Raw genomic sequence first — 115,343 nt, 5'->3', positions numbered from 1 at the left:
TCGTAGGAAGTCATATCGATATGATCCATCGCTTCCAGACCATCCCCACAGGCATCTACACTGTAATGTTCCTTGACCAGCCTTTTTTTGACAATGTTTCTTAAATCATTCTCGTCTTCTACAATCAGTAATCTCATAATGTAATTATTATAATACCAATCGTTTTCGGTTGCTAGAATCCTTTTTTTGAAATTATTGTTTGTTTTAATCTTTTTTTAATCTTCCCCCTATATGATACATATAACAGCAAAAACAAAACACTCAAGAGCCGAAAGGAGAACATGTTATGAAAAAATTATTAGTAGTTTTATTATCCCTCACATTAATATTTGCTTTTACAGGATGCACCTCATCCAATAATGAAGCTGCAGAAGATATAGAAATTAAGACACAGGAAGTTGTAACATCAAATACAGATGACGATGATGATAACATCAGTAACACAGAAAACGCAGTAGAGAATGTGAACGAAAAGGATTATGATTTCTCTTCTTATGAAAACAATATCCGTAATATAACAAAAAGTGTAAACAATGCAAAAACATCTACAAATGCATCTGAGAATCACGAACAATTCTACGCTTTGAAAAAACAGATAGACGCAGTTGATGACGAACTGGATAAACTTGATGATGAATTTGAGTATGCTTACCAGATGAAAGAGATTAGCTTCGAGATATACAAAGCGAGGGAACGCGCGATTGAAAAACTGGAAGATGAACTGGAATTAGCAGAAGAAGCGCTGGAAAACAAATACGGCATTGATGATTAATTCCATCTGGGCTACAAGAATTCTATCTATTCTCCGCTTCCGGGTATTGTGGAAAACAGTTTTCGTTAAAGCAACAAAAAATCAATAGTTTTTGGATTATAGGCCTAAAACTATTGATTTTTTTGCTTTTATGGGAACAAAAGTTAACTTACTAACTGTTTCTGCGTGAATCAATATTGGTAGTGTAAATTATTCTGTGTAAACCTCTCAGATTGATGATAAAATCATAGGTTTATAGAATACAAAAATATAATGTAATGGGCTGAATGGCATACTTTGCTGTTCAGCCTGTTGTTTATTTAGTAGCATGGATTCTATGGCATGTCAAGGGCGCCCGAGAAAATCGGGCGTTTATTTACCCTTGATATGCGATTGAATCTGTGCTTAATCGATATCCTCTGGCTGGATCCGATCCCCAAAATAGATGCATAACTGATCCAGTGTCAGACCCCAGTCCCAAGCCTTTCCGGTCCATTTTTTTGTGGCATCCATCATTGCCAGATAGAGCATCTTGAAAAGTGCATCATCGGTCGGAAAAATAGTCTTGGATTTCGTAACCTTGCGTAGCTGGCGGTTAAAATTTTCGATGGAATTTGTAGTGTATATTAATTTACGTATCTCAGATGGATATTTAAAATATGTGGATAATTGTGTCCAGTTATTTCTCCAGGATCCAATGGAAGCAGGGTATTTTTTGCCCCATTTTTCTTCCAGATCTTCCAAGGCTGTGAGTGCAAGATCTTCTGTATCAGCTTTGTAAACCAGCTTTAAATCCGCCATAAATGGTTTTAAATCTTTGTAAGAGATAAATTTTGTAGAATAACGAATCTGATGCACAATACACCTTTGGATCTCCGCCTGTGGGAATACTGCATGAATCGCATCCCCGAATCCGGTCAATCCATCCACAGATACGATCATGATATCCTCTACACCTCGGTTTTTTATCTCGTTGAGGACGGACAACCAGTATTTTGCACTTTCATTTCCTCCTACCCACATGCCGAGGACCTCACGTTTTCCGTTCAGTTTAACACCTATAGCAACGTAAACTGCCTTTTTTACCGTTCGATTGTCCTCCCGAACATGGAAATGTACCGCATCCATAAAAACAATGGCATATTTTCTTTCCAGCGGCCGGTTTTGCCATTCTTTTGCGATAGGAAGGATTCGATCTGTCATATGTGATATCATTTCTGCGGATGCATCCACACCATAAACATCTTTGAGATGAGCGGAGATATCTCTTGTCGTCATTCCTTTTGCATACATAGAAAGTACCTGATCTTCAATGTTTGAGATATCTGTCTGATTCTTTTTCACAATCTGCGGTTCAAAATCTCCCTTTCGATCTCGTGGTATATCCAGATCGATCGTTCCCATTGAAGAGGTGACAGTTTTAGGACTATAACCATTGCGGCTATCGTCTGTCTCTTTGTTCTTGTAGTCATACTTGGAATATCCAAGGTGATCATCCATTTCAGCTTCTAACATACCTTGCAGCGTTTCGCCTAACAGGTCTTTCAGCATGTCCTGGATATCCTGAGCATCCTTTGGTTGATAGTGTTCCAACAAGCTGTTGATGAACGCTTTGCGTTCTGGATCCATTTTTCTTCTTCGTGCCATAAAAAAATCCTCCTGAATTGATATTTATTTTAACATCAATCCAAGAGGATATATAGCTCTTTTAGAGTTTACACAGAATTAATTACAGTCTCTCAATATTTTTTCTGAATCCGTTGCTATTTGTAGAGAATCACTCTTGTCTCGTATGGCTGCAAAGCTCCTGCTACATGGTTTTTGTAGTTTGTGATCAACTCTTCGCCTTCGTTTTCTTCGAACAGTTCGCATGAGACTTCCTTATTTGTAAAGTTGCATGCTACCACCAGTTTTTCGTTTCCAAGCGTTCTCTCATATGCATAGATATCATCATTATCTTCCAGCAGTCCGTGGAATACTCCTTCCACGATCACTTCATACTGGTGACGCAGCCGGATCAGTTTCTGATAGTAGTAGAATACACTATCCTTGTCTTCCAGTGCTGCTTTTGCATTAATCTGTGTATAATTTTTGTTTACACTGATCCAGGGGGTTCCCGTAGTAAATCCTGCATTTGCGCTGTCATCCCACTGCATTGGTGTTCTGGCATTGTCACGGCTGATCATCTTCAGGCAGTTCAACATTTCTTCTTCTGTCATCAGCCCGCTTTCTGTATACTCTTTGTACGCATTGATCGCTTCGATGTCTCTGTAATCACTGATCGATTTGAAATATGCATTTGTCATACCTATTTCTTCTCCCTGATAAATATATGGAGATCCTTTTAACATATGCAGACAAGTTGCGATCATCTTTGCAGATATTTCCCGGTACATCGGACTGTCATCACCAAATCGGGATACCGCACGGGGCTGATCGTGATTATCCCAATACAAACTGTTCCATGCTTTTCCTTCCAGTTCAGTCTGCCATTTGTTCATGACAGCACGCACTTTTTTCATCTCCGGTTTTCTGGTTGTCCATTTACCATATTTGCCGTCTGTGGTTCCCATATGTTCAAACTGAAACACCATGTTCAGTTCGCTTCCATCCAGATTCGCATATTTCTTTGCTTCTTCCGTTGTAACACCCGGCGTTTCACCAACAGTGATCAGATCAAATCTGGAAAGTACACGTTTGTTCATTTCCTGCAGATATTCATGTACATGGGGACCGTTACATACATATGGAGACATATCACCATGCAGACCATCCTTGATTTCTCCGTCCGGATATGCAGGGTCTTTGGAAATCATACTGATAACATCCATGCGGAATCCGTCTACTCCTTTTTCACACCACCAGGTCATCATGCGAAATACTTCGTCACGTACTGCCGGGTTCTCCCAGTTAAGATCCGGCTGCTTTTTGGAGAAACAATGCAGATAGTACATGCCGGTTGTCTCATCAAACTGCCATGCGGAACCACCAAAACATGCTCCCCAGTTTGTCGGCTCTTTGCCGTCTTTCGGATCTTTCCAGATATAATAATCGCGGTATGGATTATCTTTCGATTTTTTACTTTCCAGAAACCATCTGTGCTCATCGGAGCTGTGATTTACTACCAGATCCATCACCAGTTTGATACCGCGTTTATGCATCTCTGTGATCATCCGGTCAAAATCTTCCATTGTTCCGAAATCAGTCATGATATCCTGATAATCAGAAATATCATATCCATTATCATCGTTCGGTGATTTATAAATCGGGGACAGCCAGATTACATCCACACCCAGTTTCTTCAGATAATCCAGATGTTCCGTAATACCGTTCAGATCACCGATGCCGTCTCCGTTACTATCCGCAAAACTTCTTGGATAGATCTGATAAATCACACTGCTTTTCCACCATGCTTTACTCATCTTAGTTCCTTCCTCTCTTATGCTCAATTTTCTTGTTGCCTTATCATTTCTGCTAATATCGACAGCAGCTTATCAACCTGGATCGGCTTTGCGATATGCCCATTCATTCCGGCTGCAATAGCAGCCCGCTTATCTTCTTCGAATGCATTTGCTGTCATTGCAATGATCGGTATGCATGCTTTCTCCTGATCTGACAGGTTCCTGATCGTCTGTGTAGCTTTGTAACCGTCCATTTTTGGCATCTGGATATCCATGAGGATGATATCATAGGTTCCCGCCGGCATTTCCGTTATCCTGCTTATACACTGAAGACCATCCTCCACACGTTCGACCTTAAGACCGGCACGCTCAAGTATTACCGCTGCAATCTCTGCATTCAGATCATTGTCCTCTGCCAAAAGAATACTCCTGTCTTTAAGGATTTCTCTGCTTATCCCAGACTCTTCAAGATGCTTTTTCACATAATAGCTTTCATCCGCTATTTTGTGTTTCAGTGTTACCGTAAAGGTACTGCCTTTTCCAAGCTCACTCTCTACCTCTATTGTTCCACCGAGCAGATCTACATATTTCTTTACAATCGACATTCCCAGTCCGGTTCCCGCGATTTTGCTCTTTGTGGTATTCTGCTCACGCGTGAACGCTTCGAAAATCTCTGTCAGGAAATCTTCACTCATGCCTATTCCGGTATCGCTTACTCTGTTTCTCACTATTATATACCCAGGCTCGTTGCATGGCAATTCCTCTACACTCATTATAACAGAACCACCGGGTGGCGTATATTTTATGGCATTGCCCAGAATATTGACAAATATTTCTTTTACTTTGGTCGTATCTGTCAATATATGCTCATGTTCTACATTTATCGTGTAATGAAGTGCAAGATTCTTTTTCTTTGCTTCATCTTCAAATATTTCAAACAAAGACTGCCGGATAGCTCCAAGCCTGCCATAATTCTCATTGATCTCCATCTTTCCGCTCTCAATCTTGGCCATATCAAGTACATTATTTATAATTGACAGAAGAAGATTGCCGGACTGCTTCAGTTTTTCCAAGTGTTCTGAAGTTTCAGGCATATCCTTTCCTTTTAGTTCATCCTCCATAAGCTGTGCATAACCCAGAATCACATTCATAGGAGTACGGATGTCATGTGACATATTGTTAAGAAAACGGGTCTTTGCAAGACTGGCATCCTCCGCTTTTTTCAGAGCGATTTCCAGTTTGTCATTCAGTTTTTGTGTATCATTTGCCGCAAGCTTTGCGGCAGCTTCTGCCTTCCTTGCCTTCCGTAAAAATACGAGGATTATAGCAATGATGCTTAGTCCAAAAAATCCTGCCGTGGCAAAAAAAGCAAGCATGTTGTCTTTTACAAAATCATAAAAAGTCACCTTATCTGCCGTACTGTCATAGATAGCAAGTGTACTTGTAAGCATATCAGAAGGCATCGTCTTCAAAGTTTTATTCAGTATCGACAAAAGGGTTCCCTCTCCACCTCTTACTGCAAAGCATGCTTCCATTGTTTTTGTAAGTGGAATACTCTTGAAATCTCGATTGTTATCATATTTCAGCGCCTGACTGGTTCCCATAAGAAAACAGTCTGCTTTTTGATGAAGAACCATATCTGTCGCATCAGCAAGCGAATCGCAATCTATCAGTTTCCAGTTGGGATAACTGAACGCAATATGCTGTTTTAAAGCTTCGTGTTCCTTTACCACAGCTACCGAATACGCCTCGTTCTCATTGAAATATTTTTCATCCGTTACCGCCATCAGGCTGTAGGTCCAGGCTGTGTTTGTAAGTGTATAACCTTTTTTTTCTGCAAGATCAGGATTTCTGCCAACATAAAAAATCATGTCAATTTCATGATCCTGCAGTGCCCGAAGCATTTCGTTGTAATCATCATATTCCTGTATACCAAATTTCAGTCTCTGATTACCCAGACAGTCTTTTGCATACGAGATATATTCTGCCAGCATACCGTTAAGTTTTCCAGTCTCTTCATCCATGGAAAAGATTGCCGGATCATTGTTCAAAAAACCGATCCGAATACTGCCATGTTCTTCCAGCCATAATTTTTCTTCACCGGTAAGACTCTGATTATAAGCAAGCGTAAAATACTTCTTATACAGGTCTGCCTTAAAAAAAGGACTATCCTGTTCCAGCTGGCGCATCGCATAATCCAGTTCCGTCTTGATATCGCTGCGCTCTTTATTTATTGCAAAATAGATGCCTGACTTGCCAATCGTAGTAACAGATGATATTCCCTGTTCAGACCAAAGGGATTCCTCCAGAGATACAAAACAATCGATCTCATGATTCGCTAATTTTTTTTCAACATCATCATCATTATTCACATTTACATGTTCTGTATGTATGCCATTCTTATTTTCCCATTCTGTCAGCATGATTTCAGGTTCTGTATCCATAAGTACACCGACACGTTTCCCATCCATAAACTTGAAATCATACGTTCCAATATCCAGATTCGATAAATCAGCATAAAGGATATACTTTTCCTCACCCATCGGTTCCTCCGGAAAAAGCATCTTTTGTGCACGTTCATCGGTATAAGAGATATCCCCCATGATATCAATCTCACCGTTTTCAAGCTTATCAAAACAGTTGGACCAGTCACATTTCACATACTCAAATTTCCATCCGGTATAGCCTGCCAGAGCCTGCATGAGCTCGTACCCATATCCTTGTCTGACACCGTTTTTACCGACATAATTAAAAGTATCCTCAAATGAACCGACACGAATGGTCTGTGGCTGTTTTTCATCCTTATTCGTTTCAGCAGCCTGGCAGTATACTGATAACATCATCCACATTCCCAGGATCACAAATATACATGCAAATAGTACAGCTGATGTTTTTCTACTTTTATTCATTCTTCTTTCCTGATTTTTTTGTATTTTTCCTGACAGACTGACCCTATTCCACCAATTTGCAAATTACTTTTACCAGTAATCTCACATCAACAGGCTTGGAGATATGTTCATTCATTCCTGCTTCTTTTGCTCTCAGTCTGTCCTCCGTGAACGCATTTGCTGTCATTGCAATAATTGGTATTGCCTTAGCATCCTCTCTGTCCAGAGACCGGATCATCTTCGTTGCTTCATAACCATTCATGACCGGCATCATAATATCCATAAGAATGACGTCAAATTCACCAGGTTCACTATTTCTGAACAGCTCAACAGCCTCCTGACCATTCCAGGCTTTTGTCACATCGGCACCTTCATTCTGAAGCATAAATTCTGCGATTTCCATATTCAGCTCATTGTCTTCTGCCAGAAGAATATGCAGTCCCTTTATAGATTTTTCGGATACATCCTTCTGTTCTTCCCGTTTATCCGCATACAGATTTATTTTGAATGGAAGCCGGATCACAAATGTCGTCCCGACGCCTTCTTTACTTTCAAAAGTAATCGTTCCCCCCATTTTCTCGACCAGATTCTTTGCAATCGGCATTCCCAGACCTGTTCCTGCAAATTTTGTGCGGCTTCCTGTGTGTTCCTGTGCAAATGGTTCAAACACACATTTCTGGAACTCCGCAGTCATTCCGATTCCTGTATCCCTGCAGACAAATTCCATTGTCGTCATTTCCGGCTGTTCGGATGGGATTTCCATGCAGCTGATATAAATCTGTCCGTTTTCTCTGTTATATTTCACTGCATTCGACAGAATATTCATCATCACACGTTTCACATACCCCGGGCTTCCAATAAAATCCCGATGTGTGATTTCTTTTTTCTCCCACATGATCCGGATATTCTGTTCTGCAGCCATCTGCTCGATCACAATAAATACTTCCCTGGAAATACTGCTCAGATTAAATGGAATCTCTTCCAGAACGATTTCACCTGATTCAAGCTTACTCATATCCAGAACATCATTTACCAGTTCCAGCAACAGAGTGGATGCCTCTTTTACCTTTGTCCTGTATTCCGTCTGTTTCTCCACATTATCGGCATAATGGTCTGCCACATTGACCAGGCCGCAGATTCCATTGATCGGCGTCCGGATATCATGGCTCATCCGCTGGAGAAACTCTGTTTTTGCCTCATTGGCAGCCTCTGCCTTTTTTGCGGCAATCAGAAGTTCTGCTTTATATTTTTCGTCTTTTTCCTGTTCCATTTTCTGATGCGTCAGATTCGTTCTGTATGCCCAGAACCAAAATATACTGAATATCAGGAAATAAAGAAATATAACACTTGCTACACTTAATGGAAGGTTATGGAACACTTCCGTATCCGGAAGATATGCATAGATATAATAATCCCGCTGCTTCAGCATGATTCCGTAACATCCGGTTCCTTCATTTTTCAAATGAAAAATGTGCTGACTGTCTGTATGCTTTTTCATTGCCTGAACAACTTCGTTGTCGGTTGTACTCTGCCCCAGCAGTTTTTCATCATTACTGGCTACAACTACTCCATTATCTGCAACAATAATCGTTCCATCTTTCTGCGTACTATAGCCATTTAAAAGACTTTGTATCGTCAAAGTATAATTTCTCGTAAATTCAGGAGATGTATAATAGTAGATTGCAACGATACCCGGCGCATCTTTTCTAGCACAGGCTGCAATGTCAATATGTGATCCGTCTTTCCTGGTAAACCGTTCCGAATAGCTTCTTTCTTCATATCCGGCAAAATCCATGATAATATCTTTTTGCAGATACTCCGTAAGCTCATTAGTCAGAGATTCATCCGTGCTGTATTCACAGTCCGTCTTTCCATCTGCATCCAGTACAATGATACCATCCACCCAGAGAGTCTGCAGATTTCCTCGCAGGAACTCCCGGCTCAGCTGACCGCCGTTTTCTGTTTCCATGCTAATATTTGTACTCATCTGTCTGGCACTTTCAATGGCACGGAGGAGACTTTTGGATTCCGAAGATTCATTATAATGGGTGTAGGTGGAGCACTGCACTTTGACATAGTTTACAATCTCTACCATTCTTTTCTCGGCTTCCACTTTTTCTGCGTGGAAGAAATAAAACAGAGAGCCTACCGCCACACAGATTCCAACCAGGCCACCGAGCAGCTGGATCTGTTTTTCTTTTTTCTTTCTCTTAATATCCAAGAGCATCCACCTCCAGATACTTCTCCGGATCATCCAGGTATTTTTCAATGATTTTCAGGGATGTGCCATCCTGACGCATTTCTTCCAGCGTCTGGTCCATCTGCTCACAGATTCCCCGATCGTCATCTTTTGCAAAAGCAACACCTATCCCGGTGATCATCAGAGGCTCTTCCAGGATACGGAAGCTTGCGTCATAATCCTTCCTATACTGAACAATAGATTCCTCATGTGCGGCGACTGCATCTACATAACCTTTTCCCAGAAATGTATAGATCAGTTCCCTGTGTCCAAGACTGATCAGATTGCCCAGCTTTGGGATTCTCGCATCCGTCCGGTTCAGAAAAATGCCTTCCGGTTTGGTTGTGGACTGAACAGCCAGGTTTTTACCCTCCAGGTCACTCAGTTTATAGATATCACTGTTCTCATTTACAGCGACCACCTGACGACTTGCTATATACGGTCCTGCCCAACGGTAATCATCAAGACGCCCTTCCATAGAAAAACAGCCCATGATACAGTCAATCTCTCCGCTCTCCACCAGTTCTTTTTTCTTCTCCCAGTTGATCTGCACAACCTCCACCTGATATCCCATTCTTTTGAACGCTTCCGTAGCCAGTTCTACATCGATACCCGTCGGTATACCATCCTCATTCAGATAATTGTATGGTGGATAGTTGTCGCTTCCGAGGGTAATAACAGGCTTTTCTGTTTCTTCTTTCGTGTTATCTGTGTTTTTACACCCTACCATGGTGACTGCTAAAATTCCCGCAAGCAGAATGCCTGCAATCACTCTTTTTCCTTTCATTTATCTTCCATCCCCGCTAATAAAATCATTATAATTACGTCTATGAAATAACGCCGTAAAAACACTGTCAAACAGACAGTACACCTTATTTTATACAACTGGCTGCCATTTACCGGATTATGGCACTGCCAGGACTTCTAATCCTGCAAATTGTTTTGCAAGGTAGTAATCAATTCCTCTATCACGATAGGCTTGGATAAAAATCCATCCATACCGCATTCCAGTGCCTTCTTTCGGTCTTCGTCAAAAGCATTTGCAGTCATTGCAAGGATGGTAATTCCTGCCAGTGCCGGATTATCCAGGGCACGAATCTGCTTCGTGGCCTCATATCCGTTCATTACCGGCATCTGCACATCCATAAGCACCAGATCATAGTCTCCCGGCGATGATTTTTTCATTTTCTCCACTGCTACGGCTCCATTTTCTGCGGTATCCACCAGAAAGCCATATTCATTCAGTATTTCCATTGCAATTTCCCTGTTCAGTTCATTATCTTCCACAAGCAATATACACCGATCTTTGAAATTTGAACCTGCTGCCGGAAGAATCGAATCCTCTGTCTCGGCCTGCTTCTGACCAATCGCAGCCAGCAGCGTCTCTCTGATATCTGACATAAACAAAGGTTTTGCACAGAATGCAGTTACCCCTGCTGCCCTGGCTTCCACTTCAATATCTGACCAGTCATAAGCAGTCAGGATAATGATCGGCGTATCATCACCAAGACTGCGGATCTGCCGGGTGACTTCAATACCATTCATATCCGGCAAACGCCAGTCGATGATATACGCATGGAATGCATCACCTAATTCCATAGACTGCCGTGCACGGAGAACCGCTTCCTTGCCGGAAAGGGTCCATTCCGAACGCATGCCAACCTTTACGAGCATTTTTGTTACACTGTCACAGGTATTAAAATCGTCGTCTACAACCAATGCCTTAAGACCTTCCAGCTCTGCGATCTTCTCGGTACGATGATGCTCAGGCTGGATCCGGAATGGCAGGCGGACAATAAATTCCGTTCCTTTTCCCTGTTCTGTCTGAACCTCAATGGTTCCGCCCATCATATCCACAATGTTCTTGGTGATGGCCATGCCAAGCCCTGTACCCTGGGTTCTGCTGACTGTGGAAGTCCGCTCCCGTTCAAAAGGAGAAAAAATCTTCTGTACAAATTCCGGACTCATACCGATTCCATTATCCTTTACCCGGATTTCGTATAGTTCACTTCCTTTTGCTATCCCCGGGAACTGTTTCAGCCGGACAGAAACGGTTCCACCTGCAGGCGTAAACTTAACCGCATTAGACAAAAGATTCAGCAGCACCTGGTTCAGCCGCGTTTTATCACAATAGACATCTTCATTTGTCACATCCATGGCATCCATATAAAGCTCCAGCTGCTTTGCATGGATCTGTCCACTGATGATCGTCTTCAGATCATGAAGCACATCCGACAGACTGACCTCTGTTTCTTCCAGCTGGATCTTTCCACTCTCAATCCGGCTCATATCCAGTATATCATTGATCAGCGAGAGCAGATGGTTACTGGATGAAAGGATCTTGCCCAGATAATCCCTGACCTTTTTTCTGTCCTCAATGCTGCTTGCAGCCAGCGTCGCAAAACCGATAATCGCATTCATTGGTGTCCGGATATCATGAGACATGTTGGAAAGGAATGTACTCTTTGCCCGGTTTGCATTTTCCGCAGCACGGACAGCCTCGGAAAGTGCCTGGTTCATTTTTTTATCAGAAGTACGATCCGACATAACAAGGATATATTTCTTTTTTCCATTTACCACACTGCCTATGGCGACAATATGAAACCAGCGGTGTTCCCCTGTTTTCTGATGCAGAGATTCAAAATCCCATTCTTTCTGTTCCTGATTCCGGATTTCCTCCAGATAATTCTTCTTTGTATCTTCTGTCTCTTTCGGATAAAGTTTTCCCAGAACACAAATATCTTCACGGATCTGTTCTACGGTAATTCCCAGTAGTTTTTCCGCATTAGGGCTGACGTAATCTACCTGATATGTCTGTGCATCCAACATCAGAAAAACATCATCTACATTCATTGACAGCTTTTGAAACAACTCATCCCTGTACAGGATCTCCGTATCCTTTTTTTTAAGCCTGCTCCTGTTTTTTTGAATCATAAGGCCGATAAAAAAGGAGGCAATACAGAGCACGACCACAACCACAAGAATCAGCGTACTAAGCTGCAAACTGTTCATGCCGGCATTGACGATATCCTCATTTACAAGTCCCAGAAATATCCAGTCCTGAACATCCGATTTTTCATAAACCAGATAATAGTTCTTTCCATCCAGATTCACCAGCATCGCATCTGCCTGTCCCGCTTTAAAGTTCTCCGAAAGAGCAAGCGTCTCTTTTTCAGTCATATCCGAATGCTCGCTCAGAACACCAAAGAAATTGTACACATTTCCCCACGACCCGGAAGAATGATCGACCACAACACGGCCATCCGGATGAACAACAAAACTCTGGGCATTTCCGTTGAACGCAGAAATGTCCAGTACCTTTACGATATCAGCGTTTTCATAAGCAATGGCAATCGCATCATATTCAAATCCCTGATAACTTCCATGAACATTTGGAGTGGCAAAAACAAGCAGCTGGGATTTTCCGGGAACTGCTGCATTCGCTATGACATCATTTCCCTTCCGGATCTCCTCTTCCATATTTTCCTGTAATCCAAGGTACCCTGTTTCACCGGTTACTGTCTTATAGTCCCCGTCAGCTGACAAAAAATAGAACTCCAAAAAGCCGGCATCTTCCTGCGCTTTCTCTATATAATCACGGATTTCATTTTCACCGGAAGTATGTTGAAGATTCTCGCCCCACATATGAAGATACGTCAGATTCTTATTTGTCAGTTCCCGCAACATATTATCCGACTGGTGAAAAACCTCTGTCAGATGAGAAACACTTTCCTCATAGACCGTTTCTGATACAAACTTAAAATATTGGGAAACCGTCACGGCGATTCCGATAAAGAGAACCGCAAAAACAGCTATCCTTAACGGCTTTTTCCTGACACGTTTTTTTCTTTTTATATTATAATTTTTACTGTTCATTTTTCTCATCTCACATTAATGTAATCTTCCGGCTCTGCCAGAATGGCATTGCCATCTGAAACATATGCTGTCCAGGTGTCTTTCACAGAGGTTTCCCCTCCAGCAAATACCATATTTTGATCCGCCGGATACGCTTCCATGTGTTGCGGAGTTGCAAGGCAAGTTACCGTGAATGTATCATTGTCCTGCACTTTTTTCCCATCCTTTGTTACTTTGCGCACTGTATAACCATCCTCCGTTTCCATGAGTTCCACAGAAATCCCACTGAACACAGGCAGAGACCCCCGGTTAAACGGAAGGAAGCCGCCCGGATAGCCTTCTACAAAATTTCTGACTGTTTCTTTCAGTTCAGCCCCACTCATCTTGCAGCTGTAAGCAGAAAGACCATTTGGCATGATCATGTCGCCTGCCATTTTTTCTGTATAGCCGGCTTTCAGCACATTTCCCGTAAAACTGTTTCCGGTTGCGATCAGTACATCCGTCCCGTAAATGCCACGCAACGTGTTTGCCATAACCGAATATGCCTCATTTCCTCCGCTGCTATGAAAGCGGTTTGAATAAGACTTTTCTGAATTCAATACTACTTTCTCAGAAGTTGTTTTTTCGTCAAGGAGCTGCGTCTGAAATGACTGATAGGCCTGTCCTGCATCGTATTCTCCGGAAATCATCTTAGATACCACATCCTTGGAAACAGAGAAAAAATCATTTGATGCAATCCGGATATACATATGGTTTTCTTCAATCACAGATTTCACATCTTTCAGATATTCCGTAAGATGGATATCGACATCCTGACTGTAGCTTAACAGATCCTGTCCATCACTGATGATCCGGTTCTGTGCATCCTCGGAAAGCATGGTACTCAGTACCTTCATTGCTTTCGTCCGGCGTGTTTCATCCTGTGTCAGGTCACGGTTTAAAGCCACCTGGAAATACGGTGTCGTCATCAGCCATTTTTCGCCGTTCTCCTGAAAGAACGGAAGAAATGTAGTGTTAATGCCCTGATCCTGAAACATTTTTACACCGGCAGAGGTTCCAAAGTACATGGCAAGCTTACCACTTTGATACAATTCAACAATATCATCGTAATTCATCTCCAGATCATCCCGGCTCAATCCTGTATCCCGGATAAACCGCTCCATACGTTCAAAAGCCTCCGGCCAGACAGTACTGTCCAGACCTTCACGCGTTGTATTACCCGGATCACTGTAGGAAGTACGCCACTTGCGTCCGTCTACGGAAGACAGCTCAGATGCGGATAAGCCCTGCAAAGTTTCCATACAGGTATAATCATAAAAATAGTCTGCCGTAAATCCACGGATTCCTGCTTTTTCAAATGCCTGGCAGGCAGAAACAAAGCTTTCATAATCGGTCGGAAGCGGAATATCATACGTTTCAAAAAGATCCTTGTTCACGACAAATCCATGGGCATCCGCACACACCGGAAGCCAGTTTACGCTTCCGTCTTCATTCATAAAATTGTTCAGGTATGTATTATAGACTGCACCGGCCACATTGGTTGTGGAAAGATCCATCAGACTGTCTTTGAGCGGACTTGCATCATGCAGCGAAAAACGACAGCAGGTTATAATATCCGGCAATCCACCATTTTTCTCAAGAAACCTGTAAAAATCCAGATCATTATTGCCTACTACAAATTCAATATTGATATCCGGAAGCTGTTCCTGGATGTATGGTGCATATGCTTCATACAGGCTTGTGCTCCATAAATACACGGTAATTGTTTCCGCGTCTTCTTTTTCTGCACGCTTTCCGCCACAGCCTGCCAGAAGTGACAGAACTGTCGCCATCACTAGAAATACCGCAAGTAACTTATTCCATTTTTCCTTTTTCATTACAACTCTCCCCACTTGTTTTCCACTCTTTGTTATCACGGTCTTTATATCGTATCAAAATATCCGATAATCCCTATATATTCGTCTTTCTTTAACGAAGACCACAATGTGTGCAGTTTCAACTTATACATCTGCCTCTTATTTTCCACCTTCGCTTTTATCTGCACCGAAAATTCTTTATTTTGTACAGATGTCTGATGTAACAGAACCTGAATCTGCTGACTATCTTCTTCACTTACTCCGAATTCTCTGAACAAATCAAACTTTGAAGCATTTCTCTGACATAAGATCTGCTGTTTTTCATTCAGTATCATTAATTGACCTGACATTGCATTGTAATCAATCGAATTCATTCCACTGTTTGTTTTAAAGAAATCAATCTTTTCCTGCAGGATTTTAATAACACTCTGTGAATAGTTTCGATTCGGTAAGGATTTATCACTGAGTATTTCATTCGAAAGACTCTGTACTTCATGATAATATTTATTATCATTCATCTCGGTACTAAGCATTTTTGAAAATGGAAGGCTCAGTTCTCAGTTCTCTCAAGCATTTCAGCAGAATCGGATTAAACTGTCCGCATTGTCCATCCAGGATCATGTTCATTGCCGTATCATGATCAAATGCTTTCTTATAACATCTTTCACTGGTAAGTGCATCATATACATCGACAATCGATACCACCTGTGCGGAGATTGGTATTTCTTCGCCTTTCAGTCCATCCGGATAACCGCCTCCATCCCATCTTTCATGATGCCATCTGCAGATTTCCCACGCAGTATGTACCAGCGGATGATTTTGAGGGAAGCGCATATCCCGAATGATAGATGCTCCCAGTTCACTATGCGTTTTCATGATCTTAAATTCTTCATCAGACAGTTTTCCCGGTTTGTTCAATATTTCTTCCGGAATATGGATCTTACCGATGTCATGAAGAGAAGATGCCGTTGTGATCAAAGCAATGTCTGCCTCTGTCAAATGATAGGTATCCGATATTTTTATCAGTTTTCTCAGCATCAATTCTGTTGCTGTCCGGATATGCAGGATATGTTCGCTGCTCTCACTGTTACGGGATCCCAGTACATTACTCAGAATCCGGATCATAATATTATTATTTTCTGCTTTTTCGTAAACCTGATCAACAACTACATTGATCAGGCGTTTTTGGTTTACATAAAGATCCAATGTATTTTGCACTCTTTTTTTTACAATAACAGTGTCAAACGGCCGTGTAATATAATCTGTAATTCCCATTTCATATGCTTTGCGCATCATAGTAACAGATTCTTCCGAAGAGATCATAATTACAGGTGTTTCATTGATACATTGACTTTTGTTCATCATTTCCAGAACTTCAAAACCATCCATCTGTGGCATATGGATATCCAAAAGTATCAGATCGATTCCCAGATTATCTCCTACCAGCTGAATGGCCTGATTTCCGTTTTCCGCTTCCAGATAATGATACGTTTCTCCGAGAATCTCCTTTAATATATCCCTGTTAAATTTCGAATCATCTACAATAAGTATTGTTTGCTTTTCATTCATATTCATCTTATCTCATATTTCTTTTCTTCTTTTTCAGTAAAACGTGTGCCATAAAGCAGAAGAAGTTCCATGTAAATAAAAATTTACAGGAACTTTATCCAAATACCCACTTAACACTTACCTTTTATTTTCATTGAGGTATGATGCAACCGGCTAGCATGATCAGATTTCTATCTGACTTTAGCTCCTTCTGGCTTTGCGTCCCGGCTTTTCAACCGGTTTGCTCTTCAAGTCGAACGCTTGTGAGACTTGGTGCGTGATTCCGGTCAGCGTAAACTGACATATTCTTCTCAGAATCACGGCACATCGTACACTCTCGCATATAAATCATCTACATTATATATTTCCTATTGAACAATGCTTTTTTTAAGTATATCACGCAGGTTTCCTCATGTCCACAAGAAAGTGCTTTTGTTGACAGGAACTTCTCGTAATTCATCGTACTTTCCTGTCAAACGAAAAAGCAGTCAATCAACTGAAAGACTGCTTTAAATCGTTTTTTTTGCTATTCTGTTTTTCTCATCCTATGCACCGGTTGTATGGAACACACCAGAAGCATTACTGTCTACGTCTGTTTGCGCATACGATCGTTGTCCATGCACCTCCTGCAAGTGCGATCATTACAAACCAGAGAATCATTCCATTGCTGTCTGCTGTCTTCGGTACCGCAGATGCAGCAGCTGTGTTAGTGGCTGCATCGGATGTCTGGGTTCCATTTACGGTCTGATCTGCATTTGTTGTACCAGAAGTAATCATTCCAGCATTGCTTCCGTTGTTCGAAACGTTATTACCGGAACCGGCGTTTGCTCCATTGCTGTTTGCATTATTGCCGAAGCTGTTATTTAATCCACTATCTGTTCCGTTATTGTCCAAAGTATTGTCATTGGAACCATTGTTGTTTCCATTGTCACTGCCGTTATTCTTATCAGATCCGTTGTTATTGGAATCATCCTGTTTCGGCTCAATGGTAAATGTCTTTGCCACGATTCCATAGTAGTCCCCGATTCCAGTTACTGTTACGTCATAAGTACCAGCCGCTGAAAAACCATTTCCTGCTGCTCTCTCTGCCGGAGCTTCATAACGGATAAAGTAATCTTTACCTTCTTCCAGTACTTTTGTCTCATCGTCTTTATCAGTTACTTTGACTACCGGTGTCAGTTTTTTTCCGGTATAAGTCTGATTCTCAATATCAGCCACTGAAATTCCTTTTGTCACTTTCTCCGTCACAAACTGATCCAGTGGTGCTTCTGCATCAATCCCCGTCTTCCAGTAAAGACTCGCCAGCGGGTCATCCCCATTGTCAATAACAGTACCGTTTGCCATGTGGCGGTTTGGGCCTGTCACATATACCGTTCCGTCAATGGCCTGTCCCGGTGCTGCATGCCTGGATGAACTTGCAGTTGCCCCCTGTAAAAATGCAGCGTTTGCAGTGATCACACCGTTTCCGGATACTGCATTTCCACCATTTCCCCAGAGAACATCTCCTCCGATAGCGGTAACCTGACCGTTTCCTTCGATTACTGCGTCATCCAGTTCAATTGCTGTACCACCATCCGTATACAGTAAGGTCTTGCCGCTTCCGCCGTAAGCAACCAGCTGTGCATCATCTTCCAGATGCAATGTTCCATTTGACACACGCAAAGCCGTCTGTCCGATCTCACTTCCGGCATCGTCACCCGCAATATATACGTTGCCTTTGATGGTTACATTTCCTGTTGCAGTTACTACCGGCTCAGAAGTTGTACGATCTGTCAGATTTCCGTTTGCCAGATAGTTTGCATGGGAATAAATGGCCGCGTTTTCCAATACAGCACCATCCTCCAGCCGAAGCTGTCCGCAGATGGAAGCACCTGTTGTAAACTCCTCATTAAATGCGTCATAATTCATGGAAAATGTTCCACCGGCTTTTACATCAATCATTCCCTGTACCACAGAGTCATTCAGCGTCAGTTTGCCACCTTTTTCTACTACAATGCGGACACTGCTGAGCACTTTCATGTTTGTAAGTGTCAGATCACAGCCGTCGGGGATGTACAAGGTCTGTGGAATAGTTCCTTTTTCTACCTCTTTCCATGCCAGATCATAACCGAGGTATCCATAAAGTCCGCTGCTCTTGGAGCCAAACCATGCCGCCAGCTCCTTCGGTACACGAACGCTCTCTTTTTCCCCTTCGACATTGCTGCCAAAGTTTTTGATTGCCCATGGCTCCATAATATTCCATGCATATTTTCCGCCGGCATAGTGTTTCAGATTTTCTGTAACCAGTTCTTCTGCCAGTGTCTCTTCCCCGGTGTATACATGAAATGGAAGCGTGTTGCTGACTGCCGTACGACCCTGCATATCTTCGATTGATACGGAAACAAGATAATTTCCTGCATCCTTCGGTATTCCACTCAGAGTCACTCCACTGCTGATGGTCATATAGACCCCTTGCATACCGCTGTCACAATCTGCTGATGTACCATTTGCGGTATCCGGAATGATGCTGACACTGCATTTTTTGCCGTTCAGGTTGATTTTTGACAGGTTATCCAGTTCTTCCCAGTCACTGGCTTTCGGTTCTTCTCCTTTTTTCACCAATGCACCGTATACGGTAACATCACTGTTTTTGTTGGAGTTTGCCCCGCCGGTACTTGCACCGGATACCGTATCATAATTTTTCTGTCCTGTGATCGCACTGTCAAAAGTTCCTTTGATTTTTACAAACAGCTGGTAGGGATCACCCTGACCGTCATCTTCTGTCAGAGATGCTTTTCCGTCGGTATCAATGACAAGTTTCATGGTCAGATCTTCATATCCCTTAGCACTTACCGTGATCACGTCACCGCTTTTCAATACCGGAATAACCGGTGTAGTGCTGTAATCTTTTGCTGCAAATACCAGTTTGTTGTCAGATGTATTCACATAATATTTTCCACCTGCAGACGGGCTGTAAGCAGTTTTCTCCCAGTCTGTTCCGTTGACTTTCACACCTGTGACAGCTGCTGCATAACTGTCGGCATTTTTAAATGAGACCTCCCAGGCATTTCCAAAATAATCAGTGGCAATCTTTACATCACTGAGTTCGATTTTCTTCGGTGCAGCCTCTTTAAATGCAGCTTTTACACTCACATTTTCTGCCGGCATAGTAAACGTATATACCGTTTCAGACTCTTTTTCCAGCGCAACGGCTGTGCCATTCTCACCTGTCACCCGGATTGTATCCAGTTCATAACCATCATCCGGTGTCAATGTTACCGTCACAGTTGTGCCTTCTTTCAGATCTTTGACAGCACTTAACGCTACGACTCCATGTGCACTTGCTTCTGCCTCTGCTGTATAAGTTTTCTCAGCAGGCTGTTTATTTGCTACGACCGAAGCAGTGTAATCATATCCGTTTTTTTCTACTTTTACGGTCAGATCTTTGTATCCGTCTGCTGTAATCGCCATTGTCAGCGGATATGTGATACCTGATGGACTGGCGATCTGAAGTGCTTTGAAAGAATCATAAGCTCCGGCTGCCGTTCCGATACCCCATACGTTGGTATCACTGCTAAAGGAATTAATCGTTCCTTTTGTATATGCAGTACCATTGACAGTCACGCTGTTTACTGCATTCAGCCAGGCTGTATCTTCGAATCGGAGATTGATATTGTCTGTCCAGAAACCATTATGTACACATTCTTTTACCTCCGATGGTGCGTCTTTCGCTGCATCCTTTGCCTCTGCTGCCATAACCGGTGTCACCACCATAGACAGCATGAGCAACAATGACAAGAACAGCGATGTTATTTTTTTCCAGGTCTTTTTCATATGCTCCTCCTTTTTATTGTTGCTAACACTTGTTCTTTTTACATAACGTGTGTTTCTTGTGCATAATTTTTGTTTGTGCTAACTAACATTTTGCAATTTTAGCAGACCGAAGAATCGCTGTCAATTTGAAATCCTGATTTTTCCGCCAGTTGAATATTTTTCTCATAAAGATGCGTTTCCGCACAAAAAAAGAAAGAAAGAAGCATTTCCTCAGAAAACACTTCTTTCTTTTTTCAACATTTTTTATTAGCAGGCTTTCGCAAACTCTCTCAGTTTTTCCTTCGCTGTCTCATTCAGATTCTTCGGTACCTGAATCTGGACAACTGCATATTCATCCCCATGGATATTCTTATCTTTCATCGATACAATGCCTTTGCCCCTCAGACGGATCTTACTTCCGGACTGTGTACCCGGACGGATACTGCAGACCACGTTTCCGGTTAATGTCGGCACAACGGCCTCACCACCAAGAACTGCTGTGGTAAACGGAATTGTGATATTTGTATACACATCCATGCCTTTCCGTTCAAATCCGGCTCTGTCGCCAACCGTCACCTTCAGCAGCAGATCACCGGCTTCGCCACCGTTAAATCCCGGATTTCCCTTGCCTTTCAGACGCACGGTTTTACCGGTATCGATACCTGCCGGGATATTGACTTTCAGGGACTGTATCTGACCGTTTCCATCCTGCAGATGAATCATTTTCTCACATCCAAACGCAGCATCATCAAAACTTACGGTGACATCTGCATGAATGTCGCTTCCTTTCTGCCGGAACTGACCTCTGCCAAAACCGCCGCTGCTGCCAAAGTCTCCAAAATGGCCATCCTGTCCGAATCCGCCGGCACCCGATCCGTTGCTGTAATACTGATGAAATCCACCATTTCCATCACTGTGGAAACTGTAACTTCTTCCACCACCGTTGGATCTTCCATGGAACATATCCCCGAAGATATCACCGAACATGTCACCCATATCTGCACCGTTAAAATGAAATTCCTGATAACCGCCATTCTGACCGGCACCGGCTCCACTGTATTGATAAGCACCGCCCTCCGGCATACTGCCGTCAAAGGCTGCATGGCCAAACTGATCGTACAGTTTCCGTTTCTCCGGATCACTCAGGATCGTATAAGCCTCTGTCACATCCTTGAACTTCTGCTCCGCAGCCGGATCTCCGGCGTTGGTATCCGGATGATACTTCTTTGCAAGTTTTCGATATGCTTTTTTTATCGCCGTGGCGTCTGCATTTTTTGCAACGCCGAGTAATTCATAATAATCCTGTTTTGCTGCCATACAAATCACCATCCATTTCTTACTGTATATACGATATGTAGCATGCAATGTTTTGCCTCTTTCCTCATAAAGCAGACATGCGCCATTGCCTTCACTGTTAAAACACTGCATTTTTCGATAGTATAAATCCCCGGGAAATTCCCGGGGATTCCTTTTATTTGTTACACTAGTAATATAACACATGGTTTTTCATATGTCAACAGACAGATTTTAATTATTAGATTGTTGCAGTTCACATGATGAGTGAACTGTACTCATAAAATCCGCTCCGGATGAGAATAGATATTAAAGGTTTCATCTCTTGCAAAACCGATCAATGTGATCCCAAGCTGCTGTGCCAGCCGGCAGGAATAATTTGTCGGTGCCGACTTTGCAATCAACACAGAACAGCCCATGGCTCCCACTTTTTGCAGGATTTCCACCGGAACACGTCCGGAAAAGACCAGAATTCCATCCTTCATCGGAATTTTTCGAAGCAGGCAGTCACCAACCACCTTGTCTACAGCCACATGCCGGCTGATATCTTCTTTGTAAGATAAAAAGGTTCCATGATGGACTAATGCTGCACAATGCACACCACCGGTACGATGAAACAGTACCGAACGCTCCTCCAATTCTCTGGAATAAGTAAGCACTTCACTGACGGAAAGCCTTACATCATCCCGTTTTGGGATGACTCCCTGTTCGTTCAGCAGCACTTCATCTTCCGACAGAAGGTTTTCCATATCAGTGACGTTGGTCAGATATTCACGGATCGTGATATTTGCCATTCCATGTTCCTCATCCACATCGATGGTGCGGACATCTCCTGCACCGGAAATATAACCACGCAGGTAAAGATACCCCAGAAATGCTTCCTTTTTGTCCCATGGGGAACAGGTTATCTCACCTGCCCCCTTGCCATTTACAACTAACTGATAACATTCTTCCACTACCAGATCTTTTTCCCCTGAAACCAGTGCACTTCCATTGTAAGTGACCACCTCGCGGGTTACGAAATATTCATCACTGATATGTTCTGTCATAAGCTTCTTCCTTATCTATTACTTCGTATTTTCTATCTTAACCGCACAAACTTTGTACTCCGGTGTACTGGAGATAGAATCCAGCGCGTCGGATGTCAGCCAGTTTGCACCGCCATCCAGGAAGTGGAACGGCATCCAGCACTCACCCGGATTCGTCTTTCCGGATACATTTGCTGTCGTCTCGATACTTCCTCGACGGGAAGATACTTTTACTCTGTCGCCGTCTTTGATACCGATACGCTCTGCATCCTCGGTATTTATCTCAATGAAGGAATGTCCGGAAATCTCGTTCAGTCCCTCGGTCTTGTCAGTCATGGCGCATGCATTGTAATGATACAGGACACGGCCTGTCATCATCTTCATCGGATACGCTTCATCCGGAAGTTCCATGGACGGAATGTACTCGATTGGGTTGCAGAGACCAAGTCCCCGGGAGAACTTTCCAACATGCATGATCGGTGTGCCCGGATGATCCTTAGCGGTACAAGGCCACTGCAGACCTCTTCCTGCTACTTCCTCGCTGTCCAGACGTGCATGGCTGATGCCTGCGAAGGAAGGTGTCACTGAAGCGACCTCGTCCATAACCTGTGCAGAGGTCAGATGCGGCTGCGGATAACCCATACGGTTCATGATCTCGGTAAAGATCCAGATATCTTCTCTGGTCTCGCCTTCGATTTCAACTGCTTTGCGGATACGCTGTACACGACGCTCTGTATTGGAGAACGTTCCTTCTTTCTCCGCATAGGAACGACCCGGAAGGACAACATCTGCCATTTTTGCAGTCTCTGTCAGGAATAATTCATCCATAACAAGGAAATCCAGATTCTTTAATGCTTTGATCACATGTGCGGTATCCGGATCCGTGCGGACCGGATCCTCACCGAAGATAAACAGACCGCGGATCTCTTTGGTCAGCATCTTTCCGAAGCACTCCGTTGCCTTTGTTCCTTCTTTCGGGTTCAGTTTTGTGCCCCATGCTTTTTCAAATTTCTCCAGGACACCCGGTGCACTCAGGTTCTGATAACCCGGGAACTGATCCGGAGAAGCACCCATATCGCAGGCACCCTGTACGTTGTTCTGACCACGGATCGGGTTGACCCCACATCCCGGGCGTCCGAAGTTTCCGGTGATCATTGCCAGATTGGAGAGAGACATAACGCCCTCTGTACCGGTATGATGCTCTGTAACACCCAGACAGTAGATAATGGCTGCATTTTTTGCGCTTGCATACATCTTGGCAGCCTCGATCAGTTTGTCCACATCAACGTGACAGATCTCTGCTACTTTCTCTGCCGGATATTTGTCGATGACTTTCTTCATCTCCTCAAAGTTCTCCGTACGCTCATCGATAAACTTACGATCCTCGAGTCCTTCTGAAAGAATGATATTCATCATACCGTTTGCAAATGCTACATTTGTACCCGGTGTCAGTTTCAGATGTACATCGGCTCGGTGTGCCAGATCGATATCACGCGGATCTACAACGATCAGTTTCGTACCTTTATGTACGGCACGACGAATCTGCATACCAAGTACCGGATGTGCATGCTCCGGGTTGGAACCAACAAGCATGATCAGATCTGAATCCTGTGTAATATCCGCAATCGTATTTGTCATAGCTCCGGAACCAAGTGTGGTTGCCAGTCCGGCTACGGTCGGTGCATGGCAGACACGGGCACAGTTATCTGTATTGTTGGTATGGAACGCGGTTCTTACCATCTTCTGAAGCATGTAGATATCTTCGTTTGCGGAACGTGCACAGGCAAATCCTGCCAGAGAATCTCCACCGTAAGTATCTCTTAACTCAGTAAATTTCTTTGCCACATAATCCAGTGCTTCCTCCCAGGTCGCCTGCTCGAATTCACCGGTCTCTTTATTTTTAATCAGCGGATGACGTACTCTGTCCGGATGATCTACGAAATCAAAGGAACCACTGCGGCCTTTGACACAGACCATGTTGTGGTTGGACGGGCCGTCTGCACCCTCTACATCTACAATCTTGTTGTCTTTGACGATCAGGTCATACTGACATCCGGTTGCACAGTGCGGGCAGGTAGTACGCACACGTTTTACTTCCCACGCACGGTAATTTTTTCTTCTCTTGATGGTCAGGGCACCGGTCGGGCAGGCCTGTGCACAGTTACCGCAGGACTCACAGCGTGTCTCTTCCCAGTCCTCACCAAACGGTGCGTCAATGATTGTATATTTACCGGTTCTGCGCAGTTTGATCGCTCTTCTTCCGGTTGCAACCCGGCAAGTCTGTACGCAGCGCTGGCAGTAAATACATTTGGACGGATCATAGGACAGGAACGGATGTGCATCTTTTTTCGGAACATCACATTCCAGCAGGCTTCTGGATCCAATGTAAGGAGTTGTATCGATATCATATTCATTACAATATTTCTGAAGCTGGCAGTCACCGTTTTTCTCGCAGTTAAAGCAGTCAATATTATGATTGGAAAGAAGCAGTTTTAAAACCGTCTTTCTCGCATCGATTACTTTCCGGCTGGCGGTCTGCACAACCATACCTTCTTTTACTTTTGTGTTGCAGGCTGTGGCAAGTTCGTTTTTCCCCTCTACTTCTACTACACACAGGCGACAGGCTCCGATGTCACTGATGCCCTCTAAGTAGCAGAGTGTAGGGATTTCAATACCGGCAGTTTTTGCTGCTGCAAGAATTGTCATGCCCTCTGCTGCTTCCACGTTTCTTCCATCTATGGTTAAACGCATCTGTTATTACCTCCATATATAAACTTGAACATTTTCCGTATTATTTGTCGATGGCATCCTGAAGCTTACCGCATCCGAACACATCACATCTTAAGCATCTGCCGGACTCCTGCATCGCCTCTTCGTGCGTCATCGGGCATTCTACATGCTCAAAATCGTGTTTTCTCTCATAAGCCGGACGCTCGCCAATGTTGACACGGCCGGTAGGAACACGGTTGTTTTCTCTTGCTTCCGGTGCTTCCACACCACAGTTTAACGTATGGTGGTAACCAAGATATTCATCGATATTGTGTGCTGCTACTTTTCCGGCTGCGATCGCTTTGATTGCAGTTGCCGGTCCGGTCGCGCAGTCACCGCCGACAAATACACCCGGCATACCCTCTACCGCAGTATCAAGTCCTGCCTGGAATACATGCCATTCTGCCGGCATACCAAACGCTTCGAACGGTTCACTGATAATATCCTGTCCAACGGCGATCAGTACGACATCACACGGAACACGCAGTGGTTCTTTGGATGCGGAATCGACCGGTGACGGTCTTCCTCCGCGGTATGCACCGATCATCTGCGGCTGTACCCAGAGTGCACAGCAGTCGCCGTTTTCGTCCTTCTCAATGCTCTTTGGAGCCTGAAGGAGCATCAGCTCAATTCCTTCCATAACCGCGGATTCAATCTCTGTATCCAGAGCGGTCATATCTTCCTGACGTCTTCTGTATATGATACGGACATCTTTTGCTCCACAGCGCAGGGCACTTCTTGCCGCATCCATGGCTACGTTTCCGCCGCCGATTACGGCTACGGTCTTGCCGGTATAATCCGGACGGTGGCCATGTCCGATCTCATCCAGCATCTCTACGGCTGAGAACACGTTGTTTGCATCAATATTTTCCAGACGGAGTTTTTTACCCTTCTGTGCACCGATTGCAACAAACATGGCATCATGACTGTTTCTTACTTCCTCAACGGAAATATCCACACCTACATTTGTATTATATTTTACTTCAATATTTCCTGTGGAAAGGATGGCGTTCATATCCTCATCCATGCGGTCTTTCGGGAACCGGTAATTTGGGATTCCGTACATCAGCATACCACCGAGATGCTCTTTTGCTTCATAAACGGTTACTTTATGTCCCATCAGAGACAGAAAATATGCCGCAGTCATTCCGGCAGGGCCGCCACCGATGACGGCAACTTTTTTGCCGGTGGATACATTTGCTTTCGGAACTGCTACCTGATCCGCTGCGATCTGATCTACCGCATATTTTTTGATACCGCGGATGTTGATGGAATCATCAATCAGATTTCTGCGGCAGCGCTCCTCACACGGATGCTCACAGATCATGGCACAGGCAGTCGGTAATGGATTGTCCCGGCGGATCAGATTGATTGCATCTGCGTAGTTTCCTTCGTGTACATGTGCAATGTAGCCCGGAATATCGACATGGGCCGGACAGAGCGTTACACACGGCACTTTCTGTCCCACATTCTGCGGACATTCATGTGCCCTGATATGGCTTTCATACTCTGAGGCAAACGTTTCGAGTCCTTCTAGAACTTCAATGGCAGACTGGTAACCAATGGCACAGTCCGCACTGTCACGGATCATGATGGCGATTTCTTTCATTTTATCCAGCATTTCCATGCTTCCAACGCCATTTAATATTTTTTCCAGTAATTTTGCAAGCTGTGGAAGACCATCACGACATGGTACACATTTTCCACAGGTCTGATTCATGGAAGCGTGCAGCAGTGATAACTGTACGGTCAACGGACATGTTCCAGGCGGGTAGACTTCTACTTTTCTGGAGAATTTCTCTAACAGATCCCCGATGATCACATCACGGCTGTGCTTTCCGGCAAGATAAATCTTACTCATTTTTCTAATATCCCTCCTATCCAGTATCACAACAGGATACTGTAATGCATCTATTATAACGAAAAAATTGTGCTCTCAGCATATGACAAAAGCACAATTTTGTATCTGAATTTGTGCAATCCATACATTTTTGAGAAGCATTCTCACTGCTGCATGGATGTGCAGTGATTCGTTCTGTTCTTAAGCATCTGCCTTATTTTTTCTGAGTTCAAGTCGAACGCACGTGAGACTTGGTGCGTGATTCTGGTCAGCGTAAGCTGACATATTCTTCTCAGAATCACTGCACATCCTCGCGGAGCGTTTATCTCAGTCGGAGATTGTACTCCCACTGAGAAAGACTTGTTATTACTCACCACTTGCAGAAGTGGGAGTCTTCTCGACTGAGATAAATAAACCAGTACACACATCCGATACAGACTGCACCGCCTATGATATTTCCCAGGGAAACCGGCAGCAGATTTTTACCAAAGAAATTGCCCCAGGTCAGATTTGTCAGATCCACTCCTGCATCTGTGGCAGCCTGTACATAAGCTGCATTTGTTTTTGCAAAAAGGCCTGCACTGATGTAATACATATTTGCGATACTATGCTCAAATCCACAGAGCACAAACATCATAATCGGGAAAAACAGCCCCACGATCTTGCTGACTACTTCTTTTGCCGCAAAGGAAATCCATACAGCGGTACATACCAGAAAATTACAGAGAATGCCTTTGATAAATGCATCACTAAATGGCATCGAACATTTACTTACTGCCGTAGATAATACCGATACGGCCATTCCATTTCCAAACAGAGACGGCTGATGACTAAACGCAACGCCTGCACCTACCAGGATTCCGCCGATCAGGTTACCGATGTACACGATCACCCAGTTTTTCAGCATCTGGCTTACAGTGATCTCCTTCTCCAGAAGCGGGATCGTCAACAGACAGTTTCCGGTGAATAGTTCACTTCCAGCAATCAGAACCATCGTCAGTCCACCCGGGAATACACAGGCTCCGATGAATTTACCCAGAGACGGTTCTGTGATGGACACTGCCACGGTAGTTGCTCCGACACCTCCGAATCCGATAAATGCACCTGCCAGGATTGCAAGAATGATCATTTTCGGAATCGGTGTATTGACCTTACTTTTTCCGGTTGCAATGTAATTTTTGGCCACTTCGGCCGGTGTAAAAAAGTTCATGATTATACCTCCCATTTATATTCCTTATACTTTTGTATCCATATTAATACAATGCATCCTCTCTTTGTATGTCAAAAAAAACAAAAATGCACTTTGAAATTATGCTGTTCACACATTTACATATCGTGATATAATGAGTGCAAGTGTGTCAATATGCTTGCATAATTGACGAACGACGAATGTGGATCATGAACTGCTTTTGTTCATGATCTAATGAGCGCATATGCTTTTTACAAAGGAGAACCACGATGCGGATACCATTAAACGTACTTTTATATCAGCTTTCTGCCAACAGCATATATGAAAACCAGAATATTGATCTGACCTGCAGCTTTGACGGTGTACAGCTTTTTGACCAGACGCAGCTTGCCGGAACTTATGAAAATGAACTCTATCTGGTTGCGGATCAGGTGCTTTTAACTGCTTTAAGCAGAACTTCAGACCAGGATTTCCAGTCAAACTGTACGTTCCTGTGTATCTGTCAGGATGAAAAACTCCATGTATCAGATTTTCCATCCGGCCTTTCCATGGTTCTTTTATATACCGATGAGTCTTTTCCGCTTGTGTTCAATCGGATTTTGAAGATCTTTCATGATTTTGATGTCTGGGACAAAAACTTTCATCTGATGCTGATCCAGCAGAAATCCCTGCAGGATCTTTTGAATCTGTCCAGAGATTTTCTTGTTCACCCGATGGTGGTACTGGATCGCAATTACTCCATTCTTGGTTACCTCAAAAATCCGGAAGTCAGTGATCCGATCATGGAATCCATTCTGTCTGCCGGTTATGTGACACCACAGATCATGGAGTGCCTGCGTCAGAACGGACTCATCTCCACCTCAGAGCAGACGGAAAATCCGCTGATCAGCTGGTACAGCCTGACCACCCATGACTGCTACTACAGCATGATGTACCGCTTCAAAGCAAACAATCATACCGTTGGCTATGCACTGATTTTTCATTGTGCCGTTCATCCGAGAACAAATTACCTCTATCTGATGAATATCGTGACCGAAAACCTGCAGCTGTTTTTCCAGCAGAAACGTTTTACCAACCGGTCTTCTTCTGAGATTTATGAGCCGGTCTTCCACGATATTTTAGAGCACCCGGAGATTCCGCAACAGCAGATTGAAGATCAGCTTGGTTATATTCCCGATCTGACCATGAGTGGGCGCTTTATGCTCGCGGTCATCCGCTACAACGGAGAACAGGAGCTTCCATTTTCCTTTGTCAGCTGGAATCTGCGTACTTCGATCCCGCAGTTAAAACCGTTTGTCTATCAGAATACTTTATACATACTGAAAAATAACAGTGAGAATGAATCCTATGCCACTTTTCTTGCTCCGGAAGAACAGACGATTTTCCGCAAAAACTTCCGCAACCGGCAGTTTGAATGTGGCATCAGCAACACCTTTTTCTCTCTGATGGATCTGCCTACGGCTGCTGCACAGGCCCGGGAAGCCCTTGCGCTTGGCACCTCCGGAGAGGAAGCTCCTGCCCCGTCCTTCTATTCGTTCTCAGATTATTATGCCAAGTATCTGCTGCAGGAACTGAAAAAGACCGGTGTGGTAAAAATGGCTGCTTCCCCCTGTTACGAAGTACTCCGCCAGTATGATGAGACCCACAACGGCGATCTGTGTTATATTTTTATGCAATTTCTGAAAAACGGGCGAAATATCAACCAGACAGCCACCGCTATTTTCCAGCACCGCAATACGGTACTGAATAAAGTAAAAAAAGCGGTTTCCATTATGCAGAACGAATGTGAAGATTACCAGGCGCACATTGCTTTTATTCTTTCTTATATAAATGATCATGAAAATGGCTTTTAAAAATGCACCTGTGGTTTTTAACGATTGGGACAAAGAAATCCCCGCTGTTGCTTATATCTTTAAGTAACAACGGGGATTTTTTAATATTCAAGAATTTATTTTTCCGTAAATTTACATCCACTTGGAGCATTACATAAGTTTTGTCTCTTCCAGTTTTTCTGTAAAAGCATCATTTGCCTTGATGATCGGTTTGCGAAGCACCAGACCGACGATCAGGGAAATACCTAAGAATATTGCAAGTTTTCCAAGATCGATCCAGTAATTCATGCCATACATGCCTCCCACCGTCTCCCGCAGCGCAGCCATACTGTGTGTAAACGGAAGCAGCGGATAAACCGCACGGAAAAAGGACGGTGCTACCTCTATCGGGAAGGTTCCACCGGTTCCGGCTACCTGCACAACCAGCAGAATGACGCTGACCGCTTTTCCAATGTCTCCCAGAGACACCGTCAGCGTATAAATAATATTTACAAATACCAGGCTTGAGAACCAGCAGCCCAGCAGGAACAAAAACGGATGCTCACACTGAATCCCAAGATAGAGCAGATCACCTAATGCGATCAATGTACTCTGGAATAAACCAACGATCATAAATGTAATAAAACGCCCAAAATAAATCTGATGCAGCTCGACATTTTTTAATCCTTTCGTGCAATTCTCAGATACATTGACTTTCAGCATTGCCACCAGAACGATACCACCGATCCAGATCGACAATACGGAATAAAACGGAGCCATAGAAGAACCGTAATTAGCAATTTCATATATTTTGTGCGTATCCAGTGAGACAGGAGCTGCCAAAAATGTACTGATCGCAGATTTATCTCCGGAAATCAAAGCTTCCAGCTCGGAAAAATCTCCGCTCGTTTCCATCTTATCCAGCTTAGCTGTCGTATCTGCAATCCGGTCAGAAGCTTCCGCCAGCAGTTCACCGGAATCTCCCAGCACTTTCTGGATTTCTGACAGATCAGAATCTGCCGTATCCGTCAGTTTATAAATGCCGTTGGCACTCTGATCCAGCTGCGACAACAGACTGGAAATCTCCTGTTTGGAAGAAGTCAGGGACGCTGACAGTTGATTTAATGATTTCTGTACCGAAGATTTATAACTTGCAGACACACCGGACATATTTTCCCGGTTCTTTGCTGCCAGATTCTTTAACTCACTCCGGGCGGTGCCAAGATCGGTGGTGGCATCCCGCAGGCCTTTTGCACTGTCCTGTAATTTGCTTTGCAGATTTTTCTGCTGCTGAATGGAAGTATCCATCCGAACCACAATTGCATCAACAAGTGGGGATGTCTCCGGATATTTATCTGCGACTGCTGCTACAGAGTCCCGGACGGAAGTATAGGCAGTCACCACATTTCCAACCTGACCAGCAAGAGTATCCAGCGTGGATGCAATCTGCTGTGCATCCGCACTTTCATCAGAAAAGGCACCTGAAATGACCTGATCCATCTGATCATACACATTTTCTGCTGATTTCAGTGCTGTTCCGACACTGTCTGCGGCCGCATCCATGGAATCATCCAGACCGGAAAATGTTTTTGATGTCTCCTGAAATGTCTGCCTGCTCTCCTTCGTCTGCTGTTGTACGGTTTGTAGAAATTCCGTAGTAGAATTCAGCAGTTTCTGCGCGGAACCTGTCATATCCGAGAAAGATTCCAGCAAACCGGCAGAAGCTGTCAGATCTCCGGCAATCTGATTCAGATTTGTATTCAGATTACCCACGATCGTCTCCGCACCACTGGCCTGTGTCATATTGGAAACTGCCTGCAGTACCGTCAGTGTTGTATCTGAAACCGTCTCGATAAATACCTCATTTACCTGACGCTGCACTGCACCGGCTCCTTTATCTGTTACCTTCGGTGCAATCGCATTTTCCTTGGCATTGGAATAATAGGTAATCTCCGGTTTTTCTACCTTTTCAGAAAAAACACTCATCATCTTGTTACTGAAATCCTTCGGAATCACGATCGCTGCATAATATTTTCCGGATTTCACTCCGCTGGTAGCTTTTTCCTCTGTGGTAAACACCCACTCCATCTGAGTATTTTCCCGCAAAGCAGACAACACTTTATCACCGATATTGATTTCAATCGGGATCAGACTTCCCTCATATCCTTCATCCACGCTGGCCACAGCCACCTTAAGATTTCCGGTGTTGGAATACGGATCCCAGCTGGCTGCAATATTGAACCACGCATACAGGCAGGGAACGACACTGATACCAATAATGACAACCAGCGCAATGACATTATTGCGGACACGCATCATATCCCGCTGAAAGATTTTCCATACATTTTTCATCAGATGTCTCCCTCCTTAATCTTTTTTACCAGTTCTTCCGGTTCCAGTCCGCTCATCTCCAGCTGACGTACAATACGGTCATGCACATACTCCACACAGATCAGATAAACCACCAGTGCGATCAGGGAAATGATCCAGAGCACCAGAAATACAAATTTTGCCGGTAATACAAAGGATAAAATCAGAAATACAAGTGGAATCACGAGGATTCCTGCGAATCCAATGCGCACCATTTTCGGATATTTCAATTCAAACTTTCCGGATTTTTCCAAAAACCGGCGTTTTGTCAAATCATCCCGCATCAAGATTTCAAGCATCAGCTGCATCTGCGGAAGCTGTCTTTCACTGCCGGCAGTCTCACCGACCATCATTTCTGTCTCTTCCAGACGCCGGTCAAACAGATGATTCAGATTCATCAACAGCGGCCGAAGCACCAGACCAATAAAAAGTGCCAGTGCTAAAAATACAAACATCACTGCCATATTTTTCACATAAGTATTCTCGTAAAATCCTGCGATGCACTCACGCATGCCACGGATGGAATACGTGAACGGCAGGAACGGATTCAGTTTTTTGAAAAAGCCCGGCATCATCTCAATCGGATACGTACCAGAGGAACCCGGGATCTGCAAGATGATCAGGAATACACCCAATGCTTTTCCAATATGCTTGAAGGTAAGTGCCATTGCAAAAATAATATTTACATAGATAAAAGAACAGAACATGCCACTTGCCACAAACAGTACCGGGTGTACACACTGCACTTTCAACAATACAATATCACCGATGCAGACGATAAATCCCTGAATCACTGCAAGTAGAACAAACAACATCCATCTGCCGAAATATGCACTGGTATTGGAAAAATCAGATACTTCTGCATCCTTATCCACTTCCTGTTTCAGAATTGATACCAGAATAAGACCGCCTACCCAAAGTGCAAGGTTTGTATAAAACGGCGTCATACCGGTTCCATAATTTTTCACATCATACAACACTTCAGAATTAATAGACACCGGAGATGCCATAAACTCGGAAATAGCCTCGGCATCAATGCCTTCCAGTTCTAAAATTTCCTGATAAGCCTCAGAACTTTGCATTGCCTTAATATCCGTCTGTACCGTTTCCAGCTGCGCATCGACCTTCTCCAGTGCAGAACCGGTTTTGGTCAGCGCATTCACGCTGTCATCCAGACTGGTCTGCAGTTGCTGCAGCATCGTGCTCAGCTGATCCACCATCGGTGTGATTCCTGATAATGTTGCAGACATTTCTCCACTGACCGCTGCCAGTCCGTCCAGAGACTGACTAATCTTCGGAGCGGTAGACTGCGTCAGAGTACTACGGTAATTTTTCAGATCATCCCGGCTGTTTCCCATAATCTGTTCCAGATTCTGTCTGGTATTTTGCGAAGTAGTTACCATATCTGCGATGGCTGAATTGCTTTTATCCATGGAATCAAGCACCTGGCCAATCTCCTGATTCTGCTTTTGCAGATTTGCGATCTGCTCTGTGATCGCTGCAGAAATCTGTGAATCGTTTGCGATACTTTCCTGCAATTTTGCAAGTTCATCCAGAATCTGCTGATTTTTCTGATTTAAATCTGTCACTGAATCGAGGCCACCACCCACAGACGTATTCACCTGTGTCACTTTCGATTCCAGATTTCCCAGTTTGATCGATGCAGTAATATATGCATCATTCAAAAACAGATCCCCACTCGTCAGACTGTCAGAAAATACCGACGAAAAATCAGAAACTGCCTTACGACTCTCACTCAGCAGATCTGTGCTCTGATCCAGAGTATCAGATACAGATGCTGCTGATTTCTTCAGCTTTTCCAACGAAGACAGGGTATCCCGGATCAATACATCTGAACTTCCTACTGTTTCCCGGAAATGATCCAACACATTCTGATAACCGGCCAGATTCTCCCGCACAGCAGAAATAGAACTGAGCAATTCCGAATTGGTATTGTCCACATCCACTGTCAGGTTTCCGGCAGATGTACTGACCATCTCTGAAATCGCTTCAGAAGCCACGGACGAAAAAGTATCGTTGATCTGCTGCTGCAATGTCGTGGCACCCGTATCTGTGATTTTCGGTGCAATGGCATTTTTCTTTTCATTAATATAGTAATCCAGCTGCGGCTTCTTAACGTCTCCGGATAAAATACTCAGCAGTGAATCACTGAAATTCTCCGGAATGACAATGGCTGCATAGTAAACACCTGATTTTACTCCCTCAATGGCTTCCTCCTCATCCACAAAAGTCCAGCCAAGTTTCTTGTTTTCTTTCAGGTTATCCATGATGCTGGCTCCCGCATTCAACGACATCTGCGCGGTGTCGGCACCTTCATCACAATTTGCCACAGCAACCTTAATGCCTTGTGTATTTCCATAGGGATCCATATTTGCTGCAATATTAAACCATGCATACAACGACGGTAACAGACATACGCCGCCCAGTACCAGCACTGCCGCACGATTTCGGAGCAGCCGCTTCAAATCTCTTCGAAATATCTTCAGTACGTTTTTCATATTTGTTCTGCACACTCCTGTTTTATGCTCCATACGTTTTCAGTTAATTAATTTGTTTCGAATAATTATTATACGAAAGGAAAAAAACTGAGTCAACCACTCAAATTACGACTTTCGTCTAAAAAGCAACGATTCCGAAGAATCGTTGCTTTTTTATACTGTGCCGGTTACGATCAGCGTGCTGATGCCAGGATTTGTGATCCAGATGCCGGTGACCGGATTCTGGGCATATTCTGCCGCAGGCACGGTTACGTTTCCGGCGATGGTCGCAAAACTTCCGGTTGTCTCATCGTAGGTGTAATCCACGCCTTCTGTCCATGCGGTTCCATTGAAGGATACCGTCAGATTTTTCAGAATCGGATCGAAGTCATCCGTGATGACTGCTGCGGTTCCTGCTGCTGCCGCAGTATTTCCATTATTCTGGACTAAAAACGTATACGTCAATGTGCCATTTTCTGTTACCGGAACCGGGCTCACAGATTTTGTGATCGTCAGCACCGGTTCACTCAAAGCCTGAATGCTTTCTTTCACGTTCACAGGTGTAATGCCTCCACCTGAAATCGTCGCTGTATTTGTAATCTCTGACTCTTCTGCCATTGGTGCATATTCCGTCGGTTTTGTCTCATACACAAGTAATGCATTTCCGCCTGCCGGGATATTTAAACCGCTAACAGTCAGCGGTGCTCCTGCTGCCACCGTCGGTTTCGGCTGCAATACGCCATTGACATAGTAATTGATTGTATCTGCCACATAAGAAAGAGGCGTCAGCGTTGTCGTCGCAAAGGCATACATTCCAAGATCGTCCTCCAGTGTCAGACCATTCAGCGGTACGCTGCCGGAATTTACTACGCTGATCAGATATGTCACTGTATCGTCCTGTGCATACACTTTTCTGACAGCTGTCTTTGTCGCAGACAGCACTTCCAGAATTTCCCCTACTGCAATATTTGAATTTGCCACAGAATCTCCATAGCGCAATTGCGCCTGATTCGTAAATCTTGCCATATTATTACCTTCCTTTCTTCGGCACATCCACCGAAGGTTCTATCAGTTCAAGTCGAATGCATGTGAAACTTCATACAAGACTTGCAGATGATCTATTATGATTACATGGATTATTCCGTGCTTTTCACACTGTAATCATAGTATAAAATATGCAAAATTTACGGTTCTGGATAACGTAAATCAAAAAATCAGCTTTATTTTTTCTCAAGGAGCGATTGCTAGCGACTGAGACAAAATAAAGCTGATTTTTCTTCATTACCAATATTCACCACAAAAGAAACCAAGATGCCTAAAACGCACAGTCCCAGCCACGCTCAAGATCTGGCGCATCTACATTTTGTTCACGCATCATTTCACCGATGGTTCTCCAGTAATGGCCTTTGATGGCTTTACAGATTGCCTCACAATCTCCTGCCACACATGCATCATAAATAATCTTATGCGATGCATACTGCCGTTTTGCGATAGCTTCTTTGTCCTGCACCAGATCATATCCGGCGAAAAGATTACCGTAGTACTGCTCTTTCCACGCTTTCTGCACCCGTGGCATACCACACATTTTTACCAGTTCTTCATGAAATTCATTATCACATTCAAATACCTGGTCAAATTCCTCTGCCGTCAGATTTTTCATACGTTTCAGAATCTCTTCCAGATGCTGCATGGACTTCTCCGGGATCTTTCCCTGTAAAAATCTGACACTGACTACCTCATAATTGGTTCTCAGCAGATATACTTCGTAGGAGTCCTGAAAAGAAAGTTCTTTCACAGAACATCCTACATTTCTCGCATACACAATGATGCCTTCATTTTCCAGCTGTCGGAGTGCCTCGCGGATCGGCCCCCGGCTTGTATGAAATTCTTTCGCCAGTTCCAGCTCCACAATACGCTGTCCGGGCTTGATCTCATGGTTAAAGATCTTACTGCGGATGGCATCCACAATACTTTCTCTTAACGTCTGATACAATAATGCACCCATAAAATGTTCCTACTCTTTCCCACTGCTACATCTGGTGTGCGAACTGTGATATAATATTTTTTATAATTGCTGCAGACTTATCCATGCCTTCTGCAGTAATGTGCTCATACGCACCATGGAAGCCATAACCACCTGTTCCAAGGTTCGGACACGGAAGTCCGACAAAACTGAGACGTGCACCGTCTGTACCGCCGCGGATCGGTGCGATATCCGGCTCCACATCAGCATCTTTGCATGCCTGAACTGCAAAATCGATCAGCTGCATACAAGGCTCGATCATCTCACGCATGTTGCGGTAAGAATCTTCCAGTTTCAGTTCTACGGTTCCCTCTCCATATTTTGCATTTATTTTTGCAGTAATCTCCTGCATCAAAGCTTTACGTGCTTCGTATTTTTCTGCATCAAACTCACGGATCAGATAGCTCATGGTCGTCTCTTCCACACTTCCGTTCATTTCCATCAGGTGGAAAAATCCTTCATAACCTTCCGTGTGCTCCGGTGCTTCCTGCTCCGGCAGCATACCCTGTAACTCCATGGCAATTTTCATGGAATTAACCATAATATCCTTTGCCTCGCCCGGATGTACATTGACACCATGAATGACAAACTCCGCAGAAGCTGCATTAAAGTTTTCAAACTGGATTTCTCCTTCCGGACCACCGTCTACCGTATAGGCATACGGTGCCCCAAATCGTTCCAGATCCATGTGGCAGGCGCCACTTCCTACTTCCTCATCGGTTGTAAAAGCAAGGCACACGTTTCCATGCGGAATATCACCTTTTAATAACTCCTCGGCAACCGTCATGATCTCAGCAATACCTGCTTTGTCGTCTGCGCCAAGTAATGTGGTTCCGTCTGTGGTGATCAATGTTTTCCCTGTCATATTTTTTAATGAAGGAAAATCTTTTACCGTCAATGTTCTGCCGGAAGTGCCCAGAACCACATCTTTTCCGTCATAATTTTCAATAATCTGCGGATTCACATTCTCTCCACTGTAATCCGGTGCGGTATCCATATGTGCAAGGAAGCCGATGGCAGTACAATTCTCATAACCCGGAGTCGCCGGAATATGACCGTATACATATCCGTACTCGTCCATCATGGCATCTTCAATACCCATGCCTTTCATTTCTTCCACCAACTGCTTTGCCAGATCAAACTGACGTGCCGTAGTCGGAGAAGTGGTACTCTCCTCATCGCTCGTCGTCCAGACTTTTACATAATTTAATAATCTTTCATAAGCTCGCATACTGAATCCTCCTAAAGCAAATGCTCCTATGTATTTATATGTTTTTATAAAATTCCATTGAAAAAAACATGATCCCGTTGCTCATATGCTTTTCACTAAAATTTTACCATTCCATTTATTTCAAAAAAAGGAATCCTGCAAGCAGGATTCCTTTTCATGTCATTTACTACTTAGACTGTGTACAATATCCAAAGAAGAAGTATCCCAGTGGTGTGTAGTACATGCCTTCGATTCCATCACGCAGCATATATTTCTGTGTATAGAAGTACAGCGGATCAACTACGTAATCCTGACCTACTAAGATGTCCTCTGCCTGATGTAACAGTTTCATACGTGCAGCAGGATCAGATTCAGCTTTTGCCTGGTTGATCAGGTTATCGTAATCCGGGTTAGAGTACTGAGCGTCGTTATTTCCGCCGCCTGTTACCCACATATCAAGGAAGGAAACCGGATCATTGTAATCAGAAATCCATCCGTTACGTGCGATAGAGTAATCACCGTTTTTACGTGTCTGAAGGAAAGATGCCCATTCCTGGTTGTTCAGTGTAACAGTTACGCCAAGTTCCTGCTCCCACATATTCTGAAGTGCTTCAGCAACTGCTTTATGAGCATCACTTGTGTTGTACAGATATTCTACAACCGGGAATCCCTCACCGTTCGGGTAACCAGCCTCTGCAAGGAGCTGTCTTGCTTTCTCGCAGTTTGCTTCGTAAGCATCCTTAGTCGGATCATAGTAATCGCCACCAACTTTACGGAAGTCAGATCCTTCCTCAGCATCAGAGATACCGCTTGGTACATATGCACTAGCCTCAACCTGTCCGGACTGAGTTACTTTATCAACAATGTAGTTACGGTCAACAGCCAGTGTGAATGCCTCACGTACTTTCGGATTGTCGAACGGAGCTTTCTGTGTCTGGAAACATACATAATATGTTCCAAGGTAGTCTACGATCTTCATATCGCCGGAAGCGATCAGGTTCGGAAGTTCTGCCTGCGGAGCTTCCTGGATGTAATCAAGCTCGCCGGATTTGAAACCGGAAAGCATAGCGTTTGTATCATCCATCAGTTTGAAAGTCAGAGTATCCGGTCCAAGGTTCTCATAATCGTAGTAGTTCTCATCTTTTGCCATTACGATCTGTGAGTTATGTGTCCACTCTGTCAGTTTGTATGGACCATTGGAGATGTATGTAGAAGGATCAAATGTCCACTGATCTCCATTTGCCTCGATGATGTCCTGACGTACAGGCATCATAGCCGGGAATGCACACAGCTCGTCAAAATATGGAAGATCTGTTGTTAAAGTTACTTCAAATGTCTTGTCATCAACTGCTTTTACAGCTAACTCAGAAGGATCTTTCTCACCAGCCATAATCTCATTTGCATTTACAACACAATCAAGCATGTAGTTGTAATCTGCTGCTGTAGCCGGGTTAACCAGACGTTTCCAAGCATACTCAAAGTCGCCTGCTGTAACGTCTTTTCCGTCAGACCATTTGATGCCATCACGAAGGTGGAAGGTGTATGTTACAGTTCCATCATCATTTGCTGTTTTGTCATAGCTCTCAGCCTGACCGTAAGTAAGTTTTGCACTATCGCATGTTCCGTCAGAACCTTCAACTTCCTCACCTGTGCTCTCCCATTTCATCAGACCTTCGAATAAATGGTTTGCCATGATAGCTCCATCTACGGAGGAGTTCAGTGCCGGATCCATTGTCATCGGCTCGGATGCGAAGTTTACAGTAATGTTGAATCCATCACCACTGTTGGTTGCTGTCTGCTCTGCTTCTGCAGATGTTTTGTTGTTGTCTTTAGATGCGCTGTTGTCGCTTCCACAGCCCGCAAGCATGGAAAAAGCGAAAGCTGCAACTAATACAACTGATACCAATCTCTTTTTCATAGTACTCTCCTTTATAAATTTATTGATAAAACAGGACTACCCTGCATTACCCAATTTCAATTGCTCCCACAAAAAAGTGAGAACAGTCTCAAACAAGACAACGGCAGTATTCTACTGCTCTAACAGATGGCAGGCCACCCAGTGTCCCTTCTCATATTCCTTGAATTTCGGAACGCATTCTTTACATTTATCCATTGCATATGGACAACGTGTATGGAAACGGCATCCGCTTGGCGGATTCATCGGAGACGGAATATCTCCCTCCAGAACGATACGCTGTCTGCTTCTGCTCACTTCCGGATCCGGAACAGGTACTGCAGAAAGCAGTGTCTGTGTGTACGGATGCAGTGGATGGCGGTTCAGCTCATAGCTCTCAGCCAGCTCTACCATAGTTCCAAGATACATTACGCCGATACGGTGTGAAATATGACGAACAACGGAAAGATCATGTGCGATGAACAGATAGGTCAGTCCCATCTCTTCCTGCATATCTTCCAGCATATTTACTACCTGTGACTGAATGGAAACATCCAGTGCGGAAATCGGCTCATCACATACGATAAACTCAGGATTTACAGCCAGTGCACGGGCAATACCGACACGCTGCTGCTGTCCACCGGAAAACTCGTGCGGATAACGGTTTGCATGCTCTGTATTCAATCCTACTCTGCCAAGCAGCTCTTTGATACGATCCGTACGGTCCTGCTTATTCGGAAAAAGCTTATGAATATCAAGTGCCTCTCCGATAATCTCTCCGACTGTCATACGCGGATCCAGACTTGCGGAAGGATCCTGGAAAATAATCTGCATTTTCCGTCTGTATGGAAGCATATTCGCCTGTTTTGCTTTCGGGACTTTTGCATGATGTAACTGTCCTTCTGCATCTCTCTGCCACGGATCCTGTCCCTCGAAAATTGTCTCACCATCGTAAACAATTTTTCCGGAAGTCGGCTCGTGCAGCTGAAGGATCGTACGGCCCAGAGTGGTTTTACCACATCCGGACTCTCCTACGAGGCCAAGTGTCTCACCGCGGTTGATAAAGATAGAAATATCTTCTACCGCCTGTACACCAGGTCCTTTTAATCCCTTAACCGGGAAATATTTTTTCAGGTGATCAACCTGAACGAGTACATCATTCTTCTCACTCATGGCTATCTACCTCCGTTTTTTCAATATTCGCTGTCTCAGTATTACCTTTTTTTGCTTCTGCCAGACAATCATGTACACGCAGCCAACATGCTGCATGATGGTTTTCTCCCATCTCTACATATGGCGGCATCTTCTGCAGGCAGATCTTCATCGCATGTTCACAACGCGGCGCAAACGGACATCCTTCCGGCGGATTCAGCATATCGACCGGTGAACCCTCGATCGGGATCAGACGCTCATAGCTTTCTGCATCTACACGCGGCATAGAACGAAGCAGACCTTTTGTATAAGGATGACCCGGATTATAGAAAATATCATCCACCGGTCCCTGCTCTACCATTTTACCTGCATACATAACGGATACTTTGTCACAGACCTCAGCAACAACACCAAGGTTATGTGTGATAAAGATAATACCCATGTGATTCTGCTTCTGAAGTTTTTTCATCAGTTCGAGAATCTGTGCCTGGATGGTTACATCCAGAGCGGTTGTCGGCTCATCGGCGATCAGAAGCTTCGGATGGCAGATCAGACCCATTGCGATCATAACCCTCTGACGCATACCACCGGAAAGTTCATGCGGGTACTGTTTCATACGTTTTTCAACATTGTTGATACCTACTTCTTCCAGCATTTTCATTGCGTGCTTCTCAGCATCCTCTTTGCTGACACTTTTATCATGTGCTTTCAGAGCCTCAACCAGCTGATTTCCGATCGTATATACCGGATTCAGACAAGTCATCGGGTTCTGGAAGATCATTGCTACTTCTTTTCCACGAAATGCGATCATTTCGTCTTTTGTCTTGGAGAGCATATCCTGTCCTTCAAATGTAATAGATCCGCCTACTACTTTACCGGGATTCTGAAGTAATCCGATGATAGAATATGCTTCCACACTTTTACCGGAACCGGACTCACCTACGATACCCATAACCTCGTCGTAGTTTACGTCGTACGAAATTCCGTTTACTGCTTTGACTTCTCCTGCCGGAGTAAAGAAAGAGACCTGGAGATCTCTGACCTCTAACAGTTTATCTGTTTTATTTTCCTGTTCCATATCGTCTCCTCCTCTCCTTATTTCTTTAACTTCGGATCTAATGCATCGCGAAGTCCATCACCGAACAGGTTCAGAGCCAGAATCATAAGACTCAGGATGAATGCCGGGATAAATAATCTGTATGGATATGTGCTCAGACCACTCAGAGCCTCAGAACACATAGATCCCAAACTTGTCAGCGGAGCAGATACACCTACACCGATGAAAGAAAGGAAGGATTCCAGGAAGATTGCGGATGGAATCTGCAGGAATGTGGTTGTGATGATCTGTCCAATACAGTTCGGAAGCAGATGCTTGCTAATGATACGTCCGCCTTTTGCGCCAAGGGCACGGGCCGCTGTCACATACTCCTGCTGTTTTAACTGAAGGATCTGTCCACGGATGATTCGGCTCATGGTTACCCAGTATAATAAACCGAATGCGATAAACATGGAGATCAGGTTTGGTCCGAGAATCGTTACCAGATTCTGCATCGGGCCGTCACCGGAGTTCTGGAACTGCTCCAACGCCGGTTTTAATGTTGCGGAAAGCAACAGGATGATCAGCATCTCCGGAATGGAGTAGATGATCTCAACAATACGCTGCATTACCGTGTCGACTGCACCACCGCAGTAACCGGAAACGGATCCGTATAACGCACCGATGATCAATACGATAATTGCCGCACATACACCAACGATGATAGAAATTCTTGTTCCGACCATGACACGGACCATGATATCACGTCCCTGGTCATCGGTACCAAATACATGTGGGAATACTTTCTCCCCGTCTGCTTTTTTCTGAAGTTCCTGTGTGGAATAACCAAATACTTTATGCTTGATGCCCAGGGCTTTTGCAGCCTCGGCTTCCGTCACGTGCTCCTCACTCTCTTTTGACTGAGAAACATTTGCTTTCGCACGAATCTTGGATTCCTCAATACGGGATAACTCTTTGCCTTCTGCGGCCGCTTCTGCTCTGGCTTTCTCGACAGCCTCATCCGGTGTCAGGTTTGCAGTCTGATTTTTCTCTTCCATGTAATCATTGATCTTCTGCTGGTCTTCCAGTGTGTAATGCCATGGATGCAATGCCTCGGAACCACGCACCTGCTGTTTGTAAGTATATGGAACCAGGCTCGGTCCCACAAATCCGAAAATAACCAGGGCAATGATGATTGCCAGTGCAACCATTGCCACTTTATTTTTACGAAGACGACGCCATGCATCTGCCCAGTAGGAAACACTCTTACGATCTTTGATAAAATCTGCTTTTTCCTGTGAGCTTGCCGCATCAAATGCATCCTCCGGTAATTTGCTCCACTCTAAAATATCATCAATATTCGGTTGAAGAGAGCCTGGCTTTTGAAATCTTTTCTTTCCAGACATGCTTAGTTTCCTCCCTTCGACAGATTGATACGCGGGTCTACCAGTTTGTAACACAGGTCTACGATCAGGTTCATGATGATGATGAAGGAAGCCAGGAAAATAGTGGTTCCCATAATCAACGGATAATCACGGGTCTGGATAGCCTGGATAAAGTAACGGCCCAGTCCCGGAATAGAGAATACCTGCTCAACAACCATACCGCCGCACAGTGTAAATGCAATCTGCGGTCCCAGATAAGTAATAACCGGGATCAGTGCATTTCTCAGTGCATGTTTGAAAATAATCTTGCTGTTTTTCAGACCTTTTGCACGCGCAGTCTTGATATACTCCTGATTGATAGAATCAAGCATCGCTGTTCTGGTCTGTCTTGACAGATAACACATTGGGTAAAATCCCAGTGCCAGACATGGCAGGACATAACTCTTTGGTGTTCCGTCAAATAATGCCGGGAAAACTTTTACTCCCGGAATACCCCCACATAATGTATGCAACAGCATTGTTGCCACTACGAATCCAGGCATGGAGATACCGATTGTACAAACAACTCTAAGGAAGCTGTCTACCCATGTACCTCTTTTGTAAGCTGCCAGACATCCAAGCGGAAGTCCGACTGCAATTGCCCATAAAAGCGCAAATACGCCGATTTTTGCAGAAACCGGGAACATATCTTTGATGATGTCTAAAACCGCACGGTTTTTCTGCATTTTGATTGATGTACCGAAATCTCCGTGAAGAAGATTTCCGAGATATTTGCCCAACTGAACAATCAGGGGCTGGTCAAGTCCATATTTAGCATTTAAAGCGTCGATAGTGGCCTGTGTCGGAGTTTTCTCAGATAACCACGGATTTCCCGGGATTGCGTTCATCAAGAAAAACGTAACACATGCAACTACCAGCACCGTGACAATCGCCATTAAGACTCTTCGTGCTGTGTACTTTGCCATTTTTTACACCTTTCCTCTCTCATTCTCATACGTCACTTTGTCGCCAATTTTGTACAATTCTATAACACTTTACCATTGTAAATTGTCGACAATATTGTTTATTATAACTGTTTTTTACATAATGGTCAACCAAAACAGTTATTTTTTGTATTTATTTTTCGGACAGCTGTTTTCGATGCGCGTACACTCCTCCTCTTTTTGTCCTTATCTTACAGAATTATATTCAGAATAAGGTAAAAACACGCAAAAGTCCGTAGTGAAAAATACGGTTTTTTGTATAATTTTACTTTTCTGAAATGGAGGGCTGGCGGAGGACATGCACACGGACACGGACATTTGTGCATGTCCTCCTGCCAGCCTCCGCATTTCATTCACTACAAACGGTGCCACAGCTGACGCTGCCCTATTTTTGTACTGGAATATTTTTCTGTTTCGTTATAGAATAACAGAGTAAAATGATGTTGGGGGCAAAAGATGCCGTACGAATTGTTCCGTACTTCGTACTCCCACAATTCTACCCAATATTCGCATATCGTGAAGCTGACGCTCCACTTTTATGCTCATATCGGGGCGGGTCATTAAGCCATAAAACCACTCCTGTGCAAGCACATCGTGGTTTCAGGCTTTTGACCCTGGCATCATAAAATTAAAAGTATATAATTAAGGAGTTCGATTATGAAAAATTCAACGATTACTTTTATTACGGATCAGCTGAAAGCTCTGACCTCTATTCCAAGTCCGTCCGGCTTCACAAAAGAAGTGGCACAGTATCTGGTTTCCACCTTAGAAGAAATGGGATTTACACCGGAACGTTCCCGCAAGGGCAATGTCTGTGTAACAATCGGTGGTGAAGGAAGTCCGCTGATTCTGGCCGCTCATGTGGATACGTTAGGTGCCATGGTGCGTTCCATCAAGAGCAACGGCCGCCTGCGTCCGACGACACTGGGCGGACATCAGTGGTGCACGGCTGACGGTGAAAACTGCACCGTACATACAAGAGATGGAAAAGTATACACAGGTGTCGTATTAAACAAGGAACCGTCTGCACACGTAGCGGATCAGAAAGTAGAAGCGACAGAGGAAAATATGGAAATCCTGCTGGATGAGAATGTGAGTACAGAGAAAGATGTAAAAGTACTGGGCATACAGGTGGGTGATATCATTGCTATGGATTCCCGCACGGTTGTAACTCCAAGCGGTTACATAAAAAGTCGTTTTCTGGATGATAAACTTTCTGCTGCTATCCTGCTCGGTATTGCAAAAGAAGTGGCTGAGAAAACAATTACTTTGAATCGCAAAGTTTCCTTATTATTTACTGTTTATGAGGAAGTCGGACACGGCGGAAGTTCCATCCCGGCAGATACCGAAGAAATGATCTGCGTGGATATGGGCTGTGTCGGTGATGATCTGGGTTGTACCGAGCGCATGGTATCCATCTGTGCAAAGGATTCCGGTGGACCTTACAACTATGATCTGGTAACAGAGCTGTCCGAACTTGCAAAAGCAAACGGTCTTGACTATGCGATCGACGTATATCCGCATTATGGCTCTGACGTAGAAGCCAGCCTGCGCGGCGGCTTTGATATCCGCCACGGACTCATCGGACCGGGTGTCTATGCATCCCACAACTATGAGCGCTCTCATATAGACGGAGTCAGAAATACGATTGCACTGTTAAAGGCATATTTAGGTAAATAACCAGCTGACAGAAAAATAAAAAAGTCGCAGGGTGTTCAAGTCGAACGCACGTGAGACTTGGTGCGTGATTCTGGTCAGCGAAAGCTGACATATTCTTCTCAGAATCACTGCACATCCTCGCGGAGCGTTTATCTCAGCATCCTGCGGTTTTCTTTAATCCTGAAGTACACTTAAATCAAGTGTGTAGATATAATCCTCCGGAACCGTTCTCTTTTCCAAAAATCCTGCCATATAAATCGGACAGTAAAAAATCTGATCTTTCACTTCTATATTTTCATTACAAAATACAATGGCATTCTGAATATGATAATTTGGACTTTCCAACACATGATTTAATGCACGGTGTTTTGTATAATCCTTTCCGGATTTTACTTCAAGTGGCAATGCCTCCCCCTCAAACTCAATAACAAAATCCAGTTCCCCCTGTTTTTTGTTATTAAAGTAATATACCTCAAATCCATGTGCACACAGTTCCTGTGCAACTGCATTTTCATAAACCGATCCAAAATTAATATTGTTTTCTTTATTTAATATCCTGATCTGCAAACCATCTGCGTACATTGCTGCAAGCAGTCCCACATCAGAAAGGAATAATTTGAACAAATTTGTTGCTTTTGACAGAAGCAACGGAACCTGTGGCTCCTGAACACAATAAACCGGCAGTGCCACCCCGGCTTCTTTCAGCCAGATGAAGCTATGCTCATATCTTGAAAATTTGAAGTTCTCATTTAAGTTTTTTAAAATAAAGCGTTTGTTTTTACTGTTCAGTTCACTTGGAATCAGCTGGAAAATCTCCTCCAGATAGAGTTTATGCTCCGGATCATACCTGGCAATATCTTTTTTGTACAGCTGGATGATCCCTTTCTGAACCTGCATCACTTCATTCAGATTATTTGTATCCAGATATCGCTGTACAGCCGCCGGCATACCGCCAACGATCAGATACAATCGAAACAGATCCATCATTCTGTCATGAATCAGATCATCCACAGGGATCTTTTCTTCAAAACAGTTTTTTAATTTGTCCAGAACCTTTTCCGATACACGGTTTGCCTTGCAAAATTCAAAAAAATCCATGGGGAACATCTCATAAATCGACATGTAACCAACCGGAACCGATCGTATATCCTTTAATTCCACTCCAAGCAGCGACCCACTGAGAATATACCGATAACTGCCTTCTTCGACTAAAAATTTAATAGCAGTCACGATTTCCCTGCATTCCTGGACTTCATCAAAAAATATCATTGTCCGGTCTTTTTCCATGGGAATGTCTGTCAATGCGGAGATTCTCATTAATATATCATCACTTCCGGTAGCATTTTCAAACAAAGCAACCGCCTGTGGCATCTCAAGAAAATTAATCTCAATCACATATTTGAAATGCTGCTTTGCGTACTCCCGGATACAGTACGTTTTTCCTACCTGCCGGGCCCCTGTAACCATCAGAGCCGCTTTCTTTTCTTTTTCAAAAAATTGTTCGATTCGCTCTGTTATGCTTCGATACAGCATGTTACACCTCCTGCTTTTTACAGTTTTCCCTGTTATATCCTTAGTATGCCATGTTTTTTCTTATCCCGCAAGTACGTTTGTCCGTTTTTCCAACACTTTTTTGACTGTTTTTGTCCGTTTTTCCAATGCTTTTTCACCTACTTTTGTCCGTTTTTCCAATACTTTTTTACCTGCTTTTGTCCGTTTTTCCCGAAAAGTGAAAAAAATGTACCGAAACAGCGTATTGTATTGCTCTTTCGGTACACAGGTGTCTGATCCTTGATTATAATCCGCTATTCTTCATCTGCCATACTGACCCGCTCGATGTGCATAGCCAGATAGCCGATCTCCAATTCCTCGAGCGGCTTATGTAATGCATGGCTGAGATGATCACATACGGTGGTTGCCAGTTCAAAAGCATCCGGAAAATTGTGCTGTACATAGTCATTCATATTGACTTTCAGAGATTCCCCTTTCAATACACGGGCAACCATATATTTCACATGGTTCATCAGCCGGTTATAACTCAATGACATGACATTGATGCGGATGCCCCGCTGCTCTTCGATCACGGAAACGCAGTCCCGCACAGCCCGCGCCATCTGCATCGAGACAGATACGGATTCTTTTTCCAGTGCGGAATGAATATGCAGCGCCACATATCCGATCTCATCCTCGTCAATGTCGATCTGCTTTTCCTCTTTCAGAATCGTCTGTATCATAGAGGCCACCTTAAATTCTGAATGGAACAGCGTCTTGATATCTTCAGTCAGCGGATTGGAGATCTTTTCTCCCTTCTGCAGACGCTGGACGGCAAATGCGATATGATCTGCCATCGGAAACAAGATACTCCGGTCGATTTTTCCAAAATGCCGCTCCGCTTCATTCAAAATCCGATTCGCCATCTGAAAATATTCCGGCTGGATGGATTTGATCAATTCCGCCGCGTCTCCTCTTGAAGAGGTCTCCTGTAAAGAATACACCGTACAGTCTGCAGGCTGTTCAAAACGCTCCCCAGGCTTTTTTCCAAATCCGACGCCTTTTCCCAGCAGGACATATTCTTTGCTGTCATTCATATCAAGGGCAATCACCCCGTTATGGTTTAGTACTTTACATATACGATACACGATTCGCTTCCTTCTCCCACAATAAATAGTTTGTAATACAACTGTAATACTATTATTTTAACACAGAAATTTTCATTTTCATACCCATAAAAATCAATTCTGTGAAAACCAAAACTCAACTCTGCCAGGGAGCACACAACGGTGTATGTACACAACTATGTATGTATAGAACTATGTATGTATAGAAAAACAGACAGCCGCACATTCTTTTCGAATATACGGCTGCCCGTTTTCTATATTTCAGTCCAAAATCACTGTTCCATTCACTAATTTGCAGTATATTCCCGGATGTTTTTGCGAACTTTCAGCACCATGGATGGAGCTACAGAAAGTTCATCTACTCCCATCTCCATAAATGCATCTGTCAGTTCCAGATCTGCGCCAAGTTCTCCGCAGATACCGGCCCATTTTCCACATTTGTGTGCATTTTCCACAACCATACGGATCATGCGCAAAATCGCTTTGTGATGCGCGTTGTAAAAATCATCCAGTTTAGCATTCTGACGGTCAATCGCCAGTGTATACTGTGTCAGGTCGTTGGTTCCGATACTGAAGAAATCCACCATCTCTGCCAGTTCATCGCTGATCATCACAGCTGCCGGTGTCTCGATCATGACACCCTGCTCCGGCATTTTATACGGGATTTCCGCTGCTTCCAGCTCAGCCCGCACTTCTTCTACAATGGCAAAAATCTGCTCCACTTCCTCTGTGGAAGTGATCATCGGATACATCACAGACAGATTTCCATATACCGCTGCACGAAGTAACGCACGCAGCTGTGTCTTGAAAATCTCCGGCTGCTTCAGACAGATACGGATGGCACGATAGCCCATGGCCGGATTATCCTCCTGACCGAGGTTAAAAAAATCCACCTGTTTGTCTGCACCGATGTCCAGTGTCCGGATGATCACTTTTTTGCCTGCCATCAGCTGCAGCGCCTGTTTGTATGCATTGAACTGCTCTTCCTCTGTCGGAAAATCCGTTTTTCCAAGATACAGGAATTCGCTTCGGAACAGGCCAATACCTTCCGCATCATTATCCAGTACACTTGCGATGTCAGACACGCTGCCGATATTTGCATACAGATGCACCTGTCTGCCGTCCTTCGTCACCGTTTCCTGCCCTTTCATCTGCTGCAGCAGCTGCTGTTTCTCAGCCTCTTCTGCCATGCGGGCTTTTGTCTGTTCACACACTTCTTTGGAAGGCTCTACGACAAAAGTACCTGCAAACCCATCTACAACTGCCTGCATCCCATTCTGCAGGGCATCCAGTTCCACCGGCACGCCGATCAGAGCCGGAATGTTCATCATACGCGCAAGGATCGCCGTATGAGAATTGGTAGATCCGTGTACTGTGACAAAACCGAGGATCTTATCCTTGTCCATCTGAACAGTCTCACTCGGAGACAGATCATCCGCTACAATGATCGATGGCTCCATATCATTCATATCCACCGGTGCATGACCGGACAGATTCTGAACGAGACGGTTGGAAATATCACGGATATCTGCGGATCTCGCCTGCATATAATCATCATCCATGCTGGCAAACATCTCGGCAAAATTATCACCGGTCACTGCAACCGCATACTCTGCATTCACCATTTCATTGCGGATCATATTGCAGATGGCATCCTGATAATCCTCATCTTCCAACATCATCTGATGCACCTCAAAAATCGCTGCGCTGGCTTCACCAACTTCTTTCACTGCCTTATCATACAGTTTCTGCAGCTGTTCCTGCGATGCACTGACCGCATCCTGCATACGGGCGATCTCACCTTCTGCATCTGTGATTTTTTCCCGTTTTACCTGGACATCATTCTTTTGGAACACTACGACCGGTCCCAGTGCAATTCCCTTATAAACAGATTTTCCTTTGTATTCCTGTGTCATATTATGCTTCCTCTTCATATACATCTACTGCAAACAGCGGATCTCCGGCTTTTACCTCACCCTCTGCCAGCAATCTGACCTTCTGGTTATCCTCCAATTCGGTGCACAGAATCGGAGAACACAGTGACGGTGCATTGGCTGTCAGATAATCAATGTCGATCTCCAGCAGTTTGTCACCCTTCTTCACGCTCTGTCCGTTTTCCACAAAACAGGTAAAGCCTTTGCCTTCCAGATTAACTGTGTCGATACCGATGTGCAGCAGCATGGATAAACCGCTGTCTGTCAGAAATCCGATCGCATGTTTTGTATCAAATACGAAGATGACCTGTCCATCTTCCGGTGCTACGATGGTTGCTGCTGTCGGAGTCACGACTGCTCCGTCACCCATCATTCTGCCTGCAAACGCATCATCCGGTGCAGTTGCCAGATCTGCTGCGATACCTGTGATCGGGCTTGATACGATAATGGTCTCTTTTACCACTTCTTTTGCTTCCTGTGTTTCTGCGGCAGTCTCTGTCGGTACGGTATCTGCAGCATCAGAAGCTGTTTCGTCTGTATGAAGCTCCTCGTTCGGGGCTTTCTCCAGATAATCCTCAAAATTTGATTTAATAACGGTTACTTTCGGTCCGTAGATGATCTGAACACCGTTTCCTTTGTGAACCACACCAGAAGCGCCGGTTGCTTTCAGGAGCGCATCGTTGACCAGTTCCGGTTTGAATACCGTACAACGCAGTCTTGTGGCACAACAGTCCACATCAGAAATATTCTTCTTGCCGCCAAGGCCCTGTAAAATTCCCTCAGAAACAGGATCATCCCCTGCGGCACCATTTTCGCCTTCTTTTCTCGCATTGACATCTGCTCTTGTGTACAGTTTTACTTCTTCTGTGTCATCACGGCCCGGTGTCTTCAGGTTCAGTTTTTTGATCAGGAAGCTGAACAGGAAGTAATATACAATGAAGTAGATCACACCGATGATCACTACCCATACCCAGCTTGTTTTCTTGTTGCCCTGCATGATACCGAACAGGAACAGATCGATAAATCCGCCGGAGAATGTCATTCCGACACCTACATTACAGATATGCATCAGCATATAAGCCAGACCTGCAAATACGCAGTGGATACCGTACAGCAGCGGTGCCACAAACAGGAAAGTAAACTCCAGAGGCTCTGTGATACCTGTCAGCATGGAAGTCAGTGCTGCGGAAAGGAGCAGACCGCCGACAGCTTTTCTCTTTTCCGGTTTTGCTGTGCGGTACATTGCCAGTGCGGCTCCCGGAAGGCCAAAGATCATCAGCGGGAATTTACCGGACATAAATCTGGTTGCAGATACTGCAAAATGTTTTACTGTCGGATCAGACAGCTGTGCAAAGAAAATATTCTGTGCGCCTTCGATGAGTTTTCCACCGACTTCCAGTGTTCCGCCCACACCGGTCTGCCAGAACGGCAGATAAAATACGTGATGCAGACCAAACGGAAGCAGTAAACGCTCCAGAAATCCGTATACCCAGGTTCCTGCATAACCGGATTTCAGAACCAGATCACCAAGTGCGTAAATACCGGACTGGATCACCGGCCATACAAAGAACATCAGGATTCCGACACCCACAAACACGATACCGGAAATGATCGGTACAAAACGGGTTCCTCCGAAGAAGGATAATACCTGCGGAAGCTCAATCTTGTAAAAACGGTTGTGCAGTGCCGCAACACCAAGACCAACGATGATACCGCCAAATACACCCATCTGAAGGGATGTGATACCACATACATCTGTAACAGAACCGGACAGCATTGTGTCCGCACCGCCCTTGATGTTGATCAGTGCCCCAATTGAAGCATGCATGATGAAAAATGCAATAACAGCTGCCAGCGCTGCTACTTCTTTTTCCTTTTTCGCCATACCGATTGCTACACCCATTGCAAATATAATCGGCAGATTCGTAAAAATAATGTTACCGGCAGCGTTCATAACCTGCAGGATCTGATTCAGTACGGTTCCCGGTCCCATAACGCCCAGCAGACCGTAAGTTTCCAACATTGTTTCGTTCGTAAAAGATCCGCCGATTCCCAGCAGCAGACCTGCGACCGGCAGAATAGCGATCGGCAGCATAAAGGAACGGCCAACCCTCTGCAAAATTCCAAAAATTTTGTCTTTCATAGCTCTCCTCACTCTCTCTCGTAGACAGTATTTGTTATAGTGTACCCATTTTTTGAATTCACATAGCAGGAAGTAACTTTTTTCATGTCGGCCGAACCACAAAAAAAGGCACTAACCCTACATAAATATCAAAAAAATATCTATGCACGGTTAATGCCTGCGTAATCAGTAACACACCATGTATGTATTATTTATATCACATTGATACTTTTCTGTCAATGTGATCACACATCTGTTCTTGTTTCTTTTCCGATACAAAAAATTCAATCCGTATCCTCTGCTTCTCCATCCTCGTACTTCCGGTTCAGTACTGCTGCAAGAACCTGAAGCACGATTGCCAGCCCGATGACACATTTCAGCACCGTCTTTCCTGAGCCGACAGTGATCGTCTGGACAATGCCCCCCACTTTCGGTATGGAACGTACCATCTTTCCCACATACTGCTCATAAGTCACCGGATTCATATCATTTTCCGCGTTGGCATCACCTTTTGTGATAAACTCTCCCATCGCATTACTGTTAGATACCACGCGATGTGTGATGATGGATCCCTGGGCATCCGAGCCGTAAAAAGCGATAATATCGCCCGTCTCAATGTCTCCCGGTTTCACATATTTGATATATACCAGGCTTCCTGTGGGAACCGCCGGTTCCATACTGCCGCTGACGACAGTGTAAAGCTGATATCCCATCGTCTTCGGTACGATCAGCGGGACACATATCGCAATGATGGCAATCAGTAAAATGATGCCGACCGCCCGAAACACCGCCGCCAGTGGATTTTTTCTCCTTCTGTGTGATTGATCTGCTCTGCTCATTTGTTTTTCTCCTCTGTATCGCAATCTGTAACTTCCCAGTAACCGTTTTTAGGAGAACCATGTCGTATAAGAAAACCAAGCGTTTTCAACTTTTTAATATTTTTTTCTATACTTCGACTTCCTAATCCCAATTTTTCAGCTATTTTTTTTGCTGATAACTGTTTATCATAACAAAGAAGCTCCACAATTTTCTTTTGGGTATCCGTCAACTCATTCATCTGAGTCTTCTCCGAACTTTCTCCGAACCTTTTCCGAACTTTCTCCGAATCTTCTCCGTCCTTTTTCTCCGACATTGTCATTGAATTGATTCACCAGAAAATATTGTATTGTCCATGTTTCTCACTTTTCTATCTTTTAGATTACTCTGATTTCATTAATTATAGAATCAGTATATGTCAAATCGCTTAATTTTAACAGCCCCTTTCTGTATTTTCCACTTTTCATTTATCTTTTTCTTTCTTTGGGAAATACTCGATCATGAGCTTCCGAAATTCAGAAACCTGTCCGGTTTATTTAGAAACTTGTGCAATCACTTAGAAATGTGCTTGCGCGCTTTTACTATAGCATAGAGATTTCTTTTGTGCAAGAAGAAGCTGTACAGAAGAACGCTCTCAAATCTATGCGTAAAAAAGGTACAGCGGCTTTTGCCGCTGTACCTGCAACTTTTCACATTAACCTATGATTTTATTTTGTCTCTTTTTTCCGACGTTTCATTGCCACAAACAGAGCGATCAGTGCCACAACAGCAGCAATGATAATTGCGATACTTACACCCAGAGTCTTATTCTTTTCCTGAGTTTCCTTTCCGGCATCGATATTACCGGTCGGTGTATCCTCATCATCCAGATTGATCTGATCCTGCGGTGTCTGCTCATCCGGATTCTCTACTGTACCATTCTGGTCTGCATCCTGTCCGCCGTTGGCATCTGTTCCACCCGGAGTTGTCGTTCCGGTTCCATTTGTTCCGGTTCCGTTTGTTCCGGTAGTTCCATTCGCACCCGTACCGTTTGTTCCATTGGCTCCGGTTCCGTTTCCACCGGTGGTACCAGTGGTTCCTGCCGGAATGGTCACGGTGTTTGTGATGGTATTGCCCGGAATAACGACTGTGACGTGGTTGACCGTCTCCACAACACGATTGGTGGCTCCCGGTGCATATTTGAATGTAAAGACATTCTCTGCCTCGTTGTCACTCAATGTCTTGGTCAGCGCCAGCGCCTGCGGCACATAATTCTCGATATAGCGGTAAGCTACCACCGGTTTATCACCGACGTTTCCATAAAACGTCTGGCTTTCTGCCAGTTTATTGCCCTGCTCATCCTCATAGTTCACGGTATAAGCTACCATGTCACCCTTGATTCCGTAAGCAACCACATAATCTGCATCGCCGTTTACCCGGAATGCAGGTGCTGCCAGTGCTTCGGAATTATCACGTCCGCTGAGTCGGATTCCCTTGACATAATATTTTTCATCTGATACTTTGATGTCATTTATATCAAAAGAAACCGTAGATCCGGCTGCCAGATCAACTTCTTCGACCTTCTGCTGTCCGTTGATGGTTCCCTTATTTCCTGCTGATAACGTCACTTTGTATGTGTAAGGTGTCACAGTCTGTGCTGCCTTTACTGGTGCAGCTCCAAGCCCTGCGATTACGGATACACTCAGAAGAGATACGAATAATTTTTTCCATTTCAACATATTATTTCTCTCCTTTCCTCTGTGCCGTTTCCGCTTCTTTCTTTCTGCGATTCATAGTCACTACCGCCAGGATCAGACATACAACGCCGCTGGCCAGTGCGATCACACTGTATCTGAGCATCAGATTCGTATCGCCGGATTTTACACGTTTGGTAGTGGTGATGACTTTGTCCTCCCCGCGGACTTCTGTCTTCTCTGTCTTCTCGATGGTAGTAACCGTATCCTGTGCTACCTTCTCTGTTGCAAAATTCATACGAAGCTTTGCCAGTGTCAGCTGATAACCGTTACCCTGTGTCTCACCTTCGACACCTACCGTCAGATGAACCGTTCCGCTCTCCTGAGATGCCAGACGTCCCAGGTAAAAATATTCCTGTGTGGAGTTATCTACCTGTTTCAATCCTTCGCCGGCTTTGGAAGAACCCTCGCCGCCGACAGTTGTGCTGTCATACAGCACGGTTTCTTTCTTGTCGCTGCCTACATAAGTCAGACGGTAGCTGTATCCGCCGCCCGCCGCAGACTGCTGTGCATCCTCCAGTGTCTGGATGACTTCGTTGGTCATATACCAGTCAGTACTTCCACTGTCGGAATTCATTACGTTTACTTTCAGTTCGATGCTGTCACCCGGCTGGATATTTGCCATTTCGTCTGTCACATCATTATCCTGAAAATTACTGCTCATCTTGCTGCCGTCGAATGTTACCTGCCATCCGTCAGCTCCCTGATAATCTCTTGCAAATGCTGTTGTCGCTGCCCCGGCCGTCATTACGAGGGTCATTACGAGGCACAAAATCTTCTTCTTCATAGCTCTGTACCTCCTTACTGCAGACTCATAACAGTCTCATCATCGTTCACGCTGACATCCACACCCCAGGCACTCTTGATTGCTTCCTGTGCGTTATGCGTCTGGACTGCATCTACTTCCGCATCTACATGAAAACTGTAACCGTCATATTTATAAGTGTATCGAATGGTATTTCCATCTACCTGCTTTGTCACATCCTGTGCAATGGATTCATTGACACGGATCGTATCGGACAGTGCCGGTGTGGTCTCTCCCACTGGCAATGCCTTTGTATAATACAGAACCGTACGCTCCGGTGTGGACTGATCCTCTGCGATCACCCAGCCGTTATCAGTCAGATAATTCAATTCGATCAGATCCGGAGACAGCGATGTATTTTTCTTTCCCTCGGCATCCTGCCAGCTTCTGGTCAGAATGACACGAACGAACGTATCAATGTTTCCGCTGTTCTTCACGCTGATGGCTTCATTATAGCGTTTGCCCGGTGTAAACTTCTCATCCTCACCCAGCATATTTGCAAGCAGTGTACCCTCTGTGGTGCCTGACCACTCATTATCTGATACATAATCCCTGCTGCTGACTACCGCATCATTTTCTACCAGAGATACACCGATACTCTGCATATTCATCTGTGCGGAATAATTCTCACTGTAATACGTCAGTGCCGCTCTCGCACTTCCCACACCACTTCCTACCAGAAGCACTGCGGAGGCAGCCAGAAGCAGGACTGTGATCTTCGGAAATGATTTCTTTCTCTTCTTCATGTCAACCTACCTCCTACTCCTGTGTATCGCCACTGTCTGCTGTCACTGCATGATTCCAGTCAGCATAGGCATTTCCATTTTCATCGAACAGAACCGGTGTACATTCCTGAATGACTACGACATTGAATTCAGAAGCTTTTCCGTCACCTGACGGGAACTGATAAGAGATATTCAGCTCGTGCTTCGTCGTTTCACCTGCCGGAAGGACACTTTCATAATACCAGTATCCGTCATCACCAGCCTGCCATCCACCATCCGGTGCCAGATACGTCAGTGCCACCGGCGCAAATGCTTTGACTCTGACGAAACAATCATAATCACCTTTATTGATGATGGTGACATGTTTGCCTTTTTCATCGATCTTCTCATCCGGAACAGTGGTCGTGAATCCCATATTCATCTTGACACCACCGCCCGCTGTGGCATATGTCGTAAAATATGCCATGGCACTTCCCACGGTCAGGGAGCCGGTCAGAGCGATCGCTGCAGCCGCCAGAACCAGTGGTTTCTTATGTAGCTTTCTCATTTGGCATCCCTCCTTTTATCTCACTTCAGCAATATCATACAAGCCCTTATCATTTAATTCAAAATGGTTGATCACGCCGTAGCCGCCATTGGTACTGTCATTGACGTCATTGACAAAGGAAACCTCTGCCACCGGTGCATCCGCCTGGCTGTATTCATCATTTGCTTTGATCTCTGTCTCAACTCCGTTGTCAGATTTCAGGTCATAAGATGCCCCGCTGTATACCTCAGTCACTTTCACGACAGCCCCTGCCGGAAGTCCTGTGAGATGTACGGACTGATCACCAACATTATCAAAGGTCAGTGCCTCGACTTTGCTTTCTTTCTTATCACCATTTGTAATATCGATCTGGAAAACGAAGGTTGCCTTATCGCCAAAAGTAGTATTCTGATTTTTCAATGTCTTGTTGATGATCAGATCTCCGGTTCTCTGCTGCTGCTCCGGTTTCAGGCCGATGGCATTGTCACCGGTGAGATTATATACCCAGGCATCGCTGGTTCCCTCGCCGCTGTAATAGTTATTCGGCAGAGAAATCAGATACGGTGTAAATGTATAGACATAATTCGGTGTTACCAGCTGTTCTACCGATACGAGATAAAGTCCGGTCTCCAGATTTTTCACCGCAGCTTTTCCGTTTTTGATGGTAGGATCTGCTGCAACAGCGGTGTTGGCTGTCACCATATCCTCTGCAGCCTGTGCACGTTCCAACCATTTAGCTGCGGAATCCTTATTCTCCCGGCTCAGTGCACTCAGATCCAGTCCGGAAAAGTCACCCACCGGTGTATAAGCTCCGGCTTTATCCACAGAAGCGACCCGATACAGCTTTACCGACAGGTCATTCGTGTTCAGTTCCTCATACTCACCGCCCACGGAAAACTCCACCGAGCAGTCTTTTCTATCCACATCTATCGCACTCGCCGCCCATACACCAGGCAGAACGAATACCGACAATGCCACGGCCAATGCCAGTAAGATGGCACTTCCTTGTTTTACTCTTTTTTTCATCATCGCCTCGTCTCCTCCTTTAATGTCTTTCCTCTATGTATTGCGCTGTTTTCTTCCTGATGCGACTTTCATGATCACAATGATCAGAACCGTGATCGCAATTCCGAGAAGCAGATATAACATATAGTAGTTCTGGATCGCATGCAGCATCGTGTCTGCTACGGAACCTGTTACTTCCTCTTCTCCATTATATGGTACTCTCGTACCTCTGACAAGAAGTCTGTGGGAATTGACACCATACGGTGTACAGGTAAATAAGGTCACCTGATCCTTTCCATCCTCAATCTTCAATGCATTCTGCAACGTCTCATGATCATCCTTGTCCACCATCGGCAGAATCTGATCCACCTGATAGGCAAGTACCTCATCCAACACATGGATGTAAAATTTGTCACCGGCTTCCAGCTGATCGATATCGGTAAAAAGTCTGGCACTCGGCAGGCCTCTGTGTGCCGCCAGCACTGCATGATTGCTTTCTCCTCCAATCGGAAGCTTCGTACCGTTCAGATGTCCGACTCCGGTCTGGAGTACATCATCGCCGGTTCCATGATAAATTGCAAGTTTGATATTGATCTTCGGAATGGACAGATATCCCATCACTCCGTTGTCTTCTACATTCAGGACCTTCCAGTAATCTGTATTCTTCAGATCACCGTCATCTTCGCCAAACACATCTCCGTAGAGATCATTGTCGGTAATGGTCTGATTAAAGGCTTCCGCTTTCTGCCACTCATCGGTAAAATCAGTCGCATCCAGGGACTGTAAGTTATCTTCATAATTACTGATCAGCTGATTCTGTCGGTATGTATTCCACTGATTAGAGATCGTCGGATAAGCCAGGATGCCGAATCCAACGAGAAACAATAAGCCGAAAAGAACCGGAGCCAATCTCCTCTTTTTCTTTGCAGGTTTCTCCTGCGGTTCTACTTCTTTCATTCTTCTGTTTCCTTCTCCCGTGCTGCTTTCTTTCTGAATCGTTTCTCTCTGATAAACAGAATCAGGATAAACACCCCGGTAATCAAAATTCCTACGATTACCCAGAGCAGATAATTTGTATGAAGGCTGATGCCGCTGAGCGGTGTCTGCTCTGCTGCTACTTCATCTGCCACATAATCCACACGGTGTCCACGCACCAGAAGTCTCTGTGTATTCACACCATATGGGGTACAGGTCAGCAATGTCACCAGATCTTCTCCCTCTTCAACGGCCAGTGCATCGGTATCTTCCGGTTCAACCACCAGAATCTGATCCACTTCGTAACATAATGTGTTGTCCAGCACATGAATCAGGAAATGATCGCCGATCTTCATCTGATCCAGATCGGTAAAAAGTGAAGCACTCGGTAAACCGCGGTGTGCGGAAATAACTGCATGTGTGCTCTCACCGCCAATCGGAAGGGAACTTCCTTCCAGATGTCCTGCTGCCTGCTGCAGCACTTCATCACTTGTTCCGTGATAAATCGGAAGCTTGATGGCGATCTTTGGAATCTCTACGATTCCCATCATGCCGTCCCCGGTCAGGTTCAGGCAATTCATATAGGTACTGTCTTCTTCCTCTCTGGCATCCGCCACAGCAAAGGAATCCGGCAGGATACTCGGTACCAGTGCGTCGTTGTATGCCTGTGCTTTCTTCAGCTCCTTCGCATAATCAATATCTCCGGCTTCTGTCATCTGTGTGAGGTTATCTTCATAACTGCTGATGAGCTGTTTCTGTCGGTGATTATTCCACTGATTTGCTACGAAAGGATACAGCAATAAGGACAATCCGGCTAAAAATATAATGACTATAAAAAATTTACTTACTTTCTTTTTCATCCGGCCTCTCCTTGTTGTTGTATGTATCTCATTAATTTATGGTGGCATATCTATTATACCACATTTTTTATTAATCCGGGGCGGCTATCGCCCCGGATTACCTTTTTTATTCAGTAAAACTTACTGATTCGTTATTTATTTGTTTACTCTTTTGCGGCTAGCGAAGAAGAATCCTGCTGCTGCAACCATGATTGCACAACCTGCGATTGTGAAGAGTGTAGTACCCATACCACCGGTAGATGGAAGAGCGGAAAGTTTGGAGTCGTACATTTTGATAAGCTCTGGCTGTGTTGGAGCAACGCCTGTAACTACTCCAGTAGTCTCATCTGTTGTTTCTGCCATTGTAAATGCAATATCATTATTGTTAATGCTGTATCCATCCGGAGCAACTACCTCTTTGAAATAGTAATCACCAGCTTTAAGACCTTTTACAGTAACAGTTCCGTCATCAGCGGTAGTAAGTGTTGTTCCTAATCCAGCCGGAACTTCATCTTTTGTAGTTTCTGCAATCCACTGACCTGTAATCCAACCATTAGCATCAATTACAGCATACTCTTTTACGGCACCGTTCATTCTGTATACAACGAACTCTGCACCTTTTAATACATGTGTTGTATTAACTTCTAATTTTGTAATTTTTGCATTACCTGAATATGTTTTTGTAGTTGTACCTTTCGGATCCTGTGTAGAGGTAGCTTTGTTTGCAACAGTATTTGCTTTATCTACCAGAGCAGTATAAGTAATAACTACTTCCTGACCTGCATATGTGTTATCATCTTTTACAAGACCCATTAAATCAAGATTAAAAGAGCTCTGTCCATGTAAACTTTCATCCAGTTTTGCGAATCCTTCAACTGTTACTCCATTTACAGTAATTGTATTAACTGCAGCTGTTCCTTTTACAGGATCTCCTTTAAGGTAGAATGTAGCACCTGTTAAGTTATCAGATACCTTGAATTCAGTTACAAGTTTCTGACCATTCGGTTTTACTTCCTGATAAGGAACTGTTGTTTTTACTTTATATGTAACTAAATCTCCAACTTCAGCGTTTGTTTTATCTGCCTCTTTGCCTGTATGATATCCTTTTGCTTTTGCAACTACGGATGCATCTAATGGTGCAATCAGATTGTTTTTTTCATCATACTTATATGTTTTTGCTACCATTGTGCTGTATTCTGTTTTATTAACAGAATCTGTAACAATTACTAAATAAGCACCTGCCTGCAAGTTTTCAAAATTAACATTGCTAGCAAATTTTCCTGTTGAAATCTCTTTAGAATTTTTTGTAGCAGTAGCTGTTGTCTTCAGAGCTTCAGTTTTTAATTTTGAAATCACAGCTTCAGTATTTAATGTTTCCGGTGTCACACCTGTATCTTTTGTCCAATCTGCTGCTACCCAGCCATTATCATTGGCATCTAATCTGTAGATTTCATAAATATCTACTTTCTGTTCTGCATATGTTGCAAGACCTTTTACTTCAAGCGTTGCGCCTGTTTTTGCTGCGAAAGCGGTAATACTCATTCCGAGTACCATTGCCAGTGATAAAATCACTGCTAAGATTTTTTTCATCTTTTTCATCTCGTTTTCTCCTTTTCTTTTTGGGGTTTACCCATTTATCTTGTCCCGTTTCGGGAAGATAGTTAAATTGATTTGTTGTTGCCAGCGGCGGCAGGCCGCTGAAAAGTCGAGTTATAAAATCCTATCTTTTCAGCACCTCCCTGCGTTTGTTTTTATATAAGATCCATGCTGCGCCTCCCATAAGAAGCATTCCGCCGATCATATACAAGAAGATTCCAGGTCCGCCGGTATGAGGCAGTTCATAAAGCAAATTATTTGCTACCGTAATGATGTAGGTATTATTTTGTTTTTCAATCTTTACATTTGTATTTTCTGAAACTGTAATACCATCATCATTTACTGTTACAGTAATTGGATCTGCCAGTTTGGTATAACCTGATGGTGCTTTCACCTCGGTCAATATATATGTTCCATAAGTTATATCACCCTCTAATACTAGACCGTCTTCACCAGAAATATATGTTCCATTTGTATTTGTACCAATAGTCACTTGGTTTCCATTATTGTCTAGTAGCGTAAATTCTGCACCTTTCAGATAAATATCAGATGTACCTTCCGCATGTCTTGTCTTCAGGATTTTAATTTTCTGAGTGTTCTTGGTATTTGTAATGGTATAACTATTACCAGATGTACTATACGTTACTGTATATGTTGTTCCGCTGATGGTTGTTGTTCCATCTGGTGCTATCATACTGTATCTATGACCATTATAATTAATTGTTCCAGTGTCATCCAGCTTCAACTCACGAATACCGCCATAGTTATCTGATTCTTCTACAGTGAAAGAACCACTGTAATTTTTTCCAGGTAACAATTCAAGTATGCGTCCCGAAACTGGGTTTCCACTTTTATCAATTAACTGTACTAAAACGGTATCCTTTGGATCACTGATTCCCACCCAATTTTTGTTAACATTAATCTGTTCAACTTGAACAACTGGTTTTCTATAATTTTCTGTAACGTTGCTATCTTTCCACTTATAGGAAATCGTTGCTTGGCTGTTTGAATAGAAACCTGCCTGTTTTGATGATGTTCCATTTCCAACTGCAGAATAACCATTTAAAGATGCATCTGTGTAATCATCACCTTGGTTTGTATAACCATCGTTTTGATACTTATCAAATGCAGTCTGGTTTGGCACAACATTTGTGATGGACAGATAATAATAGTAATCTTTTTTGAAAGTATAATCATTTTCAAATTTTAGTGTTGCAGTTTTACTATCTTTATCATAACTTACCGTAGCAATTTTATCACTACCTTCGTAAACCTCACCACCAGTTAAAGAACCATCCGTTAATGTAAATTCACGTCCATTGCCTGGCACATCTGTGTAATTATTTGCGTTTTTCTGTGCGATATTTACTTTAATTTTTGTATTAGCTGTTGTATCAACATACTGGCTTAATGTATCAGTAATTGTAACCTCTGAGCATGCCAGAGTTAAGATGTCACCTGCAATACTAGTGAATTCTTTTGTAAGATCGGAAGGATCCGAATAATTAATAGCTCTTTTGGTACTTGCACTAACTGCTCCAGATAGCCTATTTAAAATATCTAAACCACTGATTTGCTCATAAATATCGTATCCATTAGAATAAGTTCCATTATCTGGACAAGTATAATAATGTCGCCATGTTTTATACTCATCATGTGTATAAATATTAATAGAAGGTGGAAGTCCAATTCCAACTGCATAAAACTTCTCGCAGCTAATCTTACCAGCAGATCTTACTGCAGCCTCAAGCGTTTTTTTGCTTGTCTCATTTCCATATCCATATGGTTTTGTTCCATAGTAAGTCGGTTTTCCATCTGTCAGGAAAATGACAATTTTCTTTGCATTTTCTCTACTACTGCTATTTATTGCGGTGGCAGCTTTTGTTAATCCCTGGTCGTAATTGGTTCCGCCATCTGCGGACAATTTTCCTGCTTCTTTCTTCAGGTTTATTCCATTAACCCAATCATCTGTTTTTGTTTTAGCTGATGAACTAAAGGTGACTAATTTGTATTTTGTATCTACTGTTTCCTTTTTTGCATCGAAGGCATCTACTAAGGCGTTAATTGCATTTTTTGTACTTGTTAAATTATCTCCTTCCATACTACCAGAAGTATCAACCACCAATACAATATCAACAAAAGCTTTTTTTACATCGGAGCCGATTGTTCCGGAAGCATTCAGCGTAATGTCATATGTACCATCAGTATTACGTTTGATGTACTTCTCATGTAACATTTTGCTTTCAACAGTTTCGCCGGAACCTCCATTCTGAGAATAGTTATTTTTAAATTCTACACTCCTGGAATTTCCAACTGCAATGTTCATATTTGTAGAAGTTATTCCGCTTCCGGCTACTGTACTGTCTACGAATATAGATGTATTTCTAGTATATCCCGATACATCTAATGTACCTGTTTCTTCGATATTGATGTCACCACATTTATCCTGTGGAATATTTACAATCGTACTTCCTCTGTAAACACCATTTTCATATGTCCAGGTCATATCATTATATGATAAGGTGCTTACATTTCCTACTTTAAATGAAAGCTTCTTAGCCAATGTTTCTGCATCTGCAGCGTTCAAACCGGTAATGGTTTTGGTTACAGTAATATTTGCTGTACCTGCTACAGGTGTCAATCTGTCTCGTGTAAATCTTACATTATCAATAAAGTTTCCGACTGTATCAATATTGGATGCTGTACTACCTGCAACGAAGAAGAAACGTGTAGAATACTGATTACTTGCTACAGTATAAGTTCCCTGATGAGTTGTCCAAGAACGATCTCCGTCTGTATAGGTAGCAACCATTGCTCCCGGATACTTTTCCTTATTATTGACAACGTCTAACACCTGAGCCTGAGTCGTAATATTTTTAGCCAGGTCACTGGACATTGCAACAACATACATTGTATCATTTTCTACCGCAGAGCTATCATTTCCGTTCGATCCTCGTGCTCTATGTGCCACCTGATAATTTAAAACTTCTCCAGGTGTCGTAAGGACATCCTGATATAATGCTCCGGCGGCTGCACAGTTAAGTCCTGCAAACTGATTTCCATCTGCTGCTATCTCATCTCCATGCCAATTATATCTCTGATCGTCGTACTCCTGAAATTTTAATGATGGTCCTAATGTCGTAACAATTTCGATATCCGCGCCATCCGGATCAGACCATCTGGGATCTTCTGCATCATGTGTACCTGTTGTCTGCCAAACACCGTCTAATCTTTTATAATTTTCATTTGAGAACTGCCAGTTGTTCGTATTATTTGAATGAAGTTTTGTAACAGAAGGTGTTTCAAAACTGCCATTCTGAACCTCATAATATCCAGTTACATTATACACGGAACTTGTTGCAAGTGCCGTTGTTCCTTCCTTTGGCAATCCGTACTCATTCAAATCATCTTTAGCATAAGCTTCTACTTTATAATTAACTGTTTCATTTCCGTTGTATTTAAGTGCTCCACCATTCAATGCAATGTAGAGGTCTTTTCCATCAGTGCTAATATCTTTTCCGAGATTTGTACCTGTCGTACTGTAATACTGCGTTGGAATCTGTTGTTCCTCAGTTGCACCATTTATGCTTCGATACCAGACATATCCAACTTCTACTGCTGTATCACTGTAATTAGCTGTCAGTTTTCCGTAATTTTCAATAATACTTACTGTTCCCTGTACATCAGCAACCTGAATATTATTACTTTCTTGTGTAATTGCTTCAACTCCTGTTGACGCTTTTGTATCTTCTGGTTTAGTACCATCTTCCACTTTTTCTTCTGCTGTCTTTTCAACTACATCAAAACAACCAACCACAACTGTCTCTGTTTCCAATTTTATATCCTCTTCGAATTGAAGAGTATCTTCTTTCAGCTCATATAAAGTAATTGTCTCATCAGAACTGTCATATACAAATCCCATTGCATGCGCTGTATCCAGGGATGTATTTTCAAACCGGAAATTAACTGCTTTTTCCGGAATCTGTGCTTTATCTTCTGTGCTGATCCGGAAGGAAACATCTCCCATAACTGCCTGATGAACAGTATATCCGGTATTGCCTGTATTCTCCAGTTCTGTCTGAACAGCTTCCAGTACCGTAGACTCTGATGTCTCTTCCTGCATATCCATCTGCAGCTCGGCATTGTCTGTACTTGACTTGAATGTGCCTCCCGGTACGGTCGCATATAAAGTTCCCTGCGATGCACCATCTTTCATTATTTCATGGGATAATTCCACGGTATCCTTCGGCACATAATAAAAGTTTCCATCAACAGCGAATGCTGTGATCGCTGTACTCAACACCAACACCATGCAAAGCACAAATGCCAGTAGTTTTTTCTTCTTTGTATGTTTCATGGCGTCCTCCTTCTATCTTTTATCACTGCATGTATCTTCGCTGTCATTCTTTGTTACCAGTGCTCCGTCTATCAGCTTGAGCAGCTCCAGAGCACTGCGAAAGTACTGTTCGCGTTGCTCGTCTACCCAGGTTACACTTCCCTGCCAGGTCGAATTCTGCTGATTCATGATTTTTATAATAAATGTCTCGGTTTTTTTCTGTCTTTCACTCATGTCAGTACCTTCTTTTTTATTCTTAACTCATTGCTTCGTTCTATGTTGGTATTCTATCTCATCTGACATTACAGGAAACATTACATTCCCTGTTACGATATTAACTTTTTTAACTTTTTCACGTTTTTCTGCAATCGTGTAATAATTTGTAATATTTTTCACGTTTTTATTAACAAAAAATCTCCATCACATCTTTTTTAATGATGTGATGGAGATCTCTGTTTTCGCTAATCCAAAGCGTTATTTAATATTTTGATAAATTCCAGTACACTGGCAAACTGCCAGGCTTCGTCTTCTTCCACCCATTGGAGAAATCCCTGCCAGGATGAATTCTGACGATATTTTACATTTAATAAAAAGGTTCCTTTCTGTCCCCGCATCTGTAATATCTGTTCCTGTTCCAGCTTCTTTTCCAGTTTCTGTCTCTGTACAGATTCTTTTCTGTGAAAAGAACGTGTCTGTGTAGCTGCCTGGGGAAATTGCAGACAATCAAAAAATTCTTCTACTGTCTCAATCATCCGGATGATATTGCTGAAAGCTATCGCTTCTTCGCTATAGCAATGATAGATTTTCCCCGTCATTTCTCCGTCTTCCACGCTGTCGATGCAGATATTAATGAGATTTGGAACATGCCAGGCAATCGGGTGCTTCTGTTCCATATATTCGTTCCCCCTCATATTCCGTCTGTTGTATCAACTGCTGCGCTGTCTCTTCCATCTTTTCCAGATGTTACTTCCAGCCGCTATCATCATTTCGGAACTGAATCGGGGTATCCAGGTTATCCACTTCTGCCACGGAAGATACATAGAATTCCACATATTTGTTCCAGCTTCTGTGCTCTCTGGCAAAATACTTCCGGATACGGTCAAATATCAGTCCACAATTCTCTTTGTTCGTTCCGATCAGAAGTACCAGATACTGTGACGGACTGTATTTGGTAAAGGAATCTCCTTTTCGCAGGCAATGCTGGATCGTATTCTGTAATTCTTCTGACAGGAGCTCCAGCTTCTCCGGTTTTTCCAGCGGATGTCCTTTGCCGTCTGTCAAGCTGCACAGCATCAGATATGCAGACTGACCGCTTCGCTCCAGCATACGTGTCACCAGACGGTAGCTGTCACGGAAGCTTGGAAGGCTGCAATAGTAAGCACCGCCCTGTCCTTTCTCTTCTTTCAGCCGCTGCTTGATATCCTGGATTTCTTTCGGTTTCACATGTTTCAGCTGGCTGCTCATCTGGTCGAACTGTTCCATCAGACGTTCGGAAGGGCTGATCCCCAGCTCCTCAAAGAACAATTTCGCCGTGTCGTCATACTCTTTCATCGCTTCTTTGTAACGTTTCATACCAAGGAAGCATTCGATCTTGATGCTCTGCCATTCATCGAACGGATACAGGCGGCATGCAGGCTCACAGAAGAGCAATGCCTCCTCGTAGTCGCATTTTTCGATCAGACCGTCGCACAGTTCTTTCAGTGCATTGCTGTACAGTTTCTTATACTGTACACTCTCCAGCAGTACCCACTCATCACCGGAGATCTCCGGCAGGAATTCTCCGCGGTACATGTCGCAGACCTGCTTGAGCAGTTCTTCCTTCTGTCTTGTGTCTGCGCAGTTCTGCGCTTCTTCATACATCTTCTGGAATTCTCTCGCATCCACAACGGTCGGAACCGGTGCATTCCATCTGTAAATACCTTTTTTGATGACGATATAGTCATGTTCCGGTAGTCCCGCATCTATGATCATTTTCTTCAGACGGTGTGCTGTCACACGCAGATTATTCGCCGCATCTGCCAGTTCTTCTCTCACATACAGTGCATTTAACAACTTTTCACGTGCAATGCCCTGCTCGCCATAATAAATAAGAATCTGGAGCAGTTTCATCGCTTTTGTCGTCGTGTTTTTTCCGAATGACACCTGGCGCCCCTCATATGTAATAGAAAAATCCCCAAGCATCCGAACATTCAGTATTGCTGTTTTTTCATTCATTCGTTTTTCCTCGTTTCCCTTTTAACGATTTCTCCTTGTCTGTTTTTATTTTAAAATCAGTCTAATAATTTGTCAATGACAATTTCCGTTCCGTTTCCTAAGGCATTTCCTGCGATTCGTTTTGCGTCTGCCCGTCAGATATGCTATACTTACAATTACACAACTCATTAAATGTAACAATTCAAGAATTCCTCGGCATTCTTGCTGCGAGGTGCGCGTCATGCAATTGCATGACATACTTCTACTGCGCACCTCTGCAATCCTGCCGGAGGCTATATCAGCTGGGGGATTGACTCCCAGCTGATATATTTTCTCAACCAACAGAGAGGGGGCATCTGATTTCGTGGACTTTTACAACTCTATATCGTATCGGCCAGACCGCTTTCTTCGGAACAGATTGCTTCTGTTGTTTCTGTGCATGCTGTGTATCTGCATCGCACTGACCGGCTGTTCTTCTCCGGATAGCCATGATTCTGATTCCGGTGCGGATGCTTCCGTACAGACCGCACAGGCGGACGGCACACGGGATGCCACGGCACAGGTGCTGGTTCCACAGGCGGACGGGATCGTGACTTACGGCAGTGACATCGTATCTGTGGATGCTTCGCACACCTCGGACGGCTATGTCATGCTGCGATACACCGGCAGTAATGAAAAGGTTAAGCTACAGGTGACGCTGCCGGATGGCACGGAATACACCTATCCGGTGACAGATTCTGATACGGATTCCGTCTATCCGCTGCCCGGCGGGAGCGGTTCTTACAAGATCACGCTGCTCGAATCTGTGTCTGTGGAGAACAACCTGTATGCGATTTCATTTACCCAGGATCTGGATGTGAGCATCCGCGATGAATTTTCCCCTTTCCTGTATCCGAATTTCTATGTGAACTTCACACAGGATTCGGCCTGCGTGGCAAAAGGCGAAGCGCTGGCGGAGGGATCTTCCTCGGATCTGGATGTTGTTACCAATATTTATAATTTTGTGATCAAGCATATTACTTACGACCAGGAGAAAGCGGACGCGGTTCCCTACGGATATGTCCCGGTACCGGATGATACTCTGGCCACCGGGAAAGGCATCTGCTTTGACTATGCCTCTCTGATGTCTGCCATGCTGCGTTCCCAGCGTATCCCCACCAAACTGGATGTCGGCTATTCCGGTGAGGTCTACCACGCATGGATCAGCTGCTATGTGGATGAAGTCGGCTGGGTGGACGGTATCATCAAGTTCGACGGCAGGCACTGGTCCCTGATGGATCCGACGCTGGCTGCCAGCAACAGTGCGGCAAATGTAAAGAAATATGTCGGCGATGGTTCCAACTATACGACAAAGTATACATACTGATCCCGGACACCGGTCCGTACACCTTTGCTGCATTTCAGATGCACTTATAAATACACTTATATATAATAAGGAAATTTCACAGTTATTCCATAGGAAAACCTTTTCATAAAAAAGCAGCTATGTATAACTTTTGATTTCAGAAACGATAAAAGAACGGAGGCACACAGAATGGAACATTTACAGCAAAAATCGCTGTCTTACCCGGAACTCGCATCCTTTTGCGGTGAGATGGGTATGATCCTGCGATCCGGCATTTCAGCTCTGGAGGGGCTGGAACTGCTGATGGAAGATACCCAAAACGATGCGGAAAAGACTCTGCTGGACACCATGTATCAGTCCATGCAATCCGGCGGCACCTTCGCAGATGCGCTGAGCCGGACAGGGGTATTTCCCTCTTATCTGATTCATATGACTGCCATCGGAGAAGAAACCGGGCGGCTTGACGATGTCATGGAATCTCTGTCCGCACACTATCAGCGGGAAGAAAGTCTGAGCCGGAGCATCCGCAGTTCCCTGTCCTACCCACTGATCATGATCATTCTGATGCTGGTAGTCATTGTAATCCTGATTACAAAAGTCATGCCGGTCTTTCAGCAGGTATTTGTACAGCTTGGCACCGAGATGACCGGTCTCTCCAAAGGGATCCTGCTGCTTGGCAGCGTTCTGTCACGCTATGCCCTGGTATTTGTCATCCTGATCGCAGCTGTAATTGCAGTCGGTATCGTGCTGACCCGTACCGAAAAAGGCCGTCATCTGGCCGGAAAACTTGGACACCGTTTCCGCCATTTCCGTGAGATCGCGGATTGTTCCGACAGCTGCCGCTTCGCCGGTGCCATGGCACTGGCTTTGAAAAGTGGACTGACACCGGAACGTGGTCTGGAATTTTCCAGAAATCTGATTGAGGATCCCTTCTACCTGGAACGGATCGATCAGTGCTGTGCCGAAATCGAACAGGGCACAGAGTTTTCCGGTGCACTTGTAAAAACAAAGGTTTTCACCGGTGTCTACGCCCGTATGACTGCCATCGCCGGGAAATCCGGCATGATGGATGAAGTGATGGAGCAGATTGCGGACCGCTGCGAGGAAGAACTGAGGGAACATATCACTTCTTTTCTCGCTGTCCTCGAACCGACACTGGTCATTATCCTGTCGGTGATCGTTGGCATCATTCTGCTCTCTGTCATGCTGCCGCTGCTTGGCATCATGGCAGGACTCTAGGAGGTGGCTGCGATGATACCTGTACCTGACAACCGGCGGTTTTACCACGGGAAGTCTCCGCACCCGTTCCGGAATCTCTGTCTCTCCCTGCTGATCTTCGTCGTTATCTGCGGACTGTTCTCCGTGGGAATCACACGGATTTCCAACCGCACACGGCAGGAACAGAAAAACAGCCTGGAGCATGCGCTCTGGCGGGGTGTTACCCAATATTATGCGCTGGAAGGGCGCTACCCGGAGACACTGCAGGACTTAAAGGATACCTGCGGCATCCGCTATGATACGGATCTGTTTTTTGTGGATTATCAGATCGGCGGTGCCAATCTGCTGCCGGATATTACAGTGATCGAACGATAGAAACGGAGGTATGACGATGTATCGAAAAGAATATACGGAACGAAAACATGTCATAGATTTTCTCTTTCCTCTGGCTCTGTTTTTTGCACTGGCTGCGTCTTCTGTGGCGTTGGTCGTTCTGGCTTCCGGCTCTTACAGCCGCCAGGTCCACACCTCAGAGGATTCTTATGCCAGCTGTACCGCGCTGTCTTATGTGACGGAAAAGCTGCATCAGGCAGATAGCAGTGACGCCATTGATGCAGGAACTTTCGACGGCCAGGATGCCATCCTGATCCGGCAGGAATACTCCGGACAGTCCTACGTGACATACCTCTACGCATACGACGGATATCTGCGGGAACTTTTTATCAAAGAAGGGGTAGCGGCTTCTGCCGGCGACGGACGGGAAATCCTCGCCACAGATGGATTTTCCTTTGAAGAATCCCGTGACGGGCTGTTCCATCTGTCCTGCACAGACAGTAATGGCAATCTGTCGGATACTTACGTCAGCATCAAGAGCAGCCGATGACCTACAGGAGTATATTATGAAACGAACACCAGCCAAGCGTTCCAGCCTGTTTCTGCTGGAACTTATCATTGCAATTTTATTTTTCAGTCTGACTTCTGCCGTCTGTGTACAGTTCTTTGCACGTGCACATCAGATCAGCCGTCAGACACAGGAATTGAATGCCGCTCTGGAAAAGGTATCCGGCTGTACGGAGATTTTTCTGAGCGGCGGGGACTTTACGGATATCTTTGGTGACCGGGTCAGCTGCACCCGGCAGCCGGACGGTTCCGCGGATTACACGCTCTGCTACGACAGTAGCTGGCAGCTTTGCACACATGTGGATGCTGCTTACACGCTGCAGATCCGGATACAGCCCTCCGGTCGTCTGCTGCATGGCTGTTTTACGGCTTCGCGCCTGAATGGCAACACTCCGGATGAGGATCCCGTGATCTATTCCACGGAAACAGACTATTGTCCGGTTCCCGGCAAAGGAGGTGCGTGACGATGCAACGCAAAAAACGTCCGGATTCCATGCCCGGATTTCAGATCGGTACGTCTTATCTGCTGGTCATTTTCATTATTTTATGTCTGGTTACCTTCGCCGCACTGACGCTCTCCAGTGCCCTGCGGGATCAGTCCTACAGTCAGGCGCTGGCAAAACACCAGACCGAATACGCTGCTGCCAGTACACAGGCTTCTGCCCTGCTGGCACAGATTGATGAGGCGCTGGAATCGGAGACACCGGAGCCGGCATTGGAAGCACTTGCAGGAACTGTACCTGCGATCTCCGTTTCTGTAGAACGGCAGGACGCAGAACGCCCGGTATTTGAAATCACTGCCCTGATCCCGGTAAGTGACAGCCAGAATCTGCAGCTGACCGTAAGTGCAGATGCCGCATCCCACACACGCCGGATCACCGCCTGGCGGGAAACCGCAGTCTCCGGCTGGGAAGAGCAAACAACGCTTCCGGTTCTTGGAAGTGACCGTACTGCAACTGATTAATATTTGAATACATATGATGAGTGAACTGTAACAATACATGAGGTGTTTCAGATGAATGTGATTGAATTATTGCAAAAAGCCGTCGTCGACCAGGCTTCGGATATTTTTATCATCGCCGGTCTGCCGGTATCCTACCGGGCCAACGGCCGGATTTTAAGAGAACAGGGGGAACGGCTCATGCCGCCGCAGACCAGTGAGTTTGTACAACAGCTTTATGAACTGGCGCAGGCCCGTGACCTTTCGCCGCTTCTGGAACGGGGAGATGATGACTTTTCATTTGCCATTCCGGGGCTCTCCCGTTTCCGTGTCAGTGCTTACAAGCAGCGTGGTGCACTCTCTGCGGTCATCCGTGTCATCACGTTTGAGCTGCCGCGCCCGGAAGACATCGGTATTCCTGCTCCGGTCATGAAATTCGCCGGTCTCTCCAAGGGCATGGTTCTGGTCACCGGTCCTGCCGGAAGCGGCAAATCCACCACGCTTGCGTGTCTGGTCAACCAGATCAACCACACGATGGAAAAGCATATTATCACGCTGGAGGATCCCATCGAATACCTGCACCGGCATGACAAAAGTATCGTCAGTCAGCGTGAGATCAGTATCGATACACTCAGCTATGTCAATGCGCTGCGTGCGTCCCTCCGCCAGAGCCCGGACGTTATTCTGCTGGGCGAAATGCGTGATTATGAAACGATGGATGTCGCCATGACTGCGGCAGAGACCGGTCATCTCGTTTTTTCCACGCTTCACACCATCGGTGCAGCCAATACCATTGACCGCATCATTGATGTATTTCCGGCAAACCAGCAGCGGCAGATCGCCGTACAGCTTTCCATGGTATTGCAGGCGGTGATCTCGCAGCAGCTTGTTCCTGCCCTGGACGGCACGCAGGTTCCTGCATTTGAGATCATGACGGTTACCCCTGCCATCCGGAATATGATCCGTGATAATAAGATCCCGCAGATTGACGGAACCGTCTACTCGGCGAATAAAGAAGACATGCATTCGATGGATTACAGCCTTCAGCTGCTGGTCAGAGAAGGCACAGTGGCTCCTGAGACCGCGCTTTCCTACGCTTCCAATCCGGAGATGCTGAAAAAGAAACTGTAAATTGAGCATGGAATTTTATAAGCTGTATTTCTGTATTGCATTACTGTTTCTAATGTATACATATAAATACTGTAATGATCGGAAATATTCGTATGATTTCGTAAAAAAGCTCTTTCTTTCTTCCCGGAAAAACGCTATAATGTGTGAGTTACTCATTTCATTTAACAAACTAAGGAGAGGGAAGTTATGTTAGAAAAATTTTTCAAGCTCAAAGAAAACGGCACAAATGTCAAAACTGAGATTATTGCCGGAATCACAAGCTTCATGACCATGGCATACATTCTGGCAGTCAACCCAAGTATCATGTCTGCCGCCGGTATGGATCACGGAGCTGTCTTCACTGCAACCGCACTGGCTGCATTTATTGGTACACTCGCAATGGCGCTGTTTGCCAACTATCCGTTTGCCCTGGCACCGGGTATGGGACTGAATGCGTACTTCGCTTATACCGTCGTGCTCGGCATGGGATACAGCTGGCAGTATGCTCTGGCTGCTGTCTTCGCGGAAGGTATCATCTTCATCGTTCTGTCCCTGACAAACGTGCGTGAAGCTATCTTCAATGCGATCCCGCAGAATCTGAAATCTGCAGTCAGCGTTGGTATCGGTCTGTTTATCGCATTTATCGGCCTGCAGAACGCACATATCGTCATCGGCGGTTCCACACTGCTTCAGCTGTTCTCTGTCGATGGCTACAATGAGGTAAATGGCGTAAGCGCTACGTTCCATGATGTAGGAATCACAGTTCTGCTTGCCATCATCGGTATCATCATCACCGGTGCTCTGGTTATTAAAAATGTCAAAGGAAATATCCTCTGGGGAATCCTGATCACCTGGGCGCTGGGCCTGATCTGTCAGGGTGTCGGACTGTATGTTCCAAACCCGGATCTTGGCTTCTATACGCTGATCCCGGATTTCAGCAACGGTCTGTCCATTCCGAGTATTGCTCCGATCTTCTGTAAGATGGATTTCTCCGGTATCTTATCACTGAACTTTGTGGTTATCCTGTTTGCTTTCTTATTCGTAGATATGTTTGATACCATCGGAACTCTGATCGGTGTATCTACCAAAGCAGGCATGCTGGACAAAGACGGCAAGCTTCCGCGTATCAAAGGTGCGTTACTGGCTGACGCTGTTGGTACTACTGCAGGCGCTGTTCTCGGTGTTTCCACAACCACAACTTTCGTAGAGAGTGCTTCCGGTGTATCCGAAGGCGGCCGTACCGGTCTGACTTCCATTACAACCGCCGTACTGTTTGCACTGTCTCTGCTGTTATCCCCGATCTTCCTTGCCATCCCGTCCTTCGCGACAGCTCCGGCACTGGTAATCGTAGGATTCTACATGCTGACAAATGTGGCAAACATCAACTTTAATGATGTCATTGAGGCAATTCCATGTTATATCTGTATTCTGGCAATGCCGTTCTTCTACAGCATTTCCGAAGGTATCTCTATGGGCGTTATCTCTTATGTCGTATTAAACGTGATTACAGGTAATGCGAAAAAGAAGAAGATCAGCCTGCTCATGTATATTCTGGCAGTGCTGTTCATCCTGAAGTATATATTCCTGTAAAAAATCATTCTGTATTTCAAGTCGAACGCACGTGAGTCTTGGTGCGTGATTTTGGTCAGCGAAAGCTGACATATAAAAGTGAGAGTCTTCTCGACTGAGATAAAAAAGTTCCCGGGAGGTGGTTCCTCCCGGGAGCTTTTTTATCTCATTGTTTGCTTCACATTTACTATGCGGTTTCTCCTGCCTTTTGCAAGTTTTCCCCATTTCCTTCTCCGCCGGATTCCGACAGATTGGAAATAATTACGGCAATCAGGATAATGATACAGCCGACCACCATGCGTGGTGTGATCACTTCATGCAGAATGATAATGGAAAACATCGTTCCAAATACGGACTCCATACAAAGTATGATGGCTGCTTTTGTTTCTTCCACGTACTTCTGACAAGCGGTCTGAAGCAGATAACAGATGGTCGTACTGATCACAGCGAGATATAAGACGCTGAGCCATCCCTTGGTCGTAACCTGAAAATCAGTCTCTCCGAATACAAACATGCTGATCGTGGAAAGCACAAATGCGGTAAACATCTGAACGAGAGTGAACTACCCATTGTCTAAAGCCAATGGGCTTCCTGCTTCGCAGACCTCGTAACCTACTATCTCCACAGGCGTTAATTCGGGCAGTCCCTGCCCTATATTGTTATTTTTATGCTATTTGTCTTAATCCTTCTTCCAGTATATTTTTTGCTGCGTTGATATCCCTGTCATGATTTGTTCCACAGACAGGACATGTCCATTCCCTTACTGATAGATTTTTTGTCTCTGTATTTTGGTATCCACAGACTGAACACAGCTGGCTACTGGCATAGAATGTGTCTATTTTGACATATTTTCTGCCATTCCACTTTGCCTTATATTCTAACTGTCTTGTAAGCTCATACCATGATACATCACTTATAGACTTTGCCAAACGGTGATTTTTTACCATGTTTTTTATCTGCAAATCTTCCGAAACTATCACTTGGTTTTCGCTGATAATCTCATGGGACATCTTGTGCAGATAATCTTTTCTGGTATTTGTTATTTTTTCATGGCATAATGCTATCTTTTTCTTTGTTTTGTAGTAATTTTGACTTCTTTTCTCTTTATGGGCTAACTGCCTTTGCAGTTTTATCAGTTTCTTTTCGTATTTTCTGATGATTTTTGGATTTTCGTATTTCTTTCCAGCTGAAGTAATACATAACTCCTTAATACCTAAATCTATTCCTGTATTTTGATTTACATGTGGCAGTTCCACATGTTCTGTTTCCACTAAAATTGATACATAATATTTTCCACTCGGAATTTGTGATATCGTTGCCGATTTTATCTGCCCGCTAAAATTTCTGTGCAGTTTTGCTTTTACATTTTTTAATTTAGGCAGTTTTACTCTATTTTCCTCGAAATCTACTGCTATATTGCCATTCGTAAAATTTGTTGTATATGACTTATGATTATCGTGTTTACTCTTAAACTTCGGATAACCTGCATGTTCCTTAAAAAATTTCTGATATGCAGCATCCATGTTGTAAATCGCATTTGTCAGAGCAAATTTATCCACTTCTTTCAGCCATTCATATTCTTTCTTTAATTGTCTGTTGCAGTAATTGTTACAGTCAGTTTTACTAACTGATTTTTTCTCTTTCTCATATACTTCTTTCCGGTATGCCAGTGTCTGATTATATACAAAACGGCAACAGCCAAATGTTTTTGCAATTTGTATTTTCTGCTCATTATTAGGATATATTCTGTATTTATATGCCTTTAACATCCACTGTTACCCTCTTTCCCAACCTTGATTTTCTATATATCTTTTCAGCATTTCTTCCGATACATTTCCTACACTACAGGCAAAATATCCATCTGTCCAAAAGGTATGTTCTTTCCAAAATTGTTTTCGTAAATATTGGGGATATCTTTTCCATATATGGTATGTTGTATAGTTCTTCATCAGGTTTACAATCTTACTAATAAACATTGTTGGTCCTGTCTCTATCATGTAATGAATATGGTCTTTATCCGTTTCCATATATCTGATAATAACACTGTGCCTTTGACATATCTCATATGAATACTGCTTTATATCATCTGATATCTGTCTCGAAACCAGTAATTTCTTCCTATATTTGCAGACGAAAATAATGTGATATTGTAATAGGTATTTGTGTCTGTTTTTAGATTTCCATGTTTCCATGTCATGAGTATACAATAATTTCTGATTTTTAGCTACCTTAACCCACCGTCTAAAACCAGTGGGATTGCGGTAGCCTTATTTCAAGAATGCCCTCGGCATTCTTGCTGCGAGATGCACGTCATACAACGCATGACATACTTCTACTGCGCACCTCTGCAATCGTGCCGGAGGCTATATCAGCTGGGGGATTGACTCTCAGCTGATATACTGTTTTCTTGCTTCTCTGATCTCACTTCCGTCCGTTACCGTCTGAAGTGTAAATGCCAGTGCAAAATCCTGCAGCTTTACTTTATTTTCTTCCAGCTGTTCTTCTCCGCAGCTGTTGCTTCCAAGACCGGAATGCAGATAATCCAAATGAATGATCACATCGTCCGCTTTTTCAATTGCGAACGGATGTTGCGCCTGTTCCAGACTTTCATCCGTATAGTTGGCAAGATTCAGTCCGAGCGGCGCTTTCATCTGGCATAACAGTCCATCCCTGCCATCTCCGATACGGAACCATTTCACCTGTTCACGGTGTCCGTTTTCCTGTGGGAATACATAATTCGTCATCATTCCGTCTACGGTATTTTTATAAATGCCCATAATAGAAGCGGCTTTGCTGTCCACATAGCTCTCGCCCGGTCCCATGCCATACCACATGGTGTTCTGAAGCTTACGGTCTGCCCTCATCGTGATGCCGATACGCGGGAAAAATTCCGGCTCCAGTTTTCCTCTCTGCACCGCTTTTCCCTGAAGCTCTACACGCATTTGTCCACAGGAATAAATCTCATACGTGTAGTCACAGTTAAATCCCCAGGACTGATTGTAACAGCTGAAATATGTTCCGATCCGGACAATTATTCTGTCTGCTTCTTCCTCCCAGTTGACATACGCAGTCTCTTCTACCGGTTTCTGCAGAAAATATTTATTCATCCAGTCTTCTTTTTTATACATATCGTTATCGATGGTAGCACGATAGACATTCATTCTCGGTCCTTCGGTCAGATAGGCTCTGTCTTCCGTTCCAAATGAAAGCAGTTTTCCAAATACGGTACTGAATCTTGCTTTCACCAGGCTGTTTTCCACTGTAAGGATGCCTGCGCGATCTGACACCCGGAGCGGATCGGCTGCTTCCCGCACGGAAAATTCATCTCTGCGGATCTGCATCGGGATCTGTACTTTTTTGATCTCATGGCCGGCCGGCGCAAACAGGCTGTCCTCCTTCTGACATACGGTCAGATTGATATAATAATCTGTATTTGCCTGCAATTCAAACGGTGCGATCGGCAACGTAAGAACCGTGCTGTCATGCGGTGCCACAGCGAGATCTGTTATCCAGCCTTCCTGTATGGCAACATCTTCCGCAACAACCTCCCAATGAAGTGTCACAGCATCCAGATCCAGAAAATCATAATAGTTGGATATGCGGATTTTCCGCATACTTCCTTCCACACCGGTAATATCTACCGGCGCAATGATCTGCTTATACTCTTCCATTCCCGGAGAAGGGGTTCGGTCCGGCATCAGGATTCCATCAATACAAAAGTTTCCGTTCGTAGGAAAATCACCATAGTTTCCACCGTATTTGTAATAGATTTCTCCATCTTCCTCCGTATAGATTCCATGGTCATACCATTCCCAGAGAAATCCACCCTGCAGGCGTTTATACTTGCGATACATATCCTGATATGCTTTTAATCCGCCCGGACCATTTCCCATCGCATGCCCGTACTCGCACATCACATGCGGTTTGTTTCCTTTTACTTCGTATTCGGCAATTTCTTTCAGACCTTTTAACCGTGTATACATCGTAGAATATACATCGGTCACTTCTGCCTCAAAATCACCTTCATAATGGATCAGTCTGGTATCATCCAGTGTCCGGATCGCTTTCGCTGCACTTTTGAAATTACAGCCGAAGGCAGATTCATTTCCCATGGACCAGATAATAATGGATGGATGATTGCGGTCTCTTTGCACCATGCGGACGCTGCGGTCCACATACATGGCTTCCCATGCAGGATCATCTGTGATCCAGGTATAATTTTCTACCCACTCGAATCCATGACATTCCAGATCTGCTTCATTGATCACATAAAGACCATATGCATCACACAGATCATAAAAATATTCATTTGCAGGATAATGGGAGCAGCGTACCGCATTGATATTGTACTGTTTCATCAGACGGATATCCGCTTCCATCTGTTCCCTTGTGACAGTTCTTCCTTCCGTCGGATTATAATCATGATGATTCACTCCGTTCAGCAAAATCACCTGGCCATTGATGCGGAAATTGTCCTCTTTGATCTCAATTCTGCGAAAACCGCACCGCACCGTCACTTCCTGTGTCCCAGTACTGACGGTAAACTCGTATAATTCCGGTGTCTCAGCTGTCCATGGATGCACATCCCTAAGTTCCGCGTTCACACTGATCTGCGCCTCTTTTGCGGCAGCTTCTCCGGAAGCAACCACCTCGCTCCGGTAAGAAAGCTTCCATGCAGCCTGTTGTAGTGGCTGCTTCCCTGTGATTCTGGCTGTGAACAATCCTGTTTGATAGCTGTCATCCAGTGTTCCGTCCACCTGCACATCGAGGATTGCATTTTTTTCTTCATTGATCAGCTCGACATCCCGGAAAATACCGGACATCCACCACATATCCTGATCTTCCAGATAAGTACCATCGGACCATTTATATACACGTACTGTAAGGTCATTTACTCCGGCTTTTACCAGCTTTGTGATATCAAATTCAGACGGAAGACGGCTCACCTTACCAAAACCTGCATGCATTCCATTTACCCATACATCAAATGCACTGTCTACCCCATGGAATTTCAGGATCGTATCTTTTTCCAGCCATGCTTCATCCAGACAGATGGTTCTTTTATAAATTCCGGTTGGATTTTCATCCGGAACATAAGGCGGATTGATCGGAAACGGATACAATACATCGGTATAGTGCATCCGGTCATATCCACGCAGCTGCCACACGGACGGTACATCGATCTGATCCCAGCCTTCCTGCGGTCCCGGCTGTTCGAATCCTTCCGGCGAAAGTTCCGGTGCATCCAGATACAAAAACGCCCATTGTCCGTTCAAACTCATTCGTTTCTGGGAATCTTTGTAAAAAGAAGTTCTGGCATTTCTTCTGCCGATTCCGGTTATCTGATTGTCTTCCCATCTTTTCACTGCTTTTCTTACCATAGTATTCTCTCCTCTCTGCTTTATTTAACCCTTGCCAACACGTCAACTTACTTTATCCAGTAAAATCAATATACTATTTTATTGGTAAAATGTAAATATTTTTACCAGTAAAAATCAAAAAAAGAACCATAAAACATCCCACTTGCTCTACAGTTCTTTTCTTTTATTTGATTTTTTTCACACTGTCCCGGATACATAACTGCGTCGGAACAGATACTTTTACACAGATTTCCCGTCCATGTAAGATTCGTTCCTCCAATAATTTTACGGCATACTCTCCCATAAATTCCATGTACAGCCGGACCGTCGTAAGCGGCGGAATCATATATTTTGCAGCCGGAATATCATTAAACCCTATAATACTGATATCCTCCGGTATATGTAATCCAAGCTCATATGCTGCACGGTAGCTTCCGGCCGCCATCGAATCATTTGCCACAAACAGCGCCGTTGGCAGATTGCCTTCCTGATATAATTCTTTCAGGAGTTCATAACCATACATCGGATAGTAAGCACCGTATTTCGTATACTCCGGATGATACAGACCTTTCCGGGTTAATGCATCCTGAAAACAGTGTAAGCGGGTATCGAGCGATTCCACGCCTTGTGCATTCACCTCCCTGCATCCGATCATGCCGATTTTTGTATGACCACATGCCACCAGATACGAAACGATCTCCTCTACTGCCTGGCGGTAATCCGCCACAATACTGTCAAATTTCTCCGGATTCGGATTTGCGTCCACAAATACAACCGGACATTTCCACAATTCGATAACGGCGATCATATCACCGGTAAATGTTCCCGTACAGATCACACCGTCAAGCCCGCTCAGTGATTCTGCGGTATCTTCCATTTTTACTGTCTGTCTGAGATAGCCTTCTTCTTCGAGCTTTCGTTCTAAGGCTAGGCGGATACACAAGTAATACGGATCCTCCAGCTCTTCCTCCGGAGAATAGGAATAAAACACGCCGATCTTTAATTTTTTTCTGCGTTTTTTCTGTGCCCGTACTTTATATTCCAGTTCCTCTGCAATCTCAAAAATTCGCTTTTTTGTTTCTTCCTGTGCATTTAACGTCTCATCATGATTCAACACTCTGGACACCGTTGCAATTGAGACCCCCGCTTTTGCGGCAATGTCTTTGATTGTTGCCATTCACAAACACCCCGATTTTCTTCGTTTCTATGTAAGCGGATCCAGCAGATCTGCTTACACTATTATGGTAAATCATATCATCAATCCGGCTGCTGTTCAACCACAAAGACTATTCTTTTCTTTCTTCCCGGTATTTCTCGATTAAAACAAACACTTCCGGATGCCGCTCCTTCAGGTGCTCATCCAGGATATGTCTGCGTTCCCGGAACCGCTCAGCCAGCTCCGGATGCTCTCTGGCAATCCGTTCATGGATTTCCTGCCGGTGCTGTTCCATCTTCTGTGCCAATGCATGTTCATCTTTCCCGGAGATACGCACAATTTCTTTCAAATGTTCTTCCAGATGTTCCAGCCATTCATCCAGATCAAGTTCCTCCATATGAGACCAGCTTCCATGCAATAATTCTTCCACATTCTTCGTCTCTTTCAAATGTTCGATCTGACGCATGATCTGCTTCTCCATCTCGGTCTCTGCATCCGCTCCGAAGGCCCATACAAACTCCTGTACACGATTATCCGCACGTTTTAATGATGCACTGCGTTCCGCATTATCCACACCGCCTTCTAACGGATACGGACGCTTATAGCCAATGTCTTTCAACGCAATGTGGATCGTACGGCGGACATTTCCATTTTCAATCAAATGTCCAAGCCCCAGTTTCCGCATCTGCGTATTGAGTCCGGAAATGTGCTCTGTAATGTAAAAACGGATTTCTTTTTCCTTCAGGGATTCGCTCAACAGGTTCAGACGATCCGCTGCTGTAATATCCATACTTCCAATACCGCTTGCATCCAGGATTACTGCTCTCGTATTTTCCTTCAGTGCCGCCTCAATTTCCCGCTGTAACACGGAAATATTTGCAAAAAACAGATTGCTGCTGAAGCGGTAAATGATCACACCGGATATCGGATGGATCTGCTGTCCTTCTTTCAGATCTCTGAAATGCTTATGTCCCGGCTGGATTCCGAGAAAACAGGTCGCCGGTTTTGCTGTCCGTATGATCATCTCTGTAAAAGATAACATAATACCGATCAATACGCCGTTGATGGTTCCCAAAAACAGCACACCGAAAAATGCACCCAGAAAAATAAAACATTCCGTCCTGCTCACGTTCCACAGTCTTGCAGCCAGATCAAATTCTGTCGCACCGAGCAACGCGGAGATCACGATGGCTGTCAGGACCGGAATCGGCAGATATCCGATAAAGCCTGTACAAAACAGTAATAATATAATCATAGATCCGCCTGCCACAAGTCCGGTCAGCTGTGTCTTTGCCTGATACTGTTCTCCCATAGCCGTTCGTGATACGGAACCGTTGATCGGACAGCAGCCGGTAAATGCTGCTGCAAAATTTCCAAGTGAAAATGCGAGGATTTCCTGATTATCGTCAATCTGATACCGGTTTTTCTGTCCAAAACTATTCTCTGCCAGCAACGTTTCTGCCATGATAACGACTGCTACCGACAAACTGATCGTAACCGCTTCTTTTAATGGAACAGCCGAAAAATCCGGCGAACTCCATGTTGGAAGCCCCGGTTCTACCGCTGCCAGTGTCTGAATGCCCCAGTCCTGCAACGGGAGCACGTTTGTGAGTACGGCTCCTGCTGCCATCAGTACCACTGCCATCGGAAATTTTGGAATTATTTTTTTTGCGATCAATAATATGACAAGGGAAACCACACCGAGCATAACGGAAGGCAGATTCATTGTTTTTGCAGTTCCTGCGATGTGCTCTGCCAGCTCCGGAAATTCTCCGACGCCGGCTGTTCCTCCCATCAGTTTGGGCACCTGCATCAGAATGATTGTTGTGCAGATACCGGTGATAAATCCGCCCATGACCGGTGCGGAAATATAATTGACCAGTTTTCCGGCTTTTAATAAGGAAAATATCAGCAGCCACAATGCCACGAAAAAGGTCAGCATCGGAACTGCCGCCAGTGCTTCTGCCGATCCGGCTGTAATATTCAGTCCTGCCAGGGCAGAACCGATCAGTGCCGCCGGAGCCGCATCCACGCCAAAGATAAACTGCGGGGATGTGGAAAACAACGCAAAAAGCAGAATCGGAAAAACGGAACCATACAATCCATATACTGCAGGTAACCCCGCAATCTGTGCATATCCCATGGAAATCGGGATGGAGACTGCCATGATGATCAGTCCTGCTAAAATGTCCTTTCCCAGATTTTTCTTATCATAATTTCGAAGTGTATGTGCAAATTTCATAGGAATACCTCTTTTATAATATTCTGGTAACTGTTAAAAGTATAACACAAACGTTCCGAAATGATAACCTTGTTCTGGGTAATTGTATAAGGCTGAATTGAAGGTATTCAAGTCGAACGCACCCTAAATATAACGTTCCAACCGGCTACCCAGTCGACTTAAAATTTCATTCGTGATCGTTCCGGCCGCCTCTGCCATATCCGCTGCAGTAAGTGTCTCATTTCCATCCGTTCCGATCAAAGTTACAACATCACCTGTTTTCACTGCATCTTCTTCCAGCTCACTGATATCAACCAGCGCCTGATCCATACAGATTCGCCCTACAATCGGCACTTTTTTTCCTTGAACCAACACCTGGCCAACACCATTTGACAGGCAGCGCGGCAGTCCATCGGCATAACCAATGGTAATAACGGCGATCCGGCTCTGTTTTTCTGCCACAAACTGTCTGCCGTATCCGGCAGTTTCACCCGTTTTCAGATTTCGCACGGAAGCCACTCTTGCTTTCATGGAAAATACCGGCAATAATTCTTTTCCAATCGTTTTCGTATCCGCATCATTGCTGAGTGTTCCATATAGGGCAACACCCACACGGGCATAATCCCATGCATATTCCGGATAGGAAAAAATCCCATAACTTGCCAACAGATGTTTTTTTCCACAAGCATAACCTTTTTCTTCCAGATGCTGTACAATTTGCTGAAAACATTCTGCCTGCGCCCTTGTATACGCCTGATCCGAAGCATTCTGTCCATCCGATACGCACAGATGGGAAAATATTCCATCAACCACCAGCTGTTTCATCTGAAACATGGCACAAAGTTCCTCAAAATGTTCACTGCGCTCACCGATACGATGCATTCCAGTGTCTACTGCAATATGTACATGTAGTGGTTTTTCAGACTGATTCAACTGCTTTGCATAGGAAAAATCTACGACAGTCTGTGTCAACTGATAAGTATGTAACAGAGCAAACTGCTCCGGTGCGGTATAGCCAAGAATCAAGATTTCACCTGCAATTCCGTTCTTGCGTAGCTCCATTCCTTCCTCTGCACTTGCCACACAAAATGCCTGAATACCAAGGCGGTTCAATTCTTTTGCGATCAGAACTGCCCCCAATCCATATGCCTGCGCCTTCACTGCCGGCATAAGCTGACACGTATCTGGCAACAACCGTTGGAACAGACACACGTTATGCTCCAGTGCCTTACGATCAATTTCCAGCCATGCGCGATGCCCCGCTGATTCTGATTTCGATTTTGTCTGATTCATTTTTTCATAATTCCAGTCGGACGGGATCAGATATCCATATCGCAATTCTTTTCTTTGTATTGTATCTTTCTCAATTTGTTTCTGCTCTTTTTGCTTCAACATATTTTTTCCTTCTTAACTTTAATTCCAATCATTTATTTCTTCTGACATGCAAGTCAAATCCATGTGAGATCCGGTGCGTAACATACATTCCAAAGATGGATATGATACAGGTTCCAATTACTACTGCCACATAATTCAGCAGACTGTTTCCGGCAATTTCTTTTCCCAGACTGCCCGGCAATGCATGCACTACCACGATTACCGCCGGATGTAAAATATAGATCCACGTCGACAGGCTGCGCAGTTTTTTTGATGGTTCCTGTGGTTTGGCACAGATCCAGATGTACAAAAATATCATCACAATGGGAAGCATCACATACATGCTGTCATGCCGCTGCCAATCTGCCGCATGCAGTGCAAATCCCTCTACTGTCATGAGCACCAGACTAATGAGTAATCCGAGTCCCGCGCGCTTCCGATTCCAGCGTTTTGGTTCTGACATTTCCCAGTAACTATCATTTTGCACTGTATTTTCCCGTTCAACCTTTGCAAACCAGACACCGATCATCAGAAAGATCGGCACCAGGAAAATACCGTTTCTTGTATAAGAAAATACCTGAAACATTCCGTCATATATGGTCTTTAACACGGGAATCTGTGTTGTCAGTCCATAATAGCTGTCTCCCAGAAGACCTAATATATAGAGAATGATTACAATCACAAATGTAATTCGGAAACCTACCTCTGATATCTGAGCCAATATTTCTTCTTTCACATCATTTCTATTTGCATTATTCCTACTTACAAAAATCACATTATTTGCATCATTTCTGTCTTCGTTATTTTTAATTTCACGCTGATGATTTTTCCCAATTCTGCTACAGCCCCACACGATCACCATGCCCAGCATGCATGCCGGAAAATACCACAGATGATAAAAAGTTCCGTCAAATACCAGCATGCGAAAAATTCCTGTCACAGTGATTTGTTTGTAGTGACCTGCATACATTCCCACCGGAAAATACAGTACGACAGAAATACCATACAAAATCGCAATTTTTTTCAAAAAACTGAGTAACACTGCTGCGGAACTACCTTTCTCATCCGGATCATTTTCCCAGAATTTTGCTGCCACATAACGTCCTGTGATCATCAGAAACAGCGGAACTGCCATCCGGGCAAAAATCCGTGTCAGAAAAAAATCTGCATTTTCGTTCACAGACAACAGCGGTGACGTGTGAATCGCAATGACCAGAAATGCCGCAATCAGTCGGTAGCGGTCAAGACCGCCCTGTTTACCCACGACAAGTACTCCATTCCGTGATAACAAATCCATCTACGTTATTACCGGAAATCACTCGCGGTGTTTTGTGGTCTGCATCCAGACAGATCTGCTCTGACTGACCGGCATTCAGATAAGAAATCCATATTTCTTTTCCCTGACTGCAGTAACGGTATGGATTTTTTCCGTACTCATAACCACGCAGGAACTCCATATATTCTTCCAGAACCATGCCTTTTTCTGTCATGATTTCCGCATGCGGCATGCCCACATAACGGAAGTGCCATGGCTCCTGACCAATTCCGGTCACCTCTTCTTTCCCCTTTGGATAGCGCTCAATAAATCCGTATTTTGGTGCAAGCTGCCGGAATCGCTGGCAGATACCCTCATATGGAAATTCCGGTCGGATAAAATCAATGACATCCTGTTTTAATCCCAGATCAATGGCAAGCCCGGTTTCATGCTCACTGTGTCCCGGAACAGCTACATAGGTTTCCGTAAACTCCCGTCCACTCTCACGCATGGACGTATCCCAGATACTCTGCTGCTCTTTATGCGGTCTCCATGCGCTCACCGGAACGATATGCTCCCAACCATGCATTTTTTCCATCAGTTCGTTTAATAAAATGACGGCTCTGCGCTGCAATTTCATGTCATAAATATCCATGTTAAATTCTTCAGAATTCTGTTCCGATCGTTCAGCTATTTCCGGCAAGGCAGTTTCTATCCTTGTGGTATCTTTTGTGGAAAAATCTTTTTCCCGCTGCTTTAACACTGGCTGTAATATTTCGTCTAAATACTGCTTGTTTCCGGTATTTTCCAGATACGCATACGCCGCATTGACCAGAATCAGACTTCCATGATAAATATCTTCCTTTGAAAGCCAGATCTGCTGACCCTCATCTGCTTTTACTTTTAATTCCATGTTGCTGCTCCTTTCTACTCACATTTCACTTTTACATTTTTCTGCTCTCAAACTCACTTTATAAAATCACTTTTGTAACTATTTAGCACCCCATTCGCAAAATCGCTGCGATGCAGCTTTCATTACTCCATTGCCAGACGAATGATCCGTTCCAAAATCTCCGGGAACTCAAGTCCTGCTGCCTTCATCATACCCGGATAACGGCTGTGCTCCGTAAATCCCGGAATCGTGTTTACTTCGTTAAATACGATCTCGCCATCTGGTGTCAGGAACATGTCCACTCTGGCAAAACCACGACATCCAAGTGCCTGGTAAATTGTCTTTGCGGTCTGTTTGATTTCCTGCATTTTTCTTAATTCAATCCGCGCCGGAACATGAATCTCAGATGTTTTCAAAGTATATTTTTCGGTAAAATCAAAGAATCCACCGGAAAGCTGAATTTCATCTACTTCCCCTGTAATCAGGTTGCGATTGCCAAGAACAGCGCATCCAACTTCAAATCCATCGATGTTTTCTTCCATGATAACTTCATCGTCATACTGAAACGCCTTGATAATCGCAGACTGCAGTTCCACCGGTTTTTCCACTTTTGTCACACCGTAAGAAGAACCTGCTTTTACTGGTTTGACGTACACCGGATAGCCAGTTTTCAATGCAAAATCAACTGCCATCTTCCGGTCATCTCCCTGCGTCAGCACCATTGCTTTCGGTACACGGACACCAGCTGCCTCTGCCACCAGATGCGCACGGTCTTTGTCCATACACAGAGCAGATGCCAGAATACCACATCCTGCCAGCGGAATTCCCGCCATGGTAATCAGACCCTGAATGGTTCCATCCTCACCATTTTTTCCATGCATGACCGGAAACGCCACATCGATCGGCATTGTTTTTGCACCGTCTTCTCCAAGAAGCACCAGACCATGTGTATTTCGATCCGGTGAAATCATAGTCGGTGTGCAGTATTCGGACTGCTGCCAGGTATCATTTTCAATATTTTCCACTGGGCCTGTATAAGAAAACCACTGTCCTTCTTTTGTGATTCCAACCGGAAGCACTTCATATTTTTCCGGGTCCAAATTTTTTATCACAGCACTAGATGACTCCAGAGACACACTGTACTCGGAGGAATATCCTCCAAAAATAACTGCTACTTTCACTTTTTTTCTGTATTTTTCGCTCATTTTTTTATCCTCTTTTCTTTTTCGCTTTCTATTTTTCATATTATCCAATAAAAAAAGCCTTGCTTTGATACGCTTATCGTACCAAAACAAAGCTTTTCATACTTTTAGGTTTTCTTTCCTGCTTCTTGTGTTTTTCTCCCGAAATCCTTACGATTTTCTTACAGACAGAATGCAGGAACATAGTTTTCTTTTATTTGCAATTTTTATGCGTTCAATTTTGTTTTACCACAGATTCTCCGGAACACCCGGCAGCACTACCGTAAATCGAATACTCTCATTTTCACTTTCTGCCGTGATCGTTCCGTGATGCAATTCCACAATTTCCTTCGCAATAGCAAGTCCCAGACCGGAACCACCAGTGGAAGATCTTCGCGAACTGTCCAGACGGAAAAACTGTTCAAAGATTCGGTCCAATTTATCCGGTGAAATTGTTTTTCCATGATTTTCCACACATATTTTCACTTCATCTTTTATCGGCTCATAATCCATAGAAAGATAAATGGTCGTGCCCGCATAACTGTAATTCACCGCATTGCGCAACAGATTATCAAATACCCGTGCCAGTTTATCCGGATCGCACAGGATTTCCACATTCGGCTTGATCTCCGTTTCCAGTTTCAGATCTTTTTCTGCCAGAATCGGATGAAATTCAAACCCGATCTGCTCCAGCATACGACTGATATTGACGCGCTCCGGCTCCAGCTGAATATTGGTCAGATTAAATCGTGTAATATCAAAAAATTCATTGATCAGATCTTCCAGACGCTCTGCTTTATCCAGCGCAATCCCTGTATAACGACTTCGCATTTCCTCTGAAATCTGTGGTTCATCCCGCAATAATGTCAGATAACCGATCACACTGGTCAACGGAGTCTTCAGATCATGCGCCAGATAAACGATCAGATCATTTTTTCGCTGTTCTGCCTCTTTTGCCAGCATAGCATTTCGCAAAGCACCTTCCCGCACCAGATTCAGTTCATCTTCCACACTTTTCATTGCTCTGGATAACCGGATCGGTTCTTCTCCCGGATTGGCAAGTTTTTCCGATGCATCCACCAGTTCATCCAGATAACGCAGCGGGCGTGTCATAAACCGCAAAGTAATAACAATCCATCCGATCAGGATCAATATACTCATAATGGCAATGATCCATTCTTTTACCCACTGCAACAAATAATAAATGCTGCTCGGCTGCCATGAGATGTTGATGCTTACTGACCAACCGATTGCCAATATTGCGAATAGAGCTGACACATATATCACTAAAGCCAGGATATAGTTTCCAAACACCTGGCCTGTAAGCTGCGTGCGCAGATATTTTCTATTCGTATCACTCTTTTTCTGCTCCATATGCATCCCCTTACCTACTGCAACACACGAATTCATTCCTCATATTGCTACTATGTAAAAAACACTATTTTTTCTATTTCTGCAATATACCATCTTATTCGATCGTGTATCCCACGCCCCAGACCGTTTTTACATATTTCGGTTTTCGCGCCGGCTCCTGCATTTTTTCACGCAGACGGGCAATATGTGTCATAACCGTATTGTTGTTGTCCAGATATTTTTCCTTCCAGATTGCCTCAAACAGCTCCTCGGAAGATACTACCTTTCCCTGATGCTCACACAGATACCACAAAATATCAAACTCGATTGGTGTCAGGTTTAATTCCACCCCATTTAAGGTGCATTTATGTTTATTTTTACAGATTTGCAGACCGCGAATGTCGATCTCGTCTGCCGGCAATGTTTCTTCCGGTTCCATACTTCCGGGATTGTACCGGGTATAACGGCGCAGCTGTGTTTTTACCCGCGCCATCAACTCCAACGGATTAAAAGGCTTCGTGATATAGTCATCTGCACCAAGTGTCAGACCGGTAATTTTATCCATATCCTCAACCTTTGCTGTCAGCATGATAATTGGGAACAGGTATTTTTCACGGATTTTCTGGCAAAGTGTAAAGCCACTCATGTCCGGGAGCATTACATCCAAAAGTGCCAGATCCGGTTCCTGTTCTTCCATTACACAGTGCAGGGCATCGGTGGCATTATAAAATTTCAGCACCTCATAGCCGTCGTTTTTCAGGTACACTTCTACCAAATCTGCAATTTCTTTTTCATCGTCTACTACTAATACTTTTTTTCCCATATTGATGTCTTTCCTTTGTTATACTTTCGTGTAAAGCAGACACTTGCAATCGGCTGCTGCAACCGCTCACCAGAGTTTAACATACTTTTTCTGCTAACATCTGCTCCACTTCCTCTTTGGTCGGGATTGCCGGAATTCCACCACGTTTCTGCACACAGAGTGCTGCAGTTGCGTTTCCACATACGGCACAATGGTGAATTTCTTCCCATGTCAAAGATTCAATTGGTTTTTCCAATGATAAATATGCACTTAACGTACCGCCCCAGAAAGAATCACCTGCACCAGTTGTATCTACAGATTGTACAGAGAATCCTTTCATGCGCTCTTTTTTCTCTTTGGTCGCCATCAGTACACCTTCGCTGCCAAGAGTTACTGCAATGAGTTTCGGTCCCATCGCAAGCAGTTTGTCTGCTGCGGCTTCATAGGTTGTCTCCCCGGTAAGAAGCAGGCTTTCCTCATCGGATACTTTCATGACATCTGCATAAGAAATCATGGATTTCATATTTTCAGCTGCTTCTGCTTCGCTGCTCCACAGAGTTGCACGATAATTCGGATCATAAGAGATCAATGCACCTGCTTCTTTTGCACAGGTTACTGCCGCTACGGTCGCATCCTTTGCCGGCTGGTCTGTCAGGGACAGGGAACCAAAATGAAAAATTCTACAGTTTTGCAAAAGTTCTTTGTCCAGTTCATCCGCACGCAGTTGTGTGTCTGCACCCGGTTTTCTCGCAAAGGAAAATTCACGCTCACCATTTTCATCAATGGCTACAAATGCCAGTGTTGTGAAATAATGATCATCTTCAATCAGGTTAGAAACACCAATATTTTCTTTTTCCAGAGTCTTTTTCAAAAATGCACCATGCATATCTTTTCCAACTTTTCCGATAAATTCTGTCCGATAACCCATATGGCTGGCAACCGTCAGCAGATTTGCCGGAGCTCCACCTGGATTCTGTTCAAACAAACGCATACCATCTGCACCTGTTCCAGCTTCTGTAAAATCAATCAATAATTCGCCAAGTGCTGCAATATCAATGTTTTTTTCCATATTTCCAATCCTCCACATTCTACAATGATGCTGCGACGTTCTCGCTTATAATTTTCTTTATCATACCACACAGAAATTTCAAAGAAAACTGTTTCCGAAATTGCTATATAGAAATGCACGAATCCTCTTTTATGTGATTCTTGTTTTTTAGCGAAATTCTCCTTCCATGCGTTTTGTAAACAAGATATCATGATTCACCAACCGGTAAAAATCCCGCTTCATTTCCTCAAAGGTCTGATCTCCCATTCCCATGAGCCACATCATTTTTGTGATCGTTGCTTCCAGCGTCATATCGTAAGCTTCCAAAATTTTAAAATCCAGTTTTACTTTTTTTCCGACTTCGTACACCGTCATATTACTGCCCTCATTGGCCACCTGGGTCGTCATGACAAGGATTTTCCCCTTATCTTTCCACTTGTTCATCTGCGTATAAAATTCATCCAGCAGTGACTCCGGTATTCCACCCACACCAAAACTCTCTACCACCAGACAGTCATACCGTTCAAACAGATATGGCAAAATATCCGGCTGCATGCCCGGAATCAGCTTCAGCACATAGACGCTGTTTTTCATCTCATAGTAGAACCGCACCGGTCCGGTATATGGCATTTCTGTGATATAGCGCACGAGCATACCATCCTGGATCACCGCCTGATATGGGAAATTAATGCTGCAAAATGCATTGTAGCTTTTCGCCCGCTCTTTTCTGGCTCTTGTTCCGACAATGACTTTTCCGTCAAACACAATGTTGACATCCTGTGAATCGTTGTCAGATGCATAAATGAAACTGTCCAGCAGGTTTGTTTTTGCGTCTGTCACATCCATCTCAATCGGCTTTTGTGCCCCGGTAATAACAATCGGTTTCCTGGAATTCTGGATCATATAAGACAGCGCGGCTGCTGTGTATGCCAGCGTATCCGTACCATGACAGATGACAAATCCATCATATCTGTCATAATTTTCCTGCACGGTCTTTACCAGCAGCTTCCAGTGCTCCGGTGTCACATTCGTGCTGTCCAGATTGCATACTTGCAGGGAATCTACCTCACAGATTTTGCTGACTGCCGGAATATAATTTAAAATATCTTCTGCGGAAAGACCCGGCGCCAGTCCATATTCTGTCTGCTTGGAGGCAATGGTGCCTCCGGTTCCTATCATCAATATGTTTTTCATCGTTGCTCCTTTTTCTTCCCTTATTATGTATTTTTTTCTGACAACAGCTGACGGATCCTTTCACAGGCTTCCGGTATCTTTTCCAGATCTACACAGGAATAATTAATGATAAAATAATGCTCCCGGCTGTTTTCTGCTGTCAGGAAATATTCTGACAGCGGACGCATTTTTATTCCCTGCTGCTTTAATTGTTCCGAAAGGCACTGGTCTGACCATTCTGTCTGCAAATACAGCAGGAAATGTAATCCTGAATCATTTTCAATAATCCGACATTTTTCCTTCAGGGAGCTGTGTTCAATCGCCTCGATCAGCCTTTTGCGCTGTCTGCTGTAAAAAAGCCGCATCCGGTTGATATGTTTTTCAAAATACCCCTGATTAATAAAGGCTGCCAGCGTATACTGCTCAAAATTTGACACCGTACAGGAATAAAAAGAAAGCTGCCGGTAAAATTGATTTGCCAGATGTACCGGCAGGATCATGTAACTGATACGGATCGTCGGCGTCAATGATTTGGAAAATGTATTCATATAAATCACTTTTTCACAGGCATCCATACTGAAAAGTGTCGGCAAGGGCTTTCCATTTGGACGAAATTCACTGTCATAATCATCCTCAATGATATAACGCCCATTTTTTTCATTGGCCCAGGCCAAAACTTCATATCTTCGGTGCGCAGGCATGGTAATCCCACTTGGAAAATGATGCCCCGGACTGATATGTGCAATGTCAGCTCCTGATTTTCGCAGCCCTTCTACGGTAATCCCGTCCTCGTCCATGTCCGCATAGCGGCAAATGATCTGATGTTGCTGATAAATCTGTACCAGTTTTTTATATCCCGGATTTTCAATACAATATTCCCTGTCATTTCCAAGCAGCTGCACCAGCATACCATACAAATACTCGGTTCCGGCTCCCATGACGATCTGATTCGCATCCACCAGCATCCCGCGGAAGGACTTCAGATATTCTGCAATGGCTTTTCGCAGTTCATAAATTCCGCCTGTGGGAGAAACTTTCATCAGTTCCCTGCTGCGAGTGGACATTGCTTCCCTCAGTAGTTTCGCCCAGACAGAAAACGGAAACCGTTCCGAATCTACCTTATTTCCGGACAGATCAATGTCATATCTCACCGGTTCCGCCGGCACACGAATATCCAGTGAAATATGACTCTCTTTCGGAATCCGTTTTATCTCTTCGATATCCGACACATAATACCCTTTCTTTGGAATGGTATAAATATAGCCCTCACTGATCAACTGGTCATAAGCATTCTGGATCGTTATGGTACTAATGCCATTGTGGGTCGCAAAGGTCCGCTTGGATGGCAGTTTCTCCCCCGGCTGTAAAACCCCCGTTATAATATCGTGTTTCATACATTGATACACCTGCTCATAAAGCGGTACATCATTATGTTCAAAGACATACGTCAGCATAGCTTCTCCCCCTGTCTGACATCTGTTTTTTTATCAGTTTGATTATTTTTTTATAACCAGTTCCATTATATAATAGGCATCAGCAAATGGCAATCACAATGATTACAAATCACTTATACAGCATAGCGATCACAATCTGTGCGGATTGCAAAAACAAAAAAGAATTAAAATATATGGAGGATTTTACAAATGGACAAAAAACAATATGAATTAAACAAAGGCCTGGCTCAGATGTTAAAAGGCGGTGTCATCATGGATGTTACCACACCGGAGCAGGCAAAGATCGCAGAAGCAGCCGGTGCCTGCGCTGTCATGGCTCTGGAGCGTATCCCGGCAGATATCCGCGCCGCCGGTGGTGTTTCCCGCATGAGTGACCCGAAAATGATCAAAGGGATCCAGGAAGCAGTCAGCATTCCGGTCATGGCGAAATGCCGTATCGGACATTTCGTAGAGGCGCAGCTACTGCAGGCGATCGAGATTGATTATATTGATGAATCCGAAGTTCTGTCTCCGGCTGATGATGTATATCATATTGATAAGACACAGTTCCAGGTACCTTTTGTCTGTGGCGCGAGAGATCTCGGAGAAGCGCTCCGCCGCATCAATGAGGGTGCATCTATGATCCGTACCAAGGGAGAACCTGGTACCGGTGATGTCGTTCAGGCTGTCCGTCACATGCGGAAAATGAATGCGGATATCCGTCGCATCACTTCCATGCGTACAGATGAACTTTTCGAGGAGGCAAAACAGCTCCAGGTTCCATATGAGCTGGTACTGTATGTACACGAAAACGGCAAACTTCCGGTCGTAAACTTTGCAGCCGGCGGCGTAGCAACTCCGGCTGATGCAGCTCTGATGATGCAGCTTGGTGCAGAAGGTGTCTTTGTCGGCTCAGGAATCTTCAAATCCGGCAATCCTGCCAAACGTGCATCCGCCATCGTCCAGGCAGTTACCAACTATACGGATGCAAAACTCATTGCAGAACTGTCCGAAGATCTCGGTGAAGCGATGGTTGGTATTAATCCAAGTGAAATTCAGATCATTATGGAAGAGCGGGGTAAATAGAAATGACCATCGCCGTACTTGCCGTACAGGGTGCTTTCATCGAGCATGAACATATGCTGGAAAAGCTCGGGATCCCCTGTATCGAAATAAGAAAAAAAGCTGCTCTGTCCGGTATCGACGGTATCATTCTCCCCGGCGGCGAAAGCACCGTTCAGGGACAGCTGCTGGAGAAACTGGATATGAAGGAAGCGCTACGAGACATGATCAAAAATGGACTTCCGGTGCTGGCCACCTGCGCAGGTCTGATCCTGCTGGCGGAACATATCGGTGAAAAAGAAACGCCGCATCTTGGAACGATGCCGGTCACGGTCAGACGGAATGCCTACGGCAGACAGCTTTCCAGTTTTATGACCACGGCTGATGTCAAAGGTATCGGAGACTATCCGATGGTTTTTATCCGGGCACCGTATATTACGGATATGGCAGACACCGCAGACTCTGTTGACGACTGCAAATCTGTTCCTTCCTCTGTAACAAATGAGGAACATGAAAATCAGACTCATGATGTGATTATTCTGTCCGAAGTAGACGGACACATCGTAGCAGCCCAGTATCAGAATCAGATCGGGCTGGCATTTCACCCGGAGATGACGGATGATACCCGGATCCATCAGTATTTCATTGACCTTGTGAAAATGCATTGTTAAAATCCTATAAATTTTTCCATAATAAATTACTTTCCGATAAGGAAAAGCTCTTGTTGCCAGACATTCTCTGGCAGCAAGAGCTTTGCTTTTCTCAAATCATCCTGTTACAGATGCTTCTATTCTTTTTTACGGCTGTACCATACTCAAAGGATCTACATATTCTCCATTTACCTTAAAGCGGAAATCCAGATGATTGCCGGTGGAACTTCCTGTGGTTCCGACATACGCGATAACCTGTCCCTGCTCCACATGATCGCCTTCTTCGACAGCCAGTGCGGAACAATGCAGATACATCGTCTCTACACCGTTTCCATGATCGATGGTGATATTATTTCCAAAGCTTGAACTGTAAGTTGCTTTTGTAACAACACCGGAAGCGCTTGCCATAATATTTGTTCCTCCCGGTGCCGGAATATCAACTCCATCATGAAATTCTTTTCCGTGGAACGGGCAGATACGCTCGCCGAATGTATCACTTAATCTGGTGTAGCCGTCCAGTGGCCATATATACGCTTCCTGGGAAACCTGTCCGCCTTTTACCAGATACTGTTTTCCATCGATTTTTACATGACCGTTATAGGAAAAATCAATCTGACCGTTCCGTACATACCAGGTTCCGTTTTCATTGGATGCAAGTCCGGTATAGTCAAAATCTACTCTGCCCCCCTGCAGATACCACCAGCCATATTCATTGGCAGCCAGTCCGTTAAAATCAAAGTTTACTTTTCCGCTCTCAATACGGAACCAGCCATACTCATTCTGCTCCAGACCGAAATGGTCAAAATCTACCATTCCTTCATGAATATACCACCAGCCATACTCATTTGCAGCAAGACCTGTATAATCAAAATCTACTTTACCACCGTTTAATTTCCACCATCCATACGGATTTGCTTCCACACTCATGCTGTCAAAATTGACATCACCCTGCTCGATCCGCCACCATCCATAGATGTTCTGATCGATTCCGTAATAATCTTTGGCTATCTCGCCATCCACATACATGTGCCATTCACCGGTTTTGTCATCCAGCTGAAATCCATTCCTTGTTTCTTCCTTTTTCTCAGACTTCGCAGACTTTGTCGTTTTTGCTGTTTTTGCTGTTTTTGCTGTACCTGCATAAGCCGGTGACACCAGCATCCCTGCTACTACAATACCAGCCAGCGCAGATGCCATTACTTTCTTTCCTGAAAAATTCATCTTTGCGGTAACCCCTCATTTTTAAATATCTTTTTTATTCACATTAATAAATATTATATAATTTCTTATGAATTTTTTCAAGATTTTTTAATAATTTCGTAAAGATTTACGCATCCTGTTCCGGATAACAGCATAGTTTTTTTAAACCACGGCCCAGTGCCCCAAACAATGGTTTTCCAAGTTTTACCAGCAGGTGCAGAATCAATGCCGCCACAAATATAATCAGGAACATGTTCCATTTTTCTATCTCATATCCCCAGAAGCTGATGATCACCGCTTCATGGATACAGTAGATTGGAAGGCTGAGCGTCCCAAGCCATATCAGCGGCTGCAATTGGATCCTTGCTGTCAGTGATTTTCCGGACAGCATCAGACTCAGCAGAAGGATAAAGCAGCCAATGAGCAGACCATCCTGGGAAAATCCACTTGTGCATGCAAAACACAGCACAAATGCCAGCAGAGACAATTCTGCCAGTGTAAGTAATGCTGTTCCAACCGGTTTATAACGGTACCGTCTGATCCGTTCAGACAGAACGTAGATGAGTCCGCCTGCCAGCATGCCGGCAAGTGCACGCAGATCTACTGCCAGAAAAGCTCCATGATCCGCATGCCAGCCATTTACGGTACCATCACAGATAATCAGGTATCCATATAGCAGCATCGGCAGAAAACTGATAAGCCACGGACCAATCTTCTTTCCCAGGTACAGATACAGATACATCATCACTGGCATTGCCACAAACATCGCACAGATATACCACAGAGCACCACCCATGATATAAGAAGTCTGTACCGTGTCGGAAATAGGAACATCCGCCGGCATCATACCTGTTCCTGCCAGATAGAACAGATTTACCGGCAGATACAGGATCCATTTCACAAGTTCCATGCCTGTAAACTGATATTTCCAGGCAGAGATTATGCAGTCTGCCACAAATCCCACGGTCGTATACGGCAGTAAACGCTTGAATTTGTCGATCGTATACTGAATCGGATAGGTTGCCTTATTCTCAATCTTTCCTTCCATCCGCACCAGATGTTTGATGGCAAAATACCCGGACAGCATAAAGAAGAACTCCACAAAAATCCATCCGGTCGTAAATCTTCCGCCTGCATGATAGGAAAAAATGACATAACACGCTAGAAATCGGCACAACTCCACCATATTATTTTTCTTTTTCAAAACCTGTTTCTCCTCCGTCTCTTCTTTATTAACCCTTGTTATACTTCTGTCACTCTTACAGTATACGCAGAAATTGGGGTGAATTCAAGTCGAACGCACGTGAGACTTGGTGCGTGATTCTGGTCAGCGAAAGCTGACATATTCTTCTCAGAATCACTGCACATCCTCGCGGAGCGTTTATCTCAGTCGGAGATTGTACTCCCACTGAGAAAGACTTGTTATTACTCGCCACTTGCAGAAGTGGGAGTCTTCTCGACTGAGATAAACAGGAAAAGCACCGGTATTACATCCGATGCTTTTCATTTTCTTCACCTATATCCAATGATGCGACTGTCAGAAATAGATTTTGCCGCTCCTTGCTTAATAAATTCTGACTCTTGTTCCGTTTGGAATCGTATCATAGATCCATTTTGCTTCATTGATCGCAAGTCTGACACATCCGTGAGACAGTTTCATGCCGAGACGTCCGTCCTGGATACTGCTCATACTTCCATGATTATAAATAACAGAATGGAAGAGATAATCTCCGTAGAACTGTGTATAATACCAGCAGGTATATGTATCGGTACCGAAAGATTTTCCACGACCGGTTACTTTGAAGTCGCCGGTTACGGTTGGTGTGGAATTTTTACCCGGTGTACAGGACAGGTTCTTCACTGCTGTCCAACAGCCGTTCTGACCGTAAAATACAACAGTTCTGCAGGCGTTGGTATCTGTCACGATCAGCCAGTTTGTATCACTATTCGCAGAAGCTGCCCTGGAAGCAATGGCACCAGAAACGCCCACCGGTACTAATTTACCGCCGGAGATCGTGCAATTCAGTCCCATCCACTGCACGGTTCCACTGTAACCAAACTGAAGCTGTCCTCCGCGGAAATACCAGGAACCACTCTCATTCGGTGCGATTCCATTAAAAGTAAAATCAATTTTTCCACCGTTAAATTTCCACCAGCCCGCGGCATTGCCCGCCATGCCGTTAAATCCGAAATCCACCTGACCGTTGGTAAATTTCCACCAGCCTGCTTCGTTGGACCCGATTCCATTATAGTTAAAATCTACCAGTCCTCCGGCTACATACCACCAGCCGGCTTCGTTTTGTACCATTCCGGTATAGTTGAAGTCTACCATGCCTCCGGTGATTTTCCACCAGCCTGCTTCGTTTTGTGCCAGTCCATTGTAGCCGAAATCAATGCAGCCATTCTGTAAGTACCACCAGCCGACTTCATTATTTGTAATGCCATGGAACCCGAAATCGACCATTCCGTTGGTTACTTTCCACCAGCCTGCTTCATTCGGTACCAGACCACTGTAAGAAAAGTTTATTTTTCCGCCCTGGACATACCACCAGCCATTTTCATTTTCAGCCAATCCGGTGTAATCGAAGTTGATTCTGCCGCCCTGGACACACCACCAGCCATTTTCATTCGGAATGAGACCGTTTGCCTCAAAGTTGACTTTTCCGCCTTCAATGCGCCACCAGCCGGCTTCATTTGCCTGGAATCCGACATAATCAAATGCAACTCCGCCACCACGGACATACCACCAGCCGTTTTCGTTATTAGCAAGTCCGAAATAGTCAAAGTTTACCTGTCCGTTTTCTACATACCACCAGCCGTATGCGTTCTCTGCCAGACCGGTATAAGATTCATCTACATCACCTTCGGTGAGATACCACCAGATACCATCAATCTCTTTCAAACCGGTAAAAGCTTCATCCTCTTTGCCGTCATCTTTGCCCATATCGTCTTTGCCGGTATCTCCTTTACCGTCATCCTTGCCGGTATCTTCTTTTCCAGTATCTCCTTTACCGTCATCTTTTCCGGTGTCTTTGATTTCTCCCTGAATATCATCTGATGTTCCGGTTCCGGCAGTGCCATTTTCTGTTGCGGCAGCCTGTACCGTTACGGTTCCGTTCTGTACCGAAGCTGCATCTGTCACTTCTGATGCCATGGCCGGAGAAGCCAGTAATCCTGCTGTCAGAACAGCTGTCATAAGTCCGACACTGAGTTTTTTTAATTTCATGTTTTGTTCCTCCATTTACTTACATGTACACGCAAACTTTTTCTTTCACAATTCCGTGTACCTTTGCATTCCAATATCCCATTGCATCTGATCTCACACCTGATCAGGATGGAATCGCTTTCCTGATGACCGGAATCATCTGCAGGATTCTGACTGCCACAGCGGAGATCAGGAAGATTGCAATCGTTCCAAAGATCCGGTACTTGATGCTGGTGATTGGAAATATCTGATAGATTGCCACCATCTGTACTAAATAGAAGTGTACCAGATATATACCAAAAGTCAACGATGAAAATGGTGCGGTCAGTTTTGCAAGGCAGCCCAACGCTTTCTCATTTTTTATATTCTTAAAAAACAGAAATATTCCGGTAGAGTACAGAATACACGGAACATTCCGATACTCCTTAAATGTTGTATCCACGGTTCCGTTCTTCAGGGACAGAATCTGTGTTCCCACAAGCATCAAGAGGAAACCTCCCAAGGCAGCGGCGTAGATAACGCAACGCCATTTTTTCGACAGCTCATAATTATCGATCCAGTATCCCAGCAGCGTGTAGATCAGATATCCGCCCACAGCCGGCATTCCAAATCCCTCATTAAATTCAATATGCATTAGATTACATACAAGCGGTGCCAGTGCTTCCAGAACAAAATACACCAGGATCGCATAGCCAAAGATCCGCTTTCTGTACTTCTCCGGAATACAGGACAGGATCGGGATACACAGATATACGGAAAACAAAGCCGGGAAAAACCAGTAAATATCCACATATCTTGTATTCAGAATTCCATCCACCACTTCCCGGATGCCCTCCGGTCTTGCGTGATATACGATATAATACCAGATCGCAGAAATCACAGACCAAATCAGAAACGGAACAAGCGTTTTTCCAAATCTTTTTTTGAAAAATACCGCTGTGGTATAACGTTTTCTGTAATTCAGTAACGTTGCACCTGATATCATAAAGAAGATCGGCACTGCAAAATAGCAGATGCACTCTATAATATTTGCGGTGATCCAGTACCTGTCATAGCTGAACTGCCAGAAGCATCCGTTGACATGCATCGCCACTACAGCCAGACAGGCAATGACACCCAGTATCTGTATATATATTTTCTTTTTCATACGATTATCCTATCATGCACAGCTTTGTGCTTTTTTTGTCTGTATGGACCGCCGGATTTTTTTCCAGGCAGTCAGCACCAGCATCACTACCAGAAATACGATAATATCTGCCACACAGCGCCGCAGGGCCGTGTGGAACTGATGTCCTTCCACATGCCACACAGACTCCCAGTTGCCATCCAGAATGTGTACACACAGCAGATACAGAGAATTTCTGCCCAGGAACACGATTGGTTTTACCAGATGTTTTGCTTTGCAGAAAATAACACTGAGTTCGCTGATACACATCGTTCCTGCCACAGCTGTAATAAAACAGATTGGGAACAACGGATACCGGCGGTTTGCCAGCTCCAGATAAATCCGTATTTCCCAGTCCGGCACGGTAATCATCAATGTCACAATCCAGATCACACCCCAGATCAGTGCCTTTTTCAATGGAGACTTCGTCAGATCCATCCGTTTCATCCGATAACCCCAGTAGAAAAACGGCATGATCGCCAGTGCGATATCAAGAGAAAACGGCAGCTGCATCAGCATCCCCCAGATCATTCCAATGGCACCTACGATCATGGATACCACCAGAATCTGGGAATCTTCCTTCATACTCAGATGGATATAGTCAAAAATCGCTCTTCCGATAAACAGTGCAAAGAAAAACCAGGCAATTCCGAAAGCGGCTACAGAAATCCCACTGTACTCCACGGAGGTACCACTGCCGATGATAAACGTATACAGTTTTCCCTGCCAGTATTCAAACTGTGTCAGCAATGTCGTATCCTGCACACACTCAATCACTGTCGCGATGGCAAATACGACCACCGCCGGAACCAGCAGATGCTTTGCTGCCTTTTTCTGCTTCATTTTATACTCTTCCAAAGAGTTGGAGCAGCGATATGTCAGAATCGACAGGATAAAAAACAATGGCATGTGGAAGGAAAAAATCAATGCCCGCACATCGCTTCCTGTTTTTCCGACGTCCGCCGTATGCCCCAGTATCGTTGCCAGGATTGCAATTCCTTTTGCAAAATCGATCCATTGGACTCTTCCCGTTTTCACGGCTGTCTTTGGTTCGGTTTTATTCAAGTTTATGTCCCCTCTTTCTACACCGGGCAGATTCGGAATGCTTCTTTCATCGAAAGCATTCGGAACTGCCTTGCTATGCTCCTTTGACTTCAGAATCAGGACAGATACATTTTCTCAATTTCATCTGCCGTAAACTGTACATCGTATCCATGAGAACGGATCTGCTCCGATGCATCCTCACGTTCTTTTCCTTCATAGCTCAAAATTTTGTCTGCCCACTCGGATACATCTTCCTTCAGTTCCAGGAATGTCACAAGATCGGAGATTTCCAGTTCCTCAGATACGTTTACGGATGTAATGACCGGGAGACCTGCTGCCTGCGCCTCAACACCTACGATCGGCAAGCCCTCATAACGGGACGGCAATACAAAGACATCCATGGCCTGCATATAGTCGTTGACATTATTTACCAGACCACAGAAACGAACGCTGTCTGTCAGATGCAGCTCCTCGATCTGTTTTTTCACATCCGGCTTGTTCTCACCGTCACCGATGAGCATCAGCACTGCGTGCTCATTCCGTTTTCTCACTTCCGCAAAAATACGGATCAGATACTCATGATTTTTCTGATAACTGAAACGACCCACATGTCCCAATACAAAAGCATCTTCCGGAATCGCAAGCTTGTTTCGGATCTCACGCTTCGTCTCTTCATTAAATGCAAACTTCTCCAGATCCACACCGTTTTTCAGAACTTTCAGTTTATGATCTACGATTGCCTTCGGGTATTTCCACTCACCGGCTACCACAGAGCAGGCACAGTAGTCCGTCGGTGCACTCATGATATATGGGTAAGATGCCATCCTGGTCAGACGGTATTTTAATGTCTTGTGCTCCGCTGCACAGTGGGAATGTACAATGATCTTCTTCACATGGTTTTTCTTTGCAAAATGTGCCATAATGCATAGAATAGAAATACTTCCGCTGTGAATATGCACCACATCATAAGGATGCTCCTTGAAAAACGCATCAATTTTATCATTGATATTGAAACGGCTCTTACCCGGCTCAAAACTCAGCCCAAAGGTATAGATCGTTCCGCCGAAAGATTTTACGATATCCTCATAATAAGAGTTATCACAATAATAAGGGGTCAGCATATCGATGGCCAGATGCTCATGATTGATATGCTGCACAATGTTGATCACAAAAGATTCCTGACCGCCATTGGAGATTGGCTCTCCAAATACTTCCAGTACACGCACTTTCTTTTCCATAGTTGTCTGCTCCTTATCTCCCATCTGATATATATTCGATGGATGGATTAAATGTTTTGCCTTCTTTGGATGCGGACAGGATCAGTCTGATCTTTCTCTTCTTCTGGGAAGATTTCAAAAGAATCTTCGCAATATGATACCAGATCTTCAGCTGCTGATAAACTCTGCGCTTCCATCCTTCGTGCAATGCGATATACATCTCATTACGGTATGCATAACGATAACGGTCAATACGCTCATCATCGTACACGATGTTGGAACCCACATTATTCTTGGTATCATGCAGCACCTGGCTGTCTTCTACCAGGTAACTCGGTTCCCGCAGTGCGATCCTTCTCGTATATTCCACATCATCGCCCCAGATAAAGAATTCCTTGATCGGTAATCCGTAGGTTGCCACAGATTTGCGCGGAATAAACATAGATACAAAAGAAGACTGTACGATCTGTTTGTACTTGCCTTCTGCCATGCCGCCTTTATATTTAGGGGTATTCATCTCGCACCAGCTGCCGTCTTTCCACAGCACTTTTCCTGCCAGATAGCCATACATGCCGTTCAGGTCTTTGTCTGCCTGCAGGAACTTCTCCAGTGCATCCGGATGCGGATAAGTGTCATCGTCCATGATCCAGATCGCATCATAACCGGCCTCATAAGCACGTCGGATACCAAAGTTAAAGCCGCCGGCGCCTCCCAGGTTTTCTCCGGTATTTTCATAAAGGATCTGTCCTGCATCCATGTAATGACGAATAGTCTCTTCTGTACCGTCGGTACTTGCGTTGTCGATGATCAGGATATCCATCGGTGCATTGACCTGTGCCAGTAATGCTTCGATATTTTTTACTAAATATTCTTTTCGGTTAAATGTTACAACTACTGCTGCTATTTTCATATTGCTCCCAGTCCTTTCTTACCGCAGATGATATAACAGAACACGTTTGCAGGCGGTCAGGAAATTCTTGCCCGCAGACCAGTCTTCTTCTGTATTGACTACGCCAAGTTCACATACCTTCAGCTCATTCTGACGCACCCATACATTCAGCAGACGTTCGCTGATGAAACCGTAGATACGCTTCTGATAATCATTGTATTCTGACAGATCTACCATTGGCTCCAGTTCATCAAAAATAGAAAACAACCACTGACAGTATGCGTTAAACTTCTCTCTGCTGCAGATCATCATATTGAACAGATACGCTTCCGTATCTGTCATGACCGAGTCAAAGGATCTCAGATAATCCGGACACTGGCGCTCAATGATTCCGCGCACACGGTCCATATCTTTTTTCAGACCGGAAATCTGGCAGAACTGCTCCAGCACGTTCGGCTCCATCTTCTGTTTAAACGGTAAAATAATATCATATTTTCCAAGCAGTTTTCGGATATCTTTGTCCGAAAGTTTTTTGCTCTTACTGAAAGATCTGGAAAACAGTCTTCTGTAATGCACAATGCCTACATAATCATCTTTCTGCAGATTTTTCCAGAGCCAGTACACACCGGTCAGCTCACAATAGTTTGCATTTTTCTCTGAAATATTGTCACCGGCATCGTCAAAACAGTCTCCGTATACATGGCCGCGGTAAGCGCCAACCAATAAGACTTTATAATTTTCCTGAGGAATCATGTTAAATTTTTTATGCGTGATCACATATACTGACATTTGATTGCTCCTTTTTCTTTCTCTCACGGTCACATCTGTGTGGTCCGTGTCATTTAAAGTGTAAAAATGCACCCTCTGACCAAGACACAAAATCCCGGTCAGAAGCCGCATTCTTCCCATTTTTCTTACCTCATTCTGAGATCCAGGTCAAACACACACGAATCCGGTGCGTGATCCTAATGTTTTATTCGGTTACGATCGCACCTGCAATCTGAATGTTCTGTAACTGGCAGAAGCCCAGTTCCTGTTCAAGAGTGTCATATGCAGATCTGCGGACCTGTGCGATCAGGACAGCCACTTCATATCCGGCCGCTTTTTCTCTTGCAGCCGCGCTGGATAAGATGTCTGTCTCTACAGTGGCCTCCACACCGGCCTCTTTCAGTTTTTTCACCAGTGTATCGATCCATGCGGTCTCTGTCACTTCCTCACTGGAAAGTAATAACAGCTTCTGAATCTGATTTCTGTTGCAATAACCGGTCACATCTGCACATACGATTGCTTCTTCCACAGAAAAGTCCACCGGTTTCTTTCCCCGGAGGTTGTCATACAGACGAAGCAGCATACTTTTCTTGTTTTTACCTTTTAAAGTTCCCATCAGCTGTACGCCATACAAATAGGTCACATCTTTTTCGTTATTGATGGTTCCGCGCCAGATGTAAGTAATTACAATATAAAGGATTGCAAGAATAATTCCGATGCCCAGACCAAGCACTGCATATTTTTTACTGATATGCGCTTTTACAACTTCTTTTTTGGCAACATCTTTTTTATCTACTTTCTGCAGATTTTTTTCTACCAGTGCTACCTGATCTGCACTGAGTTTCTCTTTTAAAGAATCTACACGTTCCTTCATGGAAACAACACTATTGACACGGTCAATTTTATAAGTCCATAATCCCTGATCCACTACTTCCGCATAGCTCTGATCCACCAGGTTCAGCTTATGTGCACCGGTAGATTCCTGCAGTTTCTGCTCGAAATCACTCAGGCACTCCGGAATAACTGCTGCCAGTTCTTCGCAGGATTTCTGGTTTTTATGGATCACTCTGATTTCAAAGGTCAATGCCGGCGTATCTGTGATCACAGTACTGTCAGAATTTCCCTCATCTTTATCAGAATCTTTATCAGAATCTTTTTCAAAGTAAAGCAGCTCCGTCAGATACTGCAGATCCATATCTATACCGTGATTGATCATATCCTGTGCCAGACTGCCGTTTGTCACATAGTTATCATAGGCACTGAGCAGATCTTTGCTGAGCTGTTTGTCGCCGGTAATGATGCGGTACTGCAAAGTCACACGGCTCTCGTCATATGCATTGATCTGCATTAATACAGAATTGTCCAGATATGCCTGCTGCTCTTTCATATTGTCCTGAACAGCAATGACATTATTCACATCCGTCTGCTCTTTGTCGGTAAGTTTGATAGTCGTAGTCGTATCTTCACTGTTTGCAGCTTTCGCAGCTTTGCTGTCTTTGGCATATTTATAGCCACAGCATAACGCTGCAACAATGATACCAAGAATGATCACCAGTCCAATCCGGCGAAGGATTTCTTTCAACAGATCAGAAACGGTAACAATGCGTTCCTGATCCAGATTCGTATACTCTTTCTCTCTTTTCTCCATGTTTGCCTCCATCTTACTTTTTCAGGAATTTTTCTTTCATCTGACCAACCACTTCGTATACCAGCGGCTCTTTCATCAACAGAAGACCTCCGCCGTAAATGCCGAAAAACAGCAACGCGGTAATGACCAGAATCATAAAGCTGTTCGTTATCGGGAGCAGATGCACCAAAAGTGCCACAACCGTTCCAAGCACACAGGCCAGTACGATTTTTCCTGCTTTTATTTTTCTCATGATCTCCATCAGGAACTTCCACATTGCAATCGCCTGTACGATCAGTACCGCCAGTTCTGCAACCAGAGTTCCGATCGCTGCACCGGAACTTCCCATACTCGGGATCAGTACCAGGTTGATTGCAAAATCAACCACCGCTCCAACGATTTCCGAAATCAATACGACATTCTCCCTGCCCTGCGGAATCAGAATCTGAATACCGGTGATATTCGTGAAGCCGATCAGAAATACCGTCGGCATGATGAGCTGCATCGGGATAATGGCTGGTATATAGTCCGCACCGGACAGCACCAGAATTGCTTCCCTTGCATAGATGATAAAGTAAACCACCAGTGGCAATGCCATCATCACAACAAGCTCCATGGCTTTCGCTGTCACCTTGCGGAACTCATCGTGACGTTTCTGCTCAATATAATATGAAACTCTTGGCAAAAGCACCGTTCCGATGGATGTTACCACACCAACCAGCACCGTTTTTACTTTAACGGCAGCTGTATAGTAACCGGCAGCATCATTGCCCTGCATAAACTTCAGCATAACCGTATCCAGATTTGTATAGATCGTCGTCGCTACAGACATTCCAAAGAAGATCAGGATTGGTTTCATATGATGTTTGAAATCATAATTACGCAGCGGTTTCAGCGTAATGTATTTTCTTACGTTAATAAAGTTCATCACGTTGGATGCGGATGCGGCAAAAATTGTTGTCACTCCGTAAAACAAATAATCGTCCTTTGTATGAATGCACACAAAGGTCAGCACCAGCGCAATGAATTTAAAGAAAAGGGAACGTTTTGTAATGTAGCTGTATTCCTCCAGTGCCTTATACAGCCACTCCATTCCGATAAGATTGAACACAATTGTTGTACTGCAGATGAGATACAACGTCTTGTCCTCTGCCATTTCCGGGATAAAAAACAATGCCCCGAAAAATACTCCGTATACGATCACTGACATGATCATATTAATGATAAAGATCTCCTGTGCCGTCCGGGACAGTTTCTCCTTATCATCCCTGACGATCGCACATGCACGGATACCGTAGGTAGGGATACCAAGCTGTGCAACCATTGCGAAATATGTCACCAGCGCCACAGCAGAGGAAACCCGCCCGGTTCCTGTCGGTGTCAGGATTCGCGATACATACGGGAATGTGATCAGTGGAAAGATCACAGCAGAGAGATTGAGGATTGCATTCATAATAAAATTGACTTTTACTGATTTGTTGTTTTTACTCATTCTCGTTATTCCTGTATTCATTCATTGTTGTTACTTTCTTGCCTTCAGCCTCACATGTGTGGTACGAAACCGCACACGCCGGTTCAGACGGTGGCCTTCCCGGTGGAACAGCGCACTTCTGCCACGCAGGCTGATATAAGTGATGCCGAAAAACGGCAACGGATTGTATGCAAGATTCAGCAGACGAGGCTCTGTTATAGAAAATGCAGTAATCAGAAGCACTGCCGTCTGCAGATAAAAATCTTTTTCCTTTACGGCCATATACATAATATAAGTATATACAGCTATGATAATGACAAGCGGAATCAGACCGTTTTCCAACAAAATCTGCATGTAGGAACAATCTACATAATTATAAGCTCCTGCCGTTGCATTGTGGCTGAAACCGATCCACTCGATTTTTGTTCCGAGCAGAGAAAAGCCATAATCTCTCCATCCAAAGCATCCCAGTTCCAGTCGTCCGGAAAGCACACTGTTGATCTTCTGCCAACGTGCATCGGTCGGTATATAAAAAATCTGACATGCCACGGCAAGGATACAGAAAAATGCCGGTGCACCGATCAGAAGCCGGTTCTTGCGGATCCGATCCTTGCGGTTCTGCCAGTAGAAACGCATGACATAGACGTAAACCAGCAGCAATGTGGACAGATAAAAACTCATACGGGCATCGGTCAGTTTGTACAACCCGAAGTTTACTGCCTCCAGAATCACATACTCGATCAGGTGTGCACGCTCTTCTCGCAAATAAATATAAAGAACCATAAAGTAAAAATAAAGGATCGCACCTGTTGTCGTCCATAAAAATCCAAGTCCGTGCCGCTGACGGGTAGACGCATCAAAGATATAATCCGGTATGATACCGATCTGTGACATGACCACGATTGACAGCAGCATCGCTCCCTGTATGATGCAGGTCAGCTTTACGATGGTTCTGACATTGACTTCCTTTGCAGCAAGAATCATGATCAGGTATAAAATGAACGTACTGTTGCCGGAGCAGACTACGGTTCCCACCGTGAGTACACCAAGGATTGCCACGCCCCAGATCTGTTTTTCCCGGTAACTGTCCTGCAGAATAAGCAGCGCTGCCAGGAAATAGCACAGGTAACGGACATACTTAAAGATAGAAGATGCCGCACCCATTTCCTCAAACGCAGTCTGTGACAGGAGCAATACGATCATATATACGGTGTAGATTATCAGAAAGAAACTTTCTCTTTTTGTTGTCCTGTATTGCATAATCCTCCCCTAAAAACTTCCTTCGTATTTCTTTTTCCCGAATTTTGCTTTCAGGAAGGCCATTCCTTTTTTCTTCCAGTCGATTTCTTCCATATGAATATAAGGAATCTCTTTGATTTCTTCTTTCTGATTCATCAGCCATACATTAAAGATGATCTCGCTGACTCTTCCGTAAAATCTTCCCTGGAAAAAGGAATACTCTCTGTCTCCCACACGTTTTTCCAGTTCAAACAGAATGTCAAACAGCCAGCTGCAATATGCATCTGACAGAGATTTTTCCATTATATACATATTAAACATATATCCGCCGGTCTGCTTCATTACTTTGTCAAAGCTTTCCAGATAATCCGGATATTTTTCACTGATGATTTCTCTGGTAATATCAAGATGTTCCGCATAATGAGTATGCGCATAATGAGAATAAAGTGATTCGATATAGTAGTTCCGTCTCTTCGGAACAATGATCTTATACTTCGGAATCAGCTGTGCCAGCTCATCCCCGGTAAGTACACACTCCATCGGTGTATGACTTTTGCGGAAAGATCTGCTCTTCATAGAAAAGTGACGGCGGTAATGTGCCAGTCCAAGATAATCACAGTCCAGATTTTTCCACGCCCAGTACAGTCCGGTCAGCTCACAGTAGCTCGGATTTTTTGCGGAAATATTGTCTCCGGTATTATCCGGCTGATATGGCAATGCATCTTTTCCTTCCCTGCCGACATGTACCGGCAGATAAATGTCATCCTGAGGCATATCGTACATTTTATGTGTTGCAATAATTATTTTCGCATTCATCAGCATTTACTCCTTTTCCCGCCGGCTGCCTGCATCTGCCCTGCCGGCTATTCAAAATTCAGGTTCAGTCCACGACTGAGGTGAATGGAAACCAAATAGTCTGTTTTCCCACATGCAGATAAGCCATGGAACTCTTCCACAGCAATTTTTCTGTACGCAAACAGACTACTTTTTGTCAAATTGATTTTGGTGTCAAAAGACCCATATCCTGATTACATTTTATAGGTCTCATTCACTTTATCATCTTTCCTGTTAATTTACAAGAAATATTTCCTTAATAAATTATTTAGGATTGGTTGACATCCCAAAATCTGTGCTGTATGATACCAGCTGGACAATGTCAGCCCTGGAAGTATATCGGAATACTGTTATGCATTTTTAGCGCCTGCCACCGGCAGATATTTTTCTGATTTTCACTTCACAGGCATTTTTTATCAGGAGGAAAATAATTATGAACGCAAGTGTAGCGATTCAGGTACTGCCAACCGTAACAGATGAAAACGAAGTCATCCGTATCGTGGATGAAGTGATTGACTATATCAAATCCACCGGTCTGAACTATTATGTAGGACCATGCGAGACATCTATTGAAGGGGACTATGATGAGCTCATGGAAATTGTAAAAAACTGCCAGCTGGTTGCTGCAAAAGCAGGCTGCCCGGCAATGAATACTTATGTAAAAATTTCTTTTAAACCAGAGGGAGATGTACTGACCATTGACAAAAAAGTTACAAAGCATCACCAGTAAGTTTCCGGCCATCGCCGCACTGGCTCTGATCGTGCTCGCCTGGTATCTGCTCTGTGTATCTGGGCTGGTTCCGGCTTATATGCTGCCCTCCCCGGTCAATGTGGCAAAAGCACTGATCTCTGACATGCCGCTGATCCTGATGCACGCCAGATATACGTTGCAGGAAGCCTTCTACGGACTCTGCATCGGTATCCTGCTGGCCTTTGTCAGTGCCACCCTGATGGATCGCTTTCTCACCATCAATCGGGCATTTTATCCGCTGATGGTCATTACTCAGACGATTCCGACCATCGCCATTGCACCGGTTCTGGTACTCTGGATGGGCTTTGGCATGGCACCGAAGGTCGCCCTGGTGGTCATCACCACCTTTTTTCCGATTGCGATAGGTCTGCTGGACGGTTATAAAAGTGTCGATCCGGATGCAGTGAATCTGATGCGCGCCATGGGTGCCACCAAATTCCAGATTTTCCGGCATCTGAAATTTCCATCAGCCTTAAACCAGTTTTTTTCCGGTCTGAAGATTTCTGCTTCCTACGCCGTTGTCGGTGCTGTGGTTGCAGAGTGGCTGGGCGGATTTAACGGACTCGGTGTCTATATGACCCGTGTCAAAAAGGCATACTCCTTTGACAAGATGTTTGCCGTCATTATTTTTATCGTAATCATCAGTCTTCTGCTGATGCTCGCAGTCAACATTATCAGAAATCTATCCATGCCGTGGATAAGAACAGAAAAAGAGGGAAATGAAACATGAAAAAAGATTATTTAAAGAAACTTGCCGCTGTGTCTGTGGCTGCCGCTATGGTATTTTCCATGGCTGCCTGCGGAAACACCGACACAGGCAACCATGCAGGAAATGCTTCTGAAAGCTCTTCCGCTGCTGCGGAAAACACTTCCAAAAAGGATAACAAAGATCTGACAAAAATCACGTTCTGTCTGGACTGGACACCGAACACCAACCACACCGGTCTGTATGTGGCACAGCAGATGGGATATTATGAGCAGGAAGGTCTGGACGTTCAGATCGTACAACCGCCAGAGGACGGTGCTGCTCTGATGTGTTCCGCAGGTCAGGCTCAGTTTGCCATTGAGGCACAGGACACCATGGCAGCATCCCTGGACTCTGATGCCCCGCTTGATATCACAGCTGTTGCTGCTGTATTACAGCATAACACATCCGGTATCATGTCCCGTAAAGGTGACGGCATTGATACACCGGCCGGCATGACAGGCAAGACTTACTCCACCTGGGAATCTCCGATCGAGCTTGCTACTCTGGAGACAGTTGTCAGCGAGGATGGCGGTGATTTCAGCAAAGTAAAACTGATTCCGAACGACATCACAGACGAGCCGGCTGCACTGGCTGCTCATCAGACAGATGCCATCTGGGTATTCTACGGCTGGGGCGGCATCAACGCAAAACAGGAAAATACAGACTGTGATTTCTTCTTCTTTAAAGATATCAACCCGGTATTTGATTACTACACACCGGTGATCATTGCAAACAATACGTTCTTACAGGAGCATCCGGATATTGCAAAAAAATTCCTGGAAGCAACACAGAAAGGTTATGAATATGCAGTCCAGAATCCGGTAGATGCAGCAAACATGCTGATTGCAGGTGACAACACCGGTTCCCTGAAAGGTTCTGAAGAGCTGGTTCAGGCTTCCCAGCAGTATATTTCCGATCAGTATATTGCAGATGCAGCCAAATGGGGCTTCATTGATGCAGACCGCTGGAATGCATTTTACAGCTGGCTGGCAGAAAATAATCTGACATCCACAGATCTGACCGGCAAAGGATTCACAAACGACTATCTGGGAAATTAAAATGGCATTATTAAAAGCAGAACATATTACAAAAACATATGGTCAGCGCACGATCATCAAAGACATCAACATTGAACTGCATCAGGGCGAGCTGGTCTGTCTCCTGGGCGTCAGCGGTTCCGGAAAGACAACGTTATTCCACATTCTCTCCGGACTGACCACTCCTGATGAAGGGCATGTCTATCTCAATGACCGGGATATCACTTCCACGCCCGGCCAGATCAGTTACATGCTTCAGAAAGATCTGCTGCTGCCACACAAGAAAATCATTGATAATGTGTCACTTCCGCTTATTTTAAAAGGAATGAAGAAAGCAGACGCCCGGGCAAAAGCAGATCCGCTCTTCGCAGAATTCGGACTGGACGGTACCCAGTATCAGTACCCGAGCCAGCTCTCCGGCGGTATGCGCCAGCGTGCCGCACTGTTGCGGACCTATCTGTCGTCCAATGGTGTCGCACTGCTGGACGAACCATTTTCCGCGCTGGATACTATTACAAAATCCAACATCCACAAATGGTACCTGAACATCATGACGCATATCGACCTGTCCACGCTTTTTATCACCCATGATATCGATGAAGCAATTCTGCTCTCGGACCGTATCTATATACTGAACGGTACGCCGGGTGAAATCAAGGACGAGATCGTGATTCATGAGCAGAAACCGAGGCCTGATGATTTCTATCTGACGGAAACGTTTCTGAATTACAAACGCGACATTATCAGTCGACTTTAGTTTTTTTATCTTTTTATAAGAAAAAGTTGAAAACGGAAACCAACACAGACACGGAGCATTTTCCTATCGTCTGCGTTGGTTTCCGTTTTTTCATCGGCGTGAACATATATGTCAAAAGTTATAACATAACATCACTGTGTCCGTTTTCTTTTATTTCGTTCAGTTCCATTATATCCGTTTAGATGGCATCCAGAGCCTGTGCGAGATCTGCGATCAGGTCTTCCTTGTCTTCGAGACCACAGGACATCCGCACCAGTCCCGCCGGAATTCCGGCTGCCTCCAGCTGCTCATCTGTCATCTGGCGGTGTGTAGATGTCGCCGGATTCAGACAGCAGGTTCTTGCATCAGCCACATGTGTCTCGATGGCTGCCAGTTTCAGATGCTTCATAAATTTTTCTGCTGCTGCACGGCCGCCTTCCAGTTCAAAGGATACGACACCACAGCCACCCTTCGGCAGATATTTCTGTGCCAGTTCATAGTATTTGTCTCCCGGAAGTCCGCTGTATGTTACACGCACTACCTTTGGATGGTTTGCCAGAAATTCTGCCACAGCCTGTCCGTTTTCTACATGACGCGGCATACGCACATGCAGGGATTCCAGACCGAGATTCAGATAAAATGCATGCTGCGGAGACTGAATGCTTCCCAGGTCACGC

General features: G+C 44.4%; 89 protein-coding genes and 1 riboswitch (2 of these 90 cut by a window edge). Of the genes, 17 read left to right on the top strand and 72 right to left on the bottom strand.

Annotated features, from left to right (window positions below):
• Positions 1 to 137: the beginning of a response regulator transcription factor gene (locus ACIRUQ_RS01935; protein WP_021739699.1), read on the bottom strand. Its footprint begins 538 nt before the window's first position; only the first 137 of its 675 coding nucleotides appear in the window; it begins with the start codon at positions 135 to 137; its stop codon lies off the left edge, out of view.
• 149 nt (positions 138 to 286) lie between these two features.
• On the opposite strand from ACIRUQ_RS01935, the gene ACIRUQ_RS01930 reads away from it, so the two are divergent.
• Positions 287 to 772, top strand: a complete 486-nt coding sequence (locus ACIRUQ_RS01930) for a hypothetical protein (protein ID WP_021739700.1) — start codon at positions 287 to 289, stop codon at positions 770 to 772.
• Between the two features lie 384 nt (positions 773 to 1,156).
• Here ACIRUQ_RS01930 and ACIRUQ_RS01925 read toward each other — a convergent pair whose 3' ends face one another.
• The 15 genes from ACIRUQ_RS01925 to ACIRUQ_RS01855 form a co-directional block, all read right to left on the bottom strand.
• The gene (locus ACIRUQ_RS01925; RefSeq protein WP_370808086.1) at positions 1,157 to 2,380 is read right to left on the bottom strand and encodes an IS256 family transposase; all 1,224 of its coding nucleotides are present in this window, start codon (positions 2,378 to 2,380) and stop codon (positions 1,157 to 1,159) included.
• Positions 2,381 to 2,514: 134 nt separating this feature from the next.
• The gene (locus ACIRUQ_RS01920) at positions 2,515 to 4,173 is read right to left on the bottom strand and encodes an alpha-glucosidase (protein ID WP_044962538.1); all 1,659 of its coding nucleotides are present in this window, start codon (positions 4,171 to 4,173) and stop codon (positions 2,515 to 2,517) included.
• Positions 4,174 to 4,196: 23 nt separating this feature from the next.
• On the bottom strand, positions 4,197 to 7,061 hold the full coding sequence (locus tag ACIRUQ_RS01915) for a transporter substrate-binding domain-containing protein (RefSeq protein ID WP_055289853.1): 2,865 nt from the start codon (positions 7,059 to 7,061) through the stop codon (positions 4,197 to 4,199).
• Between the two features lie 43 nt (positions 7,062 to 7,104).
• On the bottom strand, positions 7,105 to 9,267 hold the full coding sequence (locus tag ACIRUQ_RS01910) for an ATP-binding protein (protein WP_055289850.1): 2,163 nt from the start codon (positions 9,265 to 9,267) through the stop codon (positions 7,105 to 7,107).
• Positions 9,251 to 10,066, bottom strand: coding sequence for an ABC transporter substrate-binding protein (locus ACIRUQ_RS01905; RefSeq protein ID WP_021737703.1), 816 nt, complete (start codon positions 10,064 to 10,066; stop codon positions 9,251 to 9,253). The genes ACIRUQ_RS01910 and ACIRUQ_RS01905 overlap by 17 nt, the downstream gene beginning before the upstream one ends.
• A 137-nt stretch (positions 10,067 to 10,203) precedes the next feature.
• Positions 10,204 to 13,155, bottom strand: coding sequence for a PAS domain-containing hybrid sensor histidine kinase/response regulator (locus tag ACIRUQ_RS01900; RefSeq protein WP_055289952.1), 2,952 nt, complete (start codon positions 13,153 to 13,155; stop codon positions 10,204 to 10,206).
• Between the two features lie 5 nt (positions 13,156 to 13,160).
• Positions 13,161 to 15,011 (bottom strand): ABC transporter substrate-binding protein, encoded by a 1,851-nt coding sequence (locus ACIRUQ_RS01895; RefSeq protein ID WP_055289848.1) that lies wholly within the window; start codon positions 15,009 to 15,011, stop codon positions 13,161 to 13,163.
• A gap of 44 nt (positions 15,012 to 15,055) precedes the next feature.
• On the bottom strand, positions 15,056 to 15,508 hold the full coding sequence (locus tag ACIRUQ_RS01890) for a hypothetical protein (RefSeq protein ID WP_341437543.1): 453 nt from the start codon (positions 15,506 to 15,508) through the stop codon (positions 15,056 to 15,058).
• A gap of 7 nt (positions 15,509 to 15,515) precedes the next feature.
• Positions 15,516 to 16,559 carry an HD domain-containing phosphohydrolase gene (locus ACIRUQ_RS01885; RefSeq protein WP_404856522.1) on the bottom strand — a complete coding sequence of 348 codons (1,044 nt, stop codon included), beginning with the start codon at positions 16,557 to 16,559 and terminating at the stop codon, positions 15,516 to 15,518.
• Positions 16,560 to 16,700: 141 nt separating this feature from the next.
• Positions 16,701 to 16,794: riboswitch (cyclic di-GMP riboswitch) on the bottom strand.
• A gap of 323 nt (positions 16,795 to 17,117) precedes the next feature.
• Positions 17,118 to 20,351 carry an InlB B-repeat-containing protein gene (locus tag ACIRUQ_RS01880; RefSeq protein WP_055289846.1) on the bottom strand — a complete coding sequence of 1,078 codons (3,234 nt, stop codon included), beginning with the start codon at positions 20,349 to 20,351 and terminating at the stop codon, positions 17,118 to 17,120.
• Between the two features lie 246 nt (positions 20,352 to 20,597).
• Entirely contained in the window at positions 20,598 to 21,647 is a 1,050-nt protein-coding gene (locus ACIRUQ_RS01875) for a DnaJ C-terminal domain-containing protein (RefSeq protein WP_044962545.1), read from the bottom strand.
• A gap of 254 nt (positions 21,648 to 21,901) precedes the next feature.
• The gene (gene fdhD / locus ACIRUQ_RS01870) at positions 21,902 to 22,672 is read right to left on the bottom strand and encodes a formate dehydrogenase accessory sulfurtransferase FdhD (RefSeq protein ID WP_055289844.1); all 771 of its coding nucleotides are present in this window, start codon (positions 22,670 to 22,672) and stop codon (positions 21,902 to 21,904) included.
• Between the two features lie 18 nt (positions 22,673 to 22,690).
• Positions 22,691 to 25,402, bottom strand: a complete 2,712-nt coding sequence (gene fdhF, locus ACIRUQ_RS01865; RefSeq protein WP_055289842.1) for a formate dehydrogenase subunit alpha — start codon at positions 25,400 to 25,402, stop codon at positions 22,691 to 22,693.
• A gap of 40 nt (positions 25,403 to 25,442) precedes the next feature.
• Positions 25,443 to 27,281, bottom strand: coding sequence for an NAD(P)-binding protein (locus tag ACIRUQ_RS01860; protein WP_044962540.1), 1,839 nt, complete (start codon positions 27,279 to 27,281; stop codon positions 25,443 to 25,445).
• Between the two features lie 349 nt (positions 27,282 to 27,630).
• A complete protein-coding gene (locus ACIRUQ_RS01855; RefSeq protein ID WP_055289840.1) occupies positions 27,631 to 28,470 on the bottom strand; it encodes a formate/nitrite transporter family protein in 840 nt (279 codons plus the stop codon).
• Positions 28,471 to 28,718: 248 nt separating this feature from the next.
• Here ACIRUQ_RS01855 and ACIRUQ_RS01850 point away from each other — a divergent pair, with 248 nt between their 5' ends.
• A complete protein-coding gene (locus tag ACIRUQ_RS01850) occupies positions 28,719 to 30,302 on the top strand; it encodes a helix-turn-helix domain-containing protein (RefSeq protein ID WP_055289838.1) in 1,584 nt (527 codons plus the stop codon).
• A gap of 129 nt (positions 30,303 to 30,431) precedes the next feature.
• On the opposite strand, the gene ACIRUQ_RS01845 is transcribed toward ACIRUQ_RS01850, so the two are convergent.
• The 10 genes from ACIRUQ_RS01845 to ACIRUQ_RS01800 all read right to left on the bottom strand — a co-directional run bounded on the left by ACIRUQ_RS01845 (position 30,432) and on the right by ACIRUQ_RS01800 (position 44,793).
• Positions 30,432 to 32,612 carry a YhgE/Pip domain-containing protein gene (locus tag ACIRUQ_RS01845; protein ID WP_055289836.1) on the bottom strand — a complete coding sequence of 727 codons (2,181 nt, stop codon included), beginning with the start codon at positions 32,610 to 32,612 and terminating at the stop codon, positions 30,432 to 30,434.
• Positions 32,612 to 35,149 (bottom strand): YhgE/Pip domain-containing protein, encoded by a 2,538-nt coding sequence (locus ACIRUQ_RS01840; protein WP_070103951.1) that lies wholly within the window; start codon positions 35,147 to 35,149, stop codon positions 32,612 to 32,614. Before ACIRUQ_RS01840 ends, ACIRUQ_RS01845 begins: the two co-directional genes overlap by 1 nt.
• 153 nt (positions 35,150 to 35,302) lie before the next feature.
• On the bottom strand, positions 35,303 to 36,154 hold the full coding sequence (locus ACIRUQ_RS01835; protein WP_055289832.1) for a hypothetical protein: 852 nt from the start codon (positions 36,152 to 36,154) through the stop codon (positions 35,303 to 35,305).
• A 289-nt stretch (positions 36,155 to 36,443) separates the two neighbouring features.
• Positions 36,444 to 37,133 (bottom strand): GntR family transcriptional regulator, encoded by a 690-nt coding sequence (locus ACIRUQ_RS01830; RefSeq protein ID WP_055289830.1) that lies wholly within the window; start codon positions 37,131 to 37,133, stop codon positions 36,444 to 36,446.
• Between the two features lie 25 nt (positions 37,134 to 37,158).
• On the bottom strand, positions 37,159 to 38,382 hold the full coding sequence (gene pepT / locus ACIRUQ_RS01825) for a peptidase T (RefSeq protein ID WP_055289828.1): 1,224 nt from the start codon (positions 38,380 to 38,382) through the stop codon (positions 37,159 to 37,161).
• A 166-nt stretch (positions 38,383 to 38,548) separates the two neighbouring features.
• Complete coding sequence (locus ACIRUQ_RS01820) at positions 38,549 to 40,279, bottom strand: peptide ABC transporter substrate-binding protein (RefSeq protein ID WP_055289826.1); 1,731 nt, start codon at positions 40,277 to 40,279, stop codon at positions 38,549 to 38,551.
• Between the two features lie 111 nt (positions 40,280 to 40,390).
• The gene (locus tag ACIRUQ_RS01815) at positions 40,391 to 41,428 is read right to left on the bottom strand and encodes an ABC transporter ATP-binding protein (RefSeq protein WP_055289824.1); all 1,038 of its coding nucleotides are present in this window, start codon (positions 41,426 to 41,428) and stop codon (positions 40,391 to 40,393) included.
• Positions 41,421 to 42,485 carry an ABC transporter ATP-binding protein gene (locus ACIRUQ_RS01810; protein WP_055289822.1) on the bottom strand — a complete coding sequence of 355 codons (1,065 nt, stop codon included), beginning with the start codon at positions 42,483 to 42,485 and terminating at the stop codon, positions 41,421 to 41,423. The genes ACIRUQ_RS01815 and ACIRUQ_RS01810 overlap by 8 nt, the downstream gene beginning before the upstream one ends.
• 17 nt (positions 42,486 to 42,502) lie before the next feature.
• On the bottom strand, positions 42,503 to 43,849 hold the full coding sequence (locus ACIRUQ_RS01805; protein WP_055289820.1) for an ABC transporter permease: 1,347 nt from the start codon (positions 43,847 to 43,849) through the stop codon (positions 42,503 to 42,505).
• Positions 43,850 to 43,851: 2 nt separating this feature from the next.
• Complete coding sequence (locus ACIRUQ_RS01800; RefSeq protein WP_021737724.1) at positions 43,852 to 44,793, bottom strand: ABC transporter permease; 942 nt, start codon at positions 44,791 to 44,793, stop codon at positions 43,852 to 43,854.
• Positions 44,794 to 45,468: 675 nt separating this feature from the next.
• Between ACIRUQ_RS01800 and ACIRUQ_RS01795 the strand changes: the two genes are divergently transcribed.
• Positions 45,469 to 46,491 carry a M42 family metallopeptidase gene (locus ACIRUQ_RS01795; RefSeq protein ID WP_404856521.1) on the top strand — a complete coding sequence of 341 codons (1,023 nt, stop codon included), beginning with the start codon at positions 45,469 to 45,471 and terminating at the stop codon, positions 46,489 to 46,491.
• A 153-nt stretch (positions 46,492 to 46,644) separates the two neighbouring features.
• Here ACIRUQ_RS01795 and ACIRUQ_RS01790 read toward each other — a convergent pair whose 3' ends face one another.
• The 18 genes from ACIRUQ_RS01790 to ACIRUQ_RS01705 all read right to left on the bottom strand — a co-directional run bounded on the left by ACIRUQ_RS01790 (position 46,645) and on the right by ACIRUQ_RS01705 (position 68,714).
• Complete coding sequence (locus ACIRUQ_RS01790) at positions 46,645 to 48,003, bottom strand: ATP-binding protein (protein WP_021737727.1); 1,359 nt, start codon at positions 48,001 to 48,003, stop codon at positions 46,645 to 46,647.
• A 272-nt stretch (positions 48,004 to 48,275) separates the two neighbouring features.
• Positions 48,276 to 49,109: a PRD domain-containing protein gene (locus ACIRUQ_RS01785; RefSeq protein WP_022036600.1), complete on the bottom strand. Its 834-nt coding sequence runs from the start codon at positions 49,107 to 49,109 to the stop codon at positions 48,276 to 48,278.
• 266 nt (positions 49,110 to 49,375) lie between these two features.
• On the bottom strand, positions 49,376 to 51,004 hold the full coding sequence (ptsP, locus tag ACIRUQ_RS01780; RefSeq protein WP_055289818.1) for a phosphoenolpyruvate--protein phosphotransferase: 1,629 nt from the start codon (positions 51,002 to 51,004) through the stop codon (positions 49,376 to 49,378).
• Between the two features lies 1 nt (position 51,005).
• Positions 51,006 to 53,165, bottom strand: coding sequence for a PTS transporter subunit IIABC (locus tag ACIRUQ_RS01775; protein WP_055289816.1), 2,160 nt, complete (start codon positions 53,163 to 53,165; stop codon positions 51,006 to 51,008).
• A 263-nt stretch (positions 53,166 to 53,428) separates the two neighbouring features.
• Positions 53,429 to 53,983 (bottom strand): signal peptidase I, encoded by a 555-nt coding sequence (locus tag ACIRUQ_RS01770; RefSeq protein WP_055289814.1) that lies wholly within the window; start codon positions 53,981 to 53,983, stop codon positions 53,429 to 53,431.
• Positions 53,980 to 54,201, bottom strand: a complete 222-nt coding sequence (locus tag ACIRUQ_RS01765) for an HTH domain-containing protein (RefSeq protein WP_242853582.1) — start codon at positions 54,199 to 54,201, stop codon at positions 53,980 to 53,982. Before ACIRUQ_RS01765 ends, ACIRUQ_RS01770 begins: the two co-directional genes overlap by 4 nt.
• A 466-nt stretch (positions 54,202 to 54,667) precedes the next feature.
• Complete coding sequence (locus ACIRUQ_RS01760) at positions 54,668 to 55,678, bottom strand: MucBP domain-containing protein (RefSeq protein WP_055289812.1); 1,011 nt, start codon at positions 55,676 to 55,678, stop codon at positions 54,668 to 54,670.
• Position 55,679: 1 nt separating this feature from the next.
• Complete coding sequence (locus ACIRUQ_RS01755) at positions 55,680 to 56,480, bottom strand: hypothetical protein (protein ID WP_055289810.1); 801 nt, start codon at positions 56,478 to 56,480, stop codon at positions 55,680 to 55,682.
• Positions 56,481 to 56,494: 14 nt separating this feature from the next.
• Positions 56,495 to 57,244: a hypothetical protein gene (locus ACIRUQ_RS01750; RefSeq protein ID WP_055289807.1), complete on the bottom strand. Its 750-nt coding sequence runs from the start codon at positions 57,242 to 57,244 to the stop codon at positions 56,495 to 56,497.
• A 13-nt stretch (positions 57,245 to 57,257) separates the two neighbouring features.
• On the bottom strand, positions 57,258 to 57,770 hold the full coding sequence (locus ACIRUQ_RS01745) for a hypothetical protein (RefSeq protein ID WP_055289805.1): 513 nt from the start codon (positions 57,768 to 57,770) through the stop codon (positions 57,258 to 57,260).
• Positions 57,771 to 57,785: 15 nt separating this feature from the next.
• Entirely contained in the window at positions 57,786 to 58,778 is a 993-nt protein-coding gene (locus tag ACIRUQ_RS01740) for a DUF5979 domain-containing protein (RefSeq protein WP_055289803.1), read from the bottom strand.
• 30 nt (positions 58,779 to 58,808) lie between these two features.
• Complete coding sequence (locus ACIRUQ_RS01735) at positions 58,809 to 59,711, bottom strand: class C sortase (RefSeq protein WP_055289801.1); 903 nt, start codon at positions 59,709 to 59,711, stop codon at positions 58,809 to 58,811.
• Positions 59,708 to 60,589 (bottom strand): class C sortase, encoded by an 882-nt coding sequence (locus ACIRUQ_RS01730; protein ID WP_055289799.1) that lies wholly within the window; start codon positions 60,587 to 60,589, stop codon positions 59,708 to 59,710. Before ACIRUQ_RS01730 ends, ACIRUQ_RS01735 begins: the two co-directional genes overlap by 4 nt.
• A gap of 135 nt (positions 60,590 to 60,724) precedes the next feature.
• Complete coding sequence (locus ACIRUQ_RS01725; protein WP_055289797.1) at positions 60,725 to 62,167, bottom strand: SpaH/EbpB family LPXTG-anchored major pilin; 1,443 nt, start codon at positions 62,165 to 62,167, stop codon at positions 60,725 to 60,727.
• A gap of 121 nt (positions 62,168 to 62,288) precedes the next feature.
• Complete coding sequence (locus tag ACIRUQ_RS01720; protein WP_055289795.1) at positions 62,289 to 66,521, bottom strand: VWA domain-containing protein; 4,233 nt, start codon at positions 66,519 to 66,521, stop codon at positions 62,289 to 62,291.
• A 12-nt stretch (positions 66,522 to 66,533) separates the two neighbouring features.
• Complete coding sequence (locus ACIRUQ_RS01715) at positions 66,534 to 66,734, bottom strand: hypothetical protein (protein ID WP_022035969.1); 201 nt, start codon at positions 66,732 to 66,734, stop codon at positions 66,534 to 66,536.
• A 227-nt stretch (positions 66,735 to 66,961) separates the two neighbouring features.
• Positions 66,962 to 67,393: a hypothetical protein gene (locus ACIRUQ_RS01710; RefSeq protein WP_082432727.1), complete on the bottom strand. Its 432-nt coding sequence runs from the start codon at positions 67,391 to 67,393 to the stop codon at positions 66,962 to 66,964.
• A gap of 70 nt (positions 67,394 to 67,463) precedes the next feature.
• A complete protein-coding gene (locus tag ACIRUQ_RS01705) occupies positions 67,464 to 68,714 on the bottom strand; it encodes a BTAD domain-containing putative transcriptional regulator (RefSeq protein WP_055289793.1) in 1,251 nt (416 codons plus the stop codon).
• Between the two features lie 418 nt (positions 68,715 to 69,132).
• Between ACIRUQ_RS01705 and ACIRUQ_RS01700 the strand changes: the two genes are divergently transcribed.
• From ACIRUQ_RS01700 to ACIRUQ_RS01665, 8 genes are all read left to right on the top strand, one after another.
• A complete protein-coding gene (locus tag ACIRUQ_RS01700) occupies positions 69,133 to 70,059 on the top strand; it encodes a transglutaminase-like domain-containing protein (RefSeq protein ID WP_055289946.1) in 927 nt (308 codons plus the stop codon).
• A gap of 168 nt (positions 70,060 to 70,227) precedes the next feature.
• Positions 70,228 to 71,277 carry a type II secretion system F family protein gene (locus tag ACIRUQ_RS01695; protein WP_055289791.1) on the top strand — a complete coding sequence of 350 codons (1,050 nt, stop codon included), beginning with the start codon at positions 70,228 to 70,230 and terminating at the stop codon, positions 71,275 to 71,277.
• A gap of 12 nt (positions 71,278 to 71,289) precedes the next feature.
• A complete protein-coding gene (locus ACIRUQ_RS01690) occupies positions 71,290 to 71,631 on the top strand; it encodes a hypothetical protein (protein ID WP_022036275.1) in 342 nt (113 codons plus the stop codon).
• 16 nt (positions 71,632 to 71,647) lie between these two features.
• Positions 71,648 to 72,139, top strand: coding sequence for a DUF4860 domain-containing protein (locus ACIRUQ_RS01685; RefSeq protein WP_055289789.1), 492 nt, complete (start codon positions 71,648 to 71,650; stop codon positions 72,137 to 72,139).
• Positions 72,140 to 72,155: 16 nt separating this feature from the next.
• A complete protein-coding gene (locus tag ACIRUQ_RS01680; RefSeq protein ID WP_055289787.1) occupies positions 72,156 to 72,620 on the top strand; it encodes a type II secretion system protein J in 465 nt (154 codons plus the stop codon).
• A gap of 2 nt (positions 72,621 to 72,622) precedes the next feature.
• Complete coding sequence (locus tag ACIRUQ_RS01675; RefSeq protein WP_055289785.1) at positions 72,623 to 73,120, top strand: hypothetical protein; 498 nt, start codon at positions 72,623 to 72,625, stop codon at positions 73,118 to 73,120.
• A 51-nt stretch (positions 73,121 to 73,171) separates the two neighbouring features.
• Positions 73,172 to 74,227 (top strand): type IV pilus twitching motility protein PilT, encoded by a 1,056-nt coding sequence (locus tag ACIRUQ_RS01670; RefSeq protein ID WP_055289783.1) that lies wholly within the window; start codon positions 73,172 to 73,174, stop codon positions 74,225 to 74,227.
• 186 nt (positions 74,228 to 74,413) lie between these two features.
• A complete protein-coding gene (locus ACIRUQ_RS01665; protein WP_055289781.1) occupies positions 74,414 to 75,796 on the top strand; it encodes an NCS2 family permease in 1,383 nt (460 codons plus the stop codon).
• Positions 75,797 to 75,962: 166 nt separating this feature from the next.
• Here the strand turns inward: ACIRUQ_RS01665 and ACIRUQ_RS01660 are convergent, their stop codons facing one another.
• The 15 genes from ACIRUQ_RS01660 to ACIRUQ_RS01590 all read right to left on the bottom strand — a co-directional run bounded on the left by ACIRUQ_RS01660 (position 75,963) and on the right by ACIRUQ_RS01590 (position 95,044).
• Positions 75,963 to 76,322, bottom strand: coding sequence for a DMT family transporter (locus tag ACIRUQ_RS01660; RefSeq protein WP_242853581.1), 360 nt, complete (start codon positions 76,320 to 76,322; stop codon positions 75,963 to 75,965).
• Positions 76,323 to 76,440: 118 nt separating this feature from the next.
• Positions 76,441 to 77,544 (bottom strand): IS200/IS605 family element RNA-guided endonuclease TnpB, encoded by a 1,104-nt coding sequence (gene tnpB / locus ACIRUQ_RS01655; protein ID WP_404856520.1) that lies wholly within the window; start codon positions 77,542 to 77,544, stop codon positions 76,441 to 76,443.
• A 6-nt stretch (positions 77,545 to 77,550) separates the two neighbouring features.
• Complete coding sequence (gene tnpA / locus ACIRUQ_RS01650; RefSeq protein WP_055290495.1) at positions 77,551 to 77,967, bottom strand: IS200/IS605 family transposase; 417 nt, start codon at positions 77,965 to 77,967, stop codon at positions 77,551 to 77,553.
• Between the two features lie 195 nt (positions 77,968 to 78,162).
• Positions 78,163 to 81,156 (bottom strand): glycoside hydrolase family 2 TIM barrel-domain containing protein, encoded by a 2,994-nt coding sequence (locus ACIRUQ_RS01645; RefSeq protein WP_055290494.1) that lies wholly within the window; start codon positions 81,154 to 81,156, stop codon positions 78,163 to 78,165.
• A gap of 163 nt (positions 81,157 to 81,319) precedes the next feature.
• Entirely contained in the window at positions 81,320 to 82,312 is a 993-nt protein-coding gene (locus tag ACIRUQ_RS01640) for a LacI family DNA-binding transcriptional regulator (protein WP_055290493.1), read from the bottom strand.
• A 109-nt stretch (positions 82,313 to 82,421) separates the two neighbouring features.
• Positions 82,422 to 84,533 (bottom strand): SulP family inorganic anion transporter, encoded by a 2,112-nt coding sequence (locus ACIRUQ_RS01635; protein ID WP_055290492.1) that lies wholly within the window; start codon positions 84,531 to 84,533, stop codon positions 82,422 to 82,424.
• Positions 84,534 to 84,656: 123 nt separating this feature from the next.
• Positions 84,657 to 85,907 (bottom strand): serine racemase VanT catalytic subunit, encoded by a 1,251-nt coding sequence (gene vanT / locus ACIRUQ_RS01630; protein ID WP_021740350.1) that lies wholly within the window; start codon positions 85,905 to 85,907, stop codon positions 84,657 to 84,659.
• Between the two features lie 28 nt (positions 85,908 to 85,935).
• Positions 85,936 to 87,183: an acyltransferase gene (locus ACIRUQ_RS01625; RefSeq protein ID WP_082432834.1), complete on the bottom strand. Its 1,248-nt coding sequence runs from the start codon at positions 87,181 to 87,183 to the stop codon at positions 85,936 to 85,938.
• On the bottom strand, positions 87,143 to 88,054 hold the full coding sequence (locus ACIRUQ_RS01620; RefSeq protein ID WP_055290490.1) for a D-alanyl-D-alanine carboxypeptidase family protein: 912 nt from the start codon (positions 88,052 to 88,054) through the stop codon (positions 87,143 to 87,145). The genes ACIRUQ_RS01625 and ACIRUQ_RS01620 overlap by 41 nt, the downstream gene beginning before the upstream one ends.
• A gap of 122 nt (positions 88,055 to 88,176) precedes the next feature.
• Positions 88,177 to 89,238 (bottom strand): D-alanine--D-serine ligase VanG, encoded by a 1,062-nt coding sequence (gene vanG, locus ACIRUQ_RS01615; protein WP_022035083.1) that lies wholly within the window; start codon positions 89,236 to 89,238, stop codon positions 88,177 to 88,179.
• Positions 89,239 to 89,460: 222 nt separating this feature from the next.
• Positions 89,461 to 90,588: a sensor histidine kinase KdpD gene (locus tag ACIRUQ_RS01610; protein WP_070103974.1), complete on the bottom strand. Its 1,128-nt coding sequence runs from the start codon at positions 90,586 to 90,588 to the stop codon at positions 89,461 to 89,463.
• A 94-nt stretch (positions 90,589 to 90,682) separates the two neighbouring features.
• On the bottom strand, positions 90,683 to 91,390 hold the full coding sequence (gene vanR / locus ACIRUQ_RS01605; RefSeq protein WP_021740355.1) for a VanR-ABDEGLN family response regulator transcription factor: 708 nt from the start codon (positions 91,388 to 91,390) through the stop codon (positions 90,683 to 90,685).
• Positions 91,391 to 91,466: 76 nt separating this feature from the next.
• On the bottom strand, positions 91,467 to 92,438 hold the full coding sequence (locus tag ACIRUQ_RS01600) for a carbohydrate kinase family protein (RefSeq protein ID WP_022035085.1): 972 nt from the start codon (positions 92,436 to 92,438) through the stop codon (positions 91,467 to 91,469).
• A 147-nt stretch (positions 92,439 to 92,585) separates the two neighbouring features.
• Entirely contained in the window at positions 92,586 to 93,611 is a 1,026-nt protein-coding gene (locus tag ACIRUQ_RS01595; RefSeq protein ID WP_022035086.1) for an asparaginase, read from the bottom strand.
• A 23-nt stretch (positions 93,612 to 93,634) separates the two neighbouring features.
• On the bottom strand, positions 93,635 to 95,044 hold the full coding sequence (locus ACIRUQ_RS01590) for a PLP-dependent aminotransferase family protein (protein WP_055290489.1): 1,410 nt from the start codon (positions 95,042 to 95,044) through the stop codon (positions 93,635 to 93,637).
• Positions 95,045 to 95,233: 189 nt separating this feature from the next.
• On the opposite strand from ACIRUQ_RS01590, the gene pdxS reads away from it, so the two are divergent.
• A complete protein-coding gene (gene pdxS / locus ACIRUQ_RS01585; protein WP_021740360.1) occupies positions 95,234 to 96,109 on the top strand; it encodes a pyridoxal 5'-phosphate synthase lyase subunit PdxS in 876 nt (291 codons plus the stop codon).
• A gap of 2 nt (positions 96,110 to 96,111) precedes the next feature.
• Positions 96,112 to 96,756 carry a pyridoxal 5'-phosphate synthase glutaminase subunit PdxT gene (pdxT, locus tag ACIRUQ_RS01580; protein WP_022035088.1) on the top strand — a complete coding sequence of 215 codons (645 nt, stop codon included), beginning with the start codon at positions 96,112 to 96,114 and terminating at the stop codon, positions 96,754 to 96,756.
• 126 nt (positions 96,757 to 96,882) lie between these two features.
• Here pdxT and ACIRUQ_RS01575 read toward each other — a convergent pair whose 3' ends face one another.
• The 12 genes from ACIRUQ_RS01575 to ACIRUQ_RS01520 form a co-directional block, all read right to left on the bottom strand.
• Entirely contained in the window at positions 96,883 to 97,956 is a 1,074-nt protein-coding gene (locus tag ACIRUQ_RS01575; RefSeq protein ID WP_022035089.1) for a M23 family metallopeptidase, read from the bottom strand.
• 106 nt (positions 97,957 to 98,062) lie between these two features.
• Positions 98,063 to 99,139, bottom strand: coding sequence for an acyltransferase family protein (locus ACIRUQ_RS01570; protein ID WP_022035090.1), 1,077 nt, complete (start codon positions 99,137 to 99,139; stop codon positions 98,063 to 98,065).
• Between the two features lie 360 nt (positions 99,140 to 99,499).
• The gene (locus ACIRUQ_RS01565) at positions 99,500 to 101,161 is read right to left on the bottom strand and encodes a L,D-transpeptidase (RefSeq protein WP_055290488.1); all 1,662 of its coding nucleotides are present in this window, start codon (positions 101,159 to 101,161) and stop codon (positions 99,500 to 99,502) included.
• Between the two features lie 103 nt (positions 101,162 to 101,264).
• A complete protein-coding gene (locus ACIRUQ_RS01560) occupies positions 101,265 to 102,287 on the bottom strand; it encodes an acyltransferase (protein ID WP_022035092.1) in 1,023 nt (340 codons plus the stop codon).
• Between the two features lie 12 nt (positions 102,288 to 102,299).
• Positions 102,300 to 103,370, bottom strand: coding sequence for an acyltransferase family protein (locus ACIRUQ_RS01555; protein WP_055290487.1), 1,071 nt, complete (start codon positions 103,368 to 103,370; stop codon positions 102,300 to 102,302).
• A gap of 95 nt (positions 103,371 to 103,465) precedes the next feature.
• The gene (locus ACIRUQ_RS01550; protein ID WP_022035095.1) at positions 103,466 to 104,587 is read right to left on the bottom strand and encodes a glycosyltransferase; all 1,122 of its coding nucleotides are present in this window, start codon (positions 104,585 to 104,587) and stop codon (positions 103,466 to 103,468) included.
• 13 nt (positions 104,588 to 104,600) lie between these two features.
• Positions 104,601 to 105,476: a glycosyltransferase family 2 protein gene (locus ACIRUQ_RS01545; protein ID WP_055290486.1), complete on the bottom strand. Its 876-nt coding sequence runs from the start codon at positions 105,474 to 105,476 to the stop codon at positions 104,601 to 104,603.
• 18 nt (positions 105,477 to 105,494) lie between these two features.
• Positions 105,495 to 106,244, bottom strand: a complete 750-nt coding sequence (locus tag ACIRUQ_RS01540; protein WP_022035097.1) for a DUF4422 domain-containing protein — start codon at positions 106,242 to 106,244, stop codon at positions 105,495 to 105,497.
• Positions 106,245 to 106,428: 184 nt separating this feature from the next.
• Positions 106,429 to 107,871 (bottom strand): hypothetical protein, encoded by a 1,443-nt coding sequence (locus ACIRUQ_RS01535; RefSeq protein WP_055290484.1) that lies wholly within the window; start codon positions 107,869 to 107,871, stop codon positions 106,429 to 106,431.
• 13 nt (positions 107,872 to 107,884) lie between these two features.
• Positions 107,885 to 109,342: a flippase gene (locus ACIRUQ_RS01530; protein WP_055290483.1), complete on the bottom strand. Its 1,458-nt coding sequence runs from the start codon at positions 109,340 to 109,342 to the stop codon at positions 107,885 to 107,887.
• Between the two features lie 30 nt (positions 109,343 to 109,372).
• Positions 109,373 to 110,581 (bottom strand): hypothetical protein, encoded by a 1,209-nt coding sequence (locus tag ACIRUQ_RS01525; RefSeq protein WP_021740376.1) that lies wholly within the window; start codon positions 110,579 to 110,581, stop codon positions 109,373 to 109,375.
• Positions 110,582 to 110,590: 9 nt separating this feature from the next.
• Positions 110,591 to 111,376: a DUF4422 domain-containing protein gene (locus ACIRUQ_RS01520; RefSeq protein ID WP_022035100.1), complete on the bottom strand. Its 786-nt coding sequence runs from the start codon at positions 111,374 to 111,376 to the stop codon at positions 110,591 to 110,593.
• A gap of 451 nt (positions 111,377 to 111,827) precedes the next feature.
• Between ACIRUQ_RS01520 and ACIRUQ_RS01515 the strand changes: the two genes are divergently transcribed.
• Genes ACIRUQ_RS01515 through ACIRUQ_RS01500 form a run of 4 tightly spaced genes read left to right on the top strand, consistent with a single transcriptional unit; the run spans position 111,828 to position 114,687 of the window.
• On the top strand, positions 111,828 to 112,124 hold the full coding sequence (locus ACIRUQ_RS01515; RefSeq protein ID WP_055290482.1) for a thiamine-binding protein: 297 nt from the start codon (positions 111,828 to 111,830) through the stop codon (positions 112,122 to 112,124).
• Positions 112,093 to 112,875 carry an ABC transporter permease gene (locus tag ACIRUQ_RS01510; protein WP_055290481.1) on the top strand — a complete coding sequence of 261 codons (783 nt, stop codon included), beginning with the start codon at positions 112,093 to 112,095 and terminating at the stop codon, positions 112,873 to 112,875. The genes ACIRUQ_RS01515 and ACIRUQ_RS01510 overlap by 32 nt, the downstream gene beginning before the upstream one ends.
• Positions 112,872 to 113,951 carry an ABC transporter substrate-binding protein gene (locus ACIRUQ_RS01505; protein ID WP_055290480.1) on the top strand — a complete coding sequence of 360 codons (1,080 nt, stop codon included), beginning with the start codon at positions 112,872 to 112,874 and terminating at the stop codon, positions 113,949 to 113,951. The genes ACIRUQ_RS01510 and ACIRUQ_RS01505 overlap by 4 nt, the downstream gene beginning before the upstream one ends.
• Before the next feature lies 1 nt (position 113,952).
• The gene (locus ACIRUQ_RS01500; protein WP_055290479.1) at positions 113,953 to 114,687 is read left to right on the top strand and encodes an ABC transporter ATP-binding protein; all 735 of its coding nucleotides are present in this window, start codon (positions 113,953 to 113,955) and stop codon (positions 114,685 to 114,687) included.
• A 178-nt stretch (positions 114,688 to 114,865) separates the two neighbouring features.
• Here the strand turns inward: ACIRUQ_RS01500 and ACIRUQ_RS01495 are convergent, their stop codons facing one another.
• Positions 114,866 to 115,343 carry the 3' portion of an O-acetylhomoserine aminocarboxypropyltransferase/cysteine synthase family protein gene (locus tag ACIRUQ_RS01495; RefSeq protein WP_055290478.1) on the bottom strand. The gene runs 806 nt beyond the window's last position, so only the last 478 of its 1,284 coding nucleotides appear in the window; the start codon falls outside the window, past its right edge; the stop codon is at positions 114,866 to 114,868.

Source organism: Eubacterium ramulus, assembly GCF_045002895.1.
Classification (GTDB): Bacteria; Bacillota; Clostridia; order Lachnospirales; family Lachnospiraceae; genus Eubacterium_I; species Eubacterium_I ramulus.
The sequence above is the reverse complement of the archived record's forward strand: the minus strand, read 5'-3'. Positions and strand labels throughout refer to the sequence as shown.

Excerpts from the sequence above, each read along its gene's own strand:
- ACIRUQ_RS01530 (WP_055290483.1), bottom strand. The coding sequence starts at position 109,342 with ATGAGTAAAAACAACAAATCAGTAAAAGTCAATTTTATTATGAATGCA.
- ACIRUQ_RS01830 (WP_055289830.1), bottom strand. The coding sequence starts at position 37,133 with ATGGGTGCATTATTGTATCAGACGTTAAGAGAAAGTATTGTGGATGCC.
- fdhD (WP_055289844.1), bottom strand. The coding sequence starts at position 22,672 with ATGACAGAACATATCAGTGATGAATATTTCGTAACCCGCGAGGTGGTC.
- tnpA (WP_055290495.1), bottom strand. The coding sequence starts at position 77,967 with ATGGAAACATGGAAATCTAAAAACAGACACAAATACCTATTACAATAT.
- ACIRUQ_RS01565 (WP_055290488.1), bottom strand. The coding sequence starts at position 101,161 with ATGAAATTAAAAAAACTCAGTGTCGGACTTATGACAGCTGTTCTGACA.
- ACIRUQ_RS01735 (WP_055289801.1), bottom strand. The coding sequence starts at position 59,711 with ATGAAAGAAGTAGAACCGCAGGAGAAACCTGCAAAGAAAAAGAGGAGA.
- ACIRUQ_RS01540 (WP_022035097.1), bottom strand. The coding sequence starts at position 106,244 with ATGTCAGTATATGTGATCACGCATAAAAAATTTAACATGATTCCTCAG.
- ACIRUQ_RS01545 (WP_055290486.1), bottom strand. The coding sequence starts at position 105,476 with ATGAAAATAGCAGCAGTAGTTGTAACATTTAACCGAAAAGAATATTTA.
- ACIRUQ_RS01810 (WP_055289822.1), bottom strand. The coding sequence starts at position 42,485 with ATGGAACAGGAAAATAAAACAGATAAACTGTTAGAGGTCAGAGATCTC.
- ACIRUQ_RS01685 (WP_055289789.1), top strand. The coding sequence starts at position 71,648 with ATGTATCGAAAAGAATATACGGAACGAAAACATGTCATAGATTTTCTC.
- fdhF (WP_055289842.1), bottom strand. The coding sequence starts at position 25,402 with ATGCGTTTAACCATAGATGGAAGAAACGTGGAAGCAGCAGAGGGCATG.
- ACIRUQ_RS01505 (WP_055290480.1), top strand. The coding sequence starts at position 112,872 with ATGAAAAAAGATTATTTAAAGAAACTTGCCGCTGTGTCTGTGGCTGCC.
- ACIRUQ_RS01880 (WP_055289846.1), bottom strand. The coding sequence starts at position 20,351 with ATGAAAAAGACCTGGAAAAAAATAACATCGCTGTTCTTGTCATTGTTG.
- pdxT (WP_022035088.1), top strand. The coding sequence starts at position 96,112 with ATGACCATCGCCGTACTTGCCGTACAGGGTGCTTTCATCGAGCATGAA.
- ACIRUQ_RS01500 (WP_055290479.1), top strand. The coding sequence starts at position 113,953 with ATGGCATTATTAAAAGCAGAACATATTACAAAAACATATGGTCAGCGC.
- ACIRUQ_RS01640 (WP_055290493.1), bottom strand. The coding sequence starts at position 82,312 with ATGGCAACAATCAAAGACATTGCCGCAAAAGCGGGGGTCTCAATTGCA.
- ACIRUQ_RS01765 (WP_242853582.1), bottom strand. The coding sequence starts at position 54,201 with ATGAATGAGTTGACGGATACCCAAAAGAAAATTGTGGAGCTTCTTTGT.
- ACIRUQ_RS01675 (WP_055289785.1), top strand. The coding sequence starts at position 72,623 with ATGCAACGCAAAAAACGTCCGGATTCCATGCCCGGATTTCAGATCGGT.
- ACIRUQ_RS01600 (WP_022035085.1), bottom strand. The coding sequence starts at position 92,438 with ATGGAAAAAAACATTGATATTGCAGCACTTGGCGAATTATTGATTGAT.
- ACIRUQ_RS01525 (WP_021740376.1), bottom strand. The coding sequence starts at position 110,581 with ATGCAATACAGGACAACAAAAAGAGAAAGTTTCTTTCTGATAATCTAC.
- ACIRUQ_RS01705 (WP_055289793.1), bottom strand. The coding sequence starts at position 68,714 with ATGAATGAAAAAACAGCAATACTGAATGTTCGGATGCTTGGGGATTTT.
- ACIRUQ_RS01910 (WP_055289850.1), bottom strand. The coding sequence starts at position 9,267 with ATGCTCTTGGATATTAAGAGAAAGAAAAAAGAAAAACAGATCCAGCTG.
- ACIRUQ_RS01920 (WP_044962538.1), bottom strand. The coding sequence starts at position 4,173 with ATGAGTAAAGCATGGTGGAAAAGCAGTGTGATTTATCAGATCTATCCA.
- ACIRUQ_RS01820 (WP_055289826.1), bottom strand. The coding sequence starts at position 40,279 with ATGAAAAAGAGATTGGTATCAGTTGTATTAGTTGCAGCTTTCGCTTTT.
- ACIRUQ_RS01645 (WP_055290494.1), bottom strand. The coding sequence starts at position 81,156 with ATGGTAAGAAAAGCAGTGAAAAGATGGGAAGACAATCAGATAACCGGA.
- ACIRUQ_RS01730 (WP_055289799.1), bottom strand. The coding sequence starts at position 60,589 with ATGAAAAAGAAAGTAAGTAAATTTTTTATAGTCATTATATTTTTAGCC.
- pepT (WP_055289828.1), bottom strand. The coding sequence starts at position 38,382 with ATGCGAGCTTATGAAAGATTATTAAATTATGTAAAAGTCTGGACGACG.
- ACIRUQ_RS01560 (WP_022035092.1), bottom strand. The coding sequence starts at position 102,287 with ATGAAAAAGAAAATATATATACAGATACTGGGTGTCATTGCCTGTCTG.
- pdxS (WP_021740360.1), top strand. The coding sequence starts at position 95,234 with ATGGACAAAAAACAATATGAATTAAACAAAGGCCTGGCTCAGATGTTA.
- ACIRUQ_RS01700 (WP_055289946.1), top strand. The coding sequence starts at position 69,133 with ATGCTGTGTATCTGCATCGCACTGACCGGCTGTTCTTCTCCGGATAGC.
- ACIRUQ_RS01635 (WP_055290492.1), bottom strand. The coding sequence starts at position 84,533 with ATGAAATTTGCACATACACTTCGAAATTATGATAAGAAAAATCTGGGA.
- ACIRUQ_RS01890 (WP_341437543.1), bottom strand. The coding sequence starts at position 15,508 with ATGAATGATAATAAATATTATCATGAAGTACAGAGTCTTTCGAATGAA.
- ACIRUQ_RS01745 (WP_055289805.1), bottom strand. The coding sequence starts at position 57,770 with ATGAGAAAGCTACATAAGAAACCACTGGTTCTGGCGGCTGCAGCGATC.
- ACIRUQ_RS01715 (WP_022035969.1), bottom strand. The coding sequence starts at position 66,734 with ATGAGTGAAAGACAGAAAAAAACCGAGACATTTATTATAAAAATCATG.
- ACIRUQ_RS01850 (WP_055289838.1), top strand. The coding sequence starts at position 28,719 with ATGCGGATACCATTAAACGTACTTTTATATCAGCTTTCTGCCAACAGC.
- ACIRUQ_RS01610 (WP_070103974.1), bottom strand. The coding sequence starts at position 90,588 with ATGGAGCAGAAAAAGAGTGATACGAATAGAAAATATCTGCGCACGCAG.
- ACIRUQ_RS01590 (WP_055290489.1), bottom strand. The coding sequence starts at position 95,044 with ATGCTGACGTATGTCTTTGAACATAATGATGTACCGCTTTATGAGCAG.
- ACIRUQ_RS01885 (WP_404856522.1), bottom strand. The coding sequence starts at position 16,559 with ATGAATGAAAAGCAAACAATACTTATTGTAGATGATTCGAAATTTAAC.
- ACIRUQ_RS01535 (WP_055290484.1), bottom strand. The coding sequence starts at position 107,871 with ATGGAGAAAAGAGAGAAAGAGTATACGAATCTGGATCAGGAACGCATT.
- ACIRUQ_RS01680 (WP_055289787.1), top strand. The coding sequence starts at position 72,156 with ATGAAACGAACACCAGCCAAGCGTTCCAGCCTGTTTCTGCTGGAACTT.
- ACIRUQ_RS01770 (WP_055289814.1), bottom strand. The coding sequence starts at position 53,983 with ATGAGCAGAGCAGATCAATCACACAGAAGGAGAAAAAATCCACTGGCG.
- ACIRUQ_RS01915 (WP_055289853.1), bottom strand. The coding sequence starts at position 7,061 with ATGAATAAAAGTAGAAAAACATCAGCTGTACTATTTGCATGTATATTT.
- ACIRUQ_RS01690 (WP_022036275.1), top strand. The coding sequence starts at position 71,290 with ATGATACCTGTACCTGACAACCGGCGGTTTTACCACGGGAAGTCTCCG.
- ACIRUQ_RS01840 (WP_070103951.1), bottom strand. The coding sequence starts at position 35,149 with ATGAAAAACGTACTGAAGATATTTCGAAGAGATTTGAAGCGGCTGCTC.
- ACIRUQ_RS01790 (WP_021737727.1), bottom strand. The coding sequence starts at position 48,003 with ATGCTGTATCGAAGCATAACAGAGCGAATCGAACAATTTTTTGAAAAA.
- ACIRUQ_RS01925 (WP_370808086.1), bottom strand. The coding sequence starts at position 2,380 with ATGGATCCAGAACGCAAAGCGTTCATCAACAGCTTGTTGGAACACTAT.
- ACIRUQ_RS01725 (WP_055289797.1), bottom strand. The coding sequence starts at position 62,167 with ATGAAAAAGATGAAAAAAATCTTAGCAGTGATTTTATCACTGGCAATG.
- ACIRUQ_RS01755 (WP_055289810.1), bottom strand. The coding sequence starts at position 56,480 with ATGAAGAAGAAGATTTTGTGCCTCGTAATGACCCTCGTAATGACGGCC.
- ptsP (WP_055289818.1), bottom strand. The coding sequence starts at position 51,004 with ATGACACAGGAATACAAAGGAAAATCTGTTTATAAGGGAATTGCACTG.
- ACIRUQ_RS01575 (WP_022035089.1), bottom strand. The coding sequence starts at position 97,956 with ATGAATTTTTCAGGAAAGAAAGTAATGGCATCTGCGCTGGCTGGTATT.
- ACIRUQ_RS01835 (WP_055289832.1), bottom strand. The coding sequence starts at position 36,154 with ATGGCAAGATTTACGAATCAGGCGCAATTGCGCTATGGAGATTCTGTG.
- ACIRUQ_RS01695 (WP_055289791.1), top strand. The coding sequence starts at position 70,228 with ATGGAACATTTACAGCAAAAATCGCTGTCTTACCCGGAACTCGCATCC.
- ACIRUQ_RS01860 (WP_044962540.1), bottom strand. The coding sequence starts at position 27,281 with ATGAGTAAGATTTATCTTGCCGGAAAGCACAGCCGTGATGTGATCATC.
- ACIRUQ_RS01815 (WP_055289824.1), bottom strand. The coding sequence starts at position 41,428 with ATGAGTGAGAAGAATGATGTACTCGTTCAGGTTGATCACCTGAAAAAA.
- tnpB (WP_404856520.1), bottom strand. The coding sequence starts at position 77,544 with ATGTTAAAGGCATATAAATACAGAATATATCCTAATAATGAGCAGAAA.
- ACIRUQ_RS01670 (WP_055289783.1), top strand. The coding sequence starts at position 73,172 with ATGAATGTGATTGAATTATTGCAAAAAGCCGTCGTCGACCAGGCTTCG.
- ACIRUQ_RS01905 (WP_021737703.1), bottom strand. The coding sequence starts at position 10,066 with ATGAAAGGAAAAAGAGTGATTGCAGGCATTCTGCTTGCGGGAATTTTA.
- ACIRUQ_RS01760 (WP_055289812.1), bottom strand. The coding sequence starts at position 55,678 with ATGTTGAAATGGAAAAAATTATTCGTATCTCTTCTGAGTGTATCCGTA.
- ACIRUQ_RS01800 (WP_021737724.1), bottom strand. The coding sequence starts at position 44,793 with ATGGCAAAGTACACAGCACGAAGAGTCTTAATGGCGATTGTCACGGTG.
- ACIRUQ_RS01795 (WP_404856521.1), top strand. The coding sequence starts at position 45,469 with ATGAAAAATTCAACGATTACTTTTATTACGGATCAGCTGAAAGCTCTG.
- ACIRUQ_RS01660 (WP_242853581.1), bottom strand. The coding sequence starts at position 76,322 with ATGTTTACCGCATTTGTGCTTTCCACGATCAGCATGTTTGTATTCGGA.
- ACIRUQ_RS01900 (WP_055289952.1), bottom strand. The coding sequence starts at position 13,155 with ATGAACAGTAAAAATTATAATATAAAAAGAAAAAAACGTGTCAGGAAA.
- ACIRUQ_RS01620 (WP_055290490.1), bottom strand. The coding sequence starts at position 88,054 with ATGGAATTAAAAGTAAAAGCAGATGAGGGTCAGCAGATCTGGCTTTCA.
- ACIRUQ_RS01775 (WP_055289816.1), bottom strand. The coding sequence starts at position 53,165 with ATGAAAGACAAAATTTTTGGAATTTTGCAGAGGGTTGGCCGTTCCTTT.
- ACIRUQ_RS01930 (WP_021739700.1), top strand. The coding sequence starts at position 287 with ATGAAAAAATTATTAGTAGTTTTATTATCCCTCACATTAATATTTGCT.
- ACIRUQ_RS01665 (WP_055289781.1), top strand. The coding sequence starts at position 74,414 with ATGTTAGAAAAATTTTTCAAGCTCAAAGAAAACGGCACAAATGTCAAA.
- ACIRUQ_RS01875 (WP_044962545.1), bottom strand. The coding sequence starts at position 21,647 with ATGGCAGCAAAACAGGATTATTATGAATTACTCGGCGTTGCAAAAAAT.
- ACIRUQ_RS01595 (WP_022035086.1), bottom strand. The coding sequence starts at position 93,611 with ATGAAAAACATATTGATGATAGGAACCGGAGGCACCATTGCCTCCAAG.
- ACIRUQ_RS01515 (WP_055290482.1), top strand. The coding sequence starts at position 111,828 with ATGAACGCAAGTGTAGCGATTCAGGTACTGCCAACCGTAACAGATGAA.
- vanR (WP_021740355.1), bottom strand. The coding sequence starts at position 91,390 with ATGGGAAAAAAAGTATTAGTAGTAGACGATGAAAAAGAAATTGCAGAT.
- ACIRUQ_RS01625 (WP_082432834.1), bottom strand. The coding sequence starts at position 87,183 with ATGGATTTGTTATCACGGAATGGAGTACTTGTCGTGGGTAAACAGGGC.
- ACIRUQ_RS01520 (WP_022035100.1), bottom strand. The coding sequence starts at position 111,376 with ATGAATGCGAAAATAATTATTGCAACACATAAAATGTACGATATGCCT.
- ACIRUQ_RS01805 (WP_055289820.1), bottom strand. The coding sequence starts at position 43,849 with ATGTCTGGAAAGAAAAGATTTCAAAAGCCAGGCTCTCTTCAACCGAAT.
- ACIRUQ_RS01750 (WP_055289807.1), bottom strand. The coding sequence starts at position 57,244 with ATGAAGAAGAGAAAGAAATCATTTCCGAAGATCACAGTCCTGCTTCTG.
- ACIRUQ_RS01710 (WP_082432727.1), bottom strand. The coding sequence starts at position 67,393 with ATGGAACAGAAGCACCCGATTGCCTGGCATGTTCCAAATCTCATTAAT.
- ACIRUQ_RS01740 (WP_055289803.1), bottom strand. The coding sequence starts at position 58,778 with ATGATGAAAAAAAGAGTAAAACAAGGAAGTGCCATCTTACTGGCATTG.
- ACIRUQ_RS01895 (WP_055289848.1), bottom strand. The coding sequence starts at position 15,011 with ATGAAAAAGGAAAAATGGAATAAGTTACTTGCGGTATTTCTAGTGATG.
- vanT (WP_021740350.1), bottom strand. The coding sequence starts at position 85,907 with ATGTTGAAGCAAAAAGAGCAGAAACAAATTGAGAAAGATACAATACAA.
- vanG (WP_022035083.1), bottom strand. The coding sequence starts at position 89,238 with ATGAGCGAAAAATACAGAAAAAAAGTGAAAGTAGCAGTTATTTTTGGA.
- ACIRUQ_RS01550 (WP_022035095.1), bottom strand. The coding sequence starts at position 104,587 with ATGGAAAAGAAAGTGCGTGTACTGGAAGTATTTGGAGAGCCAATCTCC.
- ACIRUQ_RS01720 (WP_055289795.1), bottom strand. The coding sequence starts at position 66,521 with ATGAAACATACAAAGAAGAAAAAACTACTGGCATTTGTGCTTTGCATG.
- ACIRUQ_RS01845 (WP_055289836.1), bottom strand. The coding sequence starts at position 32,612 with ATGAAAAATGTATGGAAAATCTTTCAGCGGGATATGATGCGTGTCCGC.
- ACIRUQ_RS01855 (WP_055289840.1), bottom strand. The coding sequence starts at position 28,470 with ATGAACTTTTTTACACCGGCCGAAGTGGCCAAAAATTACATTGCAACC.